The 112,166-nt window shown below is 64.7% G+C and carries 110 protein-coding genes and 2 pseudogenes (1 of these 112 running past the window's edge); 63 read left to right on the top strand and 49 right to left on the bottom strand.

Features of this window, described 5'->3' with window-relative positions; translation table 11 throughout:
• Positions 1-425 carry the end of a HEAT repeat domain-containing protein gene (locus IR187_RS05425; RefSeq protein WP_194953684.1) on the top strand. The gene continues 598 nt to the left of window position 1, outside the view, so only the last 425 of its 1,023 coding nucleotides appear in the window; its start codon lies off the left edge, out of view; the stop codon is at positions 423-425.
• A gap of 93 nt (positions 426-518) precedes the next feature.
• On the top strand, positions 519-1,403 hold the full coding sequence (locus tag IR187_RS05420; RefSeq protein WP_194953683.1) for a transposase: 885 nt from the start codon (positions 519-521) through the stop codon (positions 1,401-1,403).
• Between the two features lie 172 nt (positions 1,404-1,575).
• Here IR187_RS05420 and IR187_RS16705 read toward each other — a convergent pair whose 3' ends face one another.
• Both IR187_RS16705 and IR187_RS17085 read right to left on the bottom strand, forming a co-directional pair.
• Positions 1,576-2,157, bottom strand: coding sequence for a type ISP restriction/modification enzyme (locus IR187_RS16705; RefSeq protein ID WP_324187650.1), 582 nt, complete (start codon positions 2,155-2,157; stop codon positions 1,576-1,578).
• Complete coding sequence (locus IR187_RS17085; RefSeq protein WP_324187648.1) at positions 2,103-4,079, bottom strand: N-6 DNA methylase; 1,977 nt, start codon at positions 4,077-4,079, stop codon at positions 2,103-2,105. The genes IR187_RS16705 and IR187_RS17085 overlap by 55 nt, the downstream gene beginning before the upstream one ends.
• Positions 4,080-4,484: 405 nt before the next feature.
• On the opposite strand from IR187_RS17085, the gene lepA reads away from it, so the two are divergent.
• Genes lepA through kynU form a run of 3 tightly spaced genes read left to right on the top strand, consistent with a single transcriptional unit; the run spans position 4,485 to position 8,448 of the window.
• Positions 4,485-6,308, top strand: coding sequence for a translation elongation factor 4 (gene lepA / locus IR187_RS05410; RefSeq protein WP_194953682.1), 1,824 nt, complete (start codon positions 4,485-4,487; stop codon positions 6,306-6,308).
• An 8-nt stretch (positions 6,309-6,316) separates the two neighbouring features.
• Positions 6,317-7,234, top strand: a complete 918-nt coding sequence (locus tag IR187_RS05405) for an alpha/beta hydrolase family protein (protein ID WP_228765571.1) — start codon at positions 6,317-6,319, stop codon at positions 7,232-7,234.
• A complete protein-coding gene (gene kynU, locus IR187_RS05400) occupies positions 7,234-8,448 on the top strand; it encodes a kynureninase (protein WP_194953761.1) in 1,215 nt (404 codons plus the stop codon). Before IR187_RS05405 ends, kynU begins: the two co-directional genes overlap by 1 nt.
• Before the next feature lie 2 nt (positions 8,449-8,450).
• Here kynU and IR187_RS05395 read toward each other — a convergent pair whose 3' ends face one another.
• Positions 8,451-8,804: a helix-turn-helix domain-containing protein gene (locus IR187_RS05395; protein ID WP_194953681.1), complete on the bottom strand. Its 354-nt coding sequence runs from the start codon at positions 8,802-8,804 to the stop codon at positions 8,451-8,453.
• A gap of 151 nt (positions 8,805-8,955) precedes the next feature.
• On the opposite strand from IR187_RS05395, the gene IR187_RS05390 reads away from it, so the two are divergent.
• Entirely contained in the window at positions 8,956-9,606 is a 651-nt protein-coding gene (locus tag IR187_RS05390) for a GNAT family N-acetyltransferase (protein WP_194953680.1), read from the top strand.
• A gap of 241 nt (positions 9,607-9,847) precedes the next feature.
• Here IR187_RS05390 and IR187_RS05385 read toward each other — a convergent pair whose 3' ends face one another.
• The 3 genes from IR187_RS05385 to IR187_RS05375 form a co-directional block, all read right to left on the bottom strand.
• Positions 9,848-10,120, bottom strand: coding sequence for a hypothetical protein (locus tag IR187_RS05385; protein ID WP_194953679.1), 273 nt, complete (start codon positions 10,118-10,120; stop codon positions 9,848-9,850).
• 178 nt (positions 10,121-10,298) lie between these two features.
• Positions 10,299-10,598, bottom strand: a complete 300-nt coding sequence (gene sciP, locus IR187_RS05380) for a CtrA inhibitor SciP (protein ID WP_194953678.1) — start codon at positions 10,596-10,598, stop codon at positions 10,299-10,301.
• A gap of 2 nt (positions 10,599-10,600) precedes the next feature.
• Complete coding sequence (locus tag IR187_RS05375) at positions 10,601-10,981, bottom strand: hypothetical protein (protein WP_194953677.1); 381 nt, start codon at positions 10,979-10,981, stop codon at positions 10,601-10,603.
• A gap of 153 nt (positions 10,982-11,134) precedes the next feature.
• Here IR187_RS05375 and mnmA point away from each other — a divergent pair, with 153 nt between their 5' ends.
• From mnmA to IR187_RS05355, 3 genes are all read left to right on the top strand, one after another.
• Complete coding sequence (gene mnmA, locus IR187_RS05370; protein ID WP_194953760.1) at positions 11,135-12,265, top strand: tRNA 2-thiouridine(34) synthase MnmA; 1,131 nt, start codon at positions 11,135-11,137, stop codon at positions 12,263-12,265.
• A 66-nt stretch (positions 12,266-12,331) separates the two neighbouring features.
• Complete coding sequence (locus IR187_RS05365) at positions 12,332-12,766, top strand: hypothetical protein (protein ID WP_194953676.1); 435 nt, start codon at positions 12,332-12,334, stop codon at positions 12,764-12,766.
• Between the two features lie 276 nt (positions 12,767-13,042).
• Entirely contained in the window at positions 13,043-13,735 is a 693-nt protein-coding gene (locus tag IR187_RS05355; protein WP_228765568.1) for a DsbA family oxidoreductase, read from the top strand.
• 20 nt (positions 13,736-13,755) lie between these two features.
• Here the strand turns inward: IR187_RS05355 and IR187_RS05350 are convergent, their stop codons facing one another.
• Entirely contained in the window at positions 13,756-14,433 is a 678-nt protein-coding gene (locus tag IR187_RS05350) for a hypothetical protein (RefSeq protein WP_194953673.1), read from the bottom strand.
• 145 nt (positions 14,434-14,578) lie between these two features.
• Between IR187_RS05350 and IR187_RS05345 the strand changes: the two genes are divergently transcribed.
• The 3 genes from IR187_RS05345 to IR187_RS05335 all read left to right on the top strand — a co-directional run bounded on the left by IR187_RS05345 (position 14,579) and on the right by IR187_RS05335 (position 16,392).
• Positions 14,579-14,818 carry a DUF2171 domain-containing protein gene (locus IR187_RS05345; protein WP_194953672.1) on the top strand — a complete coding sequence of 80 codons (240 nt, stop codon included), beginning with the start codon at positions 14,579-14,581 and terminating at the stop codon, positions 14,816-14,818.
• Between the two features lie 236 nt (positions 14,819-15,054).
• Positions 15,055-15,831, top strand: a complete 777-nt coding sequence (locus tag IR187_RS05340; protein ID WP_228765567.1) for a hypothetical protein — start codon at positions 15,055-15,057, stop codon at positions 15,829-15,831.
• A gap of 54 nt (positions 15,832-15,885) precedes the next feature.
• On the top strand, positions 15,886-16,392 hold the full coding sequence (locus tag IR187_RS05335) for a hypothetical protein (RefSeq protein ID WP_228765566.1): 507 nt from the start codon (positions 15,886-15,888) through the stop codon (positions 16,390-16,392).
• Positions 16,393-16,879: 487 nt separating this feature from the next.
• On the opposite strand, the gene IR187_RS17140 is transcribed toward IR187_RS05335, so the two are convergent.
• The 12 genes and pseudogenes from IR187_RS17140 to IR187_RS05285 all read right to left on the bottom strand — a co-directional run bounded on the left by IR187_RS17140 (position 16,880) and on the right by IR187_RS05285 (position 27,031).
• Positions 16,880-17,014 (bottom strand): GIY-YIG nuclease family protein, encoded by a 135-nt coding sequence (locus tag IR187_RS17140; protein ID WP_407699074.1) that lies wholly within the window; start codon positions 17,012-17,014, stop codon positions 16,880-16,882.
• A gap of 39 nt (positions 17,015-17,053) precedes the next feature.
• The gene (locus tag IR187_RS17135; RefSeq protein WP_407699073.1) at positions 17,054-17,194 is read right to left on the bottom strand and encodes a GIY-YIG nuclease family protein; all 141 of its coding nucleotides are present in this window, start codon (positions 17,192-17,194) and stop codon (positions 17,054-17,056) included.
• A 503-nt stretch (positions 17,195-17,697) separates the two neighbouring features.
• Entirely contained in the window at positions 17,698-17,928 is a 231-nt protein-coding gene (locus tag IR187_RS05325) for a hypothetical protein (protein WP_194953671.1), read from the bottom strand.
• 58 nt (positions 17,929-17,986) lie between these two features.
• Entirely contained in the window at positions 17,987-18,190 is a 204-nt protein-coding gene (locus IR187_RS05320; protein ID WP_194953766.1) for a hypothetical protein, read from the bottom strand.
• Entirely contained in the window at positions 18,187-18,441 is a 255-nt protein-coding gene (locus tag IR187_RS05315; RefSeq protein ID WP_194953670.1) for a DUF2442 domain-containing protein, read from the bottom strand. Before IR187_RS05315 ends, IR187_RS05320 begins: the two co-directional genes overlap by 4 nt.
• Positions 18,425-18,667, bottom strand: coding sequence for a DUF4160 domain-containing protein (locus tag IR187_RS05310; protein ID WP_194953669.1), 243 nt, complete (start codon positions 18,665-18,667; stop codon positions 18,425-18,427). Before IR187_RS05310 ends, IR187_RS05315 begins: the two co-directional genes overlap by 17 nt.
• 90 nt (positions 18,668-18,757) lie before the next feature.
• The gene (locus IR187_RS05305) at positions 18,758-19,822 is read right to left on the bottom strand and encodes a ribonucleotide-diphosphate reductase subunit beta (RefSeq protein ID WP_194953668.1); all 1,065 of its coding nucleotides are present in this window, start codon (positions 19,820-19,822) and stop codon (positions 18,758-18,760) included.
• The gene (locus tag IR187_RS05300; protein WP_194953667.1) at positions 19,823-20,185 is read right to left on the bottom strand and encodes a hypothetical protein; all 363 of its coding nucleotides are present in this window, start codon (positions 20,183-20,185) and stop codon (positions 19,823-19,825) included.
• Positions 20,176-22,128: a ribonucleoside-diphosphate reductase subunit alpha gene (locus IR187_RS05295; protein ID WP_194953666.1), complete on the bottom strand. Its 1,953-nt coding sequence runs from the start codon at positions 22,126-22,128 to the stop codon at positions 20,176-20,178. Before IR187_RS05295 ends, IR187_RS05300 begins: the two co-directional genes overlap by 10 nt.
• Before the next feature lie 753 nt (positions 22,129-22,881).
• Positions 22,882-24,120: an EAL domain-containing protein gene (locus IR187_RS17080; protein WP_324187649.1), complete on the bottom strand. Its 1,239-nt coding sequence runs from the start codon at positions 24,118-24,120 to the stop codon at positions 22,882-22,884.
• A gap of 270 nt (positions 24,121-24,390) precedes the next feature.
• Positions 24,391-25,131, bottom strand: a pseudogene (locus tag IR187_RS17075) (CHASE2 domain-containing protein); the annotation flags it as partial.
• A gap of 157 nt (positions 25,132-25,288) precedes the next feature.
• A complete protein-coding gene (locus tag IR187_RS05285) occupies positions 25,289-27,031 on the bottom strand; it encodes an acyl-CoA dehydrogenase (RefSeq protein ID WP_194953664.1) in 1,743 nt (580 codons plus the stop codon).
• Between the two features lie 51 nt (positions 27,032-27,082).
• Between IR187_RS05285 and IR187_RS05280 the strand changes: the two genes are divergently transcribed.
• On the top strand, positions 27,083-28,030 hold the full coding sequence (locus tag IR187_RS05280) for an L-threonylcarbamoyladenylate synthase (protein ID WP_194953663.1): 948 nt from the start codon (positions 27,083-27,085) through the stop codon (positions 28,028-28,030).
• Between the two features lie 104 nt (positions 28,031-28,134).
• Here the strand turns inward: IR187_RS05280 and IR187_RS05275 are convergent, their stop codons facing one another.
• The 3 genes from IR187_RS05275 to IR187_RS05265 form a co-directional block, all read right to left on the bottom strand.
• Positions 28,135-29,037: a DMT family transporter gene (locus IR187_RS05275; protein ID WP_194953662.1), complete on the bottom strand. Its 903-nt coding sequence runs from the start codon at positions 29,035-29,037 to the stop codon at positions 28,135-28,137.
• Between the two features lie 203 nt (positions 29,038-29,240).
• Positions 29,241-30,020: an SDR family NAD(P)-dependent oxidoreductase gene (locus IR187_RS05270; protein ID WP_194953661.1), complete on the bottom strand. Its 780-nt coding sequence runs from the start codon at positions 30,018-30,020 to the stop codon at positions 29,241-29,243.
• A gap of 10 nt (positions 30,021-30,030) precedes the next feature.
• Complete coding sequence (locus IR187_RS05265; RefSeq protein ID WP_194953660.1) at positions 30,031-30,528, bottom strand: thioredoxin family protein; 498 nt, start codon at positions 30,526-30,528, stop codon at positions 30,031-30,033.
• A gap of 78 nt (positions 30,529-30,606) precedes the next feature.
• Between IR187_RS05265 and IR187_RS05260 the strand changes: the two genes are divergently transcribed.
• From IR187_RS05260 to IR187_RS05250, 3 genes are all read left to right on the top strand, one after another.
• A complete protein-coding gene (locus IR187_RS05260; RefSeq protein WP_194953659.1) occupies positions 30,607-32,124 on the top strand; it encodes an acyl-CoA carboxylase subunit beta in 1,518 nt (505 codons plus the stop codon).
• Between the two features lie 97 nt (positions 32,125-32,221).
• Complete coding sequence (locus tag IR187_RS05255; RefSeq protein ID WP_194953658.1) at positions 32,222-33,355, top strand: acyltransferase family protein; 1,134 nt, start codon at positions 32,222-32,224, stop codon at positions 33,353-33,355.
• 10 nt (positions 33,356-33,365) lie between these two features.
• Complete coding sequence (locus tag IR187_RS05250) at positions 33,366-33,563, top strand: hypothetical protein (RefSeq protein ID WP_194953657.1); 198 nt, start codon at positions 33,366-33,368, stop codon at positions 33,561-33,563.
• A 50-nt stretch (positions 33,564-33,613) separates the two neighbouring features.
• On the opposite strand, the gene IR187_RS05245 is transcribed toward IR187_RS05250, so the two are convergent.
• From IR187_RS05245 to IR187_RS05225, 5 genes are all read right to left on the bottom strand, one after another.
• Positions 33,614-34,081 carry a nuclear transport factor 2 family protein gene (locus IR187_RS05245; protein WP_194953656.1) on the bottom strand — a complete coding sequence of 156 codons (468 nt, stop codon included), beginning with the start codon at positions 34,079-34,081 and terminating at the stop codon, positions 33,614-33,616.
• A 153-nt stretch (positions 34,082-34,234) separates the two neighbouring features.
• Entirely contained in the window at positions 34,235-34,714 is a 480-nt protein-coding gene (locus tag IR187_RS05240) for a GNAT family N-acetyltransferase (protein ID WP_194953655.1), read from the bottom strand.
• A 31-nt stretch (positions 34,715-34,745) separates the two neighbouring features.
• Entirely contained in the window at positions 34,746-35,669 is a 924-nt protein-coding gene (locus IR187_RS05235; protein WP_194953654.1) for a hypothetical protein, read from the bottom strand.
• A gap of 93 nt (positions 35,670-35,762) precedes the next feature.
• Complete coding sequence (locus tag IR187_RS05230) at positions 35,763-37,178, bottom strand: WS/DGAT/MGAT family O-acyltransferase (RefSeq protein ID WP_194953653.1); 1,416 nt, start codon at positions 37,176-37,178, stop codon at positions 35,763-35,765.
• Positions 37,179-37,283: 105 nt separating this feature from the next.
• On the bottom strand, positions 37,284-38,873 hold the full coding sequence (locus IR187_RS05225; protein WP_194953652.1) for an AbgT family transporter: 1,590 nt from the start codon (positions 38,871-38,873) through the stop codon (positions 37,284-37,286).
• A 56-nt stretch (positions 38,874-38,929) separates the two neighbouring features.
• On the opposite strand from IR187_RS05225, the gene IR187_RS05220 reads away from it, so the two are divergent.
• The 8 genes from IR187_RS05220 (at position 38,930) to pip (ending at position 47,043) form a co-directional block, all read left to right on the top strand.
• Positions 38,930-39,532: a thymidine kinase gene (locus tag IR187_RS05220; protein WP_194953651.1), complete on the top strand. Its 603-nt coding sequence runs from the start codon at positions 38,930-38,932 to the stop codon at positions 39,530-39,532.
• Positions 39,525-40,070 (top strand): GNAT family N-acetyltransferase, encoded by a 546-nt coding sequence (locus IR187_RS05215; RefSeq protein WP_194953650.1) that lies wholly within the window; start codon positions 39,525-39,527, stop codon positions 40,068-40,070. The genes IR187_RS05220 and IR187_RS05215 overlap by 8 nt, the downstream gene beginning before the upstream one ends.
• The gene (gene truB, locus IR187_RS05210) at positions 40,049-41,062 is read left to right on the top strand and encodes a tRNA pseudouridine(55) synthase TruB (RefSeq protein ID WP_194953649.1); all 1,014 of its coding nucleotides are present in this window, start codon (positions 40,049-40,051) and stop codon (positions 41,060-41,062) included. Before IR187_RS05215 ends, truB begins: the two co-directional genes overlap by 22 nt.
• 26 nt (positions 41,063-41,088) lie before the next feature.
• A complete protein-coding gene (gene rpsO, locus IR187_RS05205; RefSeq protein ID WP_037554459.1) occupies positions 41,089-41,358 on the top strand; it encodes a 30S ribosomal protein S15 in 270 nt (89 codons plus the stop codon).
• A 191-nt stretch (positions 41,359-41,549) separates the two neighbouring features.
• Positions 41,550-43,862 (top strand): polyribonucleotide nucleotidyltransferase, encoded by a 2,313-nt coding sequence (gene pnp, locus IR187_RS05200; RefSeq protein ID WP_194953648.1) that lies wholly within the window; start codon positions 41,550-41,552, stop codon positions 43,860-43,862.
• 128 nt (positions 43,863-43,990) lie between these two features.
• Positions 43,991-45,076, top strand: coding sequence for an endonuclease/exonuclease/phosphatase family protein (locus tag IR187_RS05195; RefSeq protein WP_324187647.1), 1,086 nt, complete (start codon positions 43,991-43,993; stop codon positions 45,074-45,076).
• A 69-nt stretch (positions 45,077-45,145) separates the two neighbouring features.
• Positions 45,146-45,871, top strand: a complete 726-nt coding sequence (locus IR187_RS05190; RefSeq protein ID WP_194953647.1) for a 2OG-Fe(II) oxygenase — start codon at positions 45,146-45,148, stop codon at positions 45,869-45,871.
• Between the two features lie 77 nt (positions 45,872-45,948).
• Positions 45,949-47,043 (top strand): prolyl aminopeptidase, encoded by a 1,095-nt coding sequence (gene pip, locus IR187_RS05185; protein ID WP_194953646.1) that lies wholly within the window; start codon positions 45,949-45,951, stop codon positions 47,041-47,043.
• Positions 47,044-47,058: 15 nt separating this feature from the next.
• On the opposite strand, the gene ispG is transcribed toward pip, so the two are convergent.
• Complete coding sequence (gene ispG, locus IR187_RS05180; RefSeq protein ID WP_194953645.1) at positions 47,059-48,210, bottom strand: flavodoxin-dependent (E)-4-hydroxy-3-methylbut-2-enyl-diphosphate synthase; 1,152 nt, start codon at positions 48,208-48,210, stop codon at positions 47,059-47,061.
• 259 nt (positions 48,211-48,469) lie between these two features.
• Between ispG and IR187_RS05175 the strand changes: the two genes are divergently transcribed.
• Positions 48,470-49,216: a TorF family putative porin gene (locus IR187_RS05175; RefSeq protein ID WP_194953644.1), complete on the top strand. Its 747-nt coding sequence runs from the start codon at positions 48,470-48,472 to the stop codon at positions 49,214-49,216.
• A gap of 166 nt (positions 49,217-49,382) precedes the next feature.
• A complete protein-coding gene (gene creD / locus IR187_RS05170) occupies positions 49,383-50,849 on the top strand; it encodes a cell envelope integrity protein CreD (RefSeq protein ID WP_194953643.1) in 1,467 nt (488 codons plus the stop codon).
• 171 nt (positions 50,850-51,020) lie between these two features.
• Here the strand turns inward: creD and IR187_RS05165 are convergent, their stop codons facing one another.
• The 4 genes from IR187_RS05165 to IR187_RS05150 form a co-directional block, all read right to left on the bottom strand.
• Positions 51,021-52,169 carry an alpha-hydroxy acid oxidase gene (locus IR187_RS05165; RefSeq protein ID WP_194953642.1) on the bottom strand — a complete coding sequence of 383 codons (1,149 nt, stop codon included), beginning with the start codon at positions 52,167-52,169 and terminating at the stop codon, positions 51,021-51,023.
• A 94-nt stretch (positions 52,170-52,263) separates the two neighbouring features.
• Positions 52,264-53,526: an FAD-dependent oxidoreductase gene (locus IR187_RS05160; protein ID WP_194953641.1), complete on the bottom strand. Its 1,263-nt coding sequence runs from the start codon at positions 53,524-53,526 to the stop codon at positions 52,264-52,266.
• A complete protein-coding gene (locus tag IR187_RS05155; protein ID WP_194953640.1) occupies positions 53,513-55,174 on the bottom strand; it encodes an amidohydrolase in 1,662 nt (553 codons plus the stop codon). Before IR187_RS05155 ends, IR187_RS05160 begins: the two co-directional genes overlap by 14 nt.
• Positions 55,171-56,061, bottom strand: coding sequence for an NAD(P)-dependent oxidoreductase (locus tag IR187_RS05150; protein ID WP_228765564.1), 891 nt, complete (start codon positions 56,059-56,061; stop codon positions 55,171-55,173). The genes IR187_RS05155 and IR187_RS05150 overlap by 4 nt, the downstream gene beginning before the upstream one ends.
• 47 nt (positions 56,062-56,108) lie before the next feature.
• Here IR187_RS05150 and IR187_RS05145 point away from each other — a divergent pair, with 47 nt between their 5' ends.
• Together IR187_RS05145 and IR187_RS05140 are read left to right on the top strand one after the other, a co-directional pair.
• Positions 56,109-57,359: a threonine ammonia-lyase gene (locus IR187_RS05145; RefSeq protein WP_194953639.1), complete on the top strand. Its 1,251-nt coding sequence runs from the start codon at positions 56,109-56,111 to the stop codon at positions 57,357-57,359.
• 136 nt (positions 57,360-57,495) lie between these two features.
• Positions 57,496-57,888, top strand: a complete 393-nt coding sequence (locus tag IR187_RS05140) for an acyl-CoA thioesterase (RefSeq protein WP_194953638.1) — start codon at positions 57,496-57,498, stop codon at positions 57,886-57,888.
• Between the two features lie 25 nt (positions 57,889-57,913).
• Here the strand turns inward: IR187_RS05140 and IR187_RS05135 are convergent, their stop codons facing one another.
• From IR187_RS05135 to IR187_RS05120, 4 genes are all read right to left on the bottom strand, one after another.
• Entirely contained in the window at positions 57,914-58,654 is a 741-nt protein-coding gene (locus tag IR187_RS05135; protein WP_194953637.1) for an esterase/lipase family protein, read from the bottom strand.
• 32 nt (positions 58,655-58,686) lie between these two features.
• Positions 58,687-59,865, bottom strand: a complete 1,179-nt coding sequence (locus IR187_RS05130) for a PQQ-dependent sugar dehydrogenase (RefSeq protein WP_194953636.1) — start codon at positions 59,863-59,865, stop codon at positions 58,687-58,689.
• 106 nt (positions 59,866-59,971) lie between these two features.
• On the bottom strand, positions 59,972-60,601 hold the full coding sequence (locus IR187_RS05125; protein WP_194953635.1) for a sigma-70 family RNA polymerase sigma factor: 630 nt from the start codon (positions 60,599-60,601) through the stop codon (positions 59,972-59,974).
• Positions 60,601-60,855, bottom strand: coding sequence for a NepR family anti-sigma factor (locus tag IR187_RS05120; protein WP_194953634.1), 255 nt, complete (start codon positions 60,853-60,855; stop codon positions 60,601-60,603). Before IR187_RS05120 ends, IR187_RS05125 begins: the two co-directional genes overlap by 1 nt.
• A gap of 171 nt (positions 60,856-61,026) precedes the next feature.
• On the opposite strand from IR187_RS05120, the gene IR187_RS05115 reads away from it, so the two are divergent.
• Positions 61,027-61,446 (top strand): BLUF domain-containing protein, encoded by a 420-nt coding sequence (locus tag IR187_RS05115; protein WP_194953633.1) that lies wholly within the window; start codon positions 61,027-61,029, stop codon positions 61,444-61,446.
• 121 nt (positions 61,447-61,567) lie between these two features.
• The gene (locus IR187_RS05110; protein WP_324187646.1) at positions 61,568-62,188 is read left to right on the top strand and encodes a sigma-70 family RNA polymerase sigma factor; all 621 of its coding nucleotides are present in this window, start codon (positions 61,568-61,570) and stop codon (positions 62,186-62,188) included.
• 7 nt (positions 62,189-62,195) lie between these two features.
• Here IR187_RS05110 and IR187_RS05105 read toward each other — a convergent pair whose 3' ends face one another.
• Positions 62,196-62,990, bottom strand: coding sequence for a response regulator (locus IR187_RS05105; RefSeq protein ID WP_194953632.1), 795 nt, complete (start codon positions 62,988-62,990; stop codon positions 62,196-62,198).
• Positions 62,991-63,242: 252 nt separating this feature from the next.
• On the opposite strand from IR187_RS05105, the gene IR187_RS05100 reads away from it, so the two are divergent.
• From IR187_RS05100 to IR187_RS05065, 8 genes are all read left to right on the top strand, one after another.
• Positions 63,243-64,718, top strand: coding sequence for a sensor histidine kinase (locus IR187_RS05100; protein WP_228765563.1), 1,476 nt, complete (start codon positions 63,243-63,245; stop codon positions 64,716-64,718).
• A 50-nt stretch (positions 64,719-64,768) separates the two neighbouring features.
• Entirely contained in the window at positions 64,769-66,019 is a 1,251-nt protein-coding gene (locus IR187_RS05095) for a putative DNA modification/repair radical SAM protein (RefSeq protein ID WP_194953630.1), read from the top strand.
• Positions 66,016-67,443, top strand: a complete 1,428-nt coding sequence (locus IR187_RS05090; protein ID WP_194953629.1) for a UdgX family uracil-DNA binding protein — start codon at positions 66,016-66,018, stop codon at positions 67,441-67,443. The genes IR187_RS05095 and IR187_RS05090 overlap by 4 nt, the downstream gene beginning before the upstream one ends.
• Positions 67,443-68,456 (top strand): ligase-associated DNA damage response exonuclease, encoded by a 1,014-nt coding sequence (locus IR187_RS05085; protein WP_194953628.1) that lies wholly within the window; start codon positions 67,443-67,445, stop codon positions 68,454-68,456. Before IR187_RS05090 ends, IR187_RS05085 begins: the two co-directional genes overlap by 1 nt.
• Positions 68,453-70,138 (top strand): cisplatin damage response ATP-dependent DNA ligase, encoded by a 1,686-nt coding sequence (locus tag IR187_RS05080; RefSeq protein ID WP_194953627.1) that lies wholly within the window; start codon positions 68,453-68,455, stop codon positions 70,136-70,138. The genes IR187_RS05085 and IR187_RS05080 overlap by 4 nt, the downstream gene beginning before the upstream one ends.
• Before the next feature lie 190 nt (positions 70,139-70,328).
• A complete protein-coding gene (locus tag IR187_RS05075; RefSeq protein WP_194953626.1) occupies positions 70,329-70,943 on the top strand; it encodes a superoxide dismutase in 615 nt (204 codons plus the stop codon).
• A 209-nt stretch (positions 70,944-71,152) separates the two neighbouring features.
• Complete coding sequence (locus tag IR187_RS05070) at positions 71,153-72,532, top strand: L-serine ammonia-lyase (protein WP_194953625.1); 1,380 nt, start codon at positions 71,153-71,155, stop codon at positions 72,530-72,532.
• 43 nt (positions 72,533-72,575) lie between these two features.
• Positions 72,576-72,887: a hypothetical protein gene (locus IR187_RS05065; RefSeq protein ID WP_228765562.1), complete on the top strand. Its 312-nt coding sequence runs from the start codon at positions 72,576-72,578 to the stop codon at positions 72,885-72,887.
• A gap of 4 nt (positions 72,888-72,891) precedes the next feature.
• On the opposite strand, the pseudogene IR187_RS05060 reads toward IR187_RS05065, so the two are convergent.
• A pseudogene (locus tag IR187_RS05060) lies at positions 72,892-73,035 on the bottom strand (LysR family transcriptional regulator); the annotation flags it as partial.
• A 508-nt stretch (positions 73,036-73,543) separates the two neighbouring features.
• On the opposite strand from IR187_RS05060, the gene IR187_RS05055 reads away from it, so the two are divergent.
• The 5 genes from IR187_RS05055 to fghA all read left to right on the top strand — a co-directional run bounded on the left by IR187_RS05055 (position 73,544) and on the right by fghA (position 77,517).
• Entirely contained in the window at positions 73,544-74,656 is a 1,113-nt protein-coding gene (locus IR187_RS05055) for an S-(hydroxymethyl)glutathione dehydrogenase/class III alcohol dehydrogenase (protein WP_194953624.1), read from the top strand.
• A 202-nt stretch (positions 74,657-74,858) separates the two neighbouring features.
• Positions 74,859-75,719 carry a formyltetrahydrofolate deformylase gene (gene purU, locus IR187_RS05050; protein WP_194953623.1) on the top strand — a complete coding sequence of 287 codons (861 nt, stop codon included), beginning with the start codon at positions 74,859-74,861 and terminating at the stop codon, positions 75,717-75,719.
• 51 nt (positions 75,720-75,770) lie between these two features.
• On the top strand, positions 75,771-76,148 hold the full coding sequence (locus tag IR187_RS05045; protein ID WP_120217120.1) for a VOC family protein: 378 nt from the start codon (positions 75,771-75,773) through the stop codon (positions 76,146-76,148).
• A 20-nt stretch (positions 76,149-76,168) separates the two neighbouring features.
• Positions 76,169-76,672, top strand: coding sequence for a prolyl-tRNA synthetase associated domain-containing protein (locus tag IR187_RS05040; RefSeq protein ID WP_194953622.1), 504 nt, complete (start codon positions 76,169-76,171; stop codon positions 76,670-76,672).
• Positions 76,669-77,517: an S-formylglutathione hydrolase gene (gene fghA / locus IR187_RS05035; RefSeq protein ID WP_194953621.1), complete on the top strand. Its 849-nt coding sequence runs from the start codon at positions 76,669-76,671 to the stop codon at positions 77,515-77,517. The genes IR187_RS05040 and fghA overlap by 4 nt, the downstream gene beginning before the upstream one ends.
• Before the next feature lie 41 nt (positions 77,518-77,558).
• Here the strand turns inward: fghA and IR187_RS05030 are convergent, their stop codons facing one another.
• The 4 genes from IR187_RS05030 to IR187_RS05015 all read right to left on the bottom strand — a co-directional run bounded on the left by IR187_RS05030 (position 77,559) and on the right by IR187_RS05015 (position 81,298).
• Positions 77,559-79,394, bottom strand: coding sequence for a DEAD/DEAH box helicase (locus IR187_RS05030; RefSeq protein ID WP_194953620.1), 1,836 nt, complete (start codon positions 79,392-79,394; stop codon positions 77,559-77,561).
• Positions 79,395-79,460: 66 nt separating this feature from the next.
• Positions 79,461-80,639 carry a BaiN/RdsA family NAD(P)/FAD-dependent oxidoreductase gene (locus tag IR187_RS05025; protein ID WP_194953619.1) on the bottom strand — a complete coding sequence of 393 codons (1,179 nt, stop codon included), beginning with the start codon at positions 80,637-80,639 and terminating at the stop codon, positions 79,461-79,463.
• Positions 80,640-80,645: 6 nt separating this feature from the next.
• Complete coding sequence (locus tag IR187_RS05020; protein WP_194953618.1) at positions 80,646-80,825, bottom strand: hypothetical protein; 180 nt, start codon at positions 80,823-80,825, stop codon at positions 80,646-80,648.
• Positions 80,822-81,298, bottom strand: coding sequence for a GreA/GreB family elongation factor (locus IR187_RS05015; protein ID WP_194953617.1), 477 nt, complete (start codon positions 81,296-81,298; stop codon positions 80,822-80,824). The genes IR187_RS05020 and IR187_RS05015 overlap by 4 nt, the downstream gene beginning before the upstream one ends.
• A gap of 134 nt (positions 81,299-81,432) precedes the next feature.
• Here IR187_RS05015 and IR187_RS05010 point away from each other — a divergent pair, with 134 nt between their 5' ends.
• Positions 81,433-82,200 (top strand): head GIN domain-containing protein, encoded by a 768-nt coding sequence (locus IR187_RS05010; RefSeq protein WP_194953616.1) that lies wholly within the window; start codon positions 81,433-81,435, stop codon positions 82,198-82,200.
• A gap of 43 nt (positions 82,201-82,243) precedes the next feature.
• Positions 82,244-82,954 carry a head GIN domain-containing protein gene (locus IR187_RS05005; protein WP_194953615.1) on the top strand — a complete coding sequence of 237 codons (711 nt, stop codon included), beginning with the start codon at positions 82,244-82,246 and terminating at the stop codon, positions 82,952-82,954.
• A gap of 21 nt (positions 82,955-82,975) precedes the next feature.
• Here IR187_RS05005 and IR187_RS05000 read toward each other — a convergent pair whose 3' ends face one another.
• Entirely contained in the window at positions 82,976-83,779 is an 804-nt protein-coding gene (locus IR187_RS05000; RefSeq protein WP_194953614.1) for an SDR family oxidoreductase, read from the bottom strand.
• A 108-nt stretch (positions 83,780-83,887) separates the two neighbouring features.
• Here IR187_RS05000 and IR187_RS04995 point away from each other — a divergent pair, with 108 nt between their 5' ends.
• From IR187_RS04995 to IR187_RS04955, 9 genes are all read left to right on the top strand, one after another.
• The gene (locus IR187_RS04995) at positions 83,888-84,403 is read left to right on the top strand and encodes a hypothetical protein (protein WP_194953613.1); all 516 of its coding nucleotides are present in this window, start codon (positions 83,888-83,890) and stop codon (positions 84,401-84,403) included.
• 219 nt (positions 84,404-84,622) lie between these two features.
• On the top strand, positions 84,623-84,874 hold the full coding sequence (locus IR187_RS04990) for a hypothetical protein (protein ID WP_228765561.1): 252 nt from the start codon (positions 84,623-84,625) through the stop codon (positions 84,872-84,874).
• 103 nt (positions 84,875-84,977) lie between these two features.
• A complete protein-coding gene (gene secA, locus IR187_RS04985) occupies positions 84,978-87,713 on the top strand; it encodes a preprotein translocase subunit SecA (protein ID WP_194953612.1) in 2,736 nt (911 codons plus the stop codon).
• Between the two features lie 15 nt (positions 87,714-87,728).
• A complete protein-coding gene (locus IR187_RS04980) occupies positions 87,729-88,463 on the top strand; it encodes a sulfite exporter TauE/SafE family protein (protein WP_194953611.1) in 735 nt (244 codons plus the stop codon).
• Between the two features lie 174 nt (positions 88,464-88,637).
• Positions 88,638-90,035, top strand: coding sequence for a circularly permuted type 2 ATP-grasp protein (locus tag IR187_RS04975; protein WP_194953610.1), 1,398 nt, complete (start codon positions 88,638-88,640; stop codon positions 90,033-90,035).
• Positions 90,036-90,171: 136 nt separating this feature from the next.
• Positions 90,172-91,113, top strand: a complete 942-nt coding sequence (locus IR187_RS04970; RefSeq protein ID WP_194953609.1) for an alpha-E domain-containing protein — start codon at positions 90,172-90,174, stop codon at positions 91,111-91,113.
• 2 nt (positions 91,114-91,115) lie between these two features.
• Positions 91,116-91,919, top strand: coding sequence for a transglutaminase family protein (locus IR187_RS04965; RefSeq protein WP_194953752.1), 804 nt, complete (start codon positions 91,116-91,118; stop codon positions 91,917-91,919).
• Between the two features lie 47 nt (positions 91,920-91,966).
• Positions 91,967-92,698, top strand: a complete 732-nt coding sequence (locus IR187_RS04960; protein WP_194953608.1) for a peptidase — start codon at positions 91,967-91,969, stop codon at positions 92,696-92,698.
• Positions 92,699-92,744: 46 nt separating this feature from the next.
• Positions 92,745-93,932 carry a serine hydrolase domain-containing protein gene (locus IR187_RS04955; protein WP_194953607.1) on the top strand — a complete coding sequence of 396 codons (1,188 nt, stop codon included), beginning with the start codon at positions 92,745-92,747 and terminating at the stop codon, positions 93,930-93,932.
• A gap of 43 nt (positions 93,933-93,975) precedes the next feature.
• On the opposite strand, the gene acs is transcribed toward IR187_RS04955, so the two are convergent.
• A complete protein-coding gene (gene acs / locus IR187_RS04950; protein ID WP_194953606.1) occupies positions 93,976-95,940 on the bottom strand; it encodes an acetate--CoA ligase in 1,965 nt (654 codons plus the stop codon).
• 99 nt (positions 95,941-96,039) lie between these two features.
• Between acs and amaB the strand changes: the two genes are divergently transcribed.
• Positions 96,040-97,542, top strand: a complete 1,503-nt coding sequence (gene amaB, locus IR187_RS04945; protein ID WP_194953605.1) for an L-piperidine-6-carboxylate dehydrogenase — start codon at positions 96,040-96,042, stop codon at positions 97,540-97,542.
• 73 nt (positions 97,543-97,615) lie between these two features.
• Here the strand turns inward: amaB and IR187_RS04940 are convergent, their stop codons facing one another.
• The 3 genes from IR187_RS04940 to fsa all read right to left on the bottom strand — a co-directional run bounded on the left by IR187_RS04940 (position 97,616) and on the right by fsa (position 100,785).
• Complete coding sequence (locus IR187_RS04940; RefSeq protein WP_407699071.1) at positions 97,616-99,142, bottom strand: acetyl-CoA acetyltransferase; 1,527 nt, start codon at positions 99,140-99,142, stop codon at positions 97,616-97,618.
• A gap of 1 nt (position 99,143) precedes the next feature.
• A complete protein-coding gene (locus IR187_RS04935; RefSeq protein ID WP_194953604.1) occupies positions 99,144-99,938 on the bottom strand; it encodes a crotonase/enoyl-CoA hydratase family protein in 795 nt (264 codons plus the stop codon).
• Positions 99,939-100,134: 196 nt separating this feature from the next.
• Positions 100,135-100,785 carry a fructose-6-phosphate aldolase gene (fsa, locus tag IR187_RS04930; protein ID WP_194953603.1) on the bottom strand — a complete coding sequence of 217 codons (651 nt, stop codon included), beginning with the start codon at positions 100,783-100,785 and terminating at the stop codon, positions 100,135-100,137.
• 188 nt (positions 100,786-100,973) lie between these two features.
• Here fsa and radA point away from each other — a divergent pair, with 188 nt between their 5' ends.
• From radA to IR187_RS04910, 4 genes are read left to right on the top strand one after another with little or no spacing between them, the layout of a single operon-like run.
• Entirely contained in the window at positions 100,974-102,335 is a 1,362-nt protein-coding gene (gene radA / locus IR187_RS04925; RefSeq protein WP_194953602.1) for a DNA repair protein RadA, read from the top strand.
• A gap of 10 nt (positions 102,336-102,345) precedes the next feature.
• Positions 102,346-102,888 carry a CvpA family protein gene (locus IR187_RS04920; RefSeq protein WP_194953601.1) on the top strand — a complete coding sequence of 181 codons (543 nt, stop codon included), beginning with the start codon at positions 102,346-102,348 and terminating at the stop codon, positions 102,886-102,888.
• The gene (locus IR187_RS17195) at positions 102,885-103,313 is read left to right on the top strand and encodes an iron-sulfur cluster assembly scaffold protein (protein ID WP_228765560.1); all 429 of its coding nucleotides are present in this window, start codon (positions 102,885-102,887) and stop codon (positions 103,311-103,313) included. The genes IR187_RS04920 and IR187_RS17195 overlap by 4 nt, the downstream gene beginning before the upstream one ends.
• Entirely contained in the window at positions 103,310-105,184 is a 1,875-nt protein-coding gene (locus IR187_RS04910) for a cation:proton antiporter domain-containing protein (protein ID WP_194953600.1), read from the top strand. The genes IR187_RS17195 and IR187_RS04910 overlap by 4 nt, the downstream gene beginning before the upstream one ends.
• Here IR187_RS04910 and aroB read toward each other — a convergent pair.
• Together aroB and IR187_RS04900 are read right to left on the bottom strand one after the other, a co-directional pair.
• A complete protein-coding gene (gene aroB, locus IR187_RS04905; protein ID WP_194953599.1) occupies positions 105,181-106,287 on the bottom strand; it encodes a 3-dehydroquinate synthase in 1,107 nt (368 codons plus the stop codon). The genes IR187_RS04910 and aroB overlap by 4 nt on opposite strands.
• On the bottom strand, positions 106,275-106,850 hold the full coding sequence (locus tag IR187_RS04900) for a shikimate kinase (RefSeq protein ID WP_194953598.1): 576 nt from the start codon (positions 106,848-106,850) through the stop codon (positions 106,275-106,277). Before IR187_RS04900 ends, aroB begins: the two co-directional genes overlap by 13 nt.
• Before the next feature lie 127 nt (positions 106,851-106,977).
• On the opposite strand from IR187_RS04900, the gene IR187_RS04895 reads away from it, so the two are divergent.
• From IR187_RS04895 to IR187_RS04880, 4 genes are all read left to right on the top strand, one after another.
• Complete coding sequence (locus IR187_RS04895) at positions 106,978-108,768, top strand: hypothetical protein (protein ID WP_194953597.1); 1,791 nt, start codon at positions 106,978-106,980, stop codon at positions 108,766-108,768.
• Between the two features lie 24 nt (positions 108,769-108,792).
• Positions 108,793-109,704, top strand: coding sequence for a tyrosine recombinase (locus IR187_RS04890; RefSeq protein WP_194953596.1), 912 nt, complete (start codon positions 108,793-108,795; stop codon positions 109,702-109,704).
• A gap of 11 nt (positions 109,705-109,715) precedes the next feature.
• Positions 109,716-110,663 carry an acetyl-CoA carboxylase carboxyltransferase subunit alpha gene (locus tag IR187_RS04885; protein ID WP_194953595.1) on the top strand — a complete coding sequence of 316 codons (948 nt, stop codon included), beginning with the start codon at positions 109,716-109,718 and terminating at the stop codon, positions 110,661-110,663.
• Between the two features lie 150 nt (positions 110,664-110,813).
• The coding region (locus tag IR187_RS04880) for a M48 family metalloprotease (protein WP_194953594.1) at positions 110,814-112,166 on the top strand (1,353 nt) is incomplete at its 3' end.

Raw genomic sequence — 112,166 nt, 5'->3', positions numbered from 1 at the left:
GCGAAAGCTTCACCCTCGTTCCCGGCGCGCATGACGCGCTGCTCCTCGAACTCACCGTCCAGCCGCCGTCGCCGCTCCCGATCCGCAGCTACGACCCCGTCACCGGCCGCCTTCTCCACATCAGCGCGTCCAGCCGCGACAGCAGCTTTCGTACGATGGCATTGACCTTGCTCCGCCATATGCAGCACCGCGACGCCGCGCCCCTGTTCGTTGCCGAGACCCGCAGCCCCGACTTCGCCGCCCGCTGGCACGCGATGCGCGAGCTCATCGCGCTAAGCCCCACCGCCGCCCACGCCCCGCTCGCTGCGATGGCGGCGGATGACCCGCACCCCGAAGTCCGCGCCGCGGCAAAAGCCACGCTCGCGCTTTTTAACAAGCCCTCCCCTTCAGGGGAGGGCAGCGAGACTTACCAGCTTGCTGGTTAGTCGCAGCGGGTGGGGTCTATCGGCCTTGCGCAAGGCCGATGGACCCCACCCCAACCCCTCCCCTAAAGGGGAGGGGCTTTAGGAAAGCCCCCCATGCCCCGCGCCATAACCCCGCCCCCCGGCCCGCCGCTCACCCTGACCGACGTCACCGCCCGGCTCGACCACCACGGCGTCGACCTCACCGACGAAGCCAGCATCCACCGCTGCGCCACCCTCCTCGCCGGCCTCCAGCGCAACCGCAGCTTCCTCGCCGACCACCTCCTCGCCGCGCTCCGATCCACCACCGCCGACCCACGGCCCGACAATCGCTATTCGGCGCAGGTCATCCTCCTCCACCGCAGCCCGCGAGGCTGGTACCTGCGCGCCAATATCTGGCCCGCCGCGACCGACGCCGCCTATCGGGCCAGCGGCGCCGCGGCCTTCTCCTACGGCGTCGCGCACGACCATAATTTCAACTTCCTCACCATCGGCTATTTCGGCCCCGGCTATCTCAGCGACGATTATGAGCTCGACCCGGAGGCCGTCGAGGGCCGCCACAACGAACCGCTGACCCTGACCTTCACCGGGCGCAGCCAGCTGGGTGAGGGCCAGCTCCGCCTCTATCGCGCCCACCGCGACCTCCACTGCCAGCACCCGCCGCCCGGCCTCTCGGTCAGCCTGAACATCATGGACGAGGGCGATCACATCCCCTGGCGCGACCAATATATCGTCGACCTGGAAACGCGCACGATCGCGCGCCGCCCGACGACGACCAGCACCGAAATCCTCCTCCGCGTTGCCGTCCACCTCAGCGACGAAGCCCGCGACCTCGCCGCCCATTTCGCCACCACCCACCCCGTCGCCCGCGTCCGCGCGAGCGCCATCGCCGCGCTGGCCGCGGTGGCGGAGGGCGAGGGCAGGGCGGCGGTGCTGGAGAAGGGAATGCGGGATAGCGATGCGCGGGTCAGGGACGATTGCAGGCGGTGGCTGGCCCGCTAATCCTCCCTGTGGCGAAGCCATGGGGGAGTCGCAGACGGCGCGTAGCGCCAGCGGGACCGTCGCCGTAGGCGATGGTGGAGGGGCTACGATGGTAGCGCAAATCGCCCCTCCGTCAGTGCTTCGCACTGCCACCTCCCCATGGCTGCGCCACAGGGAGGATTGCGGCCGACCTTCACTCCAGCGGCAGATCAATCTCTTTCATGATCCGGTCGGTCTCGATCAGGATTTTGACGATCTTCTGATAATGGCCGATGTCGTCCCACGACAGCGCCCGCCCGCGCCGGTCCTTCAGCCATTTCTGCGCGGGCTGATAACCACCGATGTGGAAGTTCCACGCGATCTCGGGCACGTCGTCGAAATACTGATCCTTGTTGATGAACACGCGGCCGGTTGATCCTCCCTGCGGCGAAGCCGTGGGGAGGGGGACCGCCGAAGGCGGTGGAGGGGCCTTTCCGCCGCTGGCCCCTCCACCATGCTCCGCATGGTCCCCCTCCCCATCGCTGCGCGACGGGGAGGATTTTTCAAACTTCGGAAACCCGCTCGCCACCACATCATCGCCCGCACCGTCATAACGATAGGGCGTCGCGCCGATCGCCGCGGCTTCCATCAGGTGCAACCGCCGCAGCGCTTCACCCTTTTCGCTGACATGGCGAAACACCTCCGGCGATTTGGGATAGGGAATGCGCGGAAAATCGATCTTCAGAAACTCGGCAAAGGTTTCGCGATAGGCGGGCGAATGCAGCACGCCATAAATATAGTCGAAAACCTTGACCTCGCTCGGCCGAGCGTCGCCGGTGGCGGAGCGGAAATCATCGTCGGGTCCGGCTTGGTCGGCGGGGTGGACCCGTCTGGGCTGACTTCCTTCTTCTTCGCGTTTCCGTGAAGGTCGATCACCCATATCTTGTCAAACGTCCGGAGCAGGTGCCAGCGCATGCCGCGAAAAGTCGGGTTGTCGAGATAACCGTGATTAGTGATGAACCCGAGCACACCGCCTGACGGATTCTTGGCGATCAAATCCTCGGCCATGCGGATGAACTTAACGTAATCGTCGTTGATCCACTTGGGATTGCGCTCGTTCAATCGCTCCTTGCCACCCGGCTCTTTTTTGTAAGCCTCCATCAGCGCCATAATGTGATCGCCCTTATTGGCGCTCTCGCCCGAATAGGGCGGATTCCCGATCACGCACATGATCGGCGTCTGCCGCTTCACCTCGCTCGCGCCGCGCGCTTCGTCGACGAGCGGCTGGAAGAACAAATCCTTCACGTCGCGCTCGGCGGGTTCCAGCGCATTGGTCAGCCACACCGACAGGCGCGGCGGCTTCGCGCTTGGCGTGTACCCGCTTTCGGTCAGCTGCATGTCCAGCTTCATATGGCACATGGCGTAACTCGCCATCAGCAGTTCGAAACCGTGCAGGCGCGGCAACAAATCCTGTTCGACATAGGATGACCATTTGCCCGGCGCGCGCGCCTTCACCCGGTCCGAAATCAATTGCACGGCCTTGGCCAGAAAGGTGCCCGTACCCGTCGCCGGGTCCAAAATCTGGACCTTATGGACCTCGCGCTTTTCGGTCAGCGGTTTCCCGGTTTTGGGATTATTCAACCCGGTGTCCCATTCGACGGGGACTTTGCTCGTATCGGCCAACCCGTGGGGCAGCCCGAACTCGGTCTTCAGAACATCGTCGACCGCGCGCACGATGAAATCGACCACCGGCTCGGGCGTGTACCACACCCCGCGGCTCTTGCGCTTCTTGGGGTTATAGGCAGCCAGAAAGTCTTCATAGAAATGGATGAAGGGGTCGTTGCGCGCAGTGAACTTGCCGAAATCCTTGAACAGCGAATGCGGGTCGCTCGCGCGCAGCACCTGCGCCAGATCGTCGACGATATAGCGCAGGCGATTGGGCAGTGCCGGGCCGGCGATATAATCGAACAATCCTTTCAGGAACGGGTTCGACGCGGGCAGTTTTTCCAGCGCCTCGGCGCGGCTGAAGGTGTCGGGCGTATCGTCGTGAAAGCGCGCGGCGAACATGCCGTATGTGATCGTCTCGGCATAAATGTCGGCAAATTCGCCGGGTTCCAGCGCGGGCAGCAGATTGGCCTTGAAACTTTGATACTGGCCGCCCAATCCGGTGCGATAGTCGGGGTCATCGGCCAGCGCGATGCCGATCTCGTCCTTGATGATCGCCGCCTTCGCCGCCATCATTTCGGCCAGCTTCGCCGCCGACCTTATGCTGATCGGCTTTTGCTCGGCGAACAGCCGCAACTGGCGTTCCAGTTCTTCGAACCGGTCGGGGACCGCCTGCAATCCCATCAGGAAATCGGCGATCGACACGAAATGCACCTGCGCGCCGTCGCGGATAAACTCGAAATCGACGCCGTTGGTATAGATCAGATTGGGATAGGCCGCCTCATAGCGTTTGCGCTGCTCGACCGAATAGCCTTTCAGCTTGATGACGTCCTTGTCGATGTCCTTCGCCTCGGCCCAGCCGAACGGAACCCCGTCGCGCTCGAACAGGAAATCGACCATGCCCGCGTCGCCGCGCTTCGGCTCATTGACCACCCGGATCGCCGGGTCGATGCTCTGGAACAGCCGGTACAGTGCGGGGCGATAGCTATGCTCGGTCGCGTGCCCGCTTTCGAACTGCGTCCGCACCTCGTCCAGATAAGCTGCAATATCCATTGGTCTTTTCGCCCTCACTCGCCCCGCGTGAACCGGCGGCACAGTGGCGATCATCGGCGGGCGGGGCAAGTCCCCTCCGCGCCCTCCGCGGCTCCGCGTGAAAAACCGCTTTCCTACCCATTTTTCCTGTGCCAGCCTCCTTTTCCGGCTCTTTGACTCGTCCGATCCGCAGCCTTTTCCGCGCGCGCCGAACATCGCGTCCGCGCGCGACCTTTGCGATGTTTGGCGCCCGCGCCGCGTGGCTGACCTTGGCGACCTTGGGCCGCTCGCGCACCGCCAGCCTCCGCCGCCACCCCCGTGTTTCCGGGGTCGATAGAGTGACAACTTCGACAACTTCCGCGCGCCGCCCGCGCTGGGGCGTCACGGGATGCTGACAGCGCCGCTTTCGCCTGCTAACGGCGCGCCATGACCACGCCCCTGTCCCACATCCGCAATTTTTCGATCATCGCGCATATCGACCATGGCAAATCGACGCTCGCCGACCGGCTGATCCAGTTCACCGGCGGGCTCACCGCGCGCGAAATGTCGGCGCAGGTGCTCGACAATATGGATATCGAGAAAGAGCGCGGCATCACCATCAAGGCGCAGACGGTGCGCCTGAACTATACCGCGCATGACGGCGAAACCTATCAGCTCAACCTGATGGACACGCCGGGGCACGTCGATTTCGCCTATGAAGTGTCGCGGTCGCTCGCGGCGTGCGAAGGCGCGCTGCTCGTCGTCGACGCGGCGCAGGGGGTCGAGGCGCAGACGCTGGCCAACGTCTATCAGTCGATCGAGCACGACCATGAAATCGTGCCGGTGATCAACAAGATCGACCTGCCCGCCGCCGACGTCGACAAGGTGAAGGCCGAGATCGAGGATATCATCGGCCTGCCCGCCGACGAGGCGGTCCTCGCCAGCGCCAAGTCGGGGATCGGCATCGAGGAATGCCTCGAGGCGATCGTGACGAAGATCCCGCCGCCGACGGGCGACGCCGCGGCGCCGTTGCTCGCGATGCTCGTCGACAGCTGGTACGACCCCTATCTCGGCGTCGTCATCCTCGTCCGCGTCGTCGATGGCGTGCTGAAAAAGGGCCAGCAGATCAAGTTCATGCAGGCGGGCACCACCCATCTGATCGACCGCGTCGGCTGTTTCACGCCCAAGCGCGAGGAATTGACCGAGATCGGCCCGGGCGAGATCGGTTTCATCACCGCGCAGATCAAGGATGTCGCGCAGGCGCGCGTCGGCGACACGGTGACCGACGCGAAGAAACCCGCCGCGAAGCCGCTGCCGGGGTTCAAGGAGGTCCAGCCGGTCGTGTTCTGCGGCCTGTTCCCGACCGACGCCAACGACTTCGAGAAATTGCGCGAGAGCATTCAGAAGCTGCGGCTGAACGATGCGAGCTTTTCGTTCGAGATGGAGAGCAGTGCGGCGCTCGGCTTCGGCTTCCGCTGCGGCTTTTTGGGGTTGTTGCACCTTGAGATCATCCAGGAGCGGCTGACCCGCGAATATGACCTCGACCTGATCACGACGGCGCCGTCGGTGGTCTACAAGCTCAAGCTGGGTCACACGAAGAATGAGGCGGCGAAGGAGATCGAGCTCCACAATCCCGCCGACATGCCCGACCCGAACCGCATCGACGAGATCGAGGAACCGTGGATCGAGGCGGTGATCTATGTTCCCGACGACTATCTTGGGCCGATCCTGAAGCTGTGCCAGGATCGCCGCGGGGTGCAGAAGAACCTCACTTATGTGGGCGGCCGCGCGCAGATCACCTATGAACTGCCGCTCAACGAAGTCGTGTTCGACTTCTACGACCGCTTGAAGAGCATTTCGCGCGGCTATGCGTCGTTCGACTATCACCAGATCGGCCACCGCCCCGGCGACCTTGTGAAGATGAGCATCCTCGTCAACAACGAGCCGGTCGATGCGCTGTCGATGATCGTCCACCGCGGTTCGGCGGAAAGCCGCGGGCGCGGCATGTGCGAGCGGCTCAAAGACCTGATCCCGCGTCACATGTTCAAGATCCCGATCCAGGCCGCAATCGGCGGCAAGGTGATCGCCCGCGAAACCATCGCCGCGCTGCGCAAGGACGTGACCGCCAAATGTTACGGCGGCGACGCGACCCGCAAGAAAAAGCTGCTCGAAAAGCAGAAAGAGGGCAAAAAGCGGATGCGCGAATATGGCAACGTCAACATCCCGCAGGAGGCGTTCATCGCCGCGCTGCGGATGGGCGACGACGCCTGATCGGGGCGATGAAAGCGGGTGTCGCGGGGTTGGCGCTGATGCTCGCCGCCTGCGTCCCTGCGTCGGCAGAGCGTGGCAGCACGGAGGGCGCGGTGAACGACAAGCCGATCATGACCTGGCCCGACTTGCTGACGCGCGCCAAGCCGTCGCCCGACGCGACGATCCGCTATGGCGATGACGCGTTGCAGATCGTCGATGTCTGGGTGCCGAAGGGGCAGGGGCCGCACCCCGCGGTGATCATGATCCACGGCGGCTGCTGGCAGACTTCGGTGGCGGAACGCGACATCATGAACTGGATCGCCGACGATCTGCGGTCGCACGGCGTCGGCGTGTGGAACATCGAATATCGCGGTGTCGATCGCGGCGGCGGGATGCCGGGAACCTATGAAGACGTCGGTCGCGCCGCCGATCTGTTCGTCGCCGAGGGCGCAAAGCACGGCCTCGACACCGGCGGCACCCGCATTGCGATCGGGCATAGCGCGGGCGGCCATCTGGCGCTGTGGCTGGCACGGCGTCCGGCGCTGGCGGCGGACGATGTGCTGCGCGGCGCCGACCCGATCCGCATCGACCTTGCGATCAGCCAGGGCGGCTTGCCCGACCTGCGCGCCGGGGCAGCCAGCATCGGCCATGCCTGCGGCGCCGACGCCCCCGCCGCGATGGCGCGCGGCGATTATGCGCGCACCTCGCCCCCCGAAATGCCGGTCGGTACCGCGCGCGAAATGCAATTCAACAACGACCGTGACCATGTGACCCCGCCCGCGACCGGCGCCGCTTACAGCGCCGCGATGGCGAAGCGCGGCGTGACGGTGCCGATGGAGGTGACGCCGGGCGAAGGGCATGTCGAACTGATCGCGCCGGACAGCGTCAGTTGGGGCAAACAACGCGACGCGATCCTCGCCGCCTTGAAGAGGACAAAGGCGCCATGATGACGCTCGCCGAGGCAGAAGCGCTGGATGCCGCCGATCCGCTGGCGCCGCTGCGCGACCGGTTCATGCGCCCCGATGGCTTGATCTACCTCGATGGAAACTCGCTCGGGATGTTGCCGCAGGCCAGCGTGGCGGCGAGTGCCGATATGGTGGAGCGGCAGTGGGGCGAACGGCTGATCCGCAGCTGGAACGAAGGCTGGATCGACGCGCCGACCCGGATCGGTGGCAAGATCGCACCCCTGATCGGAGCCGATGCGGGCGAGGTCATCGCGGCGGATTCGACCAGCGTTAATCTGTTCAAGCTGCTCGTCGCCGCCTTGCGTCGCGACCCGGCGCGTACGGTGGTGGTCAGCGAAGCGGGCAATTTCCCGACCGACCTGCATATCGCGGCGGGCGCGGTCGGCTGTGTTCCCGGCGCGGAGCTGCGCGTCGTAGCGCGCGACGATCTCGCCGATGCGCTGGGTGACGATACCGCCGTGCTGCTGCTCACCCACGTCCATTACAAAACCGGCGCGCGCTTCGACATGGCGCGGTGGACCGCCAACGCCCATGCCGTCGGCGCGCTCGTGCTTTGGGATCTCAGCCACAGCGCGGGCGCGGTGGCGATCGATCTCAACGGTGCGAATGCCGATCTGGCGGTCGGATGCGGCTATAAATATCTGAACGGCGGCCCTGGAGCGCCTGCCTATTTGTTCGTCGCCGAACGGTGGCAGGCGGCGCTCGGCAATCCCTTGTCGGGGTGGATGGGCCATGCCGCCCCCTTTGCCTTCACCGACGATTATGTCGCGGCCACCGGGATGAAGCGCTGGCTGACCGGAACCCCGCCGGTCCTTGGCCTCGGCGCGCTGGAGGCCGCCCTTGGGCTGTGGGATGGCGTCGACTTCGCGATGGTCGAACGGAAATCGGCCACGCTGTTCGACATGTTGCTGGCCGCAGGAAAGGCTGCCGGTCTGGAATGCGTCACGCCGCGCGATCCTGTCGCGCGTGGCAGCCACATCAGTTTTCGGCACGATGACGCCTATGCCATCACGCAGGCGCTGATCGCGCGCGGCGTGATCGGCGATTTTCGCGATCCGGATGTCCTGCGTCTGGGCCTCACCCCGTTGACCCTGAGCCACGTCGATGTCTGGCACGCCGGGCGCCTGCTTGGCGAGGTGATCGCCAGCGGCGAATGGCAGCGCCCTGAATTTACCGTGCGCGCCGCTGTGACCTGACGCTAGATTTCGATGACGATCCGGACCTTGGACGGGACGGTGCCTGCGGCGCGGGCGATTTCGATACGCGCGCGCGACACCAGATCGGCCAGGTTCGGCTGCCCCGGTCCGCCGTCGTCGGCCAGCAGTTCCGCCGTCGATATGCCGAACAGCTCCGACAGATCGTTCAGGCGAGCCGATTTCGGCCGCGACCGGTCCTGTTCCCAATGGCAGATGGCGGTGATGCTGATGCCCAGATGATCGGCGACGTCGGTTTTGCTGAGCCCCTGACCACGCCGTAGCCGCGCCAGCCGCGCGCCGAAAGTTTCGGCACCCTGCGCGATATGGATTTCTGGTTCGATGGTCTTGTGGATCACGAAAGGTCGGCCTCGCCGTGCTGTTAAGGGAATAGGTGTAATAGAAGTGCAAGAATCGAACATCTTTCAACATCTCACCTAAACCGCCGCTTCACCCGATATTTGCCAGCGACCGCCGCTGCCCCTAACATGTGGCAACCGGGAGGCCGCGATGACCGCAACGGGTGGACAGGGTTCGCGAAAATCGACAGCGATCGAGGATGTCGTGGTGCACAGCGCGCTGAACGACGGAACATCGGTGTGCCTGCGGACGATCACCCCGGACGACGAAGAATTATTGCGCGACGGAATCGCCAAACTGTCGGCGGAATCGCGTTACCTGCGCTTTTTTTCGCCGACGCCGCAACTTCCCGACGCGGTGATCGAAAAGCTGGTCGATGTCGATGGCCACGACCATATTGCGTGGGGTGCCATTTGTGCCGAATGCGTCGGTCAGCCAGCTATCGGCGCAGTTCATGCGGTACGGCACAGTGAAGGCGGCCGCGTCGGTGAATTTTCCGTCGCTGTTATCGACGAATTTCAAGGGCGCGGTCTGGCGCGGATGATGACGGCGGCGCTGTTGGTCCATTGTCTTGCCGAAGGGCTGACGGTGCTCGATATTCATATATTGTCGGAAAATGCCGCTGCAAAGCGACTGGTAAAGTCGCTTGATGCGGAATGGAAAGGTGAATCGGCCGGGGTGGCCGAGTACAGGCTTGACGTTGCGGCCGGCCTTGCGTCGTTGCGAGCCGACGCCGACGCACCCGGGGTTCAGGACGTCTTGCGAGCGCTCGCCGCGGGTTCGGACATTCGACAGCGATGACGGCCCTCTCGTCTGATTGTCCCCGCCGCCGCCGGGGGTCGCGACCGGCGGCGGGCGGGTTGCCATGGCCTTGGGGCATGGAAACTCCCGGGCCACGCCACTTTCTTATCGGCGGTCCGGCCACGAAGCGGTGACGCGCGTCACAACCCGTGATTTTCACCAACAATAAACTTGGGGGCATGACAAAGGGCGCCGGAATCGATCCGGCGCCCTTTGCGCTATTCTTCAGCGAAAGCGGCTTTTATTTCTTTGCCGGGTCCGCACCGACTTCCGACGGGGCGATCTCGCCATTGTCGTCCATCGCATTGGCCTTTTCTTCGCCCGCGGCTTCGACGGCATCGGCCTTGTCTTCCATGGCTTCCTTGGCCGGACCCTCGGGCATCGCGTCGGCCTGAGCGTCGATCGCATCGGCTTGGGCTTCTGCCTGATCTTCTACGCGGTCGGCCTCGGGGCTCTGGCAAGCGCCGAGGGCGAGTGCCGAAGCAGCGGCGAGGGCAGTGAACATCTTACGCATATTGAGTGACTCCCAAAGTTGACTCCGGGGCTTAACGCGGGATGAACGTCAGGGTTGCAAAGAATCTGTAAAACCATGGAATCAAGATAGATTTTTTTCGCGACACCTTTTCGCTCGCGATCGCGTGACAAAAAAACGGGCGCCGAAGCGCCCGTTACTCTGGTTTGGACCGACAGCGTCAAAAGCGCTGCTGGCGCTCGTACAGGTCGCGGTAGTGCTGGATGCGCGTCACGCGCAGCCCCGGCATGCCGCTGCGGTCGATCGAGCGCTGCCAGCTGGCAAATTCTTCCAGCGTCAGGCTGTAGCGCTCACACGCTTCATCGACGCTCAGCAGCCCTCCGTTGACCGCGGCCACAACCTCGGCCTTGCGGCGCACGACCCAGCGCGTCGTCGACGGCGGCGGCAGCGAGTCCAGCGTCAGTGGTTCGCCGAGGGGGCCGATGACCTGTGCCGGTCGGATTTTCTGGTTCTCGATCATAATCATTCCATGGTTTCGTCGTCGGGGGGGAAGTTTTCCGACGCGATCGTCTCTAAATCAGAGGGGTTCAACATCGGCTGAAATCCTCTGGTAAACGCCGCATTCATAGTTTCGGGCCAACCGTTCAACCCGTCCGACAGGTCGAAAAAACGAACGACGCGCGGGCCGTTTTGTTCCGCATTGCTGCGCCCGCGACCGAACATCTGGCACAGCGCATTAACGGTTGCGACGTGCATCCGGCGAGTCGCGCGCGCGCGGAGCATCCGGACCGTGGGCTGCGCCGCCTGCCGGGATCCGGCGACCGCCAGCAGAATGTCGAAGCCGGGCTCCGACAGTCTGGCGGCGCCGGCAAGGCACGGGAATTCGGACGGGGCAAAGTTCATTTTTCCTGTTTAACGTAGACCGCCTAAGGTCGCGTAAATGCCCATTTCATGCCTTGTTAGCGAAACTTAACCTGCGTCAATATCTTGACACCTGCGGCGGAAATGCTGGCATTTTTGCCATCGCATCCCTAGATGGCGCGCATCATGGCGACGATGATTTCTCCTGCCGGGCTTGCCCAGGCCGACTTCCAGTTGGCGATGCCGCTGAAAGATCGGCGAATCGTCGTCGCGATGTCGGGCGGAGTCGACTCGAGCGTCGTCGCCGCGCTGGCGGCGCGATCGGGCGCCGAAGTCATCGGCGTGACGCTGCAACTTTACGACCATGGCGCCAAGGCAAAGCGCGTTGGTGCCTGCTGCGCCGGACAGGATATTCGCGACGCGCGCGCGGTCGCCGACCGGCTGGGCTTTGCGCATCATGTCTATGATCATGAAAGCCGCTTTCGCGACACGGTGATCGATCAGTTCGCCGACGAATATCTGAACGGGCGGACGCCGATCCCGTGCGTCCGCTGCAACATGGGGGTCAAGTTCACCGACCTGTTTGCGCTCGCAAAGGAGCTGGGTGCCGATTGTCTGGCCACCGGTCATTATGTCCGGCGTGTGAAAGGGCCGGACGGCGCCGAATTGCACCGCGCCGTCGATCCGGCGCGCGACCAGAGCTATTTTCTGTTCGCGACGACGCAGGAGCAACTCGATTTCCTGCGTTTCCCCTTGGGCGGGCTGGAAAAGAGCGTGGTGCGCGAAATTGCGCGCGATCTCGGCCTCGGTGTCGCGGCAAAACCCGACAGCCAGGACATCTGCTTCGTCCCCGACGGCGATTATGCGACGCTGGTACGCAAGCTGCGCCCCGAAGCCGACGACCAGGGCGAGATCGTCCATGTCGATGGCACCGTGCTCGGCGCGCACAAGGGGCTGATCCACTATACCGTCGGCCAGCGCCGCGGGATCGAGATCGGCGGACAGGCCGAACCGCTCTATGTCGTGCGCCTCGACGCGGCCGCGAAGCAGGTCGTGGTCGGCCCGCGGCGCGCTCTGGCGGTTGCCGGGGCACGGCTTGGGGAAACCAACTGGCTGGGCGCTGTCGAAGGGCGCCCAATCCTGGCCAAGGTGCGGAGCATGGCCAAGCCCGTTCCCGCGCGCGTCGAGGGTGACCGGCTGTTGTTCGCCGCGCCGGAGTATGGCGTGGCCCCGGGGCAGGCCGCGGTCCTTTATGATGCGGCCGATGTCAGTCGTGTCCTTGGCGGCGGCTGGATCGAAGAGACTTTTGCCGCCGACGCGGGGTAGGCGGGCCCCAGCATTGACATTTTCTGGCAATGGTTCAGCTTCTTGCAAAGCTGAAGGGAGACGAGAATGAGCAGTTGGATCTGGCGCGGCGCGGTGCTGTTGTGGGCGGCATTTTTTGCGATTGTCGGACTGCGCGGCCTTTTCGATCCTGCAAGCTATTCCGAAACATTCGGGTTCTCCATCACCGGGGTGGCGATCAACACGCTGCGGGCCGACCTTTCGGCCTTCTTCATCGTCGCGTCGGGCGCGGCGGCCGTCGGTGCCTTGGTGCCGGGCTGGGTCCGCGCCTTGTTGGTTCCCGCTGCTTTGTTCGGCACCGCCTTGATTGGTCGCCTGATCGGCGCAGCCATGGGGGATCCCACCAATTGGGGCATCATCCAAGGCATGATCATCGAGGCGTTGACGGTGGTTTTGATGCTTGCAAGCTGGTGGGCCTTGTCGCGCGTGTCCGTCGATACGGCGACCGGCAACTCGGCCGGAGCCGCCGGCGACTTGAAATGATGGCGGCCCGGCGGGGAGCGCCATAGCCCGGCCTCGTTGTTGTGTTTTGAGTGAGTTTATGAGTTACTGCGCTCCGGGTCGCTTCTTTTCTCTTTTTGGGTGGAGGGGCGTATGGAAACCGATGACGAGAAACGGGCGCGATCGGATCGACGGGCAACCGATCGGCGCGTCAATGACGATCCGGATTACAAGGGTCCGGAACGGCGCAAGGCCGACCGGCGCTCGGGCAAGGACCGTCGGACACCCGGCTGAAATATGCCGGCAAGGGGATGGGCGTTGACGGAACAGGGGTTGCCGCGACTGAGCGCCGATATCGTTTCGGACATCATGTGCCCGTGGTGCATCATCGGGTGGCTGAAGTTTCAAAAGGTGATGACGCATTTCGCGGGGCGCGTCGATTTTCGTGTCCAGTGGCACCCGTTCGAGCTGAACCCTGACATGCCGCCCGCGGGCGAGGATGCCGCCGCGCACGTCATGCGCAAATATGGCATCACCGCCGACCAGAGCCGCGCCAACAGCGGCAAGTTGGCGGCGTTGGCCGCCGATCTTGGTTTCGCATTCAACCGCGGGTCCGATTTCCGGATGCGCAACAGTTTCGATGCGCACCGCCTGCTGACCTGGGCAGGCGCGCTGGAAGAACCCGATCAGGCGGCGGCGACCGGCGTCCAGACCGCGCTCAAGCTCGCGCTGTTTGCGGCGCACTTTACCGACAATCGCGACGTCAGCGACCATGCGGTGCTCGCTGACGTCGCTGCGTCGGTCGGTCTCGACCGCAATCGCGCCGCGGCGATCCTGGCATCGGGCGAGTTCGGCGAGATGGTCCGCAGCGAAGAGGCCTATTGGGCCGACCAGAATATCACCGGTGTTCCGGCCTTCATCCTGGGCGGCCGCATGATGATCCCCGGTGCGCAGGATCCTGATGTGTTCATCCGGGTGATCGAGAAAAAAGTGCTTGCCGCCGCTGCCTGATGGGCGAGGCCTCCGCAAGTTTAAGGATATGGGTTGTCATCCGGAACGGGCGGTAATTCCTCGCGCAACGGCGGGTTTGGACCCGCGAGCTGGCGCGCGATGTCGGCGGCGATCAGCTGCGCCACGGGCTTGTCGGTTTCGGCACCATATTCAGCGCGGCGGGCGTTGAGATAGGCGGCGCGATCGCTGGCGGGCCGTCCACCGGCTTCGGCATAGAGGCGCACCAACTGCAGCCACGGCGCTTCGTCGGTCAGTACATCTTCGGCCCAGCGGCTGAACGGCCCGCCCGCTGCGCGCCAGTGATCGCCCTGCCATTCCAGCAAGAACAGGACGCGTGAACCGCGAGGAAAGCTGGTGCGCACGCACGCCCCCGCCAGGCTTTGCGGATGTGCGTCCTTCAATTCATAGGGATTGCTGAGCACCGCATCGTCGCCGGCTGCGATCCATCCCGGCATCGTCAGCGGCGTCGCCGGTAATTCGCCCTTTATGGCGGAGATCGGCTCGATGGCGATCCGCGGTTCGTCGGGGTCACCGACGGCCGTCCCTCCATCTGCCACGCTGGCCAGCAGGATCAGGTCGGCCCCCATGACCAGCTCCATATTGGTCGGCACGCGGTAGCCGGACGCCACCGAACAGGCGGCAGCGGGGAGCGGCGCAGCAGCCAGCGTCGCGGCGATGAGTAAGGGGAAACGGTTCATCGAACGAACCTAGCTCGCGAACGGCGGCTTGGAAAGCAGCGCAGCTTTCGGGCGGTTCGTCAGCGCCGCGGGATCGAAGGCCGCGGCCGGGCGTTGCGGTGACAGACTTTGCGGGCGGTCCCGTAAAGCAGCAAGGAGAATGACGATGGCCGAGCACGACCATAGCGCGATCAAGGAACATATGAATGTCATCGGCGCCGACGGCGTCCATGTCGGGACCGTCGACCATCTCGACGGCGAGCGCATCAAGCTGACCAGGCAGGACAGCGTCGACGGCAAACATCATTATCTGCCCGCGGGATTGGTCGCGGCGGTCGAGGGCGACACGGTCCGCCTGTCGGCGACGGGCGCGAATGCGGTCGATCTGTTCGAAGAGGCCGAATAGCAGGCACAGAGCGCGGCGTTCACGGCCCGTCCCGATGTCCGGGGCGGGCCATTTTTTGATGCCGGCTAGGTGCTCGGGATTTTGTGCAAGGTCAAAGACTCACCTCGGATTTTACGCTACAGGATTCGGACAGCCGGACGCGCCGCAGCGGTCCGTCCGGCGGGGTCGTTCGGGCTGTGCGACAGGCGCGAAGCGCCGCGCCATCCCCCCAATGCCATCGCAACAGGGGATAGATCATGACGCATTATGTGATGAAGTTGGTCGCAGCGCTGACGGCCGCGTCGCTGCTGGCGACGCCGGTGCTGGCGAAACAGGCGCCGGGGTTGCAGGATCTGGTCGGCGCGCGCGGGTCGAGCGGCGAAACGCAGCTGGAAATGCGCGGCTATACCCATATCGAAACGCACAGCGAATATGACCGCAAGCACAGCTATTGGTGGAACCGCGACAGCAAGCAATGCGCGCATGTGGCGACGTGGGACGGCAAATATCAGTCGATCGAAACCGCGTCGAAGTCCGATTGCAACCAGGGCGGCGGCGGCGACAATGCCGGGGCTGCGGTTGCGGCGGTCGCCGGGATCGCGCTGATCGCCGCGCTGGCCAGCAAGAAGCATCACAAGGACAAGGAATATGACGCGCAGGGCACGGGCGAGTTCGACCGCGGATACCGCGACGGCCTGTATAACGCGCCCTATCATAATTACGGCCGCTCCGACGCCTATTCGAGTGGCTATCAGGCCGGGGTGAACGAGCGCAGTTCGAACCTGGGCCATCATTATGGCGGCGGCGGTTATGCCGACGTCGGGCAGTTTATGGACCTGAACGGCGCGCGCGCGTCGAGCGCCGACGATGCGATGCGCAGCCGCGGATTCAGCAATGTCGACAGCTTCAAATCGGGCAACACTGCGTATAGCGTGTGGAACCGCCGCGCGAGCCGCCAATGCGTCCAGATGACGGTCGCCGACGGCCGCGTTTACGACATCCGCGACATCGGCACGCACCCGCGCTGCCGATAGGCCGCGCCGCCATAGCGACTGGCGCCCGGCGGCAAGGCTGCTATGGGCGGGGCGATGAAGCCTGTGGGATCGCGAAGGGTGGTGCTGGGCCGGCTGAAGGCCAAGCCGTTGCTGGCGGGGCAATTGCTGTGCGCGCTCGCCGCCGCGGCGCTGATGCTGCGGCAGGCGATGCCGCTGTGGGACGACGGCGCGGGGGCGATGCTGCGCGCGGTGCTGTTCGGCAATCTGCTGGTCAGCGGCATGATGCTGGCCGCGCTGGTCGGCCTCGCCGCCTTTCACCGCGCGTGGCGCTGGCGCGACGCCTATATCTGGCACGACGGGGCGATGCTGTATCGCGGCGGCGGCGAGCGTTGGCCGCTGGCGTTGATCCGCGAGGTGGTGGTGGCCAAGGGCGAGCTGGGCCTTGCGTCGCTGCGGCTGGTGGTCGACGACGACAGCGAGGTGACGCGCGAGCTGGTGAAGCTGTATCTGCTGGCCGACACGCCCGAGGCGGTGCGCGGCGGGGTGATGTTCGCGGTCGCCGGGGTGCGCGGGTTTCCGGCGGGGTCGGCGCTGAACTGAGCGGGCGGCGGCGCCGGAAGTTGTCAAACTTGTCACCGCATCGACCCCGGAAACAAGGGGTTAGTGGCCGGCGATGGGCGCAAAGATCGCCAAGGTCATCCATCGCCGCGGCCGCGCGAAACATCGCAAAGGTCGAACGCGACCGCGATTTTTGGCGCGCGGTGGGGCAGGGGGTTCGGACGGGTCAAAGAGCGAGGCCCGCGAGGGTGGCACGGCGAAAAGAGGTAGGAAAGCGGTTTTTGGGGCGGGGGGCTTGAAAGAGGATTTGGGCGCCTTGTGCGACATGGCGCGGGGTGTTTGGACCGGATGCTGGCGATTTTGATCTCACACAAAGACGCAAAGGCGCGAAGGAGAAGGACCGTGCTTTAGTCGTCACCCCGGACTTGATCCGGGGTCCATGCGGCGCCGCTGGATTGGATGCCGGATCAAGTCCGGCATGACGAATGATGGGTGTGCGGGATGACGCGGGTAGGTGCGGGTGCCGACGTCACCTACCCAACGGCGGCAACCCCAATTCCTCGGCCAGATCGCGCCAATCGGGGTTCGCCGCCTCGATCAGCTCGATCTTCCACTTGCGCTGCCAATTCTTGATCTGCTTCTCGCGCGTGATCGCGGCGTGCATCGTCCCGGCGAGTTCGAACCAGACGAGCGTTTTGACGCCTTAGCCTTTGGTGAAGCCGTCGAAACTGCCGTCCCGATGCTGGCAGATGCGCTGGATCAGGTGCGAGGTAACGCCGGTGTAGAGCGTGCCGTAGGGCGCGCTGGCGGTGATATAGACGCAGGGCTGAAAGTCGGCGTGCATGGGGTGGAGGCTAGGGTTGCGATGGACCCCGGATCAAGGCAGACGAGCCACGGGTCTCATCCGCGGGTGACGAAGATTGGGTCGGATTGGACACTTTTCTCCCGATCGTCATGCCGGACTTGATCCCGCACCCATGAGTCGCCGATCAAGCTAGCAAATTGCGAATTATCGTACCTGTCACCATAACTTTGTTACCGTAGTTCCACATAGAGAATTTAGAATCTACTGCCTTTCTATGAAACCAGCGAAGCGAGCATGTTTCGTCAATGTTATTCGAATCTGGGACGTTATCCCGCCCGTTATCCGTATCGATTTGAACGCCGAATTTATTAACGTAATGAGATCTTGATTGGGACGCAAGCTGCCCCGAAAGACTTCGTCCAGATCTTCATATCGCGTAGGAAGTCGTGGGGATATCTGATCGAAACTTAGCTGCTCGCTCATTACTGTACTCCACTAGGAGCGTTCTCGCTTAGTGTTTTATTCTAATAAAGCTAGCTATCTCAAACCGAAAACCCCCCAGCATTCCGCCGGTTCGAGCTCGCCGCCAGCACCTTCTTGCCCTGCGGGGTCAGCGCCCATTTGGCGCCCTGTTGCACCACCAGCCCCAGCGTCACGAGTTCATCGCGCACGGGATCGGTGGGGAGTTGGGGGCGGCGGTTCGACAGGCCCTCCAGACAGGCGCGCTGCGGCTGGCTGAGGATCAGGAGTTTTTGTTTTTTCTCTTCGGTCATTTTGTTTTTCGTGATCCTGTTGATTTGCCGTGGCGCAATTGGATGCACCGGGTAGATTTCACCATTTCCCGCCCGCGGCGTCGATGGCTTTGAGCAGCGCCTTTTTGCTGCTGGTGCGGTTTTTTCCTGCTTTACGCGGCAGTTCCGGATTGCCGAGCGCGGCGCGGCGCGCGGCGAGGTCGGATGAAAAGCGGGCGAAGTCGATGCGCGGCCCCGTCCAGTCGGGCGCCAGTTCAGGCTTTGAGCGCTGCGATGCTGTCATGCGGCTTCTTTCCGGTTGCGGGTCTGGTCGCCGCGGCCTGCGATCAGGCCGGCGATGGAGATGTCTTCGTCGATGTCTTCCCAATGCAGGCCGGCGCGGCTGAGCGATACCGCTTCGCGTTGGGCGGGGGTGGCGTGGAGGAGGCGCGGGAACCAGGCGAGTGGAATGCCGAGGGTGCGGCCGTCCTCCAGATCCACCCAGAAACTGTCGTCGTCAAAACGAACGGCGATGGGTTCAGGAGAAATGCTCATTCCACGCCCTTTCAATCTGGTTGCGCCGCTCCAGGATCACGTTGCTCAAAAGCCGCAGCGTGTGGGGCGAGAAGCCGCGGTTATAGGCGACATTGACGTCAGGCCATAGCCAGAATTTGGCGGTGTCGCGGCCGCGGGTCACATGGACATGCACGGGCTCGCGCGGATCGCCCTCGTCCGAATAGAAATGGAAGCGATAGCCGTTCCAGTCGAAGACTTTGGGCAATGTGCTTTCCTTCCTGCCCACCCCGCTGCGCCCCGGATCAGGTCCGGGGCTCGCTGCCGCTCCCGCTTGCGGGATGGGGTTGTGCTTGGCTTACTCCGCGGCAATCCCCGCTTTGGCGAACATGTCCTCGCCGTCACTTTCGGCGACCGGGGCCGCGGCGCCGTCGTCGTTTGCCTTGGCCTTCTTGCGGTTGTCGAAGCTGGACCACACGGTGTTCCAGTCGCCGCGCGTCGCGCCCTTGCTGTACTCGGTGGCGCGGGTTTCGAAGAAGTTGGCGTGCTCGACGCCGTTCAGGAGCGGGGCGAGCCACGGGAGCGGGTGTTCGTCGATCATGTAGATCGGCTGGAACCCCAGCTGGCCCAGGCGCCAGTCGGCGATGTAGCGGATGTAGCGCTTGATCTCCTTGGGCGTCATGCCGGGGACCGCGCCCTGTTCGAACGCCAGGTCGATGAACGCATCCTCGAGCCGCACCGTTTTCTGGCAGGTGTCGATGATGTCTTCCTTCACCGCCTTGGTCAGGCAGCCGCGTTCCTTGGTGAAGGTGTGGAACAGCTTGATGATGCCTTCGCAATGCAGGCTTTCGTCGCGGATCGACCAGCTGACGATCTGGCCCATGCCCTTCATCTTGTTGAAGCGCGGGAAGTTCATCAGCATCGCGAAGCTGGCGAAGAGCTGAAGCCCCTCGGTAAAGCCGCCGAACATCGCGAGGGTGCGCGCGATATCCTCGTCATTCTCGACCCCGAAGGTGCCCATATAGTCGTGCTTGGCGCGCATCTCGTCATATTCGAGGAACATGCCATATTCGCTTTCGGGCATGCCGATCGTGTCGAGCAGGTGGCTGTACGCCGCGATATGGACGGTCTCCATGTTGCTGAACGCGGTCAGCATCATCTTGATTTCGGTCGGCTTGAACACGCTGCCGTATTTTTCGTGGTAGCAATCCTGCACCTCGATATCGGCCTGGGTGAAGAAGCGGAAAATCTGGGTGAGCAGGTTGCGTTCATGGTCGCTGATCTTTTGCGCCCAGTCGCGGCAATCCTCGCCCAGCGGCACTTCCTCGGGCACCCAGTGGATCTGCTGCTGGCGCTTCCAGAAATCGAACGCCCAGGGATATTCAAAGGGCTTGTAGGTCTTGCGGGCTTCTAGAAGGGGCATCTACTTACTCCACTGCGTCGTTCGGGCGCGCTTGCGCCGAAAGTGATGAATCCAAGACCAGGCCACCGCGACGACAACGATCGTCGGCATCGACCATAGCCAGACAAATAAACCTATTTCGACTGTGCCCCCGGAAAGCAGATCGGGGCTGCAGTTATATTTCTTCACCAACCCTGTGAGCCGACGACCTGAGTGATCGCAATCGCCCGGCCATACGGCCGATACCATCAGCGCGATGCCGATCACGAGATAGGCCAGCGTGGCGCCCATCAGTGTCCAGAACTTTCCCGCGCCGAGTGCCTCATGGCTTTCCCGCAATTGCGTGATGCCAAAAGTGTCGGCGAGGAAACTCTTTACTGACAAGCCAGACACTCGTCATAATCGGTGGTCTGCAGCTCGAACTTCGGCGCTTCGGGCGTGTTGTCGGCTTCGACCCCGCCTGCGAAACCGGCGCGCTGGACCGATTTCGAGCGGAGATAATAGAGCGATTTGATGCCGAGTTCCCACGCGCGATAGTGGAGCATCAGCAGGTCCCATTTCTCGACGTCCGCCGGGATGAACAGGTTCAGGCTCGCGGCCTGGTCGATGTACGGCGTGCGGTCGGCGGCGAGTTCGAGCAGCCAGCGCTGGTCGATCTCGAAGCTGGTCTTGAAGCAGTCCTTTTCGTCCTGCGTCAGGAAGTCGAGGTGCTGGACGCTGCCGCCGCGTTCAAGGATCGAGTTCCACACCGCATCGCTGTTCTTCGCCTTGTCGACGAGCAGCGCTTCCAGATGCGGGTTGCGGATCGAGAAGCTGCCCGAAAGCGTCTTGTGCGTGTAGATGTTCGCCGGGATCGGCTCGATGCACGCGCTGGTCCCGCCGCAGATGATGCTGATCGACGCGGTCGGCGCGATCGCCATCTTGCAGCTGAAACGCTCCATCACCCCCTGATCGGCGGCGTCGGGGCAGGGGCCGCGTTCGTTGGCGAGCAGCATCGACGCCGCGTCGACCTGCGCACGGATATGCTTGAAGATGCGGAGGTTCGACGATTTCGCCATCGCCCCCTCGAACGGCAGGCCGCGCGCCTGCAGGAAGCTGTGGAAGCCCATGACGCCGAGGCCGACCGAGCGTTCGCGGCTGGCGCTATATTTGGCGCGCGCCATTTCGGGCGGGGCGCGGTCGATATAGTCCTGCAGGACATTATCGAGCATGCGCATCACATCCTCGATGAAACGCTTGTCGCCGTTCCACTCGTCCCAGGTTTCGAGGTTGAGGCTCGAGAGGCAGCAGACCGCGGTGCGATCGTTGCCGAGATGGTCGCGGCCGGTGGGCAGGGTGATTTCGGAGCAGAGGTTCGACGTGGTGACCTTCAGCCCCAGGTCGCGGTGATGCTTGGGCATCATGCGGTTCACCTGGTCGATGAAGATGATGTAGGGCTCGCCGGTCGCGAGGCGCGTTTCGACGAGCTTCTGGAACAGCGAGCGTGCGTCGACGGTGCCGCGGACGCTGTTGTCCTTGGGCGAACGGAGGTCGAATTCCTTGCCGTCGCGAACGGCCTCCATGAACTCGTCGGTGATCAGCACGCCGTGGTGGAGGTTGAGCGCCTTGCGGTTGAAGTCGCCCGACGGTTTGCGGACCTCGAGGAACTCCTCGATCTCGGGGTGCGAGATGTCGAGATAGCAGGCGGCCGAGCCGCGGCGCAGGCTGCCCTGCGAGATCGCGAGAGTGAGCGAGTCCATCACGCGGACGAAGGGAATGATGCCGCTGGTCTTGCCGTTGAGGCCGACGGGCTCGCCGATGCCGCGCACCGCGCCCCAATAGGTACCGATGCCGCCGCCGCGGCTGGCGAGCCAGACATTCTCGTTCCACGTGCCGACGATCCCCTCGAGGCTGTCGTCGACCGAATTGAGATAGCAGCTGATCGGCAGGCCGCGGCCGGTGCCGCCGTTCGACAGCACGGGGGTCGCGGGCATGAACCAGAGCTTCGAGATATAGTCGTAGAGCCGCTGGGCGTGGTCCTGATCGTCGGCATAGGCGTCGGCAACGCGCGCGAAGAGATCCTGGTACGATTCGCCGGGGAGGAGGTAACGGTCCTCGAGCGTTTCCTTGCCGAAATCGGTGAGCAGCGCGTCGCGGCTTTTGTCGGTGACGATGGCGAAGCGGCGCGCGTGGACCTTGGGCTCGCTGCCGTCGTTGAGCTTGGCCGCGGGAGCTTCCGCGGGCGGCGATTCGCCCTTCGATTCGCTCGCCGTCGGCGCGTCATTCTTCGTCAGTTCCACCGTCGCCACGTCGCTCGTCTCCACCCGTTCCGTCTCGCGAAAATCCATTGCACTCGCCCCTGTTTGCCATTGCGCCGCGGCGCACATGTTCTTGTCTTGTTCGACTCGGGACGAAGCCCCGATCCTAGCATTCAAATCGTCCGAGCGGGCACTTATTTTGGCCGCACGAAGCAGTTTTCCGCGCCCATGTCGTCGGGGCGACGGAAATCCGCCATTTTCGGCCAAACACTAATTCTAGGGGTGCCCCCTCGGTCTACCCACCATCTATAGTGCCACGTCGGCGCGACGATGCAAGACGGTAAATGACAGATTAGGGACTCGGTTCGTCGATAATTTGATTCGGCTCGTCGCTGCCGGGACGGCGTGTATCGCCGGATCGCCAGTGTTTCCGCGCGATTGCGCGCGGGAGGCGTGGGCCACAGCGATCGGAAGAAAATTTGCCGCCGCGCAGCGACCGGCAGCGCGCGGGTCGATCACACCGCGCGGCGGAGACCACCACAGGTTGCAGCGATGGGGGCGTCGGGGGCGTCGTGCGGCGATACCGACCGTCGGCCGGAGTGCGGATCGCAGACAAAAAGAAAGGGCTCCGGCATCGCCGAAGCCCTCTCTTATTGAAAACTGATGTTCCTACTCAGGCCTGACCGCCAGCACTGTCCGTACCGGTGCCGCCCAGGAATCGCCAAAACCAACCCATGACTTGTCTCCTGTTCACACTGCCCACGAGGAACAGTTAACGGAGCATATACCATCTTTGGTAAGGTAAATCGAGTCTTAACCATAGCAACGCTGCCATTCTGGCAGCTATGCGGTGCGGTTTTGCGGGGGCGCCGACAGCATGGCGGCGAGTTCGGTAAATAATTGCGGTTTGCCAAGGTGATAGCCTTGGCCGACGTCGCAACCGAGTTCGCCGAGCAGCGCAACGGTGGCCGCGTCTTCGATCCCTTCGGCTACGGCAACAGCGCCCAGACGATGTGCCAGGTCGATGGTAGATTTGACGATTTCCAGGTTCCGCTGCGAATCGCGCATGGTCATGACGAATCGTTTGTCGATCTTGATCTCGTCGGCCTCGATCTCGGTCAGATATTCGAGGTTCGACTGTCCCGTGCCATAATCGTCGATCGACAGCCGGATGCCGGTGCGGCGAAGCTGCGCGAGCGTCTGGCGTGCCTGGCGGCTGTTTTCGATCTGCGCCGTTTCAGTAATCTCGATCGTCAGCGCGTCGGGCGGCAAATGATGCGCCGAGAGCATGACGCGAATCGTGCCGACGAGGTCGCTATGGTCGAGCAGCGCCGCCGACAGGTTGACCGACATGTTGATGCGGTGGCCGCGTTCGTGCAGCTGCGCCGCCGAACGGATCGCCTGGTCCATGACAAACAAGGTGAGGCGATAGATATCCTGGCTCTTTTCGGCCTGGACGATGAACTCGTCGGGGGGAATCGGGCCGCGCGTCGGGTGCGTCCAGCGCGCCAGCGCCTCGACCCCGACCAGCTGGCCGGTCGCGAGCGCAAATTGCGGCTGGAACGCGACCCAGATGTCGCCGCCGGTCAGCGCATCTTCGAGCTGCGAATGGAAGGAAAGCTGCCAGCCGGCGTCGTCCTTTTGCCGCGGGACATATTTTGTCCACAGCGCGCGGGTGCGGATCGCGCGTTCGGCGGCGACGAGCGCAGCGGCAAGACGCTGCGCATTCGACCCTTCGAATTCGTCGTTGACCCCGAAGGCGATCGCGACGTCGATCCGCAATTCCCCGATCGTCAGCGGGGCGTTGAACAGCGCCGCAAGTCCGGCAAGCTGGCCCTCGATCTGGCTGTGTTGGTAATAGGGGACGAGCCAGGCGAAGGTGCCGTCCAGATCATGATGCAGCGCCGTCCCTTGCGCCGCGAGCTGGAGTCGGCGCGTCACCTGTTCGACCAGCTTGCCGATCCCGTCTCCCGGGATGAAGGCGGCGAGATCTTCAAAATTGACGACCTTTGCCGCCACAACGGTGGCGCTACCGAACGGGGGCTGGTTCCGTAGCGCTTCGAAATTGGGTAGGCCCGACACAGGGTTCTCGCGCTGTGCCGAGTTACGACGGCGGCTGCGAGATACGTTAGCAGCGATCGCCGCAGTATAGACGAGTGCAGCACCTATCCATGAGGTAACAAGCATTGTTCCAAGGATTATTTTGCCGCCGATGAGAATGGCGGTTGTAGCGAGTGCAATCGTAACGAACGCCTGCTGAAAACGCGGTCGCAGAGCCAAACTCATTGCTGCGACGGCAAAGACAAAAGGAGGGATCCAACCAATGTCCAATGGGCTGCCACGCTTGAGCGTTTCAGCGGCCACGACGTGAAGAAAACCGCCCGGAATTCGATTGTGCCCCGGCAAGTAGAAGTAGTCCTGAAAGCTGGGTGCGGTTGGAGCGAAGATCACGTCCTTGCCAGCCAATTCGGACTTGGCGACCTGTCCTGACAGCACATCAGCCGCACTATAAGTCGGAATTGTCCGAGTGTCGTAGGTAAGATCTAGGCGAAAGCTCTTCGGCGTATCGCTATACTGGTCAGCTATGATGGCTGCGAACGACGGGAGCAACTGCCCGTCGGCACGATAAGCGATGGGAGCGCTCCATACCTGCCAGAACTCGCTTTCGATCGCGATGCTCGCGAGGCGGACGTCCGGGCCGAATTGCTTGCTGGGGAAGGTAGAAATCTTCTCGTCGCTTCCGGGTACTTGTCGCGTTGAAACCGCCAGCACCGCACGGCTTCCCATATCATTCACCGCGTTTGCAAACACGGGGAAATCTCGATCCGACTCTCGACGGTCAAAGTAGAAGTCTATCAGCAAGCGTTTGGCGCCTGCTTGGTTCACGGCATTGACGACGCTCGCATATTGGGTCATCGAAAAGTTGCGATTTGGCGACTGCGCCATCGTCCGTTCGTCAAGCGCAACCACCACTATCTCGCCGGTGACCGGTCGGGTCGCTAAGCGACCAACCAAGGCATCGAGAACGCGATCGGCAACTTCGCCTGCTGACGAGACGCCGACAGCAAGCGCCACCAACAGCGATAGCGCCATGGTTCGCCAACTGATTATCAAGCCTCCGACCGGAATGGGCACGCACGTCTCCAGCAATTGCTGGTCGTGCTTAGTGTCAGATGGTTATCATCGCGTTAATCATGAACAAATTCTTGCTGCCCTCGACAGGCCGAAAAGCCGCCTAAATCCTCCGGTGTCAGGCGAATTTCGGCAGTGGTTCGAGCGCAGCGTCCCCCGCCAGTGCCGACGCGGCGAGGCCGGTTGCCGCGGGGACAATCTGTTGCAGGTAGAACCGCGTCGAGGCGATCTTGGTTTCGAGGAAGGCGCGGTCGCCGCTGCCCGCATCGAGCGCGGCGCGCGCGGCCTGGTGCTCGATCGCCATCAGCCAGCCGCAGGTCGCGGTCGCGAGCATGGTCAGATAGGGGTAGCTGCCTGCCAGCCGGTCGGCGGTGTTCGCGCCGACCATCCAGTCGGTGACCGCGCGGCACGCATCGACAAGCTGCTGGAGTTCGGGGAAATCGGCGGCGCCGTGCGCGATGTCGTCGATCAGGCCGCGGACAAGGTCGCCGCCCGCCATGCCGAGCTTGCGGCCCACAAGGTCCGCCGCCTGGATGCCGTTGGTGCCTTCATAGATCGGCGCGATGCGCGCGTCGCGATAATGCTGCGCGGCGCCGGTTTCCTCGATGAAACCCATGCCGCCATGAACCTGAATGCCCAGGCTCGCGACCTCGCAGCCGATGTCCGTCGCGTGCGCCTTGACCAGCGGGATCAAGATTTCGGCGCGCATCGCGGCGGCTTCGTCGCCGAGCTTGCCGAAATCGATCTGCGCCGCCGCGTAATAGGTCAGCGCGCGCGCCGCTTCGGTTTGCGCGCGCATCCGCCACAGCATCCGGCGGACGTCGGGGTGCCGGTCGATCGTTACCGGGGTACGGTCGGGCGAGCCTGCGAGCGCCGACTGGACGCGTTCGGCGGCGAAGCGCTGCGCTTGCTGCGTCGCGCGTTCGGCGATCTGGACACCCTGACAACCGACCATCAGGCGTGCGTTGTTCATCATCACGAACATGGCGCGCATCCCGCCCATTTCCGCACCGACGATTTCGCCGAGGCAATCCTCGCCCTCGCCATAGACCATGACGGCGGTGGGCGAGCCGTGGATACCGAGCTTGTGCTCGATCGAAGCGCAATGGACGCCGTTGCTGATCGTTGGATTGCCCGCTGCGTCGAGGCGATATTTGGGGACGAGGAAGAGCGAAATGCCGCGCGTCCCCTCGGGCGCGCCGGGGGTGCGCGCGAGGACGAGGTGGACGATATTGTCGGTGAGGTCATGCTCGCCGAAGGTGATGAAGATTTTCTGGCCCTTGACCCTGTAGAGTCCGGCATTCGGACCGTCGGTGACCTTCTCCGCGGTCGAGCGCAGCGCGCCGACGTCGCTGCCCGCGGCGGGTTCGGTCAGGTTCATCGTGCCGTTCCATTCGCCCGACACCAGCTTGGGGAGCCACGTCTGCCGCTGCGCCTCGGTGCCATAGGCCATCAGCGCGTGGATCGCGCCGGGGGTCAGGATGTTGCACAGGGTAAAGCCCATGTCCGCGCTGCCGAGCGCTTCGATCACCACGGTGGCGAGCGTGAAGGGCAGGCCTTGCCCGCCATATTCTTCGGGGCCGTCGATGCTGCCCCAGCCGGCGTCGACGAACGCCTGATAGGCTTCCTTGAAGCCCGGGGGCATGGTGACCTTGCCGTCTTCCCACTTGGGGTTCTGAACATCGCCGACGCGGTTGAGCGGCGCATAGACCTCGGCGGCGAACTCGCCGATGCCATTGACGATCGCCTCGACCATGTCGGGGGTCGCGGCGGCGAACCGCTCGTGCTGCGCCATCGCGTCGATGCGCGCGATATGATCGAGGACGAAGAGCTGTTCGGTGGTGGGCGGCGTGTAGGTCATGGGCTAAGTACTTTGCTGGTGAATATCGTTGCGCGGGCGCTATAGCGCGGCATGGCCGAAGGCTCCAAGTCCACATTTGTTCGCGCGTTCGATAGCGCAGCCACCGCCGAGGCGGCGGTGCTGATCGCGGCCGGGCAGCCGGTCGCGGTGCCGACCGAGACGGTGTACGGGCTGGCGGCGGACGCGCGAAACCCGCAAGCGGTGGCGCGCATCTATGCGGCGAAGGGGCGGCCCGATTTCAACCCGCTGATTGTGCATGTGGCGAACCTGGCGGCGGCCGAGCAACTGGGGGTGTTCGGCGCGGTCGAACGCGCGCTGGCGGTGCGCTTCTGGCCTGGGCCGCTGACCTTGGTGGTGCCGCGCAGCGCGGACTGCCCGGTGGCGAGCATCGCGACCGCGGGGCTGGGTACGATCGCGCTGCGGGTGCCGGGGCATCGCGCGATGCAGGCCTTGCTGACCGCGACCGGCGCCCCGCTCGCGGCGCCGAGCGCCAATGCGAGCGGTGGCGTGAGCCCGACAAGGGCAAGCCATGTGCTGGCGACGCTGGACGGTCGGATCGCGCTGGTGATCGACGATGGGCCGACGATGGCGGGGGTGGAATCGACGATTGTGCGGGTACGGGACGGCGCGGTGGAGGTGCTGCGACCGGGGCCGGTGACTGCCGATATGCTAGCCGACGCGACCGGGCTGCCGGTGATGGGCGTGACGGGATCGGAGATCGTCGCGCCGGGGATGCTGGCGAGCCATTATGCGCCGGGCAAGCCGGTGCGACTGGGCGCGGTGGATTTTGCGGATGACGAGTTCGGGATCGGATTTGGCGCTCTTGCGGGTGACTATAGCCTGAGCGAAGCGGGCGATTTGACCGAAGCGGCGGCGCGCCTGTTCGATGCGCTGCACGCCGGGGCGGCGAGCGTGAAGACGCGAATTGCCGTAGCGGCGATTCCGGCCGATGGATTGGGTGCGGCGATCAACGATCGGCTTGCGCGCGCTGCGGTTTAAATCCCCCTCCCGCTTGCGGGAGGGGTTAGGGGAGGGCCTGTTTCGGCAACTCTCGCCGTGAGATGCCCTCCCCCGACCCCTCCCACAAATGGGCGGGGAGAAGATTACGCCGCCGCTGGCTCGATCGGGTCGAGCTGCGGCGTCTTGCGCGCCACGATCAGGCAGCCGATCACGATCAACGCCGCGCCGGCGATCGTCGGCCAGGTCACCGCTTCGTCGAAGAACATCCAGCCGAACAGCATCGCCCACAGGAAACCGGTATATTCGGTGGTCGCCAGGATTTGCGCCTCGGCGCGGGCGTAGGCCCAGCTGAGCAGCAGCAGCGAGGTGACCGCGAGGAAGGCGGCGCCGACGATTGGCAACACCTGGCCGCTGCCCGGAACCGCGAGGAACCAGGGAGCGCCAAGCGCCAGGATCAGCGCGACAAAGCCGTTCTGGAAAAAGGCGATCTCCATCGGTTCGGCCATCTTGGCCTGCCGCCGCGCGAGGATGAGGTTATAGGCGTAAAGCAGCGCCGAGCCGACGACCGCGCCGACCGCCCACAAGGCTTCGGGCGCATAATCGCCCCGGCCAAGCTTGCCCGCGACGATGACGAATACTCCGGCAAGACCGAGGGCCGACGCGATGATCGAGCGTGGGCCGATCTTCTCGCCAAGGAAAATGGCGGCCATGTAGAGGGTGACGAGCGGGGCGATGAAGGCGATGGCGATCGCCTCCGCCATCGGCAGCCGCGCGAGCGCCCAGAAAAAGCTGACCGCCATGCCCGCGACGAACAGCGAGCGGATCGCGTGGATGCGCAGCGTCGTCCGATCGGGCATCGCAGGGCGGCTGGCGAAATAAATGGCGCCGCTGAGAATCGTTCCCGCGCCGGTGCGCCACAGCACCGCGTTATAGGCGCCGATGTCGATCGACAGCCCCTTCATCAGCACGTCCATCGCCGAAAAGGTCGCGATGCCCGCGCAGGCGATCAGGAAGGGGATGACGGGCGAGGGCGAATCGGGGCGCATGGGAGGGGCTGTACCTTGCCTTCTCCCCTTGGGGGAGAAGGATATGGAGCCTTACCGCGAAGCGGTTAGGCGAAGTTGGATGAGGGTGAGCGAAGCGGGGCTTCGCGCGAGCCGTTGGCTCGCATACCCCTCACCCAGCTTCGACTAGGCAGCGAGCTGCCAAGTCTTCGCAACCCTCTCCCTCAAGGGGAGAGGGGTTGGCCCTACCGAAATGTCGCTTGCCCCGCGCCGTCGATATTGAGCTTTTGCCCCGAACAATAGCTGTTCGCGTCGCTGACGAACCATACGACCGCGGCGGCGACGTCGGCGGGGACGGCGACGCGGCCGAAGGGCATTTTTCCGGCGAGGTGGTGGATGTCGTCGTTGCCGGTGATGGCCCGCGAGAGTTTTTCGCCCATGTCGCTGACGGTGAGCGCGGGGGCGACGATGTTGACGCGCACGCCGTTTGCCAATTCCTCCTTGGCGAGCGTCAGGGCAAAGGCTTCGCCCGCCGCCTTGGCCATCGTGTAGGGAGCGCCGTTCGGCGAGTTCACATAGGTCGCGATGCTGGAAATGATGATGATGTCGCTGCGCGCATGGGTGCGCAGTTGCGGCAGCGCGAGGCGCGACAGGCGGTGCGGGCCACCGGCGTGGACGGCGAAGAGTTTGTCGACTTCTTCGGGGCTGGTGTCGGCGACCGACCGGCCGCGGCTGGCGATGCCGGCGTTGTTGACCAAAATCGACATCGGTCCGAAATCGGCTTCGACCGCGGCGACCATCGCGGCGCAGGCGGCTTCGTCGGTGACCGACGCCTGATAGGCTTTTGCCTTGCCGCCCAAGGCGGTGATCGCGGCGACGGTTTCGACGGCCTCCTGTTCGCCGCGGGTATAATTGACCGCGACGTCGGCACCCGCTTCGGCCAGCCCAATCGCGATGCCGCGCCCGATCCCGCGCGAGGCGCCGGTCACGAGCGCGACGCGCCCTGCCAGGTTCATGTCGGCCATGTCGCTCTCCCTAGTTCATCAGTTCGTTATAGATGTCGTCGTCGCTGCGGCTGGCGGCGTTGCGCCATTTGGGCGCGGCTTTGCGATTGAGCACATGGCCGTCGGCGCCGAGCACGGCGATGGTTGGGGTGCCTTTGATCTTGAAGCGGAAGCGTTTGGCGACCTCGGGATTGCGGCCCAAACCGCGCACATGCGGCATCCCGATGTCGGCATAGACGATCTCGTAGCGATCGCGGACCGGGGCGAAACGGTCGGTAGCGAGGAGGTTGGCGAACCAGGCGCTGTCATGGCAGCCGCCGGTACCCATGACGAGGAGGACGGGCTTGCCCGATTGCTTGGCGGCAGCGAGCGCGGCGTCGATCGCGGGCATTGGGTCGGCGTTGAAAGCGTCGCTTTTATATGCGTCTTCGACGCCGGGGAGGGTGCGCGGGGTGGTGCCGTCCCCGGCCAGCGCAGGCGTCGTAAGGAGCAGCGAAGCAGTGAGGGCGGCGAAGAATTTGCGGGTCATCGGAGAACGATAGCAGCGGGGTAGAGGCGGGCAAGGTTTTGCATGACGTTTCCGTCAACGTCAGTTAGCTTTCGCGCTATGAGCTGGAAAAAAGAGACCGAGGAACTCGCGGCGCGCCGCGCGATGGCTGAGAAGATGGGCGGTGCGGAAAAGGTCGCGCGCCAGCATGGGCGCGGCAAGATGGACGCGCGGGCGCGGCTTGCGGGCATCGTGGATGCGGGCAGTTTTCGCGAGATCGGCAAGATCGCGGGGCGCGGCAAATATGGCGCCGATGGCGAACTGGAGGATCTGGCGGCGTCGAATTTCATCTTTGGCCGCGCGAATATCGACGGGCGGCCGGTCGTTGCCTCGGCCGACGATTTCACCGTGCGCGGCGGCGCGGCCGATGCTGCGCTGCACCGCAAGTTCGTGCAGTGCGAGGCGATGGCGCATGAATATCGCCTGCCGCTGATCCGCATGATCGACGGCACCGGCGGGGGCGGGTCGGTCAAAACGCTGGAGGATATGGGCTACACCTATATTCCGCATGTGCCGGGGTGGCATGAGATTATCGCCAATCTGGATACCGTGCCGGTGGTGGCGCTCGCGCTGGGGCCGACCGCCGGGCTGGGCGCGGCGCGGGTGGTGGCGAGCCATTACAGCGTGATGGTGCGCGGGCTGTCGCAGCTGTTCGCGGCGGGGCCGGCGGTCGCGGCGGCGATCGGCGACACATTGGACCGCGAGGAGCTGGGCGGGAGCGACGTGCATACGCGCAACGGCGTCGTCGACGACGAGGTCGCAAGCGAGGCCGAGGCGTTTGCGGCAGCGCGGCGCTTCCTCTCCTATCTGCCGTCGTCCATCCATGACCTGGCGCTCCGCACCGAATGCAGCGATCCGGTCGATCGGCGCGAGGAGTCGCTGCTGTCGGCGGTGCCGCGCGAGGCGAAGCAGGTCTATGCGATGCGGCGGATCGCCGACGCGGTGTTCGACCAGGGCAGTTTTTTCGAGATGGGCGCGCGTTGGGGTCGCGCCGTCATTACGGCGTTCGCGCGGCTCGACGGCTGGCCGGTCGCGGTGCTGGCGAGCGATCCCTCCTATCTGGGCGGATCGTGGGATGCGAAGACGAGCGAGAAGGCCGAGCGCTTCGTCAAGCTCGCCGACCAGTTCCGCCTGCCGATCGTTCATCTGGTCGACAATCCGGGCTTCATGATCGGCGGCGAGGCCGAGCGGACGGGGACGATCCGTTACGGGGTGCAGGCGATGAACGCTATCTACCGCGCGACGGTGCCGCTGGCGTCGGTGGTGGTGCGGCGCGCCTATGGCATCGCGGGCAGCGCGATGTCGAATGCCGAGCGCTTCCAGTATCGCTTCGCCTGGCCGTCGGGCGACTGGGGCAGCCTGCCGATCGAGGGCGGGGTCGAGGTCGCGTACAAGAGCGAGCTGGAGGCGGCGGCGGACCCGGCGGCGCATCTGGAGGCGATCCGCGCGCGATTGAACCGCGTGCGCTCTCCGTTCCGGACGGCGGAGAAGTTCGGGGTCGAGGATATTATCGATCCAAGGGATACGCGGCCTTTGTTGTGCGAGTTTGCCGAGCTGGCGTGGCGGGTGCTCAAATAACCTCGTCATTGCGAGCGCAGCGAAGCAATCCGGAGCCCGCGTAAACCACTCTGGATTGCTTCGCTGCGCTCGCAATGACGGGATGGGGAGGCAGCGCATGAATTCCACGCGCCATTACGGCATGGACTGGCTGCGGATCGGGGCATTTACGCTGCTGATCCTCTATCATATCGGCATGTATTTCGTGCCGTGGGGCTGGCATGTGAAGATCGCGCAGCCGCTCGATTGGGTGGCGATCCCGATGCTCGCGACGAATGGCTGGCGGCTGGCTTTGCTTTTCTTCGTCTCGGGTTATGCGAGCGCCGCCCTGTTCGCCAAGCTGGGCGGTAGCGGTGCGTTCGCGCGGTCGCGAAGCACGCGGTTGCTGATCCCGCTGATTTTTGCGGTGATCGTCATCATTCCGCCGCAGCCGTGGATCGATCTGGCGGGGCAGCATGGCTATCCGCATGGCTTCCTGCATTTCTGGCTACACGATTATTTCGGTTTCCAGTTCATCGACGGCATCGCGCTGCCGACCTGGCAGCATCTGTGGTTCGTCGTGTATCTGTGGGTTTACACGATGCTGGCGGCGCTGGTGATTGCGGTTGTCCCTGCACCGGCCCGGGCGCGGATTTCGGACGGTGCAGCGCGGCTGCTGCGCGGATGGGGTCTGCTCATCGTCCCGATGCTGCTGTGGATCGCGATCTACTTGGCCTTCCCCGAGCATGACGAGACGCATGCGCTGTTCGACGACGGGCCGTCGCACCTTCATTATCTGATGGCGTTCGGAGTCGGCTGGCTGCTGCGGGTGCGGCCGGAGCTGTTTGCGGCCGTGGCGCGCTGCTGGCAAGCGGCCGCCGTCCTGGCGGTCATTGCCTTTATGCCGATCGGCTGGGTCGAATGGACATGGCCCGGCGACACCAGGGCGCCCGATTGGGCGGTGACGATGTTCCATGTCGCGCGGCAAGTGCAGGGATGGGCGACGATCGTCGCGCTGCTGGGGATCGCCGACCGATATTGGAACCGCGACCATCCAAAGCGCGCGATGCTCGCCGAGGCGGTGTTCCCATTCTACATCATTCACCAGACGATCATCGTTGTTGTCGGCTGGTGTCTGCTCGGCGCCAATGTCACGGCGCTGCCATCGTTCCTGATTCTGCTCGCGGCGACAGTGACAGGATGCTGGCTTTTCTATCGGATCGGGCGCAGCATCGGCTGGCTGCGACCGCTGATCGGATTGCAGCGCCGATAGGGAGGGCAGCATGGGTGCATTGAAGGGCGTTCTGGCGATCGTGGGGGTCGCGATGATCCTGGTTGGCGGCCTGTGGGCGCTACAAGGGCTGGACATTGTGCGCTGGCCGGCGAGCAGCTTCATGCTGGGCGACACGGTGTGGACGCGCAACGGCATCGTGACGATGGTGGTCGGGATATTTCTGGTCTGGTTCGCGCGCAAGCGCTGAAGTGCGGCTGACGGCGGCTACGCTCTTGCGGGCGTAGCCGCCGCAATCCCCTATTTGCCGAGCGCGAAGCTGGTTGAGGACAGGAATTTCCAGCCGGTGGCGGTGCGCACCAGCGTTTCCACAATCGCTTCCTTGCCCCATTCGGGTTTGTCGGTACCGCGCTGGCTGACGATGGTCAGCGCATAGGTCACGACTGCGGTGTCGCCGCTGAGCGAGATCGACTGCGGGCTCAGTTCATATTGGATCACCTTGCCCTGCGTGTTCTGGAACTTGGTCCAGCGCACCGCCGAATCCTTGCCGCGCGGCGCGGCGAATTCGGCCGACCACACCACCATCTGCGGATCGGCATATTCGGCGGGCCATTTGCCATTCTGCGCGACGTCGTCGACCCAGCTCTGCTGGACGATCTTCCACGCTTCACTTTGTTCCGCCGACAAGGTCGGCATCTGGGCGCTGGCAAGCGGCGCCATGGCCATCACGAAAAGGGCCGCCGAAGCGGCATACAACTTGCTGTGCATGGTCTTTCCCCTGTTGTCGTCGGCCTCCGTTGAGGAGGAACGACTCGCTCGCAAACATGCGAGCCCGGTGCGGCCCGGGGGCAGGAGAGCATGATTGGGGGGAAGTAGCAAATGGCGCGCAGGCGGGGCTGAAATTGCTGTCCTTTTTATACGTCAGGCAGCGGCCAGATCGGTCAGCGCGTCACCGTCGACGCGCATGACCGTCCATTCGTCCATTAGCCTGGCGCCGAGGCTCTGGTAAAAGCCGATCGCCGGGGCGTTCCAGTCGAGCACGCTCCATTCGAGCCGCGCGCAGTCGCGGTCCACACATAGCCGGGCAAGATGCGCGAGCAGCGCCTTGCCGAGTCCCGATCCGCGCGCGGCGGGGCGCACGAACAGATCCTCCAGATAGAGGCCGGGGCGTCCCTCGAAGGTCGAGAAATTGTGGAAGAAGAGCGCGAAGCCTTGCGGCGTGCTCTCGATTTCACCGATCACGACTTCGGCATAAGGCCGCGGACCGAACAGCTTTTCGCCAAGCCTGGTTTCGTCGAAGCGAACTTCGTGCGCGAGCTTTTCATATTCGGCGAGATCGCGGATGAACTGCGCGATCAGCGGCAGATCGGCGGATGTGGCGGGGCGGATTGCGATGGTCATCGGCGCGATGTGTCGCGCTCTGCCGTTGCTGTCAAACCTCGAGCTTGTGGAGCGCGCAGCTGTTGGCGAAGCCAAGGCCGCGTTTGAGCGCCGGATAGGCGGTGACGGTCGCGGCGGTCAGTGCCATTTCGAAGCGTATGGTGCGCCCGTAGAGCATTTCGACCTGCGCGCCATGCGCGTCGGCGGCGGGGTCGTGGGCGCCGACCGCGGCGCCGAAGGCGAAGGCTTCGGCAAGGTCGGCGGGCGGGTCGCCGGCGAGCAGGCGGTTGACGGTGGCGCGATCGACGCCGTCGCCGCGTGCGCTCTCGGCGGCGATCAGCGCGCAGGGGCCGCAATCGGCGGCGAGCGTCGCGCCGATCCGCGCAGCGTGGAAGGCGTCGGCGGGGGCGGCGTGGCGGTGCGCGGTGACGGGCATGAAATGCTGGAACTTTTCGGCCGCGTGGCCCGGCGCGGCGACGAGGTCGGGCAGATAGGGGCTGTTGCCGCCGGTCGCTTTGTTGGCGGCCCGGGCGAACAGGCGCGCCGGGATGCCCGCGGGGGCGATCCGCTGGCGCGCGAACAGGATGGTCAGCGCCACGATGACGAGCAAGGGGTGGCCGAGCACCCCGGGCGCGTCGGCCCAGAAGGTCGCGGGGCCGCAGATGCCCGCGATCACTTCATAGATATGCAGCAAACCGTGCAAGGTCAGCCACAGCCCGCCGACGACAGCGGCGCGCCAGCGCAGGATCGGATGTCCGGCGGCGTAGAGCAGGATCAGCCCCGACCCGGCATAGGCAAGCCCGATGTCGCGGATAAAATGCGCGTTCGGCGGTCCGGTGGTGATGACGGTCGGAATGAAGACATACCAGGCAAGCGGATCGAAGAGCATGAACCCGCCATTGGCGATCGCGCCGAGTGCGGCGATCAGCAGCAGCAGCTGGACGAGCCGGTCCAGTGCGTCGAATTTGCCCAGCATGGCGTTTCCCCTCCCGATCAGCCGCGCAGGCTGTTTAGGCCGGGTGGGCGAGGGTGTAAAAGGCCAAGATGTACCGGGCGTACTACCGCGCCGTCAGCGCTTGATCCCCGCCGCGTCCTCCAGTTCGACCAGTGCATCCTCCAGATAGTCGATCATCCGCTGCGCATGGGGGACGCTGCGGCGGCAGGCGGTGATGCCAAAGTCGATATTCTTGAAGTTCGACACCTGGGTGATGTTCATCGCCATGCCGTCGACCGGGATGCTCGCGGGATACATGCCGTCGAGGCGCGCACCGTTCCAGTACATCTGCTCGCGCGGACCGGGGACGTTCGAGATCGTCGCCGAATAGGCCGGAAATTTGTCGGCGGTGCGCGTCAGCGCGGTGAGCATCATCGGGAAGCTGGTGATCGCGGTGTAAAGCTGGATCTGCTGCGCGGTCATCGCGCGCAGCTGCGCCTTGGCCGAGTTCATCGATTCCTGGATCGCCGCCATGCGCGCCGCCGGATCGTCGATATGCGTCGCCAAATTCGCGGTCACCGACGCGACCGAATTGCCCGAATCGACGTCGTCCTTGGGCCGGATCGACACCGGCGCCATCGCTTTCAGCGGCTTGTCGGGCAGTTCGTTCAGCGATTGCAGATATTTGCGCATCGCGCCCGCGCACATGCCGAGCACCGCGTCGTTGATCGTCCCGTCATAGGCCTTGCCCATCGCGCGGACGCGCTCGAGCGACCAGCTTTGCGCGACGAAGCGTCGCGCGCCGGTGATGTTGCGGTTGAAGCTGGTGCGCGGCACGCGGGTGAAGGGGGTGACCAGCCCGTCACCGCCGATACCGAACATCGCAGCGAGATATTGGTTCATCGCCTTGGTCACGCCGACGCTGTTGCCCCATTGTTCCTTGAGGAAATCGCCGATCGCCTTGATATCGGTCAGGTCGGGGCGCGGCGGTTTTTTGGGGGCAGGGAACTTGCGCTTGTACGCTTCGTAAGCCTCGACCGACAGCGGCGACGCGGTGCGGCGCTCTTCGGGATCGGGCGAGAGCATCGAGTTGTAGAAATGGATGCTCGCGGCGCCGTCCATCAGCGCGTGATGGATTTTCTTGAAGGTTGCGATCTGCCGGTTGGGCAGCCCCGAAATCAGCGTGATTTCCCACAAGGGCCGCGTGCGGTCGAGCAGCCCCGAGTGGAGGCGCGAGGCGAGTTCGAACATCTCGCGATAGCGCCCCGGCTTGGGCAGCGCCGCGGCGCGAACATGATAGTGCATGTCGATGTCGCGGTCGGGCTGGAGGCGGATCGGGCCGTACTGGCCAAAGGGGGTGAGCTTCAGCACTTCGCTGAACGGCCGCCGGAGCCCTTCGGACTGGCGGAGCAACGTCAGCTGTTCGTTGAGCCAGTCGGTCTCGTCAACGCCTTCGGGCAGCGTATAAAGGTTGATGCCGCCGATGTGCATCGGCATCTCGCGGCTTTCCCCCCACAGGAACATCGCGTCGGTCACCGGCATCAGCCGCATGGCAGCCCTCCCTTGCTATTTCATGCTGCACTTTTGCTGCGCAGCATGGGAGGGGCGCCCAAACGTGTCAAGCAAGCCCGCCGCAATCGGCAGCCCTGCCCGGCGTCATGGCGCGGTGGTCGGGATCGGGATATGGACGCCGGCCCCCGGCCCGAGCGGCAGGTCGAGCGCGACCCAGCCCATCAGCAGGACGATCCCGCTGATCAACATGCCGATCGAATAGGGGAGCATCGTCGCGGCGAGGCTGCCCAGCCCGAAATTCGGTTGCCAGCGCTGGCAAAAGATCAGGATCAGCGGGAAATAGACCATCAGCGGGGTGATGATGTTGGTCGCCCCGTCGCCGACGCGATAGGCAGCGGTCGTCATTTCGGCGCTGATCCCCAGCAGCATCAGCATCGGCACCAGCACCGGCGCGAGCAGCGCCCATTTGGCGCTCGCCGACCCGATGAACAGGTTGAGCGCAGCGGTAAGCAGGACGATTGCAGCGAGCAGGACCGGCGCGGGAAGGTCGGCGGCGCGGAGGCCATCGGCGCCATGCACGGCGAGGATCAGCCCCAGGTTCGACCAGGCGAACATCGCGACGAAATGCGCCGCGGCAAAGGCGAGGACAAGATAATAAGCCATGTCGCCCATCGAATCGCTCATCATCTTCACCAGATCGCGGTGGTTGCCGATGACGCCGGTAGCGCGGCCATAGGCCCAGCCGGCGAGCAGGAAGAGCAGGAAAAATCCGGCGACGAGCGAACGGTAAAAGGGCGACAGTCGCGCCTCGGGCGGACCAGCCTCGTCGATCAGCGGCGTGCCTGGGCCGAGGGTGAAGAACGCCCACAGTGCGACCACGAACAGCATGGCAAGCCCGGCATGGCGCAGCCCCTTGCGCTCGGCATCGGTCAGCGCGCGGTCGCGCTCGCCCGCATCGCCCGTGGCAGCTGCTCCCGCGGGGACGTAGGTGCCGAGGCGCGGTTCGATGATGCGGTCGGTGACGTACCAGATCACGGGCAGGAAGATGAACAGCATCGCGGCGATAAAATACCAGTTGCCGGCGATATTCGGCTGCCACGTGCCGAACACCGTTTCGACCGCGGCCTGGGTGATGCCGAACAGCAGGGCATCGAGCTGGCCGGGCAGGAGGTTCGCCGAAAAGCCGCCCGAAACCCCGGCGAAGGACGCGGCAATGCCCGCGACCGGATGGCGACCGGCGGCGTGATAGATCACCGCGGCGAGCGGGATCAGCACGACATAGGCGGCATCGGCGGCCAGATTGCCCATCATCGCGACCAGCGCGACGATCGGGGTGAGCAGCGTCGGCGACGCGCCGCGCACGCTGGCGCGCATCGCGGTACCGAACAGCCCGGTGCGTTCGGCGACGCCCGCCCCGAGCATGACGACAAGGACATAGCCGAGCGGGTGAAAATGGGTGAAGGTCGTCGGCATATCGACCCACAGCCGCGCGATATTTTCGGGGCTGAGCAGGCTGGTCGCCGCAATCACCTTTTGCCGCCCGGTTTCGGGATCGGTCTCGGTCGGGTGCAGCGCCGACCAGCCCGCCGCCGACGCGATCACCGAGATGACGACCAGAATGCCGACCAGCCACAGGAACAACACCACGGGGTCGGGCAAGCGATTGCCGACGCGTTCGATCCAGCCCAGAAACCCTTTTTGCGGCACGGCGGCCACGGCGGCGTTGTCGGTCATCCAGCGTCCCTCTTTGATACTCTTGTCGTTCGTTCGCGCCGGACTATAGCCGGTCCATGGCGAAGCTCTACTTCTATTATGCCAGCATGAACGCAGGCAAATCGACCACGCTGTTGCAGGCGGATTTCAACTATCGCGAACGCGGCATGGAAACAATGTTGTGGACCGCCGCGCTCGACGACCGCTACGGCGTCGGGCAGGTGACCAGCCGCATCGGGTTGATGGCCGACGCGCACAAGTTCGATCCCGACAGCGACCTGTGGACGACGGTGACGGCCGAACATGCCGGGCGCCCCCTCGCTTGCGTGCTGGTGGACGAGGCGCAATTTTTGTCGCGCGAACAGGTGTTGCAACTGGCGCGGCTGGCCGACGAGGCGAATATCCCGGTGTTGTGCTATGGGCTGCGCACCGATTTTTCGGCCGAGCTGTTCCCGGGTTCGGCGGCGCTGCTGGGTATCGCCGATGCGCTCGTCGAACTGAAGGCGGTGTGCGAATGCGGGCGCAAGGCGACGATGAACCTGCGCGTCGACGAAAACGGCCGCGCGGTGGTCGAGGGCGCGCAGACCGAAATCGGCGGCAACGACCGCTATGTTGCGATGTGCCGGCGGCATTTCATGGCAAAACGGCGCGAGGCGGTGGAAGCGATTGCCGATGCGTGACCGGCTGTATGTCGAACTGATCGACGGTGACCTGCGGCTCGAAAAGCTGGGCGAGGCGCATCGCGAGGCTTTGCGCGCCGTCTGCGCGGCCGATGCCGACATCTGGACCATTTATTCGTCAAGCTTTGGCCCCGGGCATTTCGACAAGAGTTTCGATGCGCTGGCGGGGACGGGCGGGCGCATGGCCTATGCGATATTCGACGGCCACCGCCTAGTTGGAATGACTGCTTGGCTGCGCCCCGACTGGACGGCGCAGACGGTCGAGATCGGCAACAGTTATATCCACCCCGACCTGCGCGGCAGCGGGTTCAACGGGCGATTGAAACGGCTGATGATCGACCATGCGTTTGCTGTCGGCATCCGCCGGATCGAGTTCCGTATCGACGAGCGCAATGCGCGCAGCCAGGCGGCGGTCGCCAAACTGGGTTGCACCAAGGAAGCGACATTGCGGTCCGAGCGCATCACCTGGACCGGCCATGTCCGCGACACGGCGCTATGGTCGCTGCTGGCGGAAGAATGGACGGGCGGACGGCGTTGAACGGCTGGATCATCCTCGACAAGCCGCTGGGATTAGGATCGACGCAGGCGGTCGGCGCGGTCAAGCGCGTGTGCCGCGAGGCGGGGCTGGGCAAGGTCAAGGTCGGCCATGGCGGAACGCTCGACCCGCTGGCGACCGGGGTGCTGCCGATTGCGCTGGGCGAGGCGACGAAGCTGTGCGGGCGGATGCTCGACGCGAGCAAGATTTATGAATTTACGGTGCGGTTCGGGACCGAGACCGCCGGACTCGACGCCGAGGGCGAGGTGGTGGCGGTGAGCGATGTGCGGCCGACGCTGGCCGATATCGAGGCGGTGCTGCCGCGCTTTACCGGGCCGATTGAACAGGTGCCGCCGGCCTATTCGGCGATCAAGGTGGACGGCGAGCGGGCGTATGATCGCGCGCGCAAAGGCGAAGCGGTGGAGATGAAGGCGCGGGGGGTGACGGTGCACTCTCTAAAGCCCCTCCCTTTCAGGGGAGGGGTTGGGGTGGGGGCCATCGGCCTTGCGCAAGGCCGATGGCCCCCACCCGCTGCGACTACGCCAGCAAGCCGCCAAGTCTCGCTGCCCTCCCCTGAAGGGGAGGGGGTGGAGGAAATCACCCTTACCGCCCATGTCTCGAAGGGTACTTACATCCGCAGCCTCGCGCGCGACATCGCGCATGCCGTCGGTACCGTCGGCCATGTCACCATGCTTCGCCGCACCAAGGCGGGCCCGTTCGCGCTCGAACACGCGATTTCGCTGGACAAATTGAATGCGTTCGGCCAAGGGGCCGCGCAATCAGAAGTAATTCTGCCGCTCGAGGCAGGGCTGGTCGACATCCCGGCTCTGGACCTTTCCCCGGAAGCGGCAGGGGCGATCCGTCAGGGTCGCATCTGGACCGGGGGAAGCACGCAGGACGGGCTCTATTGGGGACGCGACGCCGAAAACCGGCCCGTGGCGCTGATCGAGGTTTCGGCGGGAACGCTGAAGGTCGTGCGGGGCTTCAATCTGTAAGCCATGATGTTCGAGGAACGAAATTTATGTCGATTACCGCCGAGCGCAAAGCCGAAGTCATCAAGGACAATGCCCGCGAAAAGGGCGATACCGGTTCGCCGGAAGTCCAGGTTGCGATCCTCACCGACCGCATCAACACGCTGACCGAGCATTTCAAGGCGCACCACAAGGACAACCACAGCCGCCGCGGCCTTTTGATGATGGTCAACAAGCGCCGCAGCCTCCTCGACTATCTGAAAAAGAAGGACGAGGCCCGCTATTCGGCGCTGATCGCGAAGCTGGGTCTTCGCAAATAAGAATTTCTGGCGGCCCCGGACTTCCGGGGCCGCTGTCATATTGGCTCCGCGCAAAATGCCGGGCCACAGGGCCGCTCCCGCATCCGGCGGGACCGCCATAGGGCAGACAGACGCCCTACACCGCCCCGGGCCGGATTGCCCGGAATCAGAGGCCCCGCCCGGCATAGGGCCCGGCGGGCGAAGGAAACCACATGTTTGACGTGAAAAAAGTATCGATCGAGTGGGGCGGTGAAACGCTGACGCTCGAAACGGGCAAGGTTGCCCGCCAGGCCGACGGCGCCGTGATGGCGACGCTGGGCGAAACGGTCGTCCTGTGCGCCGTGACCGCCGCCAAGTCGGTGAAGGACGGGCAGGACTTCTTCCCGCTCACCGTCCATTATCAGGAAAAATATTCGGCCGCGGGCCGCATCCCCGGCGGCTTCTTCAAGCGCGAACGCGGTGCGACCGAAAAGGAAACGCTGGTTTCCCGCCTGATCGACCGTCCGATCCGTCCGCTGTTCCCCGAAGGTTTCTATAACGAAATCAACGCCATTGCTCAGGTTCTGAGCTATGACGGCCACAACGAGCCCGACATCCTCGCGATGGTCGCCGCGTCGGCGGCGCTCACCATTTCGGGCGTGCCCTTCATGGGCCCGATCGGCGCCGCGCGCGTTGGCTATATCGACGGTGAATATATCCTCAATCCGACCGACGCGCAGGTTGCCGAAGGCGACCTCGACCTGGTCGTCGCGGCGACTTACGACGCGGTGATGATGGTCGAATCCGAAGCCAATGAGCTGTCGGAAGAGGTCATGCTGGGCGCCGTCCTGTTTGCGCACGACGCGTGCAAGGAAGTCGTCAAGGCGATCGTCAAGCTCGCCGAACAGGCCGCCAAGGATCCCTGGGATATGGCTGCGTCGGACGACAATGCCGCGATCAAGGACAAGCTGAAGAAGCTGATCGGCAAGGACATTGCTGCCGCCTACAAGCTGACCGACAAGTCGGCGCGTTCGAACGCGCTCAATGAAGCGCGCGCGAAGGCGAAGGAACAGTTCACCGCCGACGGGCTCGACCCGCAGAGCGTCATGGCCGGCATCAAGCTGACCAAGAAGCTGGAAGCCGAAATCGTCCGCGGCGCTATCCTGAAGGACGGCAAGCGCATCGACGGTCGCACCACGACGCAGATCCGCCCGATCGTCGCCGAAACGCACTTCCTGCCGCGCGCGCATGGCTCGGCGCTGTTCACCCGCGGCGAGACGCAGACGATCGCGACCTGTACCCTTGGCACCAAGGATGCGGAGCAGATGATCGACGGCCTGAACGGCCTGTCGTACCAGAACTTCATGCTGCACTATAACTTCCCGCCCTATTCGGTCGGTGAAGTCGGCCGCTTCGGCGCGCCGGGCCGCCGCGAAGTCGGCCATGGCAAGCTCGCCTGGCGCGCGCTGCACCCCGTGCTGCCGACGAAGGACGAGTTCCCCTATACGATCCGCCTGACCAGCGACATCACCGAATCGAACGGTTCGTCGTCGATGGCGTCGGTGTGCGGCGGCTCGCTCGCGATGATGGACGCCGGCGTGCCGATCAAGCGGCCGGTGTCGGGCATCGCCATGGGCCTGATCCTCGAAGGCAAGGATTATGCGATCCTCAGCGATATCCTTGGCGACGAGGATCACCTCGGCGACATGGACTTCAAGGTCGCTGGCACGTCCGAAGGCATCACCACGATGCAGATGGACATCAAGATCGCGGGCATCACGCGCGAAATCTTTGAAGCCGCGCTGAACCAGGCCAAGGAAGGCCGTGCGCACATCCTCGGCGAAATGGCCAAGGCACTGGGCGAAGCGCGCACCGAGCTGTCGGCGCACGCGCCGCGCATCGAGACGATGCAGATCGACAAGGCAAAGATCCGCGACATCATCGGCACCGGCGGCAAGGTGATCCGCGAGATCGTCGCGACCACCGGCGCCAAGGTCGACATCGACGACGAAGGTCTGATCAAGATTTCGTCGAGCGATCTGTCGCAGATCGAAGCCGCGCGGAAGTGGATTTCGGGCATCGTCGAGGAAGCCGAAGTCGGCAAAATCTATGACGGCAAGGTCGTCAACCTTGTCGATTTCGGGGCGTTCGTGAACTTCATGGGCGGCAAGGACGGCCTGGTCCACGTCAGCGAAATCGCGAACGAGCGCGTCGAAAAGGTCTCGGACGTCCTGAGCGAAGGCCAGGAAGTCAAGGTCAAGGTGCTCGAGATCGACCCGCGTGGCAAAGTGCGCCTGTCGATGCGCGTCGTCGATCAGGAAACCGGCGCCGAACTGGAAGACACCCGCCCGCCGCGCGAACCCCGCAGCGATCGTGGCCCGCGCCGTGATGGCGGCGACCGCGGCGACCGCGGCCCGCGTGGCGGCGGTGGCCGTGACCGCGATCGTGGCCCGCGCCGCGACGGCGGCGGCGACCGCGGTCCGCGCCGTGAACGCAACGAGGGTCCGGAAGACCAAGGCCATGTGCCCGACTTTCTGAAGGACTAAACCTTCGCTTTATCGAACAAGGAAAAGGGGCTGCTGCTGCGGCCCCTTTTTCATTGTCGTGGCCGCAGACGACGAGCGCCCGGTGAATCACCGGTGACGCCCATAGCTGGTTGGGTTATGCGGCGGGCGTGACCCAGGGCTTTGCGCGATCGAAGATTTTGTTGGCGGGCTGGGCCGGTGCTTGCGGGCTGGCACTTGCGGCGTGCGGTACGGCACCGCCGCTGCGCGTCATGGCATGCGATGCCGCCCCCGCCGCGACGGTCACCCGGTCGGCCGACGGCCGCGAGGTGACCACGACCCTGTCGGTGCTCACCTATAATCTGGAAGGGCTGGGCTGGCCCGCGCGCAACGGGCGCGCCAAGGAACTGAAGGAAATCGGCGAGCGGCTGAACGCAGCGCGCGAGGACGGCAGCGGCGCCGACATCATCCTGTTTCAGGAGATGTTCAGCGGCGCGGCCAAGCGCGCCGTCGCGGCAAGCGGCTACCCGGCGATCGTGCCGGGCCCGCGCCGCACCACGCGGGCATTCGTCCGGGGCGTCGACCCGATGGGGGGCAACGCCAAGCCTTTGAAGGGCGAGCTCGGGATCAGGCTGCTGGGCGGCGGACTGGCGATCGCGTCGCGCTTTCCGATCGTCGAGAGCGCCGCAGCAGCCTATGGACGCCGCGCCTGCGCGGGTTTCGACTGCCTGTCGAACAAGGGGGTCATGCTGGCGCGGGTTGCGGTGCCGGGGGTGCCGACGTCGATTGACATTTACAACACCCACATGAACTCGCGCCGCGCGTCGCGGGTTTCCGACCGGCGCAATGGCGAAGCCCATGCGCGGCAGGCCGAGATCGCGTCGGCGTTCATCGCAGCGACCGAGGATGTCGCGGTGCCGCTGATCTTTGGCGGCGATTTCAACATGCGCCATTCGGAAATAAGGTGGGAAGCCTTTTCGGAGCATCATCCGCTGACGCTGGTCCATGAACATTGCATCGACCCGGCATCGGGATGCGACGTCCGGATGTCGTGGGACGGTGACGCCCCGTGGATGGACACGCAGGATCTGCAATTTTTCGCCAATGGCGAACGGCTTGCGGTGCGGCCGATCCGTGTCGAAGCGGTGTTCGACGGCGGCGCCAGCGGACCGCGCCTGTCGGACCATGACGGGTTTCTGGTGACGTATGAATTGCGCTGGCCCGCCGACATGACGGCAGGATCGCCCGGCTGTTGAGGCGCAAGGAGCGCGTTTGAGCGCAAGATTCGGGGCGCCGCCCGGCGGGCGAAACGATAGGTCGCGCACATGATCGAAACGAATGACCTGCCTGTCTCGGCGCGCGTCCGCGCGGCCGATTGGACCGCCACCGCCGCGGCGCTCGATGTGTCGGGATGGGCTGTCCTGCCGGGGCTGTTGTCGGCAGCGGCGTGCGACGAGACGGCGGCGCTCTATGGCGACGAGGGGATATTTCGCAGCCATGTCCAGATGGCGCGGCACGGGTTCGGACGCGGCGCGTATCGGTATTTCGCCTATCCGTTGCCGCCGCTGGTCGCCGAGCTGCGCACCGATCTGTATGCGCGGCTGGCGCCGCTGGCGAACCGCTGGCACGAACGGACGGGCCGGGTGGGGCGCTTTCCTGCCGATCACGCCGATTATCTGGCGCGGTGCCATGCCGCGGGCCAGACGCGCCCGACGCCGCTGCTGCTGCAATATGGACCGGGCGATTATAATTGCCTGCACCGCGACCTGTACGGCGCCGAGGTGTTCCCGTTGCAGGTCGCGGTCCTGCTGTCGGCGCCGGGTGACGATTTCACCGGCGGCGAGTTCGTGCTGACCGAACAGCGGCCGCGGATGCAGTCGCGCGCGGCGGTAGTGCCGCTGGGCAAGGGCGATGCGGTGATCTTTGCCGTCAACGAACGACCCGTCACGGGTAGCCGCGGCGTTTACCGCGTGGCTATGCGTCACGGGGTGAGCGAAATCCGGTCGGGACAGCGGCATACGCTGGGGGTGATCTTTCACGACGCCGCATAATGTCGCCCGCCGGGTGGACATGGGTACTCAGGCGGTTAAGCCGGTGCTTCCCCAAGGCATCAGCGAGGACAGCGGCGATGGATTTTTCCCGGCTTCAGGCGAGCAGCAAGATCGGCGACGACTGGGTCTATCCGCAGCCGCCGTGCCTGAATTTTGGCTGGCTGGAGGTCGATCGCGACCCCGCGCACCGCATCTATTGGGAGGAATATGGCAACCCCGCGGGCGAGCCGGTGATGTTCCTGCACGGCGGCCCCGGCGGCGCTTGCGCCCCGGCAATGGCACGCTTTTTCGATCCGAAACGCTATCGCGTCATCCTGTTCGACCAGCGCGGGTGCGGCAAGAGCGAGCCGACGGTGGCGTCGGCGGGACCGGCGGTGGCGCTGGCCAAGAACACCACCGCGGACCTGATCGGCGACATTGCGAAATTGCGCGACCATCTGGCGATTACCGGGCCGATGCACGTGTTCGGCGGCAGCTGGGGCAGCACGCTGGCGATGGCCTACGGAATCGCGCACCCCGGGCATTGCGCCAGCCTGATCCTGCGCGGCATCTTTCTGGGTGCGGCGGAGGACCTGGATTATCTGTACCAAGGCAATGCCGCGACGTGGGAGGAGGATCCCTATGGGCTGACCGCGCCGGGGGCGTATATCAAATATCCCGGCGAATGGGCGGCGCTGCTCAAGGTACTGACCCCTGCCGAACGCACCGATGTGATGGCGTCGTACAAGGCGATCTTTGACATGGTGCCGACGAGTGCGGCGGAAAAGGAAAGGCAGTTGCATGCTGCGCTGACCTGGTCGCTGTGGGAGGGGGTGATTTCGAACATGATCCCCGAGGCCGCCGATACCGGCAAATTCGGCGAGGCGGATTTCGCGTTGAGCTTTGCGCAGATCGAGGCGCATTATTTCGCGAACAACCTGTTCCTGCCGGCGGGGCATTTCTTTGACAATATCGCGGTGCTGGCGGCGATCCCGATTCACATCGTTCACGGGCGGTTCGACGAGGTCTGCCCGCTGACCCAGGCGTCGCGGCTGGTCGATACGCTGCGCGCGGCGGGGACGGAGCCGGTGTCCTATGTCGTGACCAATGCGGGGCATAGCGCGATGGAGCGCGAAAATGCGCTGGCGCTCACCGCGGTGATGGATGGGTTGGCGCCGCTGGCCCGCGCATAGGCTGCGGAGCCGCGCTTACGCCGCCTTGCCGTGGGCGACGTCCATGCTGACCGACTGGCCCGCGTCGATTTCGGCGGCCTTGGCCTCGACCAGCTTGACGACATGCGCGATCATGTCGGCGTCGGCGACATGGTGGTCGGTGACGCCCGAGAGGTATACCATATGCTTGCCGTTGCCGCCGCCGGTGATGCCGATGTCGGTTTCGCGCGCTTCGCCGGGGCCGTTGACGACGCAGCCGAGCACCGAGAGCGACATCGGGGTCTTGATGTGGCTCAGCGCTTCCTCGAGCGCCTGGACGGTGCGGATGACATCGAAACCCTGCCGCGCGCAGCTGGGGCACGACACGACACGGACGCCGCGGGTTCTGAGGCCGAGCGATTTCAGGATTTCGTAGCCGACGCGCACTTCCTCTTCGGGTTCTGCCGACAGGCTGACGCGGATCGTGTCGCCGATCCCCGCCCACAGCAGGTTGCCGATGCCGAGGGCCGACTTCACCGTCCCGCCGATCAGCCCGCCCGCTTCGGTGATGCCGAGGTGGAGCGGGCAGTCGATCGCGTCGGCGAGCTGCATATAGGCGGCGACGGCGAGAAAGACGTCGCTGGCTTTGACCGCGACCTTATAGTCGTGGAAGTCGTGGTCCTGGAGCAGCTTGATATGGTCGAGCGCGCTTTCGACGAGCGCTTCGGGGCAAGGTTCGCCGTATTTTTCGAGCAGATCCTTTTCCAAAGAGCCGGCGTTGACGCCGATGCGGATCGCGCACCCGTTTGCCTTGGCGGCGCGCACGACTTCGCCGACGCGCTCCGACGATCCGATATTGCCGGGATTGATGCGCAGGCACGCGGCGCCCGCGTCGGCGGCTTCAAGCGCGCGCTTATAGTGGAAATGGATGTCGGCGATGATCGGAACGCGTGCGGCGCGCACAATCTTGCCCAGTGCCGCGGTCGAATCGGTGTCGGGGCACGACACGCGGATCAGGTCCGCGCCCGCCTCTTCGCAGCGGCGGATCTGGTCGATCGTCGCGACCGCGTCGCTGGTCAGCGTGTTGGTCATCGTCTGGACCGTGATCGGCGCGCCGCCGCCGACGGGGACGTCGCCGACCATGATCTGGCGGCATTGGCGCCGCGCAATGTCGCGCCAGGGGCGCAGGCCGGGGTTATGATCGCTCATGGGTTCGGGCTCGATCGAGAGGGGATAGCCGCCGCTCTTTAGCCGCCCCGCCGCGACTTGGCAAAGCCTGTGCGCCGGCATCGGGCTGTTGCGCGAAAGACACAGTTTGTCGCAGAATCGGTAACGGGCGCAATTTTCATTTGTGCGGCGCAGCAAAATCGGCAATTTTCCGGGTGTTCGTCGTCACAAGCCCGCACGAAGAGGCGTGGACGCGCACAGCAGGCCGGGACGATCCGTTTTTTTACTAGGGGGATCACCCATGAAGTTTCTTACCAAAGCGTGTTTCGGCATGCTGCTCGCCGCGTCGTCGATGTCGACGCCTGCCTTCGCCCAGGAAGAGGCCAGCGGTCCGTTCACGCTTTCAGGCGGCATCGATGTCGTTTCCGATTATCGCTTCCGCGGCATTTCGCTGTCGAACGAAAAAGTCGCCGTGCAGCCAACCTTGTCGGTCAGCCACGAAAGCGGCTTTTATGCCGGGGTCTGGGGTTCGTCGCTCCCCGACAGTCCGCTTTATGGCAAGTTCGAGCTTGACCTGTTTGCCGGCTATTCCGCCGAGATCGCGTCGGGCACCACGATCGATGCCGGCGTCACCTATTATATGTATCCCGGCAACCGCGATTTTGCGGGGCCGAGCGATTATGTCGAATTTATCGGCAAACTGTCGCATACGCTGGGCCCGGTCGGTGCGACCGCGACCGTTGCCTATGCGCCCGACCAGAAGTCGCTGGGTAGCGAAGACAATATCTATCTGAACCTCGGGCTCGAATCGGGCATTCCGAATTCGCCGGTGACCCTGCTGGCCTCACTCGGCTATACCGACGGTTCGCTCGGCGCCGTGTCGGCCGACGGCAAATATCTCGACTGGATGATCGGCGCCTCCTTTGCCGCGGGTCCGGCAACCTTCAAGGTCCAATATATCGACACCGACGTCAAAAAGACGGGCATCAAGGCCGTCGATACGCTTTATGATCCGACCGTGGTCTTCACGCTGGGCTTTTCTTTCTGATCGGCTAGCGCGTCAGCGACCACGCGCGAAGGGGGCGGCTTCGGGGGAGGCCGCCCCCTTTTTCGTGCGCGCGGGGCGGCGGCGATGGTTGATGGCAAGTCGCTTGACCGTATCGGCGAACCGTGCAATTTCATCGATGAATTGAAGCCAGCGGAGTTTGTCCCCCATGACGCAAGCCTCTCAAAATGTTTCCGTGCCGCCCGTCCCGCCTGCGCGCAGCGAGCGTAGCCCTGGCGTCAAGCTGGTGATCGCAGTGCTGATCGCGGTTGCACTGATGGTGCCGCTGTTGATGATCTATGGTCTGCTTTGGGATCGGCAGCAGCAGGCCGAAACGGCGCAGGCGTCGATCGGCCAGGGCTGGGGCGGACAACAGACGATCGCCGGGCCGGTGATCGTCATCCCCTATCGCGCGACCGAAACGACCACGGTCAACGAAAATGGCAAGGATGTGACGCGGACCGTCAATACTATCCGCAATCTTTACCTCTCGCCGCAAACCAACAAGGCCGACGTCACGATCAAACCCGAAAAGCGCAAGAAGGCGATTTACGAAACGGTCGTTTATGAAAGCCAGGTCGCCGGCAACGCCGAATTCGTCCTGCCCGCCGACATCGCGCGTTACGGTGTCGCCCGCGAGGCGCTGATGCTCGACCGCACCGAAGTGCGGCTCGGGATCAGCGACGCGCGGGGGCTTGTCGACGGCAACAGCCTGACCGTCGACGGCACGCCGGTGGCGCTCCAGCCGGGGAAGGGGCTGCTTTCGACGGGTAATTCCGGCACCTTCGCCTTTGTCGACTGGAGCGGCGCAGCGCCGATGAAGGTCGATTACCGGATCGGCGTGCGCGGGCTGGGCGATTTCAAGCTGATCCCGCGCGGCGTCGATACGCGCTGGACGGTCAAATCGAGCTGGCCGAACCCCAGCTTTGGCGGCGATTTCCTGCCCGCGAAGCGCAGCGTTACGGCCAGCGGCTTTACGGCAACCTATGCGGTGCCGAACCTCGCGCTGGGGCAGGCGCAAGTGCTGACCGGCGACCTGTCGCCGCCCGTGACAACCAATTATGGCCCGCGCGATGCCTATATCGAGGCGGTTTCGGCGCCGAGCGATGGCGGTGCGGCCGAAGCGTCGGGCGGCACCGCCAAAGCGGTGGCGATCAGCCTGATCGAACCCGTCGACCTGTACAGCCAGGTCGATCGCGCGATCAAATATGGTTTCCTGTTCATCGGCTTTACCTTTGTCGCCTTCCTGATGTTCGACATCATCGCGGGCGCGCGGGTCGCGCCGGCCGAATATTTCCTGACCGGGATTGCACTGGTGCTGTTCTTCGTGCTGCTGCTGGCGTTCGCTGAGGTGATCGGGTTCACCCTGGCCTATATGCTGGCGTCGGCGGCGATCATCGGGTTGCTGGCGTTCTATAGCGCGGCGGTGCTCAAAAGCTGGAAGCGCGCGCGGTTCCTGGCGGCGATGCTGGTCGGGCTTTATGCGCTACTTTACGTGCTGCTGAACCTTGAAGCCTATTCGCTGCTCATCGGTTCGGTGCTGATGTTCTTTGCCCTTGCCGGGGTGATGTACATGACGCGCAGCATCGACTGGAGCGGGTTGGGCAAGAAGGATGAGGCGGCGGTGGCGGCCTAAAACACCTCTCCCTTTGGGGGAGGTGGCGGAGCTTGCCAGCTTGCTGGCTAGCAAAGCCAGGTGAGGGGTTCGACGCTGGATTATCAAGCAAGGTTCGAACCCCTCACCCGCTGCGACTAGGTGGCGGAGCCACCAAGTCTCGCTGCCCTCTCCCGATGGGAGAGGGATAAGCTACCGCCAGCGCAGATTATGGGGGCCGAGATCCGTGAGGTTTTTGGCCCCCATCAATTTCATGCCCCGCTCCATCTCGGCGCGGAGCAGGCCGATGGCGCGGCTCACGCCATCCTCGCCCGCTGCCGCCAGCGCGTAGAGGTAGAGCCTACCGCCCGAGCAGGCTTTCGCCCCGACGGACAGCGCTTTCAGCACATGGGTGCCGCGGGTGATGCCGCCGTCGCAAATCACTTCGATCTTGTCGCCGACCGCATCGACGATTTCGGCGAGCGCGTCGAAGGGTGCGCGGCTGCCGTCGAGCTGGCGCCCGCCATGGTTCGATACCATGATCGCGGTGGCGCCGATCTCGACCGCGCGGCGGGCGTCTTCGACCGCGACGATGCCTTTCAGACAGAATGGGCCGTCCCATTGCTGGCGGATCGCCTCGGCGCGCTGCCAGTCGAGGCTCTGGTCGAGCATCGTGGTGAAATAGTCGGCGACCGATTTGGGGACGCTCGATCCTTCGGACACATGCGTCGCAAGGTTGGGCAGGCTGAATTTTTCGCGGAGGACGTAATTGAGTCCCCAGCCGGGTTTGGCCGCGTAGCTCAGCATATTGCGCGGCGTGAAGCGCGGCGGCGAGGTGAAGCCCGATCGCAGGCAGCGCTCGCGATTGCCGCCGACAATGGTGTCGACGGTGAGTGCGACGGCGTCGAACTTCGCGGCGCGTGCAGCGTCGAGCATCGCGCGGTTCAGCCCTTCGTCCTTGTGAACATAGAGCTGGAACAGCTTGGGGCCATCGGTGAGCGCGCCGGCTTCAGCCAGACTGATCGTGGCGAGACTGGAGATGCCCGCCATCGTTCCGGCGTTCGCGGCGGCGCGGAGGACGGCGCGCTCACCCTGCCAGTGGAACAGGCGTTGCAGCGCGGTCGGCGAGAGGAACAGCGGCATCGCCATTTCGCGCCCGAAAAGCGTCGTTTTCATATCGACGCTTTCGACCCCGGCGAGGACGCGCGGGATGAGGTCGCAATCGTCGAACGCGGCGCGGTTGCGGCGGCGGGTGACTTCGTCGTCGGCGGCGCCGTCGATATAGTCGAACACCGGCCAGGGCAGGCGGCGCCGCGCGAGGGCGCGGAAGTCGTCGATATTGTGGCAGTCGGTGAGTTTCATTCTTGTCCTGTTCCCCGTCATTGCGAGCGCAGCGAAGCAATCCAGAGCGGCGTACGCAACCCTCGATTGCTTCGCTCCGCTCGCAATGACGAAATCAGACGACGGTTCGTGCCGCCACGGTCCCCTTGCTCGCAAAGCTGAAGCGCGGCTCGACTGCCAGCTTCGGATCGAGGATATGCGCCGCCACCCGCTTGCCGACCGCCGGACCGTTCTTGAACCCGTGCCCCGATCCGCCGCCGACCAGCCACACGCGTTCCTGTCCGGGGAAGCGATCGATCAGATAATCGCCGTTCGAGCTATTCTCATATTGGCAGACGCGCCCGCCGATCAGCGGCGCTGAGGCGAGGCCGGGGAAGCGGCGCGCGATATAGCCGCGCGCCTCGGCGATTCCCGCCGGGGTCAGGGTGCGCTCTATGGTGTCGGGGTCGACCACCGGGCCGTGCCGGTCGATCGCGATCTTGAACCCCGCACCCTCCAGATCGGGGATGCCGTAAAAGATGCCCTTGTTGCTGTTGTCGGCCCACACCGGCAGTTCGGGCGGGGCAAAGCGGGTGTCACCCTGCGGCGCGCCGAAATGATAAACCTCCTGCCGCGTCGCGACGATCCGGTTCATCAGTTGCTGCGGGAACAGTTCGGCGAGCCAGGGGCCGAGCGCATAGACGAGATGATCGGCGGTGCCGCCATCGGGCAGCGAGTGGCGCTTGATCCGTTTGGACAGCAAGGGGGCGGGCATCACGACGCGCTCGACCGCGATCTGCGCGTCGGCGATCACTTCCTGCACCCCGCGCCCGGCGATGAGTGCGCCGCATTCGGTTTCGAGGACGCCGGTTTCGCCCTGAAAAAATTGGATCTGGCGATATTTGTTTTGCAGCCAGTTGACGTCGCCATGCTCGTGACCGACGCGGTTTGCTTGCAGCCAGGCAAGCGATTGCGCGGTGTAGGGATCACCCTGTGGCCCGAACCACAAGACGCCGGTGTTGTGAAAGATCGGCGCGCTGGCGCTTTCGGACAACGCCTTCCAATAGGGCAAGGATTCGCGCGCCATTTCGGAATAGATGGTGTCGGCGCCATAGCCCATGCGGATGACGCGGCTCTCGCCACCCGACGACGAGCGGACATGGCCCGCGCCATAGGCGTCGAACAGGCGCACCGTCTTTCCCGCGCGCAGCAAGTGCCACGCGGTCCACGCGCCGAACACCCCGGCGCCGATGATCGCGACATCGACATGCTGGACGGTCGGTTTGGCGGGTTTGCGTTTCTTTGACTTGCGCTCGGCCGCTGCCGCGGATGCCGCCACAGGCAGCGCGGCGAGGCCCGTCAGCAGCGCGCGACGGCTGGGGGCGCTATCGCCCGCCACCCGGCGCTTCCCTCTTGTAATAGCGATAGCCGCCGATCCAGGTTTCGAGCGGCACCATCTTGCGAATCTCGTCGGGGCTGGCGAGCATCGGGTCGGCGTCGATCATCAGGAAATCGGCGCGCATCCCCGGCATCAGGGTGCCGATGCGGTCCTCGGCAAAGGCGGCATAGGCCGCGGTGCGGGTGAAGCCGTCGAGCGCCGCTTCGCGGCTCACCGCTTCCTCGGGTCGCCAGCCGCCGAAGGGCTGGCCATTCGCGTCGGTGCGCGAGATGGCGGCGGCAAGGCCGGCAAAGGGATCGGCGCTTTCGACCGGCACGTCGGAACCAAAGGCGAGGCGGGCGCCCGCCGCTTGCAGGCTGCGCCAGGCATAGGCGCCTTTCAGCCGGTCGGGACCGAGCCGCGCTTCAGCCATCAGCCGGTCGCTCGTCTGGTGAACCGGCTGCATCGAGGCGATCACCTTCAGGCTGGCGAAGCGCGGGATGTCGGCGGGGTCGATGACCTGCGCATGTTCGATGCGCCAACGGCGTTCGCCGGGCAGGTCGGCGGTAAGGTCGGCGATCGCGTTCAAGGCTTCGGCATTGGCGGCGTCACCGATCGCGTGGATCGTCACCTGGAACTTGTCCATCGACGCGCGGACCATTTTGTTGCGAAGCTGCGCGGGGGTGAGCAGCGGCAAGCCGGTCTGGCCGGGAGCGTCGCTGTACGGTGCTTTCAGCCACGCGCCGCGCGAGCCGAGCGCGCCATCGAGGTACAGCTTGACCCCGACCATGCGCAGCCGGTCATCATACAGCCACGGCGTTGGTTCGCCGCCCGCGATCATCGCCATATTGTCGATGTCGCCGCCGTAGCTGAGGATGCGGACCGCGAGCTGTTTCTTGTCGCCGGCGCGGCGGAATGCCTGCCAGTCGAGGATCGACGTCCCCATATCGGCGATCGCGGTAATTCCCTGTTCGAGCAGCTTTTGCTGTGCAAGCAGCAAGGCGCGGTCGAGGTCGCGCGCGAGGGGTTTGGGCTTGGCGCTGTCGATCAGGCTCATCGCCGCATCGACAAAGACGCCGCTCGGCTTGCCGCCCGCCATTTCGATGCGGCCGCCGTCGGGCGACTTGCTGGCGGCGGTGACCTTGGCGGCGGTCATCGCGGCGGTGTTGGCCCAGCCCGCATGGCCGTCGATCCGTTCGAGCCAGACCGGGCGGTCCGGCACTGCGGCGTCGAGATCGGCGGCGGTCGGAAAGCGACCCAGTCCCCATTTTTCCTGGTTCCACCCGCGCCCGATGATCCACGGCATTTCGGGATTTTCGGCGGCATATTTGCGGATCGCCGCCTGCGCCTCTGCCAGCGAGCTGGTGTCCGACAGGTCAAGCAGCATCAACTGGAAGCCCAGCCCCATGACATGGCCATGCGCGTCGATCAGCCCGGGGATCAGGGTGCGGCCCTTGCCGTCCTCCTTGAAATCGGGGCGCTCGGGGCGCTTGTCCTTGCGGTCGAGCAGCTGCTTGACCTTGCCATCCTTGTCGATGACCAGCCCGGTGAAGCGGACGAGTTTGCCGTCCTTGTCGAGCGTGATGCCGTTGACGTTATCGACGAGCGTGTCGGCGTGCGCGGGGGCGGCGAAGGTGAGCGCGAGGGCGGTGAGCAGGAGGCGGTTCATTTCGGTAACCTTGTTACGAGTGAGCTGGTGTCGCGGCGGCCGTGTCCGGCCTTTTGGACATCGGCATAAAATTGATCGACCAGCGCTGCTACCGGGATCGTCGCGCCGTTCGATCGCGCTTCGTCGAGCGCGAGGCCCAGATCCTTGCGCATCCAGTCGACCGCGAACCCGAAATCGAACTCATCCTTCGCCATCGTGTCCCAGCGGTTGAGCATCTGCCAGCTGGCCGCCGCGCCGCCCGACACCGCCTCGAAAACCTTCTCGGTGTCGAGCCGCGATGCCTGGGCAAAGCGCAGCGCTTCGGACAGCCCTTGCAGCACCCCGGCGATCGCGATCTGGTTGACCATCTTGGTCGTCTGCCCCGCGCCGGGTCCGCCAATATGGACCATGCGCGCGGCATAGGCCTGCATCACCGGCTCGGCGGCGGCGAACGCGGACTTGGTGCCGCCGCACATGATCGACAGCGTGCCATTCTGCGCCCCCGCTTCGCCGCCCGAGACCGGGGCGTCGACGCACAGCAGGCCGAGCCCCTCGGCCTCGACCGACAGCTGGCGCGCGATGCGCGCGGAGACGGTCGTGTGATCGATGAACAGGGCGCCTTGGCGCATCGCCCTGAACGCGCCGTCGCGGCCCAGAGTGACCTGCGCCAGATCGTCGTCGTTGCCGACGCAGGTCAGGACGACGTCTGCGCCGCGCGCGGCCTCCGCCGGGGTCGCTGCTGCCTTGCCGCCATGTGCCGCGACCCACGCATCGGCCTTGGCGCGGGTGCGGTTATAGACGGTGAGGTGGTGGCCCGCTTTCGCAATATGCCCCGCCATCGGTCCGCCCATGACGCCGGTGCCGATGAAGCTGATGCGCAATTTTTCCTCGCTCATAGCACGGTCCATAACCATGGTTTGCGCGGTGCGCCAGATAGGCTAGGGCGAGCGGCATCATGAGCACGACCGCACCCACCCTGTCCGCTGCCGATTTGCCGGCGATCACCCTCGACGATGTGCGCGCGGCGGCGGGGCGAATTGACGGCGCGGTGGTGCGGACGCCGACGCTGAAATCGCAGACGCTTTCGGAGCTGGTCGGCGCCGATGTGTGGCTGAAGTTCGAAAATCTGCAATTCACAGCGGCGTACAAGGAACGCGGCGCATTGAACGCGCTGCTGTTGCTGAGCGACGAGGCCAAGGCGCGCGGCGCGATCGCCGCGTCGGCGGGCAATCATGCGCAGGGGCTGGCCTATCATGGCAAACGGCTGGGCGTGCCGGTCACCATCGTGATGCCCAAGACCACGCCGCAGGTGAAGGTGTCGCAGACCGCGAGCCATGGCGCGACGATCGTGCTGCACGGCGAGACGTTCGATGATGCCTATGCCCATGCGCGGCAGCTGGAGGTCGAGCGCGGGCTGACCTTTGTCCATCCCTTCGATCACCCGCACGTCGCGGCGGGGCAGGGGACGGTCGCGCTGGAAATGCTCGAGGATGTGCCCGAGCTTGATACCCTGATTGTTCCGATCGGCGGCGGCGGGCTGCTCGCGGGCATGGGCACCGCGGCGCGCGGGATCAAAAACGACATGCGGCTCGTGGGCGTGCAAGCCGAGCTCTATCCGTCGATGTACGCCCAGTTGAACGACGTCGATATGGCGTGCGAGGGCGACACGCTGGCCGAGGGCATCGCGGTGAAGGAGCCGGGGTCCTACACCCGCAAGCTCGTCGCCGAACTCAACGACGACATCGTGCTGGTCGCCGAACGCCATCTGGAACGCGCGGTCAGCCTGCTGCTGCAGATCGAAAAGACGGTGGTCGAGGGTGCCGGTGCCGCGGGGCTCGCGGCGATGCTCGCGCATCCGGAGGAGTTCGCCGGGCGCAAGGTCGGGCTGGTGCTGACTGGCGGCAACATCGACACCCGCCTGCTCGCCAACGTGCTGCTGCGCGACCTCGCGCGCTCGGGCCGCATCGCGCGGCTGCGCATCCGCTTGCAGGATCGCCCCGGCGCGCTGTTCAAGGTGATGAAGCTGTTCGACGAGAAACAGGTCAACATCATCGAAATCTATCACCAGCGCATCTTTACCACGCTGCCCGCCAAGGGACTGATCACCGACATCGAATGCGAAGCGCGCGACCGCGAGCATCTCGACAGCCTGGTCGCCTCGCTCCGCGATGCGGGGTATATGGTGACGACGGTGGAGCTGGCTTAGCCTCTAACCACTTCGTCATTGCGAGCGAAGCGAAGCAATCTAGGGCGGTTTACGCCACTCTGGATTGCCGCGTCGCCTTCGGCTCCTCGCAATGACGAGGCTTTTTGTCGCGACGTGCACAGGCTAAGCACATCCGATGAAATCCTTCACCCTCTCCCTCACCGCCACCCCCGACAGCATCGACGAACTGGGCCATGTCAACAATGCCGTTTGGGTCCAGTGGATCCAGCAAGTCGCGACCGGCCATTGGGACGCCGCGGCGCCGCAGGCGCACAAGGATGCCTATGTCTGGGTCGTCGTGCGGCACGAGATCGATTATCTGCGCGCGCTTGGCCCCGGCGAGACGGTAACCGCGCGGACGTGGGTCGCAGAGAAGCCCCAAGGCGCCAAATTCGACCGTTTCATGGAATTCACCGGCGCCGACGGCAAGGTGCATGTCCGGGCACGGACCGTATGGGCGCTGCTCGACAAGGCAAGTGGGCGGCCCGTTCGGGTGACGGCGGAAGTTGTGGCGCCTTTCGCGTCCTAGAAGGCGCCTGCGTGGCGCGCGCCTGCTAGGCCACCTCTTCCCTCAGCGCCTTGACGATCGCCGCGACCGATGTCGGCGCATAGGCGAAGCCCATATGGTCGCAGTCGACCTCGACCTGCCGGTCGCTTTCGTGCGGGGTGCCGCGTGCGCTGTCGACCGCGACGACGCCGTCATGTTTCGACCAGAGCGCGAAGGTCGGCATTTCGGGGCGCGGCGCGGGATGGAAGTCGATCGGCGGATTGTCGACGGGGTGGCGCGCGACGAGATGGTAGAGCCGCCAGGCGCGATTGGCGCGGCGACTGCCCGAAAAGGGCGAGCCCAGGGTGACGACCCGCGCCACCATGTCAGGGTGGCGCTTGGCATATTCGCGGGCGTAAATGCCGCCAAGGCTCCATCCGACAAGCGCCGGGCGCTGCCCGGTGCGATCGATGATCCACTGCACCCGCGTATCGATCCGATCGATGATGTCGGCCGTCGCGCCGCGGTTGAAGCCGAGACCCCAGGCGTAGCAGCGAAAGCCCGCACGCCGCAGATCGACACGCAATCCCCGCGTCGCCCAGTCGCCCGACAGAAATCCGGGCAGCACCATCACGGGGGGATGTTCGCTGTCGGGATTGGGTTCGGGCGCCATCGGGCGGACGCGGCCCCACAGCGCACGGGCCAGCGAGCGCGCCTCGCGCCATAGCAGCCCAGCCGGGGGCGGTGCGTCGGGATCGGGAATCTGCGCCGGCCATTCGCTGCGCCGACTGAGTATCTGGCGGATCATTGCTGGCCCGGTGTCGTCGCTTGCCGCAACGCTCAGCGCTTGGGTTCGAGCTTGACCAGCTTGCCGTCGCTGCCGTCGGTGAGCAGCCAGACAGTGCCGTCGCCCGCGACCTCGACTTCGCGGATGCGGGTTCCGAAATCCCAGCGGTCGGCCTTGCGCAGCCGGTCGCCGTCGATGCTGGCGCGGACCAGCCCCTCGCCCGACAGTGCCCCCATCAGCAGGCTGTTCTTCCAGCCGGGGTAAAGGTCGCCGCCGTACCAGGCGAGCCCGCCGGGCGAGACGGCGGGGTTCCACCAGAGCTTGGGCGCCGCGAATTCGGGGCGGGTCGGATGGTCGGGGATGGTGGTGCCGTTATAATGGTCGCCGTTCGAGACGACCGGCCAGCCATAGTTGGCGCCGCGTTCGACGAAGTTGATCTCGTCGCCGTGGCGCGGTCCCATTTCCTGGTTCCACAGCTTCCCCGTGCCGTCGAAGGTCAGGCCGAGTATGTTGCGGTGGCCGAGCGACCATATCTGCGCCGTGACCCCGCCTTTTTCGGCAAAGGGATTGTCCGCGGGAATGCTGCCGTCCGGCTTCAGCCGGACGATCTTGCCCAGCGTGCCGCCCATATCCTGCGCGGGCTCCATCTTTTGCCGGTCGCCCGATCCGATGAACAGATGTTGCCCGTCGGGCGAGAAGGCCAGGCGATGCGAATAATGGCCGCGCCCGGTCACTTTCGGCGTTTGCCGCCAGATGACCTCGAGCCCCTCGATCCGCGGCGCGTCGCTTTGCACCAACCGCGCCTTGCCGACCGCGGCACCGGCGGTATCGCCGTCGCCGCTTTCGGCCCAGCTGAGGTAAATCATGCCGCTGGTGGCGAAGTCAGGCGCCAGCACAACATCGCCCAGACCGCCCTGACCGCCGTAAGCGACCGCGGGGACACCGGCGACATCCAGCGCCGCGGCGCCCTCGCGCCACAGTTTCAGCTTGCCCGATTTTTCGGTGACGAGCGCCGAGCGGGTGCCGGGCAGAAACACCATGGCCCAGGGCTCGTTAAAGCTCGCCATCTCGCGGACAGTGAACGGCGCTCCCGCAAGTGGCGTCGCGGGATGGTCACCCGACGTGTCGATCGCGGACGATTCGGCTTGCTGACCGGTAGCGGTCCCGGTGTTGGCGGAACAGGCGCCGGCAACCAGGGCGGTGGACAGGGCGAGGAACGACAGGCTTTTCATCGGGGAACTCGCTTTGCTTTCAGGGGAAGGAAACCAGGTCCAGTTTGGCGCGACAGGCCGACAAAGTCGAGATGCCTTCGCCGCCGCGTCGCCATGCGAACGGGCTTTAGCGGTTCGACGCTTCGCGCCGCGCGGTAATCGCCTCGACGCTGTCCATGATCGCATCGACTGCCTCGCTCGACGGCGGCGCATCGGCGCGCTTTTGTGCAAACTGGCCGCGGTTCATGATTTCCTCGAGCGCGGCGCGCGCGCGCGACACGCGGCTTTTCATCGTGCCGAGTGCGCAGTCGCAGATGCTTGCCGCCTCTTCATAGGACATCCCGCCCGCACCGACGAGGATCAACGCCTCGCGCTGGTCCTGCGGCAATTCCATCAACCCGCGCTGCAGGTCCGCCATCTCGCTGCTCTCTTCTTGATTGGCGGCGATAGACATTGTGCGTTCGACCGCCGTCTCGTCATATTCGCCGACGAACTTGTTGCGGCGCATCTGCGAGAGGAAGGTGTTGCGCAGGATCACAAAGGTCCATGCCTTGATCGACGTCCCGCGTTCGAAGCGGTCGCGCGATGCCCAGGCTTTCACCATCGTGTCCTGTGTGAGGTCATCGGCCAGATCGGGATTGCCCGACAGGCTGCGGCCGTAAGCGCGCAGGTGCGGGATGACCGCAGCCAGCAGCGCCTTGAACTCGGAGTCCGACAAATTTTCGCCAGCGGTGGGCGCGGCAGCAGATTGCGCCATTATTGCTTCGAACTTTTCTGGTCGAGTTGCGACAGCAGGTCGAGCATCTGGTCGGGCAATTGTTCGGCCACGATATTCCCGTAAATCATGCGCAGTTTCGCGCTCACGGGTTCCGGCGCCTGGCGACCGGTCAGCGTGCGGTGCCATTCGTCGCTGTCGGTCCCCGGGAAACTGCCGCGGCGGCGATCCGGCGTTTCCGGCGCCGGGGGCGGGTTACTCGTGTCCTTTGACCTGTTGTTGCCTTGCGTAGCCATGCCGAAGCAACGACGAAAGACGCCACGGGTTCCCCGCGCTTGCGTTTTTTGCGACCAAAGCGTTGCCAAGAAGCCACATCGGCCCTATTCGGGCGGAGACGTAGGCGACCAGGCTTGCGGTGAGGGGTTGAATTTTGCCTTTCCCGAGCAGCGGCAGGCTGGAGAACGTCTTTGCTATCCGTCATTTACGTCAGTGTTGCCGATCCGATGATCGGCGAACAGGATATTGCCGAACTTTTGGTACAAGCGCGCCGCAACAACCAGCGCGATGCGCTGACCGGGGCGCTTATCTTCAACGGCCATAATTTCATGCAGCTGCTGGAGGGTCCGGCCGACAAGGTCGATGCCTGCCTGGCGGTCATTCGCGCCGATACGAGGCACAGCGGCATGATCGAAATCCGCCGCCGCACGATCGAGGAGCGCGCCTTCGCCGAATGGACGATGCTGTACGACCCGCATTTTCGCAGCCATGACGAGGATCTGGCGCGGGTTGCGGCCCACGGCCGTCTCGACCCGCAGGATGCGCTGATGATGCAAAATTTCATCGCACTCGGTCGGCGCTCGCCGCCGGTGGCGAGCGACGGACGGTAAGCGTTGTGCGCGAGCGTTTTACAGCGCATTCCAGTTGCGGTTTGCATTGGACGTTCAAGGCGCTAAGCCGGACTGACGGCTGCATTCCCGCACCGGCAACCGGGGCTTATTTATCAACGACGTGACGCCTCCGACGCGCGCCGGCGAGCCGCTCGACGACGCCAGCTTCAAACGCGAACTGGCGGCGATGCTGCCGCATCTGCGCGCGTTCGGGCGCAGCCTGTGCGGCAATGCCGACCTGGCCGACGATCTGGTGCAAGAAACGATGTTGAAGGCGTGGAAGGCGCGGGCGCAATATGTCCCCGGGCCTGCCAGCATGAAAAGCTGGGCCTTTGTCATCCTGCGCAACTGTTTCCTGTCGCAGATGCGCCGCAAGAAATTCACCGCCGAATATGACGAGCTCGCCGCCGAGCGGTTGCTGGTGGCGCCCGACGACCAGGGCGACAGCTTGCACCTTGCCGATGTCCAGCGCGCGTTGCTCATGCTGCCGGTCGACCAGCGCGAGGCGCTGGTGCTGATCGGCGCCGGCCAGCTGTCCTATGAAGAAGGCGCGGCGATCTGCGGCTGTGCCGTCGGGACGATGAAAAGCCGCGTGTCGCGCGCCCGCACCGCGTTGCAGGCTATCCTGGAAAGCGGGGCGATGCCGCGGCGCAGCGACGACGTCCTGCCGTCGAGCGAGGTGTTCCGCGCGATCATGGACGATGTCGACCAGCTGACGGCGGGCCCGCCGACAGGCGACTGAGCCGGATTTAGGCTGCCAGTTGCGGCGTGAACAACAGGCTCTGGCTGATCGCGGCGCGAACGGTGTTTTCGCGGAACGGTTTCGAGATGAGGAAGGTCGGTTCGACCCGGCCACCGGTCAGCAGGCGTTCCGGAAAGGCCGTAATGAAGATCGCCGGGACCGGTGCGATCGCCAATATGTCCTGGACGGCATCGATGCCCGATGAACCGTCGGCCAGCTGGATGTCCGCGAGCACCAGGCCCGCGTCGGTCGTCTCGAACGCTGCCACCGCGTCTTCGTGCGTGGTCGCCACTCCGGCTACCTTGTGACCCAGCGCCCTCACGATCTGTTCGAGTTCCATCGCGATCAGCGGCTCGTCCTCGATGATCAGCACCGACGTGCGCGATTCGCGGTCGAGGTCGGCCACCGCGTCGTTCAGAAGGCTTTCGACCAGCTCGTCGTCGGTGCCTGTGATGATGGCCGCTTCGCCGACCGAAAATCCTTCGAGCGCGGTCAGCAGCAGGATCTGGCGGCCAAGCGGCGTGATCTGCGCCAAGCGGCGGTTTGCGGCGCGCACCAGAGGATCCTCGCCATCATCGCTGCCCTCGCCATCGTCGATGTAGGCGCTTTCCCAGATGCGGTGAAAATTGCGATAAAGATCGATGCGGGTGCCGTGGCCGGCGCTGAATTCGTTCGGTTCAGCGACGATGACTTCCAGCGTCGTATGCACAAAATTGTCGCCGTGCTGTTGGCTGCCGGTCAACGCGCGCGCGTAGCGGCGCAGGTACGGCAAATGTCCGCGAATCTCTTCACCCAATGGCATCAAGGAACCTCCCGCTTGAGCCGGTCATACGCACGCTGGCGAAAAAGGGTTCCGCAATTTCGCACCGGAATCTGCGACGAAGCGCTGCAACCAGTCATTGCGCAATGCGTAGAGTCAGCCGGGTGCGCGTTTTTTCAGCGGTAAGCCGGTGGAATATCACTGCTTTCCCGATGAAATGGTGAACAGACTTTTTTAGGGACCATATTCATGGCAGAGCGGCCCACAGGATCCGCGGGAGGTGAGGGGCAGGCGTTGGCTGACGGAAGGGATGCAAGTCCGGATCAGGTCGAACGCTTGCGGCTCGACACGTTGCGCGAATATCGCCTGCTCGATACCGGACCGGAGGAAGCGTTCGACCGGGTGACCAAAATGGTCGCCGATCTCTATGAAGCACCCATCGCGCTGGTCTCGCTGGTCGATGACTGTCGGCAATGGTTCAAATCGGCCTATGGCCTCGAAGCCTCCGAAACACCCCGCGACATCAGTTTTTGCCAGTTTGTGATTGCCGAGGATCGGCCGGTGATCGTGACCGATGTGCTGGGCGATGCGCGTTTTCGTGATAACCCTTTGGTGACCGGCGACCCCTTTATCCGTTTTTATGCCGGGGTACCGCTGCGTGCCTATAATGGTGCCGTACTCGGCACACTCTGCGTGATCGACCGCAACGAACGCGCGCTGCTCAGCGAGCGCGATCTGGCGCGGCTCGAGGATTTTGCGGCGATCATCATGGCCGAGGCCGATTTGCGCCGCATCGTTGCCGAACGCGACAACGCGCGCAAGACACTGGAACGTGCCCTCGACTTTTCCGGGATCGCAACGTGGCGCTATGACGCTCGTACCGGCGCGATCGACTGGGGCGGCGCGGTCGCCGATTTATGGGGCAGCGACTTTGCAACTGCCTTGACCGATATCGACGGGTTTTACGAGCGATTGCATCCCGAAGATCGCGACCATGTCCGCATCGTGCTGGGCGGGTCGGTCGCTAACGGCAGCCATTATGCAACCGAATATCGCATCCAGCACCCGGAACGCGGGGTGCGCTGGATCGCCGTCCGCGCCGATTGGGACGTCGACACAAGCGACGCAATCCTGACCGGGATCAGCATCGATATCACCGAACAGAAAAGCCGCCAGGAGAACGCCAATCTGTTGATGCGCGAACTGCATCACCGGATGCGCAACCTGTTTGCCACGGTCAGCGCGATCATCTCGCTCACCCGCCACGCCGCGACCGATGTCGATGATTATGTCGAGCGGATCACCGGGCGGCTCGACGCGCTGAACCGGGCGCAGAATGTGTTGCTCGGCGCCAATTTCCTGACCGGGTCGATGCACGCGCTGCTGCGCGAGGTCGAGGCGGCTTTTCCGCGCATCCGCTGGTCGGGGCCGGACCTGTTGCTGCCTGAAAATGCCCTCGTTGCGATGGCGCTGCTGTTCAACGAGCTCGCGACCAATGCGGTCAAACATGGTGCGCTGGCCGGGGCCGGCGGCGATGTCGACATCCGGTGGTCGCAGGATCCCGAAGGAAGCGATCCGCGGCTGTTCCGTCTGACCTGGCAGGAAAGCGGCAACGAACAGCCGGTCGAACCGCCGTCGAAGACCAGCTTTGGCACTTTGTTGATGGAGCGCAGCGTCCGCAACAATCTCGGCGGCACGATCGACCGGCGCTGGGAGCCGGGCGGGCTGGTCGTCGACATCACGCTCCCGGCGCGGTGGCGCGACGCCTGAACACGGCAGATTTATTTGTTCGCTTTATGTTCCCGTGTTAAACGGGGATCATGGCGGAAAAAGCGATTCTGGAAAAGCTCGGCATCCTGGCCGATGCGGCAAAATATGACGCGTCGTGCGCGTCGTCGGGAACGGTCAATCGTGATTCGACCGGCACCAAAGGCATCGGGTCGACCGAGGGCATGGGCATCTGCCATAGCTATGCGCCCGACGGCCGCTGTATCTCGCTGCTCAAGATCCTGCTCACCAATTTCTGCATCTACGATTGCCGCTTCTGCATCAATCGCGCGTCGAGCAATGTGCCGCGCGCGCGGTTCAATCCGCAGGAAGTGGTTCGGCTCACCCTCGACTTCTACAAGCGCAACTATATCGAGGGGATGTTCCTGTCGTCGGGGATCATTCGGTCCGAAGATTATACGATGGAACAGCTGGTCGAGGTCGCGCGCATCCTGCGCGAGGAGCATCGGTTCGGCGGATATATTCATCTCAAGACGATCGCCGGTGCGGCGCCCGATTTGATCGCGCGCGCCGGACTTTACGCCGACCGGCTGTCGACCAATGTCGAGCTGCCGACCGAGGCGGGATTGCAGAGTTTTGCGCCCGAGAAGAGGCCGGAGACGATCCGCAAGACGATGGCGTCGGTGCGCGTCGGCGCCGACGACGCGATCGAGGCGGCGAAAGGGCGGTTGCTCAAAAAGGCGAAGCCGCCGCGCTTTGCGCCTGCCGGACAGTCGACACAAATGATCGTCGGCGCCGACGGATCGCGCGACGACGACATTCTGGCGACCGCGACGAACCTCTATTCGGGCTATCGCCTCCGCCGCGTCTATTATTCGGCATACAGCCCGATCCCCGACGCCAGCAGCGATCTGCCGCCGGTGCGCCCGCCGCTGATTCGCGAGCATCGCCTGTATCAGGCCGACTGGCTGCTGCGGTTTTACGGTTTTGAGCGCGCCGAGATCATGGAGGGCGCGCGCGACGGGATGCTCGACCTGGCGATCGACCCCAAGCTCGCCTGGGCGCTTCAGCGGCGCGAGGCATTCCCTGTCGACATCAACCGCGCCCCGCGTGAAATGCTGCTGCGTGTACCGGGGCTGGGGACACGCGCCGTCGATCGGATTGTCGCGGCGCGGCGGCTGGGCAAGCTCCGGTTAGGCGATCTCGCCAAATTGACCGCCTCGGTGAAGAAGCTGCTGCCGTTCATTGTCACGCCTGACTGGCGACCGGGATCGCTGACCGATAGCGCCAGCCTGCGCGCGCGCTTTGCGCCGCCCGCCGAACAATTGTCGCTGGCATTATGAGGGAGGTCGTGCTTGCCCGTCCCGGCGACTTTGCCGAATGGCGCGATGCGGCGCGCGGGCTGCTGACGGGCGGGGTGGCGCCCGAGAATGTCAGTTGGCGCGGCGCCGACGAGGGCGCGTCGTTGTTCGGTGACAACGCGCCGCCCGCATCGGGAGCTGCGATATCGCTGCCGCGCGAATTGCTCGCCATGGCCGACCGGGTTATTTGCCACCGCGATCCCACGGTCCCGGCCCGGCTTTATCGCATCGTATGGCGCGGTCTGCGCGACCGGCAATTGCTGGCGCGGCGCACCGATCCCGACGTCGACTGGCTGAGCAAGACCGACAAGGCAATCCGCCGCGACATTCACAAGATGCACGCGTTCGTGCGCTTCCGGCGGCTGGGCGAGCAAGCGGGCCGCGAATCCTTCGCTGCATGGTTCGAACCCGACCATTATATCCTGCGACTGACCGCTCCCTTCTTCCAGCGCCGCTTTTACGGCATGGACTGGGCGATCGTGACCCCCGATGCGCGGGCGATCTGGCACGACGAGACGCTGAGCTATGGCGCGGGCGGCACGAAGGACGAGGTACCCGATAGTGACGTCGTCGAGGATCAGTGGCGCACCTATTATGGCGCGACCTTCAATCCCGCGCGGATCAAGATCGACGCGATGCGCGCCGAAATGCCCAAGAAATACTGGAAAAACCTGCCCGAAGCGCAAGATATCGCGCCGCTGCTCGCCGGGGCCGGGGCGCGGGTGGAACGGATGCGCGGGGCCGCCGTTTCCATGGCCAACCCCTTGACCGACAAATGGCGGACGCGCGTGGCCGACGAACTGCTCCTCGACGACGATATCCGGACGCTGAACGACGTCGCGCGCGCGGTCGATCATTGTACGTGCTGCCCCATCGGGTGCAACGCAACGCAAGGTGTCGCGGGCGAGGGGCCAGCGGGCGCGCGCATCATGCTCGTCGGCGAACAGCCCGGCGATCAGGAGGATTTGCAGGGGCGTCCCTTTGTCGGACCCGCGGGGCAGGTGCTGAACGAGGCACTTGAAGAAGCCGGTCTTGATCGGCAGCGATTGTTCCTGACCAACGCGGTCAAGCATTTCAAATATGAACCGCGCGGCAAGCGGCGGCTGCACCAGAACCCGACGGCGGGGGAGATCGACAGCTGCCGCTGGTGGCTCGACAAGGAACGCGCGCTGGTGCAGCCCGACCTGATCGTCACCTTGGGCGGCAGCGCGCTGCGCGGAGTGACCGGCAAGGCCGCGAGCATCGCGTCGATGCGCGGTGCGGTGCACGAACTGGCTGGGGGCACGAAACTGATCGCGACGATCCATCCGTCCTATCTGCTGCGCCTGCCCGACCGCGCGCGGGCGGCGCAGGAACGCGCGGCGTTCGTCGCCGACCTCGCGCAGGCGCGAAAGCTGGCGGCCTGATGGCGAAGCCCAAGTCCTGGCTCGAACCACATCCGCACGGGCTGTATGTGAAGCCCGCCGACCTGTGGATCGACCCGTCGCGGCCCGTCGAACGCGCCGCTGTTACTCACGGCCATGCCGACCATGCGCGCAGCGGCCATGGTGCGGTGTTCGCGACCCCCGAAACGCTGGCGATCATGGCGCTGCGCTATGGCGTCGATGTCGAGGCGAGCCACAATCAGGCGTTCGGTTATGGTGACGGGTTCGAGCGGGGCGGGGTGCGCTTCAGCTTTTTCCCCGCGGGACATGTGCTGGGCAGCGCGCAAATTTTGATGGAATATGCGGGCGAGCGGATCGTCATCACCGGCGACTATAAACGCCGCCCCGACCCGACTTGCGTGGCCTTTGAATTCGTACCGTGCGACATCTTTATCACCGAGGCGACCTTTGGCCTACCGGTGTTCCGCCACCCTCCCACGTCAGACGAGATCGCCAAGTTGATCGGCGCGGTGCGCGCCGAACCCGATCGCTGCGTGCTGGTCGGCGCCTATGCGCTGGGCAAGGCGCAGCGGGTGATCGCCGAACTGCGCGCCGCGGGATGGGATGCGCCGATCTATATCCACGGCGCGATGGAAAAGATGTGCGCGCTTTATGCGGCGCATGGCGTCGATCTTGGCGAGCTACGGCTGGTCAGCGAAACCGACAAGGCCGACATGGCAGGGCAGATCGTCGTTGCACCGCCGTCGGCGCTCAACGACCGCTGGTCGCGGCGACTGCCCGATCCGGTCACCGCGATGGCATCGGGCTGGATGCGGGTGCGCCAGCGCGCGCGGCAGCGGATGGTCGAACTCCCGCTGGTGATTTCGGACCATGCCGATTGGGACGAGCTGACGACGACGATCGCCGAGGTGAACCCGAAGGAAACGTGGATCACGCATGGCAGCGAGGACGGCCTGCTGCGCTGGTGCGAACTGCATCAGCGCAAGGCGCGCGCGCTGCATCTGGTCGGGCGCGATCTGGAGGAAGAAGCGTGAAACGCTTTGCGGCGTTGATCGACCGGCTGATCTACACGCGGTCGCGCAATTCGAAGCTGGCGCTGATCGCCGATTATCTGGAGCATACGCCCGATCCTGACCGCGGCTGGGCGATCGCGGCGCTGACCGAGAGCCTCGATTTCCCTGCGGTGAAATCGGCGATGGTGCGCGCATTGCTGGCGACGCGGGTCGATGAGGAATTGTTCCGGCTATCGCGGCATTTTGTGGGCGATACGGCCGAGACGGCGGCGCTGCTCTGGCCTGAACCTTTTCACCCCTCCCCTTCAGGGGAGGGGCTGGGGGTGGGGTCCATCGGCCTCGCGCAAGGCCGATGGATCCCACCCGCTGCGACTAGGGAGCAAAGCTCCCAAGTCTCGCTGCCCTCCCCTGAAGGAGAGGGCGAAATGTCGGTTGCCCAAGCCGTCGATGCGCTGTCCGCCGCCACGCGCGCCACCGCCCCTGAAATCCTCGCGTCCCTCCTCGACCGCCTCGACGCCGATGGCCGCTATGCGCTGCTCAAGCTCGCGCTGGGCGGGATGCGCGTCGGGGTGTCGGCGCGGCTGGCGAAACAGGCGTTCGCGCAGGCGTTCGACGTGCCTGTTGATGACGTCGAGGAGCTGTGGCACGCGATCCCGCCGCCCTATGCGCCGCTGTTCGCCTGGGGCGAGGGCAGGGCGGAGCGGCCCGACCTTGCCGATGTCGCCTTCTTCCGTCCCTTCATGCTCGCGCATCCGCTCGAGGAGGAGAGCATCGACCTCACCGACTATGCCGCCGAGTGGAAATGGGACGGCATTCGCGTCCAGATTGTCCACGGCGGCGGCGAGACGCGCATCTACAGCCGCGGCGGTGAAGAGATCAGCGGTGCCTTTCCCGAACTGGTCGCGGCGTTCGATCAGGATGCGGTGATCGATGGCGAACTGCTGGTGCGCGGAGAGGCGCAGGGGGGTGAGGCCGCGAGCTTTAACGCATTGCAACAGCGGCTGGGGCGCAAGACGGTGTCGAAAAAGATGCTCGCCGATTATCCGGCGTTCGTGCGCGTCTATGATTTGCTCGCGGTGGACGGCAACGACCTGCGTCCGCTTCCATGGACCGAGCGACGGCGGCAGCTCGAAGCCTTCGTCCCGCGCCTCGCCGACAGCCATTTCGACCTGTCGCAAGTGATCGACGCCAAGGATTTCGACGATCTCGCGAACCGTCGTGCAGGTGCGCGCGATGCGGCGATCGAGGGGGTGATGCTCAAGCGCCGCGATGCGCCTTATGTCGCAGGGCGGCGCGCGGGGCTGTGGTATAAATGGAAGCGCGACCCGCTCACCGCCGATTGCGTGATGATGTACGCGCAGCGCGGCAACGGCCGCCGCGCGAGCTTTTACTCGGACTATACATTCGGCTGCTGGAGCGACGATGGCGAGTTGCTGCCGGTCGGCAAGGCCTATTCGGGATTCACCGACGAGGAGCTGAAATGGCTCGACAAGTTTGTGCGCGACAACACGCTGAACCGGTTCGGCCCGGTGCGCGAGGTCGAAAAGTCGCTGGTGCTCGAAGTCGCGTTCGATTCGATCCATGCGTCGAAGCGCCACAAGTCGGGCCTCGCGATGCGCTTCCCGCGCATTTCGCGCATCCGCCGCGACAAACCCGCCGAGGAGGCAGATCGCATCGCGACGTTGCTGGCGATGGTGACGTAAATCTCGCCGTCGTTGCGAGCGAAGCGAAGCAATCCAGGGCGGTTTACGCCGCTCTGGATTGCCGCGTCGCCTTCGGCTCCTCGCAATGACGGATTTGGCGAGAAAATTTCCCCACGCAAACCTTGCAACCCCGCACCTCGATACCGAGTTTAAGCCCTCATCCCCTCTGATAAACAAAATGGAGACTGCCATGACGATCGCCCATCCGCCTCTGCCTTACGCTCAGGATGCGCTGGCGCCGCATATTTCGGCCGACACGCTGGCGACGCACCATGGCAAGCATCACAAGGCCTATGTCGACAAGACGAACGCCGCGATCGAGGGTACCGAGCTTGCCGACAAGAGCCTCGAGGAAATCATCCACCACGCCGAAGGTTCGGGGAACAAGGGGCTGTTCAACAACAGCGCCCAGTCGTGGAACCATGCCTTTTACTGGGAAAGCCTGAGCCCGAACAAAACCGAGCCCAAGGGCGATCTGCTCGCCGCCATCGAGCGCGATTTCGGGTCGCTCGATGACCTGAAAAAGAAGCTGAAGGACACCGCGGTCAACCATTTCGCCTCGGGCTGGGCATGGTTGGTGTCGCGCGACGGCGCGCTGTCGGTCACCGACACCCACGATGCGGGCACCGAACTTGTCGCGGGGATCAAGCCGCTGCTCGTCATCGACGTGTGGGAACATGCCTATTACATCGACCGCAAGAATCTGCGCCCGGCCTATGTCGACGCGGTGGTCGACGAACTGCTCAACTGGGATTTCGCGGCAGAGAATTTCGCGCGCGATACGACCTGGACCTATCCGGCGTAAACCAACGATCCTCCCTGTCGCGCAGCGATGGGGAGGTGGCAGCGCGAAGCGCTGACGGAGGGGCCATGGCGCGACGTCGCTGCCCCTCCACCATCCTGCGGATGGTCCCCCTCCCCACGGCTATGCCGCAGGGAGGATTTCACGGATGCCGTAGGGAAATTTGAACTGGTACCTATCGTGTTGACGGCGCCGCCTCTATAGGCGCCGTCATGACAATCAGCCTCTTCGAACTCTTCAAAATCGGTGTCGGACCGTCGAGCTCACACACCGTCGGCCCGATGGTCGCGGCGCGGCGGTTCACCGTCTGGCTCGACGAGCAGGCGATGCTGGGCCGCACCGCGCATGTTGAGGCCGACCTTTACGGCTCGCTCGCGCTGACGGGGAAGGGCCACGCTGCCGACACCGCGATCGTCGCGGGGCTGGCGGGCGAGATTCCCGCCAGCACCAGTCTGGCTGCCATCACTGCGCATTGGGACCGCGCCAATGGCGAAGGCTTTCTCTATCTGCTCGGGCGCCAACGCGTCCGCTTCCAACCCGCGCGTGACCTGCATTTCCAGATGCGCCAGCGCCAGCCGTTCCATAGCAATGCGGTGAGCTTCACGGCGCGCGACGCCGACGGCGAGATCCTGGCGAAGCGAATGTATTTCTCGATCGGCGGCGGTTTCGTGGTCGACGAGGACGAGGCGGGACGCAACAGCCGCGGGGCGGAGGATGAGGTCGAACTCCCCTTCGCCTTCACCTCGGGCGCCGACCTGCTGAGCATGGGCGCGGCGTCGGGCAAGAGCTTTGCCGAAATGATGCTGGAAAACGAGCTCGTCCATCGCCCATTGGCCGAGGTCGAGGCCGGGCTCGACGCGATCGCGGGCGCGATGGATGCGTCGATCGACGCCGGCTGTTGCAGCACCGGGATTCTCCCCGGTGGGCTGAAGGTCAAGCGCCGCGCGCCGCAGATCGCCGCCGACATCCGCAACCGCCACGAACAAAATCTCACCGATCCGCTCGCGATGATGGACTGGATCAACCTGTGGGCTATGGCGGTGAACGAGGAAAATGCCGCGGGCGGCAAGGTCGTCACCGCACCGACCAACGGCGCGGCGGGGATCATCCCCGCGGTGATCCGCTATTATCGGCGCAGCTATCGCGGCGACGCAGCGGGGGTGCGGACCTTCCTGCTTGCGGCGGGCGCGGTCGGTGCGCTTTACAAGCGCAACGCCAGCATCTCGGGCGCCGAAGTCGGCTGCCAGGGCGAGGTCGGGGTCGCCTGTTCGATGGCGGCGGCGGGGCTGACCGCGGCGCTCGGCGGCACCAACGCGCAGGTCGAAAATGCCGCCGAGATCGGCATGGAGCATAATCTGGGGCTTACCTGCGATCCCATTGGAGGCCTCGTCCAGATCCCGTGCATCGAACGCAACGCGATGGGCGCGATCAAGGCGATCGACGCGAGCCGCATCGCGATGATCGGCGACGGCACGCATGTGGTGAGTTTGGACACGGTGATCGCGACGATGCTGCAAACCGGACGCGACATGCGCGATAAATATAAGGAAACGTCGAAAGGCGGGCTGGCGGTTAGTGTGGTGGAGTGTTGAATAGCACTCAGAAACCCGGTGAATACGCGCGTTGGAGAGGCAAATGGAAAAATTTGATCGTGGTTCATCGCTGCCGAAGCAAATGCAGGGCCATTGGACTGACCTAGATGATCCAAATTCCGAGTTGATTATTTCAGGAGGCGAAGTCGTCTGCTTCGGTCAAACGGTTGATTACGACTACAAGCTGATCGGAGATGACGACGGAGCCGTCACCGTAAGCCTTAAAATCGATGACGCATCTAACGAAGACAATTTCCAACGCTCCAATGTAACGGAACTTGTCGTGACGCCTGAAGGCGACTTCCATGCGTATAACACGCGGTTTGCGAGTCAGTTCGTCAGAAAAGAAGCCTGACAATCTAATGGGAGAGCTTCCGTGCGGGCAATTCCTCGCGCAATTTGTCGATCAGCAGCCGCACCTTCGGCAGCAGGTGCCGCCGCTGCGGATAAACCGCCCAGATCGGCTCCTCTTGCGGGCGGAGCGGGTCGAGGAGCGAGACGAGCGCAACCTCGTCTTCATCGTCATCCCGGACTTGATCCGGGATCCACGGCGGCGCTGAAGTCATGGACCCCGGATCAAGTCGAACGAGCCACGTGTCTCGTTCGAGGGCGACGAAGGGGGGGGAGTGTCGGCCGGCGTGCCGCTTTTCAGTTCTCGTCACGCTGAACTTGTTTCAGGGTCCATGGCCTGCCTTTTCCTCGGATGCCGTGCTTTTGTTGTTTCACACAAAGACACAAAGGCACGAAGAAGACGGCTTGGGCCGGTAGGCCCATTTGCTCATGTTCGGCGCGGCCTGTCGCGTGGTCGCAGTGGAAAGCCGCTTCGCGGTTGGTACGATATCTTCGTGCCTTTGTGTCTTTGTGTGAGAAAATCACTGACGCCGCCCTGACTGGCGAGCGCCGGGCCATGGATGCCGAAACGGGTTCAGCATGACGAAGTTGGGAGCGGCCCTCGCATCTTGCATTGCCGCCGCATTTGTCTGATTGGGACGCCCGAGAAGGAGAACCGCCATGAAGACCCGCGCCGCCGTTGCGTTCGAAGCGAAGAAGCCGCTCGAAATCGTCGAACTCGACCTCGAAGGCCCGAAGGCGGGCGAGGTGCTGGTAGAGATCATGGCGACGGGCATTTGCCACACCGATGCCTATACGCTTGACGGGTTCGACAGCGAGGGCATCTTTCCGAGCGTGCTGGGGCATGAAGGCGCGGGCGTTGTGCGCGAGGTGGGCGCGGGCGTCACCAGCGTCGTGCCCGGCGACCATGTCATCCCGCTCTACACCCCCGAATGCCGCCAGTGCAAAAGCTGCCTCAGCGGCAAGACCAACCTCTGCACCGCGATCCGCGCGACGCAGGGCAAGGGGCTGATGCCCGACGGCACGACGCGCTTTTCGTACAAGGGCCAGCCGATCTTCCACTATATGGGCTGCTCGACCTTCTCGAACTTCACCGTGCTTCCCGAGATTGCCGTCGCAAAGATCCGCGAGGACGCGCCGTTCCAGTCGAGCTGCTACATCGGCTGCGGCGTCACCACCGGGGTCGGCGCGGTCATCAACACCGCGAAGGTGCAGGTTGGCGACAATGTCGTCGTGTTCGGTCTGGGCGGCATCGGATTGAACGTGATCCAGGGCGCGCGGCTTGCCGGTGCGGACAAGATCATCGGCGTCGACATCAACCCCGCGCGCGAGGAATGGGGCCGCAAGTTCGGCATGACCGACTTCCTCAATAGCAAGGGCATGAGCCGCGAAGACACGGTTGCCGCGATCGTCTCGATGACCGACGGCGGCGCCGATTATACCTTTGACGCCACCGGCAATACCGAGGTGATGCGCATTGCACTCGAAGCCTGCCACCGCGGCTGGGGCACCTCGATCATCATCGGCGTCGCCGAGGCGGGCAAGGAGATTGCGACGCGGCCGTTCCAGCTCGTCACCGGCCGCAACTGGCGCGGCACCGCGTTCGGCGGCGCCAAGGGCCGCACCGACGTGCCCAAGATCGTCGACATGTATATGACCGGCAAGATCGAGATCGACCCGATGATCACGCATGTCATGGGACTCGAGGACATCAACAAGGGCTTCGACCTGATGCACGCGGGGGAAAGTATTCGCAGCGTGGTGGTTTATTGAGGACATTCTTCCCTTCTCCCAGCGGGAGAAGGATATGGAGCCTTACCGGCTTTGCCGGTTAGGCGGAGTTGGATGAGGGGTTGCGGTCCATCGACCGGGCCGAACCCCTCACCACTGCGACTAGGCAGCAAGCTGCCAAGTCTCGTTGCCTCTCCCGACGGGAGAGGCCGTCGGAAAGCCCCGTTTGGGTGGGAGGAAGCATTTGACCGGACCTTATGTCCTGACCTTCAGCTGCGTCGATGCGGTGGGCATTGTCGCCGCCGTAACCGGGTTGCTCGCCGACAATGACGGCTTCATCCTCGACAGCCAACAATATGCCGACCTCGATTCAGGACGCTTCTTCATGCGCGTCGCCTTTCGCGCCGCCGGACCGCGCTTTCCGGGCGATTTGGCCGGGGTGCAGGCAGCGTTCGCGCCGATCGTCGACCGCTTCGCGATGGATGCGCGGATAAGCGACACTGCCGCAAAACCGCGCTTCGTCATCGCGGTGTCGCAGGGCAGCCATTGCCTCAACGACCTGCTCCACCGCTGGTCGACCGGCAATCTCGCGATCGATATTGTGGCGGTGGTGTCGAACCACGAACATCAGCGGCGGCTGAGCGAATGGCATGGCGTGCCGTTCCACCATTTTCCGGTCAGCGATGCGAACCGCGCCGAGCAGGAGGCGCGCATCCTCGACGTCATGGCGCGCAACGGCGCCGAATATCTGGTACTCGCGCGCTATATGCAGGTGCTGTCGTCCGACCTGTCGGCGAAACTGGCGGGGCGCTGCATCAACATCCATCACAGCTTCCTGCCCGGGTTCAAGGGCGCGAAACCCTATCACCGCGCGCACGAGCGCGGGGTCAAGCTGATCGGCGCCACCGCGCATTTCGTCACCAGCGACCTCGACGAGGGGCCGATCATCGAACAGGCGGTCGAACGTGTCGACCACCGCGATAGCGTCGACGACCTGATCCGCATCGGCCGCGATGTCGAGGCGCAGGTGCTGGCGAAGGCGGTGCGCTGGGTCGCCGAACAGCGGGTGCTGATCGACGGCCGCAAGACGGTGGTCTTCCGCTGACAAGACTGGCACAAGATCGGTATCGATTCGCAACGAAAACAGGAGAGAGCGATGTACAGTCACAACATGGTCGGCACGAACGACGTCGCGAAAGCGAAGGCATTTTATGACGCGACCTTTCAGGCGATCGGCGGCAAGCCGGGCATCGAGGACGACAAGGGCCGCTTGATCTATATGCACAATGGCGGGCTGTTTCTGGTGACGCCGCCGATCAACGGGGAGCCGGCGACCGCGGGCAATGGCTGCACCATCGGGTTCGCGATGGAGGACGAGGCGCAGGCGAAGGCGTGGCATGACGCCGGTGTCGCCGCGGGCGGCACCAGCATCGAAGACCCACCGGGCGTACGCGAAGGCGGCTTTGGCAAGCTGTACCTCGCCTATCTGCGCGATCCCGACGGCAACAAGCTGTGCGCGCTGAAACGCCTGTAAACGCAGCTGAAAGATCGACGATGCGCGGCGAAGCGGGGTTGCTGGCGGACCTGAAGACGCTGGGAATCCCCTTCGCCGCACATGAGCATGATGCGGTATTCACTGTTGCCGAGAGCGAGGCGGTGAATGCCGCGATCCCCGGCGAGCATACGAAGAACCTGTTCCTGAAGGACAATGGCGGGGCGTTTTGGCTGGTCACGGTGCCGTCGGCGGCGCGCGTCGACCTGAAGGCGCTGCCCGCCGCGATCGGCAGCAAGCGCGTCAGTTTTGGCAAGGCCGAGGACATGGACCGCCTGCTCGGCATCGCGCCGGGATCGGTGACCCCGCTCGCTGCGATCAATGCCGCACCGGGCAGCATCACGGTGGTGCTCGATCAGGGGCTGGCGGCGGCCGACCGGGTGAATGTCCATCCGCTGCGCAACACCGCAACGATCGGATTATCCGGTGCAGCCATTCTCGACCTCCTGCGTCATTGGGGACATAGTCCCCGCATCGCGCCCATCCCGGTTCAGGAACCCGCATGACCCTAGAAAACCTCTCCACCGTTCGCAGCCACGGCGGCACGCAGGGCGTGTACAAGCATGCCAGCACCACCACCGGCACCGACATGACCTTTGCAGTGTTCGTACCCGACCATGAAGAAGGCGCATGCCTTCCGGTGCTCTGGTATCTTTCGGGGCTGACCTGCACCCACGCCAATGTGATGGAAAAGGGCGAATATCGCGCCGCCTGTGCCGAACATGGCATGATCTTCATCGCACCCGATACGTCACCGCGGGGCGATGGGGTTCCGGATGATCCCGACGGTGCGTGGGATTTCGGGCTGGGCGCGGGTTTTTACGTCGATGCGACCGAGGCGCCGTGGGCGAAACATTATCGGATGCGATCCTATATCGAGGACGAACTGCCTTCGCTGGTCCTGCGCAGTTTCCCGAGCGCCGACCTGACGCGGCAGGCGATCACGGGGCATTCGATGGGTGGCCACGGAGCGCTGACGATCGGCCTGCGCAATCCGGATCGGTTTCGTTCGGTATCGGCCTTTTCGCCGATCGTCGCGCCGACGCAATGCCCGTGGGGCGAAAAGGCGCTGACCGGCTATCTGGGTGCCGACCGCGAGGAATGGCAGGCCTATGATGCGTGCGCGCTGCTCGACCAGGGGCTGCGCGTCCCCGACCTGCTCGTCGATCAGGGCAAGGCCGACAATTTCCTGGCGGAACAGCTGAAGACCGAATTGCTGGTCGCGGCGTGCGAACGCGCGGGGCAAAAGGCCGAGATCCGCATGCAGCCGGGTTACGACCACAGCTATTATTTCATCTCGACCTTCATGGCCGAGCATGTCGCCTGGCATGCGGAGCGGTTGAAGGCGTGACAAAAGCCCCTCCCCCAAGGGGAGGGTATTGGTTCCTTTATCTACTTCGGACGACGCGGGCTGCGCTGACCATAGGGTTTGGGCTTGTAGCGATCGTTGCCGCCCGGACCGCCGGGCGCGCGCACGCCGCGCGGCCCCGCACGGTCGCCGCCGGGGGCGCGGCCCAGCGTCGCGCGCGGGGAGCGGTCGCCCGCACTACCGCTCTTGTCGCGGCGCGGCGGATAGGTCGGGCCGTCGGGCGCGGGGGTGATCGCGACGCCGCTGTCGTCCTCGCCGTCCTGATTGGCGGTGCGCACCACGGCCTCGGCAAAGCGGTCGGCGATGGCGCGGGGAATGTTGAACATCGTTTCCTTCGGCCCAATGCGGATCGCACCGATCTCGTTCTTGCTCACATGGCCGCGGCGGCAGAGCAAAGGCAGGATCCAGCGCGGATCGGCATTCTGGTGGCGGCCGATGTTGAGGCGGAACCAGACGGCATCCTCGAACCCCTCGCGACGGTCGCCGCCGCGTTCGGGGCGTTCGAAGCGTTCGCCGCGCTCGGGACGGCCGGCGGCGTCACGGCCGCGCGGGCCATTGTCGATCAGATCCTCGGGCGGCGGCATCAGCGCGCGGTGCGAGCGGACCAGCGATGCGGCGATGTCTTCGGGGCTGCGCTCGGCCATCAGTCGCTGCGCAAGCTCCAGATCCTCGGGCTCATGCTCCTGTGGCGTGAGCAATTTTTCCATCAGCCGTTCCTGGTCGCGCGCGCGCACGTCGGCGGCGGTCGGCGCATCCATCCACTCGGCCTCGATCCGCGCGCCGCGCAGCATGCCGTCGACGCGGCGGCGGCGCGGATAGGGGACGATGATGACCGCGGTGCCCTTTTTGCCCGCGCGGCCGGTACGGCCCGATCTATGCTGGAGTGCTTCGGCGTCGCGCGGAATTTCGACGTGAATCACCAGACTGAGCGTCGGCAGATCGATGCCGCGCGCGGCGACGTCGGTCGCTACGCAGACGCGCGCCCGGCGATCGCGCAGCGCCTGCAGGGCGTGGTTGCGCTCGTTCTGGCTATGCTCGCCCGACAGCGCGACCGCAGCGAAACCGCGTTCGACCAAGCTGGCGTGCAGGCGGCGGACATTGTCGCGCGTCGCGCAGAACAGCATCGCGGTTTCGGCTTCGTGCAGGCGCAGCAGGTTGATCACCGCGCCCTCGATGTCGGCGGGGGCAACGGTCACCGCCTGATAGGCGATGTCGCCATGGCCGCGATCTTCACCGACGGTCGAGATGCGTAGCGCGTCGCGCTGGTAGCGCTTGGCGAGCTGGACGATCGGTTTGGGAAGCGTCGCCGAAAATAGGAGCGTGCGGCGCGTTTCGGGGGTGGCGTCGAGGATTTCCTCCAGATCGTCGCGAAAGCCCATGTCGAGCATCTCGTCCGCCTCGTCGAGCACCGCGACACGCAGCGCGGTGAGGTCGAGCGCACCGCGTTCGAGGTGATCGCGCAGGCGCCCCGGAGTGCCGACGACGATCTGCACGCCCTGGTTCAGTGCGCGGCGTTCCTTGCTGGCGTCCATGCCGCCGACACAGGTGGCGATGCGCACCCCGGCCTTGCCGTACAGCCAGGCGAGTTCGCGGCTGACCTGCAGCGCGAGTTCGCGGGTGGGGGCGATGATCAGCGCCAGCGGCGAGGTCGCGAAGGGCAGGCGCCCGTCCTCGATCAGCTCGTCGGCCATGGCGAGGCCGAAGGCGACGGTCTTGCCCGACCCGGTCTGGGCGGAGACGAGCAGGTCGCGGCCCTTGGCCTCTGTCTCGGTCACATGGGTCTGGACGGGGGTCAGCGCCTCATAGCCACGCGCGACGAGGGCGTCCGAAAGGACGGGGACAAGATTTTCGAAAGTCATTATTATCTCAATAGCATAGGCGGCCACCGGTGCGGTGGCGGGCCAGTAGAAAGGGGCTCAATGGGCTTAAATCACCTGTCCGGCAGCGTGTCCGCTTGCCCAGGCCCATTGAAAATTATAGCCGCCTAACCACCCTGTGACATCTACGGCCTCGCCAACCGCATAGAGGTTTGGAACGGTTTTGGCCACCATTGTTTGCGATGACAGGCTGGCGGTCGAAATTCCGCCGACGGTGACCTCGGCTTTGGCGAAGCCTTCGGTGCCATTCGGGCGGAAAATCCACTTCGCCAGCCTCGACTCGGCCTCGGCGAGCTTGCGGTCGGCCTGCGCACCGAGTTCGCCGGGCAGCGCAAGCCGCTCGGCGAGCGTTTCGGCGAGACGGTCGGGGAGCATCGCGCCGAGTACGGTGCGCAGTGTGGCGCGTGCCCGTGCGCGCTTGGCATCGAGGAGCCAGCCCTGCGGTGCATCGGGGAGGAAGTCGATCGTCACCGGCTCGCCGTGGCGCCAATAGCTGCTGACTTGCAGGATCGCGGGGCCGGAAAGACCTTTATGCGTGAACAGGGCGGCTTCGCGGAAAGCCGCCTTGCCCGCGTGCGCCTCCACCGGCGCAGCGATGCCGGAAAGCTCGCGGAACAGCACATCGTCGCCGCCAAGCGTCAGCGGCACGAGCGCGGGGCGCGGCTCGACGACCTTGAGCCCGAACTGGCGCGCGAGATCATAGGCGAAACCGGTCGCGCCCATCTTGGGGATCGACGGGCCGCCGGTGGCGATCACCAGTGCCGGGGCGCTGAAATTCTGGTCGCCGAAGCGGACGGTGAAATTGCCGTCGGCGTGCGTTACATCGCTCACCGGTTGACCGGTGCGGACATCGACTCGCCCTTTCGCGCACTCGTCCAGCAGCATGGCAACAATCTGTTTTGCCGATCCGTCGCAGAACAGCTGGCCGAGCGTCTTTTCGTGATAGGCGATGCCATGGCGCTCGACCATCGCGATGAAATCGGCGGGAGTGTAGCGTGCGAGCGCCGATTTGGCGAAATGCGGGTTCGCCGATAGGAAGCGATCGGGTGCGGTGTTCACATTGGTGAAGTTACAGCGCCCGCCGCCCGAAATCAGGATTTTCTTGCCCACCTGATCGGCGTGGTCGAGCAGCAACACGCGCCGCCCGCGCTGTCCCGCAACTGCGGCGCACATCAGCCCGGCAGCGCCGGCACCCAGCACGATGGCGTCAAATTCGGTTGCGGACATCGCGGCTCAGTGCAGCCTGGCGATCGACAGGCCGTCGGCCTTGGCGCGAGCCTTCACCGATTCCTCGCTGCGCGTCAGCGCCTTGGCGATGGCTTTGAGCGCCATGCCCTTTTTGGTGAGGGTGTGCAGCTTGTCGATTTCGGCCGCGGTCCACGGCTGTTTGTGGCGCTCGAACTTGTCCTTCATGCCTGCGTCTCCGGATCGATTTCGACCGCAAGGATCGCGACCGCGTCCTCGCGGCCCCGATATTCGACACTCTCGCCTGCCTCCGCCCCCATCAGCGCGCGGGCGAGCGGGGCCGAAAAGGCGACACATCCCAGCGCCGGATCGGCCTCGTCGCCGCCGACGATGGTAATCGTCTTTTCGGCGTTGTTGAGTCGATAGGTCACGCGGCTGCCGATGCCAATGCTGCCGTTCGCTGGCGGCACCTGTACCTCGGCCGTGGCTTGCCGTGTGTGGAAATATCGCAGGCGGCGCTGCAATTTCTTGCGCGCCTCTTCGTCGGTGGTTTCGGTAAGCTGGTCGTCGAGCCGTGCGACTTCTTCTTGAAGGAGCCGCAGCCCGCGCGGCGTCACCCAGTTCGGGCCGACCGCGATCGGTAGCTCGAACTCGGGTTCCTTATGCTCGTCGTCGCTCTCGCGGCGAAACGCTACGCTCATGGTCAGGCTTTCCGGTCGTCATCGCAAAAGCTGCCCCTGCGCGCCGAAGGTGGCGACAAAATGGCGTGGGATCGATACGGGTGGACAGTCTTCCGGACGTGTATTATAAAGGCAATACACAGAGGAGATTTGCGATGCGAAACAGAACAATGGCGATAGCGCCGCTCGCTCTGGCGATGACAGTTGCCGCGTGCACTGCCGCCGAACGTCAGGAAAGCGAACCGCGCGGCCGGTCAGAAAACACGCGCGCGGCTGACAACGCCGCGGTCGCCATCCGAAACTTTGCCTTTACCGGCTTCACCGGCGTCAAGGTGACCGGTCCCGACGATGTTACCATCCGCCGCGGCGATGCGTTTTCGATCAGTGCCAAAGGACCGCAGTCGGCGCTCGATGAGCTTGAGGTCGATATGGACGGCGACACGCTGTCGATCGGTCGCAAACGCGAGGGGTTCAGCTTTTCCAATCGCGGCAACGACAAGATCGCCATCACGATCACCTTGCCGCGGTTGGCGGCGGTCCGCCTGACCGGATCAGGATCGGTCGATGCCGACAGTATCGATGGCGATGCGGTCGAGGCGGTACTGACCGGTTCGGGTGATCTCAAGATCGCCAGCATGACCGGCAAGACCGCAAAACTGAGCGTGTCGGGTTCGGGCGATATCGAGATTGCCGGCGGCCGTATCGACAACGGCAAATATAGCGTGACCGGATCGGGCGACATCGACGCCGAAGGGCTGGTGGCGCGGACGCTGGATGTGTCGGTCACCGGTTCGGGCAATGTCGATAGCCAGGCAACCGGCAACGCCGATGTGAGCATCCTGGGGTCGGGCGACGTTACCTTGGGCGGCGGGGCGAAGTGCGCATCGCGCAAGGTTGGATCGGGAACGGTCACCTGCAAATAGGGCAATGCTGGTGCCGTCCGCCCGGACGGGTTATGGCGGCACCATGATTACCTATCTTCGCGCCGCCACGCTGGCGGCTGCCGCCCTGATCGCCACAACTCCGGCGATTGCCGCCGAAAAGCGCTTCGGGCTGACCGGCTTCGACGCGATCGAGGTCAACGCCGATTATGCGATCGAGGTGACCACGCGCGCACCGGTCGGTGCCGTGGCGACGGGGCCGCAGGACGCGCTCGACCGGCTGAGCATAGAGGCGCGCGACGGACGCCTCGTCATCGGCGAGCGCCGGTTCGCGGGGGATGAAAGCCGCCGGGCGCCGCGCGGGGCGGTGACGATCCGCATCAACGCCGCCAATCTGCGGTCGGCAACGATGGGTGGGGCGGGATCGTTGCGCATCGACCGAATGAAAGGCAATCGCGTCACGATTGGCCTGCGTGGGCCAGGGACGCTGTCGGTCGGCAAGGTCGAGAGCGATCGCCTGTCGGTGGCAATGATCGGCAACGGCACAATGACATTGGCGGGCACGACCAAACAGGCGCAGATGACACTGTCGGGTGCGGGTCTGTTCGATGCCGACGCGCTGGCTATCGACGCGCTGGTCTTTGACGGCGAAGGCGCGGGCGAGCATCGTCTCCACGCTCTGAAAACCGCGTCGGTCACGGCGCGCGGCGTCGGAAAGACGGTTGTGCGTGGCAGGCCGGTCTGCACCGTGCGCAACATCGGCACCGGATCGGTATCGTGCGGGACAGGGAAATGATCGGGTAGCGGTCGTCCCGCGTCAGGGCGTCGCCGCCCCCAACCCGTCGACCTTTTTCGACTGGCGGGCGATAAGGCCGGGAAACCAGCGCGCGAGCCGCGCCAGCCGCCGTGCCATCTTGCCCACCGGAACATGGACGCGCGTCCCGTGGACGGCTTCCCAGGCGGCGCGCGCGACATCCTCGACCGGCGAAATTTCGAACCCGCTGGCCGACAGGCGGTTGCGCGCGGGTTCGTTGCTGTCGGCGCTCACCTGGTCGAGCAGCGGGGTGTCGATGAAACCCGGCATCAGCGAACGGACCTTGATGCCATATTTGGCAAATTCGATCTCGAGTCCTTCGGTCAGCCCGCGGACGGCAAATTTGGTTGCCGAATAGACCGCCAGACCGCCCACCCCGTAAAAGCCCGATGCGGAGCCGGTGTTGAGAATGGCCGACCCCGGCGTCGCGCGCAGCAGCGGCAACGCGCTATAAATGCCGTTGACCACCCCGCCGAAATTGATCGCGATCAGCCGGTCGGCTTCTTCGGGCGGCATGTCGGCAAACTGCCCGCCCGATCCGATCCCGGCGTTGTTGAACAGGACGTCGAGCCGCCCGCCGCTTTGCGCCGCAAAGGCGTCGAGCGCGGCGGCCCATTGATCGCGGTCGCGGACGTCCATCACGTGGCGCGACGAGGCACCATCGGGAAGCAGCGCGGCGGTTTCGTCGATCCCCTGTGCATTGACATCGGCGATGCCGACAAACCAGCCTTGCCCGGCAAAGTGGCGCGCGACGGCGCGGCCGATGCCCGACCCGCCGCCGGTGATAAATATTGCCTTCCGCGCCATGCCCCCTCCTTACATCCTTGTCAGTTCGACTTGATGCAAAGTCGATGTCGGGGTCAAGCAGCAATCGCGGCTTGGCAAGGCCGTGTGCCGCTGGCTAAGAGAGCGGCAATGACCCGCGGCCTCCGCCTGATCCTCCTGTTCCTGTTGCTCTTTTGCGCCGGACTGACTGCCCCGGCACGCGCCGAGGTGGTGGTCAGCTTTTACAGCCATGATTTCGGCGACCGCTTCCCGCACGCGTTCATCGTCTTGAAGGGACGGCTCGATGCAACGGGCGAGGTGATCGACGCCAATTACGGTTTCACCGCCACCTCGGTCGGCCCGGCGATCCTGCTGGGATCGGTGAAAGGCGAGGTGCAGACGTCGAAGCCCGACTATATTGCCAAGAGCGACCGCCAGTTCGACGTGACGATCGACGATGCGACCTATGCGCGGCTGATGGCCAAGGTCGCCGAATGGCGCGACCGCGAACAGCCGAGCTACAGTCTGAATAAGCGCAATTGCGTCCATTTCGTGATGGAACTGGCCGAAGTCGTCGGGCTCAGGGTCAATCACAAGAGCAAGTTGTTCAAGAAACCGAAAAGCTTTTTGATTGAAGTGAAAGGGCTGAATTCGGAGTTGGGCTAATGGGCGCCGCCGACCGGATGGGGCTTTGCAACCATTTCCTCGGGTACGAGTGGGAAGGGTGCCCCCGACAAAGGCTGACTGTGCAGCCAATTGCCCGGTTCCGCACGGACCGCGCCCCCTAGACGGAACGCCGCTTTCACCCTATGTTCAGGGAACGGGGTGCAATATTTCCGCTCCGGACGATAACAGGGGCTCTACTTGCGGTTACTGCTGACCCTTTTGGCTTTGCTGACCGGTCTGGCGACAGCCGACCGGGCCGCGGCCGCGCCTGCCGTTCCGGTGGCGATGGGGTCGCTCGTCCTGCTTGCCGACAAAGCCGGGCAGGCCGAAGCCGGCGACGCCGAGCGGCGCCCGACTGCAACCGCGCCGACCCGGCGGAGCAGCAGCGGTCCGTCGGACCGCAAGCCGCGCAAGGCGCCGCCCACGCATCTTCCCGGTCTGTTGACCGGCAGCGACCGCGCGCTCGAATAGACAAATGTTTTCGCGCCCGTCGTGGCGCGCCTTCCCCATCGCGGGGTAAAGTTTTCTGCGGCCGTAGTGCCGCGATTTTTCCATATTTTCCAAGGAATTTTCGATGTTCTCCGGCCTTGCCAAGAGCCTGTTCGGCTCGTCCAACGACCGTTATGTCAACTCGATCCGCAAGATCGTCGACAAGATCAACGCTTTCGAGCCTGCGATGCAGGCGCTCGACGACGCCGGATTGCAGGCGCAGACGGCAAAGTTCCGTGAGCGGCTGGCGGCGGGCGAGACGCTCGACGACATCCTGCCCGAAGCCTTTGCCACCGTGCGCGAGGCGGCGGTGCGCACGCTGGGGATGCGCCATTTCGACGTGCAGATGATCGGCGGCGTCGTCCTGCATCGCGGCGAGATCGCCGAGATGGCGACGGGCGAGGGCAAGACGCTGATGGCGACGCTGCCCTGCTACCTCAACGCATTGGAAGGCAAGGGCGTCCACGTCGTGACGGTGAACGACTATCTCGCCCGCCGCGACGCCGAATGGATGGGGGCCGTCTATGGCTTCCTGGGTCTGACGACCGGAATCATCGTACCCAATCTGAACGAGATACAACGCCGCGACGCCTATAACAGCGACATCACCTATGCCACGAACAACGAGCTGGGGTTCGATTATCTGCGCGACAATATGAAGTTCGACCGCCAGCAGATGGTCCACCGGCCGTTCAATTTCGGCATCGTCGACGAGGTCGATTCGATCCTGATCGACGAAGCGCGCACCCCGCTGATCATCTCCGGTCCGACCGACGACAAGTCGGAACTTTATATCCGCGTCAACGATGTCGTCCTGCAGCTGACCGACGAGGATTATGAGAAGGACGAAAAGTCCAAATCGATCAGCCTGACCGAGGAAGGTACCGAGCATGTCGAGCGGCTGCTCGAGGATGCCGGGCTGCTCCAGGGCAGCAACCTGTACGACATCGAAAACACCCAGGTCGTCCATCACGTCAACCAGGCGCTGAAAGCGATCCAGATGTTCCGCATCGACACCGATTATATCGTCAAGGACGGCAAGGTCGTCATCATCGACGAATTTACCGGCCGCATGATGGACGGGCGCCGCTGGTCCGACGGCCTGCACCAGGCGGTCGAGGCGAAGGAAGGCGTGCAGATCGAACCCGAGAACCAGACCCTCGCCTCGATCACTTTCCAGAATTATTTCCGCATGTACCCCAAGCTTTCGGGGATGACTGGCACCGCGGCGACCGAAGCCGCCGAATTTTTCGACATCTACAAGATGAACGTCGTCACCATTCCCACGAACCGTCCGATCGCGCGGATCGACGAGGAAGACGAGTTTTACAAAAATATCACCGACAAGTTCGGCGCGATCGCCAAGACGATCCGCGAGGCCAACGAACGCGGCCAGCCGGTGCTCGTGGGCACCGTATCGATCGAAAAGTCCGAGCTGCTCTCGTCCTTCCTCGAAAAGGAAGGGGTGGCGCACAGCGTCCTCAACGCGCGTTTCCACGAAAGCGAGGCGCATATCGTCGCGCAGGCCGGCCGCAGCGGCGCGGTGACCATCGCGACGAACATGGCGGGCCGCGGTACCGACATCAAATTGGGCGGTAATGAAGAATTCCGCATCGACGACGAGCTCAAGGACATGCCCGCCGGCCCCGAGCGCGACGCCGCGGTCGAGCGGATCAAGGCTGAGGTCGCGGCCGAGCGCGAGGCGGTGAAGGCCGCGGGCGGGCTGTTCGTGCTCGCTACCGAACGCCATGAAAGCCGTCGTATCGACAACCAGCTGCGCGGTCGTTCGGGGCGTCAGGGCGACCCCGGCCTGTCGAAATTCTACCTGTGTCTCGACGACGATCTGCTGCGCATCTTCGGTCCCGACACGCTGTTTTCCAAGATGATGAACAAGAACTTGGAGGATGGCGAGGCGATCGGGTCGAAGTGGCTGTCGAAAGCGATCGAGACCGCGCAAAAGAAGGTCGAGGCGCGCAATTACGATATCCGCAAGCAGGTCGTCGAATATGACAATGTCATGAATGACCAGCGCAAGGTCATTTACGAACAGCGCGGCGAAATCATCGACAGCGAGACGGTTGACGAGGTGATGACAGCAATGCGCGCCGAAACGGTCAACGCCATCGTCGCCGACGCCTGCCCGCCGGGCAGCTATCCCGAACAATGGGATATCGAAACGATGAAGGAACGCGTCGCCAATATCCTCGACCTCAACCCGCCGATCGACGACTGGATGCAGGAAGACGCGGTCGATCCCGAAATCTTCGAGGAACGGCTTCAGGCGATGGCCGACGCGACCGCCGCCGAAAAGGCGGCGACGGTCGATCCGGATACGTGGAAGGGCATCGAAAAATCGGTCCTGCTCCAGACGCTCGACCATCACTGGAAGGACCATCTGGCGACGCTTGACGCGCTGCGTCAGGCGATCTTCCTGCGCGCTTATGCCCAGAAACAGCCGATCAACGAGTATAAGCAGGAAGCCTTTGCGCTGTTTGAGCGCATGCTGTCGAACATCCGCGAGGATGTGACGCGCACCGTCGCACGCATCGACCTGCGCTTTGAAGAGCCCGAGCCGATGCCGCTGCCCGACCTGCCCGATTTCCTGACCACGCACATCGATCCGTTCACGGGTGAGGACAACAGCGCCGACATCGACAGCGGCGGACTGGGCGTGATTGCCAACACGCTGCCCCCGATGCAGATCCCGCGGCCCGACATGCCGGAGGGCGAAAATCCCTACGCCTCACTGGAGATCAGCCGTAACGCGCCGTGCCCCTGCGGTTCGGGCCGCAAATACAAGCATTGCCACGGACAGATTTGATTCTGCTCTGACGCAATGACCGGGCTCGCCGCGCTCTTTGGCTTGACCGCATTGCTCTATGCTGCGGTCGGCTTTGGCGGCGGATCGACATATACGGCGCTGCTGTTGCTGGGCGGGGTTGCAGTCGGGCTGGTCCCGGCGATCAGCCTGGCATGCAACGTGGTCGTGGTCAGCGGCGGGACGATCCGCTTCGCGCGCGCTGGTGTGATGCCATGGGCAAAGGCGCTGCCGCTGGTCGCGGGCGCCGCCCCGCTGGCTTTTCTGGGCGGATTGACCCCGGTGAAGCAGGGCGTGCTGGTCACGCTGCTCGGCCTGTCGCTGCTCGCTTCGGCGCTGGCGCTGTTGGTCCAGCCGCGGACGGCCAGACCGGCCAAACTGTCGCCTATGCTGTTGCTGCCGATCGCGGCGGCGCTCGGCTATCTCGCGGGCGTGGTCGGGATCGGCGGCGGCGTCTTCCTCGCCCCGATCCTGCATCTCGTCCGCTGGGCCGAGGAGCGGTCGGTGGCGGCGACCGCGAGCCTGTTCATCCTCGTCAACAGCCTGTTCGGGCTCACCGGCCAGCTGATCAAGGGGCAGGGCGGCGCGATGGTTGCCGCGGCGGCAGGTCATTGGCCGCTGTTGGTGGCGGTGCTGATCGGTGGTGCGATCGGCACGCAGCTTGCGGTCAAAAGCGGGCCGGCGACGCTGATCCGGCGGTTGACGGCTGTGCTCGTCGGGGTCGTTGCAATTCGTTTGTTATTTGGTTTCTAACGCTTTTTTGTCCCCTTGCCTTCCCGAACGGCGGTGCTAGCATCGCGGAATAAGCTCGGTGGCCATGTAGTCGGCGGGCGACGCAGCAGTTGGAACGAAAACGGCCGTATCTTTGGTGCGGCACCGACCTTGATGTTGCGTGGAAAGGGCAGGCGCATTTCCTTTTTTGACGAAATGAACAGCCAGGAGGGCGAAACCCGGCCGCCCTACCGTGAATATTGCGGGTGGTTCGAAGCCGAAGATGTCGCGCGCATCCAGCACAAGGCGGTGCAGGCCGAGGCGCTGTTCCGTACCACGGGGATTACTTTCAACGTCTATGGCGCCGTCGACGGCGATGAGCGGCTGATCCCGTTCGATGTCGTGCCGCGGATCATTTCCGCCAGCGAATGGCGCCGCCTGTCGCGCGGCATCGAACAACGCGTGCGCGCGCTCAACGCCTTCCTTTACGACATCTATCACCGGCAGGAGATTTTGCGCGCCGGGCGGGTGCCGACCGACCTGATCGCCGGAAACGCGGCGTTCCTGCCGATGATGATGGGGCTCGATCCGCCCGGCGGCATCTATACCCACATCAGCGGTACGGACATCGTGCGCACCGGCGCTAACGAATTTTACGTGCTCGAGGACAATGCCCGCACCCCGTCGGGCGTGTCGTACATGCTCGAAAATCGCGAAACGATGCTCCAGATGTTTCCCGAGCTGTTTGCCAAAGTACCGGTGCGGGAGGTCAGCGATTATCCGATCAACCTGCTCAAATCGCTCGCCGCCTGCGCGCCGCCCGCCTGCGGCGGGACGCCGACGGTCGCGGTGCTGACCCCGGGCATCCACAACAGCGCTTATTATGAACATAGTTTCCTGGCCGACCATATGGGTGCCGAACTGGTCGAGGGACATGATCTGCGCGTCGTTGATGGTCGCGTCGCGATGCGCACGACGCAGGGGTATAAGGCGATCGACGTGCTCTATCGGCGCGTCGACGACGATTTCCTCGATCCGCTGAATTTCCGTCCCGATTCGATGCTTGGCGTGCCGGGGATCTGGGACGTTTATCGCGCGGGCGGCATCACGATCGCCAACGCACCGGGAACGGGCATCGCCGATGACAAGGCGCTGTACAGCTACATGCCCGACATCATCGAATTTTATACCGGCGAAAAGGCGCTGCTGCCCAATGTGCCGACGTGGCGCTGTTCGGAGCCCGAGCATCTGCGCGAAGTGCTCGACCGACTGCCCGAACTGGTGGTCAAGGAAGTCCACGGATCGGGCGGTTACGGGATGCTGGTCGGCCCTGCGGCGAGCAAGAAGGAGCTGGCGGCATTCCGCGCCAAGCTGGAAGCTAACCCCGGCAATTATATAGCGCAGCCGACGCTGTCGCTGTCGACCGTGCCGATCTTCACAAAAAAGGGGCTGGCACCACGCCACGTCGACCTTCGGCCCTTCGTATTGATGTCGCCGCAGGGGATCACGATCACCCCGGGCGGATTGACACGCGTTGCGATGACGCGGGGGTCGCTGGTGGTCAATTCGAGCCAAGGCGGCGGGACCAAGGATACGTGGGTGTTGGAGGATTGATGGGCGCGGTTCCGTCCTTGGTTCGTCATTGCGAGCGAAGCGAAGCAATCCAGAGCGGTTTACGCCACGCTGGATTGCCGCGTCGCTTCGCTCCGCGCAATGACGAGGGTAGCGGGCGTCGCGCGGGAATGCGCGCATGCTAGGCAAAACCGCAGGCAGCCTCTTCTGGATGGCGCGCTACCTGGAGCGCAGCGAAAACAATGCGCGCCTGATCGACGCAGGGTTTCGCATCGCACTGACCCGGTCGCAGACCGCGGCCGCCGAATGGAAATCGGTGCTGGTGACCGCGGGGGTCAATCAGGCGTTTCAGGCCGCGCATGGCGACTACAGCTCGGCGCGGGTAATCGATTTTCTGCTCCGCGATCCTGCCAACCCGTCGAGCATCTTGTCGGTGATCCGGCAGGCGCGCGACAATGCCCGGACCGCGCGAACCGCGCTGACCCGCGAGACGTGGGAGGCGGTCAACACCAGCTGGATGACGCTCGTCGCGCTGCTCAAGCGGCAGGTGCGCGAGGACGACCTGCCCGATGTGCTGACGACGATCCGTCAGCAAAGCGCGCAGGTACGCGGCGCGCTGAACGGCACGATGCTGCGCAACGACGGCTATCATTTTGCGCTGCTCGGTACCTATCTCGAACGTGCCGACAACACCGCGCGCATCCTCGACGTGAAATACTACCTATTGCTGCCGTCGGTCGCGCATATCGGCACTTCGATCGACAATGTGCAGTGGGAAACGATCCTGCGCTCGGTATCGGCGCACCGCGCCTATCGCTGGCTCTATGGGGCAGAGATCAGCGCATTGAAGATCGCGGAGTTCCTGATCCTCTATCGCCAGATGCCGCGCAGCCTGACCTTTTGCAGCGAACGGATGGAAAATCACCTGAACGAGCTGCAGCGTCATTATGGCGAGGAAACCGAAGCGCGGCGAATGGCGTACGCGCTGGTCCATGACAAACTTAATGCCCCGATCCAGTCGATCTTTGACGGCGGATTGCACCAATATGTGACCGGTTTCCTGCGCGATACCGCCAACCTCGCGCGGCAGGTCGAGCGCGACTACCGGTTTGTGGAATGACGATGAAACTGCGTGTCGAACATATCACCCGCTACCAATATGATGCGCCCGTCAAATATGCGCTGCAGCAGCTCAAACTGACGCCCAAGGACCGGCCGGGGCAGCAGCATATCGTCGATTGGGCGATCGATATCGAGGGCGGCGCGCAGCAGCTGCATTACACCGACCATCACGGCAACGGCGTCGACCTGATCGCGATCGATGGCGGGGTGACCGAGCTGACGATCCGTTGCCATGGCACGGTGGAACTGGAGACATGGGACGGAGTGATCGGCGCGCACCGCGGCGCGATGCCGCTGTGGATCTTCCTGCGCCCGACCCCGCTCACGCGCGCGGGGCGGCAAGTGCGCGCGCTGACCGCGCAGCTGGGCCGCGACCATGCCAACGACATCGAACGCGCGCATGCGCTGTCGGCGCTGATCATCGACCGGCTGGCGTACCGGATCGGCTTTACCGATGCTGAAACCACCGCCGAACAGGCGCTCGGCAGCGAAGGCGGGGTATGTCAGGACCATGCGCATATCTTCATCGCCGCGATGCGCCATCTGGGCCATCCGGCGCGTTATGTGTCGGGTTATCTGATGATGAACGACCGCACGCAGCAGGACGCCACGCACGCGTGGGCCGAGGCGCATTTCGATCATATCGGCTGGATCGGGTTCGACGTCAGCAACGGCCATTCGCCAGATCAGCGCTATATCCGGGTTGCCACCGGCCTCGATTACCGCGATGCCGCGCCCGTTCGGGGGATGCGTTATGGTGCGGCGCAGGAAAATCTGGTTGTTCAATTGCAGGTCCAGCAATAAGCGGACCGGGGGCGGCTAAACGATCCGGGGCGGGGATACGGGATTCGATGACTTATTGCGTGGGAATGCGGCTCAACAAGGGACTGGTGTTCATGTCGGACACCCGCACCAATGCGGGCGTCGACGATATCGCGCAGGTCCGCAAGATGCGCAGCTGGCACGTCCCGGGCGAGCGCGTCATCACGTTGATGTCGGCGGGCAATCTGGCGACGACGCAAGCGGTGGTGAGCCTGCTCGACGAACGTACCAAGGCGCCCGAAGACCGCCACCCGTCGATCCTGACGGCGCCGTCGATGTTCCAGGTCGCGACGACCATCGGCGAGACGCTGCGCCAGATCGTGATGCGCTATAACAGCGAGGGACCGGCCGCGGCCGCCGCCTTTCGCGCTTCGCTGATCGTCGGTGGACAGATCAAGGGCGCCGAACCGCGGCTGTTCCTGATCTATCCCGAGGGCAATTTCATCGAGGCGGGTGAGGATAATCCGTTTTTCCAGATCGGCGAAACCAAATATGGTCGCCCGATCATCGTGCGCTCCTATGACCCCGCCATGTCGTTCGAGGATGCGGTCAAGCTGCTCTGCGTGTCGTTCGATTCGACGATCCGCGCCAACGCCGGGGTCGACCTGCCGATCGACCTCAAGATCCACGAGCGCGACGATTATACGACGGTGCGCGAACGACGATTCGAGCGCGGCGATGCTTATTTCCAGAGCGTCGCCGACGGCTGGGCCGAAGCGCTGGGGATCGCGCTGGCGGAATTGCCGGACTTTCATTTCTGATCGGCTTCGGCCACCGTCCGTCAGCACCGGATCGGGAGGGATTGCCATGATGCGCTGGATCGCCGCCGCGCTTATTCTGACGACCACGCCTGCCGCCGCCGACGAGACACGCTTCGACAAGGCGCTCAGCGAGTTTCGCGCGCTGCACCGCGCCGAAATGGACAAATCGAACATTGCGGGCAGCAGCTTTTATGTCGTGCGTGATAGCCGCACAATCGCCGCCGATCATCTGGGCGAGCAGGACGTCGACGCGCATGTTCCGGTCGATGCCCGGACTATCTACCACTGGGCATCGATCACCAAGACGATGACCGGAATCGCGATCATGCAGCTGCGCGACCGCGGATTGCTGTCGCTCGACGATCCGATCGTCAAATATGTTCCCGAGCTCGCGGCGGTGTATAATCCCTATGGCGATACCGGCGCGATCACACTGCGCCAGCTGATGAGCCACAGCGCCGGGTTCCGCAGCGGCACCTGGCCGTGGCGCGACCACGACTGGCAGCCGTTCGAGCCGCAGCGGTGGGACCAACTGGTCGCGATGCTGCCCTACACGCGCGTCGAATTCAAACCGGGCAGCCGCTTCGGCTATTCGAACCCCGGCATCGTCTATCTGGGGCAGGTGATCGAGCGGCTGTCGGGCGAGGATTATGAAGTCTATATCGACAAGAACATCCTGAAACCGCTCGGCATGCACGCCAGCTATTTCGACCGCACCCCGCCGCATCTGTTGCAGCATCGCTCGCACAGCTATTACATCCGCGATGGCAAGCGCGTTGCTGCGCCGTTCGACGTCGATACCGGCGTTACGGTTTCGAACGGCGGGCTCAACGCGCCGATGCCCGACATGGCGAAATATCTGGCGTTCCTGCTCGGCGATCCAGCGCGGCAGGTGGATTATGATCGCGTGCTGAAACGGTCGTCGCTGGAGGAAATGTGGGTGCCGCAGATTTCGGCGGGCGAGGACTTCACGCAGGGCCGCATGGCGGCGACGACGCAGAGCGCGCTGTCGTTTTTCGTCGACCGCACCCGGGGCTTGCGTATCGTCGGGCACAACGGCGACCAGAATGGTTTTCGTGCCTATCTGAGCTTTTGCCCCGACCAGCGCGTCGGGACTCTGTTGGCGTTCAATACCGAAACGAAGGGCGTGCAGAATAGCGCGGCCAATCGCCAGACGTCGGAGTCGCGGATCGCGCTGGCGTCCGACGGGTTGTGCGAAGCGCTGGCGGAATAGCCCTTTATCGTCGCCCCCGCCTTCTCGGGGGAGACGATTGTGGTTAGCGGCTCTTCCGCCCCGCGATCAGCCCGTCGACCAGGCTCGGGTCGGCGAGGGTCGAGGTATCGCCTAGCGATCCGAAATCATTCTCCGCAATCTTGCGCAGGATGCGCCGCATGATCTTGCCCGATCGCGTCTTCGGCAAGCCGGGAGTCAGGTGGATATGGTCCGGCGTCGCGATCGGCCCGATTTCCTTGCGCACTTGTTGCTTCAGCGCTGCCTCGACCTCCGGGGTTGCCTCGACCCCGGCGTTGAGGGTGACATAGGCATAGATGCCTTGACCCTTGATGTCATGCGGGAAGCCGACGACGGCGGCCTCGGCGACCAGTTCGTGCAGCACCAGCGCGCTTTCGACCTCGGCGGTGCCCATGCGATGGCCCGACACGTTGATCACATCGTCGACGCGGCCCGTGATGCGCCAATAGCCGTCGGCGTCGCGGCGGCAGCCGTCGCCGGTGAAGTATTCGCCCTTGTAGGTCGAGAAATAGGTTTCGGCGAAGCGGGCGTGATCGCCATAGATCGTCCGCGCCTGCCCGGGCCAGCTGTGCGTGATGCAAAGATTGCCTTCGGCGGCGCCACCGGTCTGTTCGCACACCAATGTTTTGCCGTCGGCATCGACCAGTTCCGGGCGGATACCGAAAAACGGCTTGCCCGCGCTGCCGGGCTGCATCGGATGCGCGCCGGGCAGGGTGGTTATCATGATGCCGCCGGTCTCGGTCTGCCACCAGGTGTCGATGACGGGGACGCGGCCCTTGCCGACGGTCTGGTGATACCAGCGCCACGCCTCGGGATTGATCGGTTCGCCGACGCTACCGAGCAGGCGGATCGACGAGAGGTCGTGGCGCGTCACATAGTCATCGCCCTCGCGCATCAGCGCGCGGATCGCGGTGGGGGCCGTGTAGAGGATGTTGACCTGATGCTTGTCGACGACCTGCCAGAAACGGTCGTGGTCGGGATAGTTTGGCACGCCCTCGAACATCAGGGTCGTCGCGCCATTCTGGAGCGGGCCATAGACGACATAGCTGTGCCCGGTGACCCAGCCGATGTCGGCGGTGCACCAGAAGATCTCGCCCGGCCGATAGTCGAAGCCGTAGTGGAAGGTGCTCGCGGTCCACACCGAATAGCCGCCCACGGTGTGGAGAACGCCCTTGGGCTTGCCGGTCGATCCCGAGGTGTAGAGAATGAACAGCGGATCCTCGGCGTTCATCGGCTCGCACGGGCAGGTGTCGTCGACATCGGCCGACAGCGCGTCGTACCAATGGTCGCGGCCTTCCTTCATATTCACGTCGCCGCCGGTGTGGGCGATCACGAGCACGGCTTTGACGTCGACGCGCTCAAGGGCCTTGTCGACATTGGCCTTCAGCGGCACGGTCTTGCCGCCGCGCAGCCCCTCGTCGGCGCAGATCACCCAGTCGCTGGCGCAATCCTCGATCCGGCCGTGGATCGCCTCGGGCGAGAAGCCGCCGAAGACGACGCTGTGGACGGCGCCGATGCGCGCGCAGGCGAGCATCGCCACCGCGCCTTCGGGGATCATCGGCATATAGATGGTGACGCGGTCGCCCTTTTGGACGCCCATCTTCTTGAGCGTATTGGCGAAGCGGACGATGTCGGCGAGCAGCGCGGCGTAGCTGATCGTCCGCGTCTCGCCGTCGGGCGCGTCGGGTTCGAAAATGATCGCGGTGCGGTTGCCATGACCTGCGGCGACATGGCGATCGACGGCGTTGTGGCAAAGGTTAAGGACGCCGTCCTCATACCATTTGATTTCGACGGGATAGTAGGACCAATTGCCGATCTTCGTCGGCGCCTTGATCCAGTCGATCCGCTTCGCCTGTTCGGCCCAGAAGGCGTCTGGATCGTCGATGCTCTGCCGGTAAAGCCGGTCGTAGTCGGCGGCGGTGCAATGCGTGTTCGCGGCGGCTTCGGCGGGGACCGGGACCAAGGGTTCGGAGAGGGGTAGGTCGGACATGTCTGCTTCTCCCGCTTTCGATTTGACTCGCTTGCTGGCTGCGATAACCCGCGAGACATAAACTGCAAGGGCGGGCGGATGCAGGGGAAGGAACACAGGATGACGCAATTGGGCCATGATGTCGCGCGACTGCTTGACGGACTCGGCGTCGATCGTGACGCCTGGACCGGCGGGTCGATGGCATCGGTGACGCCGCTGACGGGCGAGCAGATCGGCATGGTCCGGGTCGCGGACACGCCACACACCGAGGCCGTGCTCGACACCGCGACCGCCGCCTTTCGGGCCTGGCGCCGCGTCCCTGCGCCGCGCCGCGGCCAACTGGTGCGGCTGCTCGGCGACGAACTGCGCGCGGCAAAGGACGATCTCGCGCGGCTGGTGACGATCGAGGCGGGCAAGGTGCCGTCCGAAGGCGCGGGCGAGGTGCAGGAGATGATCGACATCTGCGATTTCGCGGTCGGGCTCTCGCGCCAGCTTTACGGGCTGACGATTGCGACCGAAAGGGCGGGGCACCGGATGATGGAGGTCTGGCATCCGCTGGGCGTCGTCGGGGTGATTTCGGCGTTCAACTTTCCGGTCGCGGTATGGGCATGGAACGCGGCGATCGCGCTGGTGTGCGGTAACAGCGTGGTGTGGAAACCTTCAGAAAAGACGCCGCTGACCGCGCTAGCGGTGCAGGCGGTTTTTGACCGCGCGGTGGCGCGGTTCGGCGATGCGCCGGAAGGCCTCGCGCAATTGCTGATCGGCGGGCACGCGGTGGGTGAGGCGCTGGTCGATGACAAGCGCGTGGCGTTGGTGTCGGCGACCGGATCGACCCGGATGGGGCGCGCGGTGGCGCCGCGGCTGGTTGCACGGTTTGCGCGCGCGATCCTTGAACTCGGCGGGAACAATGGCGCGATCGTCGCGCCGTCGGCCGATCTCGACCTCGCGCTACGCGGCGTGGCGTTCGGCGCGATGGGGACCGCGGGGCAGCGCTGTACCACGACCCGGCGGTTGTTTGTCAATGACAGCATCTACGACGGGTTTGTCGCACGATTGAAGGCCGCTTATGCCAGCGTCCGCGTCGGTAATCCGCTGGAGGGCGAGGTGCTGGTCGGGCCGCTGATCGACCGCGCGGCGTATGAGGCCATGCAAAGCGCGATCGATGCAGCGCGCGCGGCGGGCGGGATGGTTTTCGGTGGCGATCGCGTTGGCGACGGCAGCAGCTATTATGTAAGGCCCGCGCTGGTCGAAATGCCGGGACAGGTCGGACCGGTGCTCGAAGAGACGTTCGCGCCGATCCTGTACATCATGCGTTATGACGATCTCGACGCGGTGATCGAGCTGCACAATGATGTGGCGGCGGGGCTGTCGTCGGCGATCTTTACCACCGATGTGCGCGAGGCCGAGCGGTTCCTGGTCGCAAGCGATTGCGGCATCGCCAACGTCAATCTGGGGACGAGTGGGGCCGAGATCGGCGGGGCGTTTGGCGGGGAAAAAGAGACTGGCGGCGGCCGCGAAAGCGGATCGGACAGCTGGCGCCAATATATGCGGCGCGCGACGAACACGATCAATTATTCGGATGCGTTGCCGTTGGCGCAGGGGGTTTCGTTCGACCTCGGCTAGAAAGCTTTGTCATTGCGAGGAGCGAAGCGACGCGGCAATCCAGAGTCGGCGTAAACCGCCCTGGATTGCTTCGCTACGCTCGCAATGACGAAGGGGATTGGACTGCCCGCCAACCAAAGCCTTCTTCGAGCGCAACGACTTGGCCCGCTATGCCAACCGGCTCCTGTGTCCCGTCGGTCAGAAACCCCAGCATCGCCGCGTCGCCGACATCGACATGCGCCAGCGTGCGCTTGTCCTCTGGCGTCCGCGCCACCACCACACCCGCTTTTGGCGCCCCGTCACGCCCATAAAACACCGTGTAGCTCTCGATCGTCGCCGGTCCGGCGTAATCCTCGACAAGCTCGGGAACCGGTCCGCGTTTGGCTTCGGCTTCGGCCTGATAGTCGAAATCCTGCGGGAAGCTGGCGGCGGCGATCGGCTTGCTGCCCAGCACGATGCAATGATTGTCGGTGGCGAAGCCGCCATTGGCGAACAGGAAGCCATAGCGACCCTCGGCGCGCAACCGATCAACCATCGAGACGATCGCATGGCTCATATAATTGGCGATCGGGCCGCCGCCGAAGGTCAGGCCGCCGAACACGGTTGCGGGGCGCTCCACCGGCCAGCCGAGGATGCGCCGCGCCATCTTGGGCACGCAAGGAAAGCAGCTGTAAAGTTCGACATGATCGAAATCCGCAGCCGTCATGCCGTTGAGCGCGAGGGTGCGGGTGATTGACGTTTCCATACTGACGCTGCCATCGTAGCGGTCGCGGTGGAGGATGCTCGCGTGCTCCTTCGCCGCCGCGCCCATCCCGACGTAGATCAGCCGGTCTTCGGGGATGCCGCGCCGCCAAGCTTCGGCGAGGCTGGCGACGATGAAGCCCGCGCCCTGGTTCACCGACGAGTTGGCGACCATCAGTTTCGAATAGGGGAAGGCGATCGGCCTGTTGCGCTCGTCGACGCGGAGGATGTCCTCGGGCGACGCCGCTTTGCGGATCCATGCGCCGTCGTTCGCTGCGGCGACTTCGGAAAAGCGCACCCAGATTTCGGCGCTTTCGGCCTGCGCGTCGGACAGGCTTTGGCCCCACGCAGCGCGGGTCGCATTTTCATAGAGCGGATAGACATCGACAGGGGCGGCCAGCCCGTGCAACTGCGCATAGTTCGGCTCGCGTCGGGTAGCGACCTTGCGGATCGCATTATAGCTCTTGTCTTCGCCGCTCGCAGCCTTGGCGGCGCGGCCCGCGGCGGTGCGCAGCGCTTCGGCGCCGACGATCGCGGCAAGTTTGACCTCGCCCGCGCCGATGCGGTTCGCGGCCTCGTTGAGCAGGCGCACCGGGGTATCGCCGTGCGGCGCGGCGGACTGATAGTTGATCACCGGATTGGCGCCGATCGCGGCGGCGAGGGGTTCGCATAGCTTGCCGAGGTGGTGAAAGCTGATCTGATCGACGATCGCGAGGCTATTGAGATCGTCGAGTGATACGCCAGCGTCCTCGGCAGCGATCCCGAGCGCCGCGACCATCAGCCCGAGCGAATCGAGACCGTCGTCGGGATCCTCGGGCCGGTCATTGACCTGTCCGACACCGATGATGACGGGAATGCGCTCGGGATCGGTCATCGTCATTTTAGCGCGCCTTCCACTCAGGCTTGCGCTTTTCGGCAAAGGCGCGCGGGCCTTCGCGTGCGTCCTCGCTGCGCATCAGCGCGGTACGTTCGAGCGTGTTGGCTTCCCAATAGGGCGCGTCGGCGGCGATGCGACCGTCATGGATGCCAAGCGCGACGCGCTTCGACGCCTGCACCGACAGCGGCGCGTTGGCGGCGATCTTTTCGGCGAGCGCGATCGCGGTGGGGAGCAGCTCGGCGAGCGGGACGACATGATTGACCAGCCCGAATTCGGCGGCGCGCGCGGCGGGGATCGGGTCGCCGGTCAGCATATATTCCATCGCCAGCTTGCGCGGGATTTGCTGCGCGAGGCGAAAGGCGCCGCCCGCCGCGGCGAACAGTCCGACCTTGACCTCGGGGAGGCCGAACTGCGCGTGATCGGCGGCGACGATGATGTCGCTCATCAGCGCGATCTCGCAACCGCCGCCGAACGCGAAGCCGTTGACCGCGGCGATGATCGGTTTCGAAATCGGGTGCGACACCATGCCGGCGAAGCCCCACGCCTGCTGCGCGGGATCGTCGGGATAGAGCGACTCTCCGCGCGACAGGGCGACCAGGTCGGCGCCCGCGCAGAAGCTTTTGTCACCTGCGCCGGTAATAACGAGGGCGCGGATTTCGGGGTCGTTTTCCGCCTCGTCGAGCGCGGTGCCGATGCCGATATGGACCGCGGCATTGACCGCGTTGCGCGCCTCGGGGCGGTTGATCGTGACGATGAGGATGTGGCCGCGGCGTTCGGTGAGGATGGTGGTGTCGGTCATCGCGAATCTCTCCCTTTCGGGCGAGTATCGCGGTGAGTTGACGTTTACGTCAACTGTAATCCTCCCTGTGGCGAAGCCATGGGAAGGGGGACCATCCGCAGGATGGTGGAGGGGCGACGCCGCCGCGTAATAGCCCCTCCGTCAGCGGCTACGCCGCTGCCACCTCCCCATCGCTGCGCGACAGGGAGGATGTTTGTCAGATCGACTGCCCCGTCTTCGCCCAATCCGCCAGGAACCCCTCGATGCCCTTTTCGGTCAGGATATGCTTGAACAGCCCCTTGATCACCGACGGCGGCGCGGTCATCACGTCGGCGCCGATCTTGGCGGCTTCGAGCACATGGATGCCGTGGCGGACGCTGGCGACCAGGATTTCGGTCTCATAGCCATAATTGTCGTAGATCAGGCGGATGTCCGAGATCAGCTGCATCCCGTCGAAACCATTGTCGTCGTGGCGGCCGACGAAGGGCGAAACAAAGGTCGCGCCCGCCTTGGCGGCGAGCAGCGCCTGCGCGGCCGAGAAGCAGAGCGTCACATTGACCATCGTCCCATCGCTGGTCAGCGCCTTGCACGTTTTCAGCCCGTCGATCGTCAGCGGCACCTTGATGCAAACATTGTCGGCGATCTTGCGGAGAATCTCGGCCTCCTGCATCATCGTATCGTGGTCGAGCGCGACGACTTCGGCCGACACCGGGCCGGTCGTCAGCGCGCAGATTTCGCGGGTCACTTCCTTGAAATCACGGCCCGACTTGGCGATCAGCGACGGATTGGTGGTGACCCCGTCGAGCAGGCCCGTTGCGGCGAGTTCCTGAATGTCGGCGATTTCGGCGGTGTCGGCGAAGAATTTCATGGGATGGGCGATCCTGCTGGATGAATGATTCGGGGTTGCGATATCCCCTACTGTCCTTTCTGCGTCATTGCGAGCGAAGCGAAGCAATCCACGGCGGTTTACGCAGGCGCTGGATTGCTTCGCTTCGCTCGCAATGACGATGGTGGAAACCGCTGGTGTTCCATATATGTTCCCGCTAAGCAAAGCCTATGGCCAAAACAAAACGCCAATATGTCTGCCAAAATTGCGGCTCCGCCACCTATCGCTGGCAGGGGCAATGTGCCGATTGCGGCGAGTGGAACACGCTGGTCGAGGAAGCGGGCGAAACTGTCTTTTCGGCCAAGCATGACCTGAGCAAGGGCGGGCGGACGATCGCGCTCGAAACGCTGAATGCCGAAAGCAGGATGCCCGAGCGGATGCTGTGCGGGATCGCTGAATTCGACCGCGCGCTGGGCGGCGGCTTCGTCGCGGGGTCGGCGACGTTGATCGGCGGCGATCCGGGGATCGGCAAATCGACCTTGCTGTTGCAGGCGGCGGGGCGGCTGGCGCAAGCGGGTAAGTCGGTGGTTTACATCAGCGGCGAGGAGGCGGCGGCGCAGGTGCGGCTGCGCGCGCAGCGGCTGGGGCTGGGCGACGCACCTGTGGCGCTCGCCAGCGCGACGTCGGTGCGCGACATATTGGCGACGCTCGACCGGCAGACCGCCGATTTCGTCGTGATCGATTCGATCCAGACGATGCACAGCGACCTGATCGACAGCGCGCCAGGGACGGTGAGCCAGGTTCGCGCGAGCGCGCAGGAGCTGATCCGTTATGCCAAGGACAGCGACGCCGCGATCGTGCTGGTCGGCCATGTCACCAAGGATGGGACGATCGCGGGGCCGCGCGTGCTCGAACATATGGTCGATACCGTGCTGGCGTTCGAGGGTGAGCGCAGCCACCAATACCGCATCCTGCGCGCGGTAAAGAACCGCTTCGGCGGCACCGACGAGATCGGGGTGTTCGCGATGGGCGAGGAGGGGCTGGGCGAGGTCAGCAACCCGTCGAGCCTGTTCCTGACCGACCGCAGCCGCGACGTGCCGGGATCGGTGGTGTTTCCGGCATTGGAAGGCACGCGCCCGGTGCTGGTCGAGGTGCAGGCGCTGACCGTGCGGCTGGCCAGCGGGGCGACGCCGCGCCGCGCCGTCGTCGGCTGGGACAGCGGGCGGCTCGCGATGGTGCTGGCGGTGCTGGAGGCGCGTTGCGGTCTGCAAATGGGCGCCGCCGAAGTCTATCTCAACATCGCGGGTGGTTACCGCCTGACCGATCCCGCCGCCGATCTGGCCGTCGCGGCGGCGCTGATTTCGGCGTTCAGCGAGCGGCCGGTACCCGCCGACGCGATTGTGTTCGGCGAATTGTCGCTGTCGGGCGAGGTGCGGCAGGTGTCGCACGACGGACTGCGGCTGCGCGAGGCGGCAAAGCTGGGTTTTTCGCGAGGCTGGGGGCCGAAGGGAATGAAGCCGGTCGGTGGAATTTCGGTGACCGGTTTCGAACGGCTCGGCGAACTCGTTGACCTGATGCTCGGGCGCGACTAGCCACCCCAGAATGGGAAGTCTGACAGCTCTGGATATCCTCGTACTGACGCTCGTCGGCGGCAGCGCGGTGCTCGGTTTTTCGCGCGGCCTGGTGCAGGAGGTGACGACGCTGCTCGCCTGGGTGCTGGCGATCGCGGCGGTCCGCTTCTTTCATCCGGCGGTCACCGATCTGCTGACAGGGTGGGTAGGGACCGAAGGCGGCGCGGCGATGTTGGCGTTCGTGCTGCTGTTTGGGGGCGTTTTCGCTTTTGCCAAATGGGGGTCGCGCGCGATGGGGCAGCGCAGCCGCGCTTCGCTCGTCGGCGGGTTTGACCGCGGACTGGGCGCCGGGTTCGGCGCGGTGAAGGGGCTGATGATCGCCGCGATCGGCTTTATGGCGATCACGCTCTTGTACGATATCGGCTATGGCAACGCCCAGCGTCCGGCGTGGATGACCGACAGCCGCACCTATCCCGCGCTGAATGCCACCAGCAAGGCGTTGAGCCAGGTGATCGCCGACCGCCGCGCCCAGGCGCGCGAGGCCGAGGCCAAAGCCGACGCTCCGGCGCGATGAGCGCGCCGCTTTACAACCGCGACATCTTGGCGCTGGCGGTGGCGACGGCGGAGCATCTGCCGCGCCCCGAGGCGCGATTTCATGCGAGCGTGCGGGCACCACTGTGCGGCAGCCGCATCCTGCTCGATCTCGACGCCGATGCTGCCGGGCGGGTGACCGAGGTCGGAATGCACGTCGAAGCCTGCGCACTGGGGCAGGCAGCCGCCACCCTGCTCGCGCGGCACGCGCGCGGCCGTTCGCTCGACGACATCCGCGGCGCGCGCAATGCGATTGCCGGCTGGTTTGCCGGTGACGGCGAGGCGCCCGACTGGCCCGGTTTTGATCTGCTTGCCCCGGCGCGCGACTATCCGGCGCGGCACGGCGCCATCTTGCTGCCGTTCGATGCCGCAATTGCCGCGCTCGAATCTCGGGTTGCTGCGGCATGAACCTGTTTGCGCTGTCCGTGGTTGCCGCCGAAAAGGCCGCTGAACAAGCGACCGACACGGCGCTGATCGAGGGCGCGATCCTCCTGGGCGTTGCGACGCTGTTCGTTCTGTTCTTCCGCCGCCTCGGTCTGGGAGCAGTGCTCGGCTACCTGATCGCGGGCTCGCTGGTCGGTCCCTATGGGTTCGGGCTTGTCGGCGGCGGCGAGTCGAAGCTCGCGTTTGCCGAGATTGGCATTGCTTTCCTGCTGTTTCTGGTCGGGCTCGAATTGCATCCCCGTCGCTTGTGGAACATGCGGCGAGCGATCTTCGGCCTTGGCTTTACCCAGGTCGCAATCACCGGATTGATCCTTTCCGCCCTGATCTTTCTGACGCTGGGTTTCAGCTGGCAGGCAGCACTGGCGCTCGGCCTGCCGCTGGCGCTGTCTTCGACGGCGCAGATTCTGCCCGGCCTCAAAAATTCGGGGCGGATCAACTCGCCCTTTGGCGAAAAGGCGTTCTCGGTCCTGTTGTTCCAGGATCTGGCGATTGTGCCGATGATCACGATCATCGCCGTCATGTCGCGCGCACCCGCCGACCCCTCGGCACCGCCGGGCTGGATGCTGGCGCTGTACACGGTCGCCGCGATCATCGGGCTCGTGCTTGCGGGGCGGTTCATCCTCAATCCGCTGCTCCGGCTGATTGGCCGCTATGGCGAACGCGAATTGTTCGTCGTCGTCGGCCTGCTCGCGGTGCTGGCGAGCGCGGCACTGATGCACAGCCTGCACCTCTCGACCGCGCTGGGCGCCTTCATCGCCGGGGTGATGCTTGCCGACTCGCCCTACCGGCACGAAATCGAAGCCGATGTCGAACCGTTTCGCCTGATCCTGCTCGGGCTGTTTTTCCTGGCGGTTGGCATGGTGCTGGACGTCAATGTCGTGCTCGCCGACCCGCTGCGCGTCGTCGGGCTTGCCGCGGCGCTGGTCGTCGTCAAGCTCACCGTGCTGACGCTGCTGGTTCGCGCGTTCGGCAAATCGTGGAAAACCGCGCTCGGCTTGGGCCTGCTGCTCAGCCAGGGCGGCGAATTCGGATTCCTGCTGTTCACCCAAGCGCAGCAGGCGCTGCTCATTGCGCCGGACGCGGCGAGCCTGTTCAGTGCGGTCGTGACGCTGTCGATGATTTCGACCCCCTTCCTGATGCTGTTCGCCCGCAATCTGGAATTTGCGCCCGATCGCGACGGTGCCGACATGGACGGTCCCGAGCACGCACCGCGCGGATCGGCGCTGGTTATCGGTTATGGCCGCTTCGGGCAGACCGTGGCGCAAATGCTCCATGCCGTCGATTGCTCCGTGACCCTGATCGACAAAAAGCCGAGCCAGATCGAGCGGTCGGGGCGGTTCGACACAAAAGTATATTATGGCGACGGCTTGCGGCTCGACCTGCTGCGGCGGGCAGGCGCCGACGATGCGAAACTGATCATCTATTGCATCGACGACGCGGCGTTTGACGCGTCAACCCTGCGCCCGATCGTCGAAGCCTTTCCACAGGCACGGGTGCTGGCGCGCGTGTTCGACCGCCGCCAGTTGATCGCGATCGACGGCGTTGGCGTATCCGCTGCGGTGCGCGAGGTGTTCGAAAGTTCGGTGGCGCTTGGCCTCAAAGCGCTCGAGGAACTGGATGTCGACCCGCGCGAGATCGAGGATGTCGAGGCGGCCTTCCGCCAGCTCGACGAAACGCGGCTGGCGGCGCAGATCGACGAAGGCGACCTGACCGCGGGCATGGATCATCGCTTCAAGCCCGGCGGCGGGCGCGAAGCCGACAGCGTGATCGAAACCTTCCGCCAGCGCCGCCGCGCGGCGAAGGCAGCGCGCGACGAGGATACGGCGCCAGCCTAAGCGCCGCGCTGCCCGTCGAGAAAGGCGGCAACCGCGTCGAGGCCATATTCGTCGGTGACGAAGCTCTGCCCGATGCCGCGCGACAGGATGAGCGGCAGCTTGCCGCCGCGCACCTTCTTGTCGTGCGCCATATGCGCCGCAAGCTCGGCGCCGCCCGTATTGATGCCCGCGCTGGTCAGGCTGTGCGGCAGGCCGACGCTCGCCAGATGGTCGCGCACACGCGCGGCGTCGGCGAAGGGGCAGAGGCCGTTCGCGGCCGAGAACTGGTGCGCCAGCACCATGCCCGCGGCAACCGCCTCGCCATGGAGCAGCCGGTCCGAATAGCCGGTTTCGGCCTCGAGCGCGTGGCCGAAGCTGTGGCCGAGGTTGAGCAAGGCGCGAATATCCTGCGTCTCGCGCTCGTCGGCGGCGACGATCCGCGCCTTGGCGGCAACGCTGTGCCCGATCGCATGGGCGCGCGCGGCGCTGTCGCCCGCGAGCAACGCGGCGCCATTCGCCTCGCACCAGGCGAAGAAATCGGCGTCGTCGATCAGCCCATATTTGACGACTTCGGCATAACCCGCGCCGAGTTCGCGACGCGGCAGCGTTTCGAGCGTCGTCGGGTCGATCACGACCATCGCCGGCTGGTGAAAGGCGCCGATCAGGTTTTTGCCCGCGGGGGTGTTGATCGCGGTCTTGCCGCCGACGCTGCTGTCGACTTGCGCAAGCAACGTCGTCGGCACCTGGATGAAGGAACAGCCGCGCTTGACGATGCTGCACGCAAAGCCAACGAGATCGCCGATCACGCCGCCGCCAAGCGCGATGACATGGTCGCTGCGTTCGATGCCTTCGCCGATCAGCCATTCGGTGAGGCGCGCGAGCCCCGCCCAGCTTTTCGTCGCTTCGCCCGCGTCGAGGACGAAGGAGGAGAAAGAGATATTCTCCATCGCCAGCGCGGTGCCGAGCGCGGCGAGATAATGGTCGGCGACATGGGAGTCGGTGACGATCATCGTGCGCGGACGTTTCAGGAGCGGCGCGACATGGGCGCCGATCTCGCGGATCAGCCCGTCGCCGATCAGGATGGGATAGCTGCGGGCGCCGAGCTCGACGGTCAGCTTTTCCATGTCGCGAGTGCCTCCAAGATTGCGCGCACGGTCTGTTCGTGCGGCGTGCTCGCCGAACTGACGCGCAGATGCGCTTCGGCATAGACGGGATTGCGCACCGCCGCCAGTTCACGCAGCACTTCGCCCGCGTCGCGGTCCTTGAGCAGCGGTCGGTGGCTGCGGCGCGCAACGCGTTCGACGAGCGTCGGGATATCGGCGTCGAGCCAGATGCAAAGGCTGTCTTTCAGGATCAGCGCGCGCGTTTCCGGATTGATGAAGGCGCCGCCGCCGGTTGCGAGCACCATCGGCTTGCCGCCGAGCAGGCGCGCGATCACGCGGCGCTCGCCATCGCGAAAATGCGCCTCGCCGAACCGATCGAAAATATCGGCGATAGTCATCCCGGCGGCGCGCTCGATCTCGTCATCGGCATCGGCGAAGCGCATGCCGAGCCGCTGCGCGAGCCGCCGGCCGACCGTGGACTTGCCCGACCCCATCAGCCCGACCAGCACGATCGACCGGTCGCGCACACCCGGAGCGACGGGGCTGCCGCGTTTCGGCGCAGGGCTTTTCGGGTTTCGCGACATCGTGCGCGCGGCTATACCGCCGGGGTCGCAGGGGACAATGGTTTTCGCCGTCAGCCGATCATGCGGCGCGCCGGACAGGTAGTTTAGAGGTGGACGTGGCCGACAAGATTGCCGAAAGCGCGGCGGTATGACGAAAAAATTGTTCACGTTGACGCTGGGCTTGTCGGGCTCGGCACTGGCCGCGGCGCTGGTTTGGCCGGTGCTGGCACAGGAATCGCTGCTGCCTGAAGGTTTCGGCAACCCGGCGGAAACGCCCGCCCCGCGTCCGACGCCGGCACCAACGTCGCCCGCGGCACCGAAGAACGGCGCCAGCCCGCCGCCCGTGACCCCCACGGTCGGCACGGCGGACACGCCCGCCCCGGTCGCTGCCGATACCGAAACCGGCGAGGAGGGCGAAGCCGAAGAACCGGGGACGCTGAAATATGATCTGCCGCCCGGCGCCCGGCGGCTGCTGACGCGCATCGGCCCGCTGACCCCCGAAACCGGCGGGTTGGCGCCCGACGCCTTTGGCGTCAGAGGCCAATATGCCGCGGCATTGATGCAGCGCACGAATGGCCAGCTCGCCTCGCGCTGGGGGCATATCTTACTGCGCCGGGCGCTGGTGTCGGCGGTCGATACCCCCGAAACGATCAACGGCGCCGACCTCGCCGCGGATCGCGCGGCGCTGTTGCTGCGCATGGGCGAATCGATTGCCGCGCGCTGGATCGTCCAGTCGGTCGATTATGACCGCGCCACCCCGCGCCTCGTCGCCACCGCACAGCAAACCTATCTGGCCAATGCCGATCCGGCGGGCATGTGTCCCTATGTGCCCGCGGGCCTCGCGCATGGCGACGAGCACAGCTGGCGGCTCGCGGCCGCCATCTGTTCGGGCCTGTCGGGTGAGGCCGGCCCGGCGGGCTGGGCGATCGGGCGGGTTCGATCGAGCGGCAAGATTGCCAACTTCGACATCTTGCTTGCCGAACGGGTCTTGGGTGCGACGGGAAGCGGGCGCCGCTCGACGACGATCGAGTGGGACAATGTCGGCCGACTGACCAGCTGGCGCTTCGGCATGGCGACGGCGACCGCGGTGCCCATTCCCGACCCGTTGCGCGCTGCGGCCCCGGCCAGTATAAAAGCGTGGACCGTTCTGGCGCCGATGACGGAAATGGCGGACCGGGTCGTCGCGGCGCCCGACGCCGCGGCGCGCGGCGTGCTTTCGAGTGAAGCTTATGTGTCGCTGCTGAGTGCCGCCGCGACCGAGGAGGAACCGTCGGAGGATCTGACGGCCCGGACCGAGCAGTTGCGCGCGGCGTTCGGTACCGCCGATGGCGCGGCGCGTTATGCCGCCATGGAACGGCTGTGGGGGGCGGGATCCGGCTACGCCGCGATGGTATCGACCGCGCGCGCCGCGGCGGCCTTGCCGCCGGGCACCGGGGTCGGCAGCGATCCCTGGCAGTTGATGGGGTCGATGCTCGCCGGCGGTTTTGACACCAATGCGATGGCATGGGTGCCGACGGTGAATGTCGGCAGCCGCGCCTGGGGTGTCCTGGCGGTCGGATCGCCGCGTTCGCTGAACGGAATCAACGCCGGCACGATCGGGCAATTTGCGGGGAATGACGACAGCACCGACGGGCTGCGCACGAAGTTCCTGCTCGCCGGTCTCGCGGGACTGGGCCGCGTCGATGGCGGCGCGGCCGCGTCGGTGGCGGGGGACCTTGGTATTGACCTTGGCCGCCAGACGCGCTGGTCGCGCGCGATCATGGCCGCGGCCGAACGGCGCGAGCCCGGAATGGTCGCGCTGCTCGCCGCGACGGGAATGCAGGGCGATTGGGACGATGTGCCGCCCTATCACCTCTATTACATCGTCCGGGCGCTGCGCGACGTCGGCCTTGGCGCCGAGGCGCGCATGATCGCCGCGGAAGCGCTGGTCCGTGTCTGAACCCGCGGATCGGGCGGCGTGTCGATGACCGACGCCGCCGCGATCGACCGTTTCCTGGAGATGATGGCCGCCGAGCGCGGCGCTTCGCGCAATACACTCGCCGCCTATCGCCGTGATCTGGAGCAGGCCGCGGCGAGCATGAACGGTGCGATCGAAGCCGCCGACGTTGCCGATCTGCGACAATTGATGGCTGGTTATCAATCGCTTGCAACCAGCAGCGCCGCGCGCAAACTGTCGGCATTGCGGCAATTTTACGCGTTTCTGCTCGATGAGGGCGACCGGGCGGACAACCCGGCGCTCGATATTGCCCGTCCAACGACCCGGCGGCCGCTGCCGCGCATCCTGACGCACGATCATGTCGAACACCTGTTCGCGCAGGCCGAACAGGAGGCTGCGGGCGAAGTGCCCCCCGCAGCGGCCGTCCGGATGCTGCTGCTGCTCGAACTGCTCTACGGATCGGGGCTGCGCGCCAGCGAACTGGTGTCGCTGCCCCGCCGCGCGATTGCGGGCGAGCATGAATTTCTCATCATCCGCGGCAAAGGCGACAAGGAACGGCTCGTGCCGCTCTCCGACCGGGCGCGGCGCGTGCTGGCGCGCTGGATGCCGTTGATTGCCGAAGGGGCGATCTGGTTGTTCCCTTCGGGCCGCAGCCATATTTCGCGCGTGCGGCTGTTCCAGATGCTTCGCGATCTTGCCGCGCGCGCGGGAGTGGATCCGACGGCGGTCAGTCCGCACGTGCTGCGCCATGCCTTTGCCACTCACCTGCTCGAAGGCGGTGCCGACCTGCGCGCGCTGCAGCTGATGCTGGGCCACGCCGACATCGCCACCACCGAAATCTATACCCATGTCGACAGCCGGCGGCTCGTCGAACTGGTCAATCGCCGTCATCCGCTGGCGCGAATGGCGGACGTTGACGCGCCTGCGCCATCGTCCTAGCGCTCTTCACCATGACAGCCTTTTTGGACTTCGAAAAACAGGTCGCCGCGCTCGATCGTCAAATCGCCGAACTGCGCGAAATGGGCGACGATCCGTCGCTGAACATCGACAATGACATTGCGCGGCTCGAGGACAAATCGTCCAAACTGCTCCGCGACATCTATTCCAAACTGTCGCCGTGGCAAAAGACGCAGGTCGCGCGCCATCCCGACCGACCGCATTTCAAACATTATGTCGCGGGCCTGTTCGACGACTGGATGCCGCTGGCAGGCGACCGCAATTTCGGCGACGACCAAGCGATTTTGGGCGGTCTAGCGCGCTTTCGTGGTCGCCGCGTGATGGTCATCGGCCATGAAAAGGGCGACGATATCCCGTCGCGGATGAAGCATAATTTCGGCATGGCGAAGCCGGAGGGTTATCGCAAGGCGATCCGCCTGATGCAGCTGGCCGACCGGTTCGGCCTGCCGGTGGTCAGCCTGGTCGATACGTCGGGCGCTTTTCCCGGCATTCAGGCCGAGGAGCGCGGCCAAGCCGAAGCGATCGCGCGATCGACCGAACAATGTCTCGCGCTGGGGGTGCCGATGGTGGCTGCGGTCGTCGGCGAAGGCGGGTCGGGCGGCGCAATCGCGATCGCCGCCGCCAACCGTGTGCTGATGTTCGAACATGCCGTCTATTCGGTGATTTCACCCGAAGGCTGCGCGTCGATCCTGTGGCGCACGTCGGACAAGGCGGCCGATGCCGCCGCGGCAATGAAGATGTCGGCGCAGGACCTGCTCGGTATGAAGATCATCGACCGGATCGTTCCCGAACCGGTCGGCGGCGCGCATCGGGCGCCCGAGGTGGCGATTGCGGCGCTCGGCGACGCGATCGCGGAGGAACTCGATGCCCTTTCGGGCCTGCCGCGCGATGCCGTGCTGGCCGCTCGCGAGGAAAAATTTCTTGCGATGGGCCGCGCCTGATCGGCAGGGCGCGCGGAACCCGATCCATTGGTATTGCGTTTTCGACCGGTCAGCCGTTGCGCGCCGGACAGCGGCGGTTCATCGACGGCTTGCTTGAATATGGATCGGCGATATGCCGGAAAGAACGCGCAGCAGGGGAGGATTGGACCGATGACCCGATGGACAAGGAACGGTGCGGCGACGCTGTTCGCCGCAACCGCGGCGCTGGGCAGCCTGGCGGTGACTGGTGTCGCCGGCGCGCAGCTGAAGGCGATCAAGACCGCGACGAACATTTCTGCCGCCGACCGTAAGCAGGGCAGCGACGCGCATCCACAATTGATGGCCGAATTCGGCGGCGTCTACAGCGGGCCGCAGGCGAGCTACGTCAATCGCGTCGGTCAGAATATCGCGGTGCAATCGGGGCTGTCGCGCAGCCCGAGCGACTTTACCGTCACCCTGCTGAATTCGCCCGTCAATAACGCCTTCGCGATCCCCGGCGGCTATGTCTATGTCACCCGCCAGCTGATGGCGCTGATGAACGACGAGGCCGAGCTGGCCGGGGTGCTGGGGCACGAGGTCGGGCATGTCGCGGCCCAGCACAGCAAAAAACGCCAGTCGGCCGCGACCCGCAACCAGCTATTGGGCCTGCTGGGCGCGGTGCTGGGCGGCGCGATCGGTGACGGCGGGGGTGTGATCGGCGGCCTTGGTGGATTGCTCCAGAACAATGCGATGCAGGTGGCCCAGCTCGCGACGCTGGGCTTCTCGCGCGGGCAGGAGCTGGAGGCCGACCAGCTGGGCGTGCAATATCTGCGCAGCGCGGGCTATGACCCGCTGGCGCTGTCGACGATGCTCGCCAGCCTCGCCAATCAGACGAGTCTCGACGCGCGGCTTTCGGGCGGCGATGCCCGCTCGCTCCCCGCCTGGGCCAGTACCCACCCCGACCCGGCGTCGCGCGTCCGCAATGCCCAGACGCTGGCCGGCCGCGTCGGTGGTACGGGCGGCGCCCGCAACGCCGACGCCTTTCTGGCGGCCGTCGACAATGTCCTATACGGCGACGATCCCGCGCAAGGCGTGGTCGAGGGCAACCAGTTCCTGCACCCCGACCTGCGGCTGCGGTTCGAGGTGCCGCGCGGATATGGCATGCAGAACGGCACGACCGCGGTCACGGTCAGTGGCAATGGCGGGCAGGCGCAGTTCACGACCGGACCCTACAACGGCGACATGAATGCCTATATCGCCACGGCGTTCAAGGCGGTTGCGGGGAACAGCGCGATCACCCCCAGTGCGATCCAGCGCACGACGGTGAACGGATTGCCGGCGTCCTATTCGACGGCACGCGTCGCCACCCAGTCGGGACAAGTCGATGTCACGGTTTTTGCCTATGAATTTTCGCGGAGCAGCGCCTTTCATTTCGTCACCTTGACCAAGGCCGGCGGCAGCGCGGTGTTCAATCCGATGTTCAACAGCGTCCGGCGGCTGAGTGCCGCCGAAGCGGCAGCGATCCGGCCGCGGCGGATCGACGTC

This window comes from Sphingopyxis solisilvae, from assembly GCF_015475875.1.
Classification (GTDB): domain Bacteria; phylum Pseudomonadota; class Alphaproteobacteria; order Sphingomonadales; family Sphingomonadaceae; genus Sphingopyxis; species Sphingopyxis solisilvae.
This window is presented reverse-complemented; position numbering and strand designations above follow the sequence as displayed.

What these genes read in the sequence shown, in the direction of transcription:
- IR187_RS05420 (WP_194953683.1), top strand. Translation starts at nt 519, where the DNA reads ATGCCCCGCGCCATAACCCCGCCCCCCGGCCCGCCGCTCACCCTGACC.
- IR187_RS17085 (WP_324187648.1), bottom strand. Translation starts at nt 4,079, where the DNA reads ATGGATATTGCAGCTTATCTGGACGAGGTGCGGACGCAGTTCGAAAGC.
- lepA (WP_194953682.1), top strand. Translation starts at nt 4,485, where the DNA reads ATGACCACGCCCCTGTCCCACATCCGCAATTTTTCGATCATCGCGCAT.
- IR187_RS05405 (WP_228765571.1), top strand. Translation starts at nt 6,317, where the DNA reads ATGAAAGCGGGTGTCGCGGGGTTGGCGCTGATGCTCGCCGCCTGCGTC.
- kynU (WP_194953761.1), top strand. Translation starts at nt 7,234, where the DNA reads ATGACGCTCGCCGAGGCAGAAGCGCTGGATGCCGCCGATCCGCTGGCG.
- IR187_RS05390 (WP_194953680.1), top strand. Translation starts at nt 8,956, where the DNA reads ATGACCGCAACGGGTGGACAGGGTTCGCGAAAATCGACAGCGATCGAG.
- IR187_RS05385 (WP_194953679.1), bottom strand. Translation starts at nt 10,120, where the DNA reads ATGCGTAAGATGTTCACTGCCCTCGCCGCTGCTTCGGCACTCGCCCTC.
- sciP (WP_194953678.1), bottom strand. Translation starts at nt 10,598, where the DNA reads ATGATCGAGAACCAGAAAATCCGACCGGCACAGGTCATCGGCCCCCTC.
- IR187_RS05375 (WP_194953677.1), bottom strand. Translation starts at nt 10,981, where the DNA reads ATGAACTTTGCCCCGTCCGAATTCCCGTGCCTTGCCGGCGCCGCCAGA.
- mnmA (WP_194953760.1), top strand. Translation starts at nt 11,135, where the DNA reads ATGATTTCTCCTGCCGGGCTTGCCCAGGCCGACTTCCAGTTGGCGATG.
- IR187_RS05365 (WP_194953676.1), top strand. Translation starts at nt 12,332, where the DNA reads ATGAGCAGTTGGATCTGGCGCGGCGCGGTGCTGTTGTGGGCGGCATTT.
- IR187_RS05350 (WP_194953673.1), bottom strand. Translation starts at nt 14,433, where the DNA reads ATGAACCGTTTCCCCTTACTCATCGCCGCGACGCTGGCTGCTGCGCCG.
- IR187_RS05345 (WP_194953672.1), top strand. Translation starts at nt 14,579, where the DNA reads ATGGCCGAGCACGACCATAGCGCGATCAAGGAACATATGAATGTCATC.
- IR187_RS05340 (WP_228765567.1), top strand. Translation starts at nt 15,055, where the DNA reads ATGACGCATTATGTGATGAAGTTGGTCGCAGCGCTGACGGCCGCGTCG.
- IR187_RS05335 (WP_228765566.1), top strand. Translation starts at nt 15,886, where the DNA reads ATGAAGCCTGTGGGATCGCGAAGGGTGGTGCTGGGCCGGCTGAAGGCC.
- IR187_RS17140 (WP_407699074.1), bottom strand. Translation starts at nt 17,014, where the DNA reads ATGCACGCCGCGATCACGCGCGAGAAGCAGATCAAGAATTGGCAGCGC.
- IR187_RS17135 (WP_407699073.1), bottom strand. Translation starts at nt 17,194, where the DNA reads ATGCACGCCGACTTTCAGCCCTGCGTCTATATCACCGCCAGCGCGCCC.
- IR187_RS05325 (WP_194953671.1), bottom strand. Translation starts at nt 17,928, where the DNA reads ATGACCGAAGAGAAAAAACAAAAACTCCTGATCCTCAGCCAGCCGCAG.
- IR187_RS05320 (WP_194953766.1), bottom strand. Translation starts at nt 18,190, where the DNA reads ATGACAGCATCGCAGCGCTCAAAGCCTGAACTGGCGCCCGACTGGACG.
- IR187_RS05315 (WP_194953670.1), bottom strand. Translation starts at nt 18,441, where the DNA reads ATGAGCATTTCTCCTGAACCCATCGCCGTTCGTTTTGACGACGACAGT.
- IR187_RS05305 (WP_194953668.1), bottom strand. Translation starts at nt 19,822, where the DNA reads ATGCCCCTTCTAGAAGCCCGCAAGACCTACAAGCCCTTTGAATATCCC.
- IR187_RS05295 (WP_194953666.1), bottom strand. Translation starts at nt 22,128, where the DNA reads ATGGATTTTCGCGAGACGGAACGGGTGGAGACGAGCGACGTGGCGACG.
- IR187_RS05285 (WP_194953664.1), bottom strand. Translation starts at nt 27,031, where the DNA reads ATGACCTACACGCCGCCCACCACCGAACAGCTCTTCGTCCTCGATCAT.
- IR187_RS05280 (WP_194953663.1), top strand. Translation starts at nt 27,083, where the DNA reads ATGGCCGAAGGCTCCAAGTCCACATTTGTTCGCGCGTTCGATAGCGCA.
- IR187_RS05275 (WP_194953662.1), bottom strand. Translation starts at nt 29,037, where the DNA reads ATGCGCCCCGATTCGCCCTCGCCCGTCATCCCCTTCCTGATCGCCTGC.
- IR187_RS05270 (WP_194953661.1), bottom strand. Translation starts at nt 30,020, where the DNA reads ATGGCCGACATGAACCTGGCAGGGCGCGTCGCGCTCGTGACCGGCGCC.
- IR187_RS05265 (WP_194953660.1), bottom strand. Translation starts at nt 30,528, where the DNA reads ATGACCCGCAAATTCTTCGCCGCCCTCACTGCTTCGCTGCTCCTTACG.
- IR187_RS05260 (WP_194953659.1), top strand. Translation starts at nt 30,607, where the DNA reads ATGAGCTGGAAAAAAGAGACCGAGGAACTCGCGGCGCGCCGCGCGATG.
- IR187_RS05255 (WP_194953658.1), top strand. Translation starts at nt 32,222, where the DNA reads ATGAATTCCACGCGCCATTACGGCATGGACTGGCTGCGGATCGGGGCA.
- IR187_RS05250 (WP_194953657.1), top strand. Translation starts at nt 33,366, where the DNA reads ATGGGTGCATTGAAGGGCGTTCTGGCGATCGTGGGGGTCGCGATGATC.
- IR187_RS05245 (WP_194953656.1), bottom strand. Translation starts at nt 34,081, where the DNA reads ATGCACAGCAAGTTGTATGCCGCTTCGGCGGCCCTTTTCGTGATGGCC.
- IR187_RS05240 (WP_194953655.1), bottom strand. Translation starts at nt 34,714, where the DNA reads ATGACCATCGCAATCCGCCCCGCCACATCCGCCGATCTGCCGCTGATC.
- IR187_RS05235 (WP_194953654.1), bottom strand. Translation starts at nt 35,669, where the DNA reads ATGCTGGGCAAATTCGACGCACTGGACCGGCTCGTCCAGCTGCTGCTG.
- IR187_RS05230 (WP_194953653.1), bottom strand. Translation starts at nt 37,178, where the DNA reads ATGCGGCTGATGCCGGTGACCGACGCGATGTTCCTGTGGGGGGAAAGC.
- IR187_RS05225 (WP_194953652.1), bottom strand. Translation starts at nt 38,873, where the DNA reads ATGACCGACAACGCCGCCGTGGCCGCCGTGCCGCAAAAAGGGTTTCTG.
- IR187_RS05220 (WP_194953651.1), top strand. Translation starts at nt 38,930, where the DNA reads ATGGCGAAGCTCTACTTCTATTATGCCAGCATGAACGCAGGCAAATCG.
- IR187_RS05215 (WP_194953650.1), top strand. Translation starts at nt 39,525, where the DNA reads ATGCGTGACCGGCTGTATGTCGAACTGATCGACGGTGACCTGCGGCTC.
- truB (WP_194953649.1), top strand. Translation starts at nt 40,049, where the DNA reads ATGGACGGGCGGACGGCGTTGAACGGCTGGATCATCCTCGACAAGCCG.
- rpsO (WP_037554459.1), top strand. Translation starts at nt 41,089, where the DNA reads ATGTCGATTACCGCCGAGCGCAAAGCCGAAGTCATCAAGGACAATGCC.
- pnp (WP_194953648.1), top strand. Translation starts at nt 41,550, where the DNA reads ATGTTTGACGTGAAAAAAGTATCGATCGAGTGGGGCGGTGAAACGCTG.
- IR187_RS05190 (WP_194953647.1), top strand. Translation starts at nt 45,146, where the DNA reads ATGATCGAAACGAATGACCTGCCTGTCTCGGCGCGCGTCCGCGCGGCC.
- pip (WP_194953646.1), top strand. Translation starts at nt 45,949, where the DNA reads ATGGATTTTTCCCGGCTTCAGGCGAGCAGCAAGATCGGCGACGACTGG.
- ispG (WP_194953645.1), bottom strand. Translation starts at nt 48,210, where the DNA reads ATGAGCGATCATAACCCCGGCCTGCGCCCCTGGCGCGACATTGCGCGG.
- IR187_RS05175 (WP_194953644.1), top strand. Translation starts at nt 48,470, where the DNA reads ATGAAGTTTCTTACCAAAGCGTGTTTCGGCATGCTGCTCGCCGCGTCG.
- creD (WP_194953643.1), top strand. Translation starts at nt 49,383, where the DNA reads ATGACGCAAGCCTCTCAAAATGTTTCCGTGCCGCCCGTCCCGCCTGCG.
- IR187_RS05165 (WP_194953642.1), bottom strand. Translation starts at nt 52,169, where the DNA reads ATGAAACTCACCGACTGCCACAATATCGACGACTTCCGCGCCCTCGCG.
- IR187_RS05155 (WP_194953640.1), bottom strand. Translation starts at nt 55,174, where the DNA reads ATGAACCGCCTCCTGCTCACCGCCCTCGCGCTCACCTTCGCCGCCCCC.
- IR187_RS05150 (WP_228765564.1), bottom strand. Translation starts at nt 56,061, where the DNA reads ATGGACCGTGCTATGAGCGAGGAAAAATTGCGCATCAGCTTCATCGGC.
- IR187_RS05145 (WP_194953639.1), top strand. Translation starts at nt 56,109, where the DNA reads ATGAGCACGACCGCACCCACCCTGTCCGCTGCCGATTTGCCGGCGATC.
- IR187_RS05140 (WP_194953638.1), top strand. Translation starts at nt 57,496, where the DNA reads ATGAAATCCTTCACCCTCTCCCTCACCGCCACCCCCGACAGCATCGAC.
- IR187_RS05135 (WP_194953637.1), bottom strand. Translation starts at nt 58,654, where the DNA reads ATGATCCGCCAGATACTCAGTCGGCGCAGCGAATGGCCGGCGCAGATT.
- IR187_RS05130 (WP_194953636.1), bottom strand. Translation starts at nt 59,865, where the DNA reads ATGAAAAGCCTGTCGTTCCTCGCCCTGTCCACCGCCCTGGTTGCCGGC.
- IR187_RS05125 (WP_194953635.1), bottom strand. Translation starts at nt 60,601, where the DNA reads ATGGCGCAATCTGCTGCCGCGCCCACCGCTGGCGAAAATTTGTCGGAC.
- IR187_RS05120 (WP_194953634.1), bottom strand. Translation starts at nt 60,855, where the DNA reads ATGGCTACGCAAGGCAACAACAGGTCAAAGGACACGAGTAACCCGCCC.
- IR187_RS05105 (WP_194953632.1), bottom strand. Translation starts at nt 62,990, where the DNA reads ATGCCATTGGGTGAAGAGATTCGCGGACATTTGCCGTACCTGCGCCGC.
- IR187_RS05095 (WP_194953630.1), top strand. Translation starts at nt 64,769, where the DNA reads ATGGCGGAAAAAGCGATTCTGGAAAAGCTCGGCATCCTGGCCGATGCG.
- IR187_RS05090 (WP_194953629.1), top strand. Translation starts at nt 66,016, where the DNA reads ATGAGGGAGGTCGTGCTTGCCCGTCCCGGCGACTTTGCCGAATGGCGC.
- IR187_RS05085 (WP_194953628.1), top strand. Translation starts at nt 67,443, where the DNA reads ATGGCGAAGCCCAAGTCCTGGCTCGAACCACATCCGCACGGGCTGTAT.
- IR187_RS05075 (WP_194953626.1), top strand. Translation starts at nt 70,329, where the DNA reads ATGACGATCGCCCATCCGCCTCTGCCTTACGCTCAGGATGCGCTGGCG.
- IR187_RS05070 (WP_194953625.1), top strand. Translation starts at nt 71,153, where the DNA reads ATGACAATCAGCCTCTTCGAACTCTTCAAAATCGGTGTCGGACCGTCG.
- IR187_RS05065 (WP_228765562.1), top strand. Translation starts at nt 72,576, where the DNA reads ATGGAAAAATTTGATCGTGGTTCATCGCTGCCGAAGCAAATGCAGGGC.
- IR187_RS05055 (WP_194953624.1), top strand. Translation starts at nt 73,544, where the DNA reads ATGAAGACCCGCGCCGCCGTTGCGTTCGAAGCGAAGAAGCCGCTCGAA.
- IR187_RS05045 (WP_120217120.1), top strand. Translation starts at nt 75,771, where the DNA reads ATGTACAGTCACAACATGGTCGGCACGAACGACGTCGCGAAAGCGAAG.
- IR187_RS05040 (WP_194953622.1), top strand. Translation starts at nt 76,169, where the DNA reads ATGCGCGGCGAAGCGGGGTTGCTGGCGGACCTGAAGACGCTGGGAATC.
- fghA (WP_194953621.1), top strand. Translation starts at nt 76,669, where the DNA reads ATGACCCTAGAAAACCTCTCCACCGTTCGCAGCCACGGCGGCACGCAG.
- IR187_RS05030 (WP_194953620.1), bottom strand. Translation starts at nt 79,394, where the DNA reads ATGACTTTCGAAAATCTTGTCCCCGTCCTTTCGGACGCCCTCGTCGCG.
- IR187_RS05025 (WP_194953619.1), bottom strand. Translation starts at nt 80,639, where the DNA reads ATGTCCGCAACCGAATTTGACGCCATCGTGCTGGGTGCCGGCGCTGCC.
- IR187_RS05020 (WP_194953618.1), bottom strand. Translation starts at nt 80,825, where the DNA reads ATGAAGGACAAGTTCGAGCGCCACAAACAGCCGTGGACCGCGGCCGAA.
- IR187_RS05015 (WP_194953617.1), bottom strand. Translation starts at nt 81,298, where the DNA reads ATGAGCGTAGCGTTTCGCCGCGAGAGCGACGACGAGCATAAGGAACCC.
- IR187_RS05010 (WP_194953616.1), top strand. Translation starts at nt 81,433, where the DNA reads ATGCGAAACAGAACAATGGCGATAGCGCCGCTCGCTCTGGCGATGACA.
- IR187_RS05005 (WP_194953615.1), top strand. Translation starts at nt 82,244, where the DNA reads ATGATTACCTATCTTCGCGCCGCCACGCTGGCGGCTGCCGCCCTGATC.
- IR187_RS05000 (WP_194953614.1), bottom strand. Translation starts at nt 83,779, where the DNA reads ATGGCGCGGAAGGCAATATTTATCACCGGCGGCGGGTCGGGCATCGGC.
- IR187_RS04995 (WP_194953613.1), top strand. Translation starts at nt 83,888, where the DNA reads ATGACCCGCGGCCTCCGCCTGATCCTCCTGTTCCTGTTGCTCTTTTGC.
- secA (WP_194953612.1), top strand. Translation starts at nt 84,978, where the DNA reads ATGTTCTCCGGCCTTGCCAAGAGCCTGTTCGGCTCGTCCAACGACCGT.
- IR187_RS04980 (WP_194953611.1), top strand. Translation starts at nt 87,729, where the DNA reads ATGACCGGGCTCGCCGCGCTCTTTGGCTTGACCGCATTGCTCTATGCT.
- IR187_RS04975 (WP_194953610.1), top strand. Translation starts at nt 88,638, where the DNA reads ATGAACAGCCAGGAGGGCGAAACCCGGCCGCCCTACCGTGAATATTGC.
- IR187_RS04970 (WP_194953609.1), top strand. Translation starts at nt 90,172, where the DNA reads ATGCTAGGCAAAACCGCAGGCAGCCTCTTCTGGATGGCGCGCTACCTG.
- IR187_RS04965 (WP_194953752.1), top strand. Translation starts at nt 91,116, where the DNA reads ATGAAACTGCGTGTCGAACATATCACCCGCTACCAATATGATGCGCCC.
- IR187_RS04960 (WP_194953608.1), top strand. Translation starts at nt 91,967, where the DNA reads ATGACTTATTGCGTGGGAATGCGGCTCAACAAGGGACTGGTGTTCATG.
- IR187_RS04955 (WP_194953607.1), top strand. Translation starts at nt 92,745, where the DNA reads ATGATGCGCTGGATCGCCGCCGCGCTTATTCTGACGACCACGCCTGCC.
- acs (WP_194953606.1), bottom strand. Translation starts at nt 95,940, where the DNA reads ATGTCCGACCTACCCCTCTCCGAACCCTTGGTCCCGGTCCCCGCCGAA.
- amaB (WP_194953605.1), top strand. Translation starts at nt 96,040, where the DNA reads ATGACGCAATTGGGCCATGATGTCGCGCGACTGCTTGACGGACTCGGC.
- IR187_RS04940 (WP_407699071.1), bottom strand. Translation starts at nt 99,142, where the DNA reads ATGACGATGACCGATCCCGAGCGCATTCCCGTCATCATCGGTGTCGGA.
- IR187_RS04935 (WP_194953604.1), bottom strand. Translation starts at nt 99,938, where the DNA reads ATGACCGACACCACCATCCTCACCGAACGCCGCGGCCACATCCTCATC.
- fsa (WP_194953603.1), bottom strand. Translation starts at nt 100,785, where the DNA reads ATGAAATTCTTCGCCGACACCGCCGAAATCGCCGACATTCAGGAACTC.
- radA (WP_194953602.1), top strand. Translation starts at nt 100,974, where the DNA reads ATGGCCAAAACAAAACGCCAATATGTCTGCCAAAATTGCGGCTCCGCC.
- IR187_RS04920 (WP_194953601.1), top strand. Translation starts at nt 102,346, where the DNA reads ATGGGAAGTCTGACAGCTCTGGATATCCTCGTACTGACGCTCGTCGGC.
- IR187_RS17195 (WP_228765560.1), top strand. Translation starts at nt 102,885, where the DNA reads ATGAGCGCGCCGCTTTACAACCGCGACATCTTGGCGCTGGCGGTGGCG.
- IR187_RS04910 (WP_194953600.1), top strand. Translation starts at nt 103,310, where the DNA reads ATGAACCTGTTTGCGCTGTCCGTGGTTGCCGCCGAAAAGGCCGCTGAA.
- aroB (WP_194953599.1), bottom strand. Translation starts at nt 106,287, where the DNA reads ATGGAAAAGCTGACCGTCGAGCTCGGCGCCCGCAGCTATCCCATCCTG.
- IR187_RS04900 (WP_194953598.1), bottom strand. Translation starts at nt 106,850, where the DNA reads ATGTCGCGAAACCCGAAAAGCCCTGCGCCGAAACGCGGCAGCCCCGTC.
- IR187_RS04895 (WP_194953597.1), top strand. Translation starts at nt 106,978, where the DNA reads ATGACGAAAAAATTGTTCACGTTGACGCTGGGCTTGTCGGGCTCGGCA.
- IR187_RS04890 (WP_194953596.1), top strand. Translation starts at nt 108,793, where the DNA reads ATGACCGACGCCGCCGCGATCGACCGTTTCCTGGAGATGATGGCCGCC.
- IR187_RS04885 (WP_194953595.1), top strand. Translation starts at nt 109,716, where the DNA reads ATGACAGCCTTTTTGGACTTCGAAAAACAGGTCGCCGCGCTCGATCGT.